This window comes from Jeotgalibacillus sp. JSM ZJ347, from assembly GCF_044383825.1.
Classification (GTDB): domain Bacteria; phylum Bacillota; class Bacilli; order Bacillales; family Jeotgalibacillaceae; genus Jeotgalibacillus.
Window position 1 is genome coordinate 1 of the sequence record NZ_JBISEN010000002.1, and the last position, 115343, is coordinate 115343.

The following is a 115343-nucleotide window of genomic DNA, read 5'->3' on the forward strand; positions in this document are numbered from 1 at the left end:
TAGGCACGCCGCCAGCGTTCGTCCTGAGCCAGGATCAAACTCTCCGTAAAGTGTTTGAAAAGCTCATTGTCTTTTTTATTCGAAAAAGACTTAAAATCTTAAACGTTGACGTTTGGTTGTTTAGTTTTCAAGGTTCAAATGTTTCTTTCCGCTTCACTTCTTTATAAGAAGGAATGCGGTGTTGCTCTCTCAAGCGACCAATCTATCATAACATCTTTCAGCGTTTTAAGTCAATCACTTTTTTAAAAAAGTTTTTCGCTGTTTATTCATGTGTAATTTGATTGTGTGCTGCGTTGTCGAAGCAACGAGGAATAATATATCATGGAACTTTGCATAAACGCAAGACTTTTGAAAAAGACTATTAATTTAGATTATTTACCACAATTTCTGCATCGTCCAAAACAAGAAAAAAGCGCCTGACATCTGTCAGTCGCTGTACGCTATCCCTGCACCCATTCTCTTCTTTTTAAATACGCAATTGCCCCTCTGATCATCGCTATACATACAATGAGAGTGCTGATTACGGACTTCCATAAACCATTCAGCGTTTCATCCTGTATGGCCAGATTAGACAATTCAAGTAAATGACCGGGCGTCCACATCATTGGTTCTACAAAAATTGAAGAAGCAATTGCCAGGATCATTAAAAGAACAAGCGATGCTCCTGCCACTGCAGCACTTCTTTTTAAAAGGGTACTTGTAAACAGTACCAGTGTGACAGTGAATAACAGCCACAGGATATAAAATAATGAAGATAGCAGAATCAGTTGAAATTCAATTGGGTTAAATAATAAATAGATATAGTAAAGTGCTGCACCCGCCCCTGCCAGGTAAGAAACAAATGTAATCAGTACGCCCGCTGCCCATTTCGCTAAAAAGTAGCTGGCGTGGGAAACAGGTTTGGCGAGAATCATGACAGCCGTCCCACTTGAACGCTCTCCTGCCAGTGACCCCATGAGTGCAAGGACAATGACAAATACACCAATCTGCGAGAATTGCCCAAGTGTTTCTGCAAATACCTGCTCGGAGCCGGGCAGTGGAATTTCAAATACAGCACCTTCAGGCAATCCGCCAAACTCTTCAAGGATATCAGGAAGATAAAAGCTGGTCAGTGGCTGCATGATGCCGAGTGCGATAAAAACAAGTGGCATCCAGATCCATTTATAGCTTCTTGCCATTTCCAGCAGTTCTTTTTTGAATAGCACGCTCATTTTTTCATCACCTCATGGAAGACGTCTTCAAGTGAAGCTGTACCGATTTCAAGTGAACGCAGAGGCAGCTGGTGGGTCAATGCTTCCTCAAGAATGATTGTCCGCAGTTCAGCCGTTTCCTTTCCTTTGATCACTGCTGTATTTTCATTTACTTCTATTATTAGATCAGAATGGCGCTCGCTAAATGCTTTTCCCCACTCAATAAGAGACTGATCAGCGCGCATCAACATCTCAGGACGTTCATATTGCAAATAAACGCGATCAATTGAATCAAACAGTACTTTCTTTCCTTTATTCATCATCAGGACATCATCACATAATACCTGTGCATCATGGAGGACATGCGTGGAATAAAGAATGGTCACTTCTTTTTTTAGTTCTTTTAACAGCGTCATGACTTCTTTTCTTCCAGCCGGATCCAGTGCTGATACAGGTTCGTCGAGCAGAAGAATCTTCGGACTGTGGATCAGTGCCTGTGCGATGCCTAACCGCTGCTTCATTCCTCCTGAAAATCCTCCGATTTTTTTACCGGCGTGCTCAGCAAGTCCGACTCTTTCAAGCAGTTCATCCGCTTTTTTGGTCGTTTCCTGTTTTGTTTTCTTCCCGAGTCTTCCCGCTAAGACGAGATATTCTTTAGCTGTCATCCAGTTAAAAAAAGATGGATACTGCGGAAGAAATCCAATCTGCTGCCTTTGATCTGCGACAGGTGCTTCGAATTCAATCTTGCCTGCAGTTGGTGTTGATAATCCGCTGATCATATGAAGTGCAGTTGTTTTCCCTGCTCCATTTGGACCAACAAGAGCTGTCGTTCTGCCAGTCGCTAAACTGAATGAGAGCTGATCAACTGCTGTAAATGAGCCGAATGTCTTCGTCAGATCTTTTACAGTAATCATTTACGTATCCCTTCTGCCGAACACAAAATACAGGATTGGACCAATCATATTAATGATCACAATGATTAAAGCCCAGACCCATTTCGGTCCATTCACAGACGGTCTTTTAAATAAATCGATGAGCGCTATAACCGCTAAAACAATATTGATAAATGCCAGTGGTGCAATAATGGCAAAGTTTAAATCATCCATTTTCTTCTCTCCTTTTTTGTATATATGATTTCAATACGCGCGACCACAGAAGGTAAAACAACAGCGGCACTGGCGTCTGAATCATACCCCAGATGCCCCAGAACCATTTGGCATGCCCCCTTTTTCTCGCGTCAGTAAACAAAAACGTGCTTTGTGCAATCAGGATACAAACGATGAATATAAAAAGCAGTGGGTTCACTTCATTCATGCTGCTTCACCATGATTTTCCTTACATATAACACAACACCTGCAACCATTAAGAATAGAAGCTGACCTGCAGCATATAACACAGGCTCATTGATCAGCACTAATACGGTCAATGAGACAATCAGAAGCGCTGCTACTAAAAACCAGATTAATTCACGTTTTTGACGCTGTCTGATATCAGTGATCATCAGATTGAAGGATTCACGTGGCGGCGGTGATTTTTCCAGCCGGTCAAACGCCTGAAGACCTTTGATCAGTTTTTCTTCCGTTTTGTCTTTCATCTTCTCCCAGCTCCTTTCTTAAGTTTGCCATTGCATGGTGCAGTCTGGATTTAATCGTTCCCGTTGACACTCCGCAAATCTTCGCAATTTCCTCATAGGAATAACCGTAAGTATATTTAAGAATGACAGGAATGCGGTGATGGTCTTTTAATGTCCTCAGTGCTTCAGCTACCTCAATGCCAAGCTCATCACCCAGATGCCATTCAAGCTGCTGTTTATTCAGATAAGCCTGCTCCCGCTTTTTCCTACGTTTCTTATCAAGCCACAGGTTCGTCGCGATCTGGATCATCCACGTTGAAAAGGAGGCTTTCTCAGGGCGGTACTGTGAGAAGCGTTCAATACAGCGGATGACTGTATCCTGGGCAAGATCTTCCGCTTCAGCGGGATGCAGTGTCAGCTTTAAGGCATAGGCATATAAAAATGAATAGTTGTCATGCAGCCATTCACTGAGCTGCTCCGTACAATCCCTGCTCATACCGCCCCTCCTTTTCTTTGATCTATTGCTTATACGTTTAAGTTGTTCATTTTGTTCAAATGAACATAAATTTTTTTATTAAAAGGACTTATCTATCGAAATCGTTTCGCTGCGCTTCAGGCGGACGCTTTCCGCGGGGACGGCGGTGAGACAGCTGAGACCCCGCAACCGAAGATGAGGAGGCTCAGCGACCACCGTCCGGAAAGCGTCCGCCTGAAACGGAGATCTGCAGCCCCCTTTATAAGTGGCCATACAAAAAAGGCTATTTCAATTAAGAAATAACCTGTTCAATATATAACTTTCTTTCCTTTGTGAGATCAATCATCTCTCCTGAATCCGCTAATTTCACCATCGGTCTAAGCAGATGCTGAGGCTGTGTGAAGATCACTTCGGCTGGACGGTCGTCAGATAAAATCACGCGTGTACCCGTTGCAAGACCTCCTACCATTTCCTGTAGTGCTCTTAACAGCGCAATGTCAAACTTGCCCATTTCGTCCTCCCAGATCAATTCAAGCGCTTTAAACGGTGATTTTTTAGCTCGATAAAGACGCGCTGAAGTCATGGCGTGGAAGACATCTGCTAACGCAAGCACCTGAGAGGATTTCGAAATCTCTTTTCCTCTGCTGCCTTTTGGATAACCGCTCCCGTCAAGACGTTCATGATGCTGGAGAATGGCTGCTTTCATCTCATTTCTTAACAGCGGGCTGTCCATCACATACTGGTAGCTGTACAAAGGATGTTTTCTAATTTCTTTTGCTTCATCCTGTGTAAGTGCCCCTGATTTTTTCAAAATAGACATTGGCATTTTAGCCATACCGGTATCTGTTAAAATCCCTGATACAGCAAGCTGGATACACCCTCCCTGATCATAACCCGCTTTTTTCGCAAGCAGATAGCTGATAATCGCTGTTGAAACGGAGTGATGTGCAATATAGTATTTTGCTTGAGACCAGCCGTGCAATTGATAGATGATATTTTCGTCTTTTGCCGCCTGGCGCAACAGAGGCATTAATCTGCTTTTCAATGCGACAATGTCTACTTTTCCGCCTGACTGCCAATTATTGAAGACATCTTTATAATAGTGGATCAATTCCATGTACTGTTTTTGAAGCGGGGGATCTTCAGATATGACTGATGCGCCTCCAGCTTCTTCACGGACCGGGTCTACTTCTGCCTGAGTGCCATCAGCAAGTTTCGAGAAAATTTCAACCTGCTGAATGTTAAATGCTTTCAATGCTTCAAAATGAATCGGACCAAGCTCTGTTCCCTTTTTGATAATCGGATATGTCGTAAGACCCATGATATCTTCTGCAACACGGCAGCCTTCTATTAAGTCCTGCACATTTACTTTCACTGGCAACACACCTCCTGACGACTAGTTCTTTTTTATCATTTTATCACATAAAAAAAAGAAAGCAGGTGTTTTTTTCCTGCTTTCTCCATAAAAATTATTCTTCTGTGTCAGCCGGCAGCGTTTCTGTTGCTTCCTGACCTTCTATTTCTTCATCAAGTTCATCTTCTTTTTCAATACGGGTTACGGTAGCAACATGCTCATCGTCTCCAAGACGGATCAGCTTCACACCCTGCGTACTTCTGCCAGTTTGTGAAATACCTGCAACATCCATACGGATCAGTACACCATGTGCTGTAATCAGCATGATATCCTCTTCTCCATTTACGGCTTTCACTGCGACCAGGCGACCGTTTTTCTCAGTGATGTTACACGTCTTAATCCCTTTACCGCCTCTTGACTGGACGCGGTATTCTTCTTCAGGCGTGCGTTTTCCGTATCCTTTTTCAGTCACAACCAAGATATCGTTACCTTCATCAAGAATTTCCATTCCGACAACAATATCATCTTCATTGAGCCTGATTCCACGTACACCGCCTGCAGTACGCCCCATTGATCTTATATCTGTTTCAGGGAAACGGATCATCAGACCATTTTTCGTTCCGATAATGATTTCACGGTTACCGTCTGTATATTTCACAGAAATCAGCTCATCATCATCGCGAAGGTTAATTGCAATCAGACCGTTATTACGGATATTCGCAAAGTCACTTGCAGGTGTACGCTTAGAGACACCGCGCTTTGTCGTGAAGAAGAAGTAAGAATCTTCATCGAACTCTTCCACACGGATCATCGCGTTAACGACTTCGTCTTTATCCACTTCAAGCAGATTCACAAGTGGCAATCCTTTAGCTGTACGGCTGAACTCAGGAATCTCATACCCTTTTGCACGGTAGACTTTCCCTTTATTCGTAAAGAAGAGAATCGTGTCATGGGTTGAAGTCGTCAGCAGATGTTCTACAAAGTCATCTTCATTTGTACCCATTCCCTGAATCCCTCTTCCGCCACGTTTTTGAGTGCGGTATGTTGAAGCAGGAAGTCGCTTAATGTAGCCGTTATGTGTAAGGGTTACAATCAGATTTTCCTGTGGGATGAGATCCTCATCTTCAATCATTTCCGCTCCGCCTACTGTAATTTCAGTACGACGTTCATCGTTAAAGCGCTCTTTTAGTTCAAGCAGCTCTTCACGGATGATTTCAAGCACGCGTGATTCATTCGCAAGGATTTCTTTCAGATCTTTGATCAGTGCGACAAGCCCCTGATACTCTTCTTCAATCTTGTCACGCTCAAGTCCTGTCAGACGCTGTAGACGCATATCAAGAATCGCCTGTGCCTGCTTTTCAGACAGACTGAACTGCGTCATTAGTCCTTCACGGGCAATATCAGTCGTTTCAGAACCGCGGATCAGCGCAATGATTTCATCAATATGATCAAGCGCAATACGCAGACCTTCTAGGATATGTGCACGTGCTTCCGCTTTACGCAGTTCGAATTCAGTTCTGCGGCGGATGACGACTTTCTGGTGCTCTAAGTAATGGTGAAGGGCTTCCTTCAGATTCAGCACCTTCGGATGACCATCAACAAGCGCAAGCATATTAATACCGAAGCTTGTCTGAAGTGCCGTCTGCTTGTAAAGGTTGTTTAACAGCACATTGGCATTGGCATCACGGCGGACTTCAATGACAATACGCATACCGTTACGGTCAGACTCATCACGAAGATCTGTAATGCCGTCAATTTTCTTATCACGTACAAGCTCAGCGATTTTTTCAATCAGTTTTGCTTTATTAACCTGATAAGGCAGCTCATGAACAAGAATCGTTTCACGGCCATTGGCTTTCTGCTCGATTTCAACCTTCGCACGCTGAACAACTGATCCGCGTCCTGTTTCATAAGCACGACGGATTCCGCTGCGGCCAAGAATCAAAGCACCTGTCGGGAAATCCGGTCCCGGAATATAGTCCATCAGCTCGCCAATTGTAATTTCAGGATGCTCACTGAATGCAAGGAGGCCGTCGATGACTTCTCCAAGCTGATGAGGTGGAATGTTTGTCGCCATTCCGACTGCGATACCGCTTGAACCGTTCACAAGGAGGTTCGGAAAACGTGATGGCAAAACGACTGGTTCGCGTTCTGATCCATCATAGTTATCACGGTAGTCGATTGTATCTTTATTAATATCACGAAGAATTTCCATTGAAATCTTCGACATTCTTGCTTCTGTGTAACGCATCGCAGCTGCAGCGTCACCGTCTACTGAACCGAAGTTTCCGTGACCGTCAACGAGCATGTAGCGATAGCTGAAATCCTGCGCCATACGTACCATCGTGTCATATACAGCAGAGTCACCGTGCGGGTGGTACTTACCGATCACTTCACCGACGATACGGGCAGATTTTTTAAATGCTTTATCAGACGTCATCCCAAGGTCATTCATCGCATACAGGATACGACGGTGAACCGGTTTTAAGCCGTCTCTTACATCAGGAAGGGCACGTGATACGATTACGCTCATTGCGTAATCCATAAATGAGGTACGCATTTCCTGACTTATATTGATTTCGTGAACATTCGAACTCGGCGTTTCAGCCATAACAGAAAAACCTCCTATTCCAGCAATTACTCTGTTCTAAAGATGGGCTCTGTAAAGATGGCTTCTGATTTCCGCTTCAGGCGGATGCTTTCCGCGGCCGGGCGGTGAGCCAGCAGGCTTCGCCATGCTTAGTCTCACCTGTCCCTTCCTGCCGCAGGAGTCACCGCCTTGCGCTCCAATCATCAGCTGTGCCAGATCAATGTCTATCTTTACAAAACGAAATGGAAGAAGGGATAGGACAGCCTATCCCTCCGCATTTATAAAGGTTATACGTCCAGATTTTTTACGTATGCAGCGTTTTCTTCGATAAACATTCTGCGCGGCTCTACTTTGTCGCCCATCAGAATTTCGAATGTTTCATCTGCTTCAATCGCATCTTCAAGACTGACCTGAAGCATTGTACGTGATTCAGGGTCCATTGTTGTTTCCCACAGCTGCTCAGGGTTCATCTCTCCTAGACCCTTATAGCGCTGAAGCCCGGGCTTTGGTGTTGGTGACATTTCTGAAAGGATGCGATTCATTTCACGATCAGTATAGGCATAACGGACTGTTTTACCCTGCGTGATTTTATAAAGCGGCGGCTGGGCAATATAAATATAGCCTGCCTCGATAATTGGACGCATATAGCGGTATAGGAATGTCAACAGGAGCGTACGGATGTGCGCACCATCGACATCGGCATCTGTCATGATGACAACTTTATGATAACGGGCTTTTGAAATATCAAAGTCCTCGCCGATTCCTGTTCCAAGTGCCGTAATAATGGCACGGATTTCATTGTTTGATAAAATTTTATCCAGACGCGCTTTTTCAACGTTAATGATCTTCCCGCGCAGTGGCAGGATCGCCTGGAAGTGACGGTCACGGCCCTGCTTGGCTGAACCGCCGGCAGAGTCACCCTCAACTACATAGATTTCACTGATATGAGGATCTCTTGAAGAACAGTCAGCTAGCTTACCAGGCAGACTTGATACTTCAAGGGCACTCTTTCTTCGCGTCAGCTCACGTGCTTTTTTCGCTGCGAGGCGGGCACGTGCTGCCATTGACCCTTTATCAACGATCTGACGGGCAACCTGAGGGTTCTCCATCATGAACTTTGTAAAGTGCTCTGAAAACAGCTGGTCTGTAATCGTTCTTGCTTCTGAGTTACCAAGCTTTGTCTTCGTCTGACCTTCAAACTGAGGATCAGGGTGCTTGATGGAGACAATCGCTGTCAGACCTTCACGCACGTCTTCACCTGAAAGGTTGCCATCAGCATCCTTCAGCAGGTTGTTGCGCGCTGCATAGTTATTAATCACACGCGTCAGGGCTGTTCTGAAACCTGATTCATGCGTTCCGCCCTCGTACGTGTTAATGTTGTTGGCAAAAGAATAAATATTGCTCGCAAAGCCCTGGTTGTATTGCATGGAGATTTCAATTGAAATACCATCTTTTTCTCCTTCAATAAACACAGGCTCAGGATGAATCACTTCTTTTGAACGGTTTAAGTGTTCAACATATGACTTAATTCCGCCTTCATAGTGAAAACGCTTGAGAATATTATTGCCATCCTCATCCTGCTCGCGCTGATCTTCTATTTCAAGTGCAAGACCGCGGTTTAAGAAAGCAAGCTCTCTTACACGGTTTGCAAGCGTATCAAAATCGTATTCAGTCGTTTCGGTGAAAATTTCAGGATCCGCTTTAAAGCGTGTAATCGTTCCTGTATGGTCAGTCTCACCGATCACTTTCAGATCAAACTGGGGAACACCCTGTTTGTAAGTCTGGTGATAAACGTTGCCATCACGGTGTACGTATACCTGAAGCTCTTCAGATAATGCGTTAACGACCGAAGCCCCAACGCCGTGAAGTCCACCTGAAACTTTATATCCGCCACCGCCGAATTTACCTCCGGCGTGCAACACAGTCATGATCACTTCAACAGCCGGACGGCCCATTTTTTCATGGGTACCAACCGGAATGCCGCGTCCGTTATCTTCAACTTCAATCCAATTATCTTCTGTGATTCTGATTGAAATTGTGTCACAGTGGCCTGCTAATGCTTCATCAATACTATTATCAACGATTTCCCACACCAGGTGGTGGAGTCCTCTTGCAGCAGTTGATCCGATATACATACCCGGACGCTTTCTTACCGCTTCAAGACCTTCAAGCACCTGGATCTGATTCTCATCATAGGCCTGGATGTTTGTATCTTCAGTTGCCACGCAATCTCACCTGCACTTTCTATTACTTACGGCCAAAGGGCCTGCTCATTTTTCCTGCTCTTTTTTTCAAGGTTGCTGAAGACAATGGGGATAAATAAACTTTGAAATCAGTGATAACGATTGATTTACAGGCTGACTGACAGAGATCAACGATGCCGTTTTCGTTATCTTTCATGAACTGCTCCATAATGAGCGAGTCGTCTGCTGCCTGTACATCCATGATCGCCACGATATCATTCATTCTAACCATTGCGTCTTCCCCGATATGCACGTACATCTAGGGTCAGCCCCCTTCAGTTTTTTTCATCACACCGTCTTCGACAACAAAGGTTGTCGCCTCATTCAGTGTCTGATGGTCAATCCCTTCCACACTTGTGGTTGTCACAAAGGTTTGGACTTTACCCTGGATTGTATTCAGTAAATGGGACTGTCTGTAATCATCCAGTTCGGAAAGCACATCATCCAAAAGTAAAATCGGATATTCACCAATCTCCGCATGGATCAATTCAATCTCGGCTAACTTGATTGATAGCGCGGTGGTCCGCTGCTGACCCTGCGAGCCGAATGTCTGGACATCATGTCCGTTCACTAAAAACTGAAGATCATCACGGTGTGGTCCTGCAAGGGTAACGCCCCGCTCAATCTCTCTTTGACGGACTGAAGCAAGCTTTTCACGGAAGACTTCTTCGACCTCCTGCTGTCGTTGCTCAGCTGTTACCTGTACAGACGGCTTGTACACCACTTCAAGTGTTTCAAGCCCCCGTGAGATTCCTTTGTGAATTGGTTCTGCCCATTCCTGCAAAAGCTTTAAATATTGAAAACGGCGCACGACAATTTTAGCAGCCATCTCAACAAACTGGTCAGTCAACACATCAAGCATTGTCTGATCTGTCTGCTTTCTTGCCTGCAGCTGTTTCAGATAGTGATTGCGCTGAAGCAGTATTTTCTGGTAGAGGCTGCTGTCATGTAAATACACAGCTGACACCTGGCCAATCTCCATATCAATAAAACGACGCCTTACTTGAGGGCTCCCCTTTACAAGGTGGAGATCTTCGGGCGCAAACATGACTACATTCATATGGCCGACATAGCGGCTGAGTTTTGATTGTTCAAGGTGATTGACTTTTGCTTTCTTCCCTTTTTTTGAAATCACAAGTTCAAGGGGAAGTGCTCCGTGCTGCTTCATCACTCTACCTTCTATTTTAGCATACTCTTCATTCCATTGTATTAAATCTTTATCATTTGACGTTCTATGCGACTTTGCCATCGCCAGGACATAAATGGACTCCATGACGTTTGTCTTGCCCTGCGCGTTTTCTCCTAGGATTACGTTGACATTGTTATCAAACTTTAATGTCAGCCCGTCATAATTTCGATAATGCGTAAGCGTAAGCTGCTCAATGTGCATTTAATTACCCTTCCGATTTTACTTGATACTTGCCTACTTCCGGGATATAGATCTCATCCCCGTCACGCAGCTTGCGTCCTCTACGCTGATCCTGCTCATCATTAATGAATACATCATGCTCACCTAAGAACCATTTTGCCATGCCGCCGCTCTGGATCACATTTGCTAATTTCAGAAACTGACCAAGCGTTATATATTCGGTTTGAATCGTAATTTTTTCAGTCATCTTCATCACTACTTTCCACATTGACTTATCCTTCTATTTTACCTCAAATACCCCCTGAAAACAAAAGATACCTTAGGCTTTAAAAAGCGCGAAAACCGGACTCCTGCCTGAGGAATCCGGCTGTTTTGATTATGTTTAGTAAGTTCTCACAGGTGTGATCAGCTGCAGAATCGAATCATCACCAGTCGGGCGGAGCACAAACGGTCTCATCGCACCCGTAAACTGGATATTCGTCTCAGCACCCTCAAGCACCTTCAGCGCATCCATCATATATTTCGCACTGAACGAAATCGTCAGCTCTTCACCAGTCGTTGCGTCACTTTGTACTTCCTCCACAACTTTTCCGATCTCAGGCGTGTTAGATGAAATCTGAACGCCGCCCTCTTCGCTGATATGAAGCTTAACAACATTATTTCTTTCTTCTCTTGCCAAGAGAGATGCACGGTCAATCGCCTGAAGGAAATCCTTCCCGCCGATTGTCATCTCCGTTTTGCTTTCAGAAGGAACAAGACGTGACGTATCAGGATAGTTCCCCTCAAGCAGGCGTGAGAAGAATAATACATGCTTCGCACGGAACAGTACCTGGTTTTCAGTCATAACAATTTCAGTCTCATCCGCAGTATCATCAAGGATCTTATTCAGCTCATTTAAACTCTTCCCTGGAATGACTGCTTTATAAGGTTCACCGTTGCCGCCATTGATCGGCGCTTTACGCATTGCCAGGCGGTGGCTGTCTGTTGCGACACAGTTCAGCATACCATCTTCAACCGTCCAGTTTACACCTGTCAAGATAGGGCGTGTTTCTGAGGCGGACACTGCGAAAACGGTTTGTCTGATCATTGTCTTTAAAAGGTTTGTTGGGATTTTCAGCACACTGTCTTCTTCTATTTCAGGCAGTCTTGGATACTCTGATATATCCTGACCATTCAGATTGAACTCTGATTTACCTGAGCGGATCACAGTCTGAAGATGTGAATGCACTTCAATTTCAACTGTATCTAGCGGCAGCTTTTTAACAATGCTTTCAAAAAACTTTGCTTGAAGAACAATCCCGCCAGTCTGTTCAACATTTACAATCTCTTTGCCATCTTCTTCTTTCGGAATAAAGGATTCAATTGAAATATCTGAATCACTGCCAGTCAGGGTAATACCCTCATCGTGCGCAGTAATCTTAATGCCGCTTAAAATTGGAATTGCCGTTCTTGATGATACTGCCTTGATGACGTCATTAACCCCATCAACCAGTCGATCTCGCTGGATCTGAAATTTCATGTGATATAGCCTCCAACTCTTCGCATCCTGCTGCGAGTTATATAATAATTATTTTTTAAATAAATAGTAATAGTACTAGTAGGTGCTGTGGATATGTGGATAAGCCTGTTAATGAATTGTCATGCAGGTTTTCCACATGTGAATAAAATGTGTTCAGACATGTACGCGTCATCCACAGTTGTCCACACTTATTTCTGCAGTGTAGACTTGATTTCTTTTATTTCATGCTTAAGAGAATCGTCTTCTACAAGCAATTTTGAGATTTTTTCATGCGCATGAATAACAGTTGTATGATCACGCCCGCCAAACTCCTCACCGATTTTCGGCAAGGAGAAATCAGTCAGCTCTCTTGAAAGGTACATCGCAATCTGGCGCGGGAAAGCAACCGTCTTCGTTCTTTTCTTCGCTTTAAAGTCTTCAAGCTTCACGCTGAAATGCTCTCCGACCGTTTTTTGAATGTCCATAATCGTGATGACCTTTGGCTTCGAGTTTGGCATGATATCCTTGAGTGCCTCAGCTGTCAGATCCGCATTAATATCTTTGCTGACTAAAGATGAGTACGCAACGACGCGGATCAGCGCCCCTTCAAGCTCACGAATATTAGAATCTATCTGATTCGCAATATAAAGCATTGCTTCGTTTGGAATATCGAGTCCTTCAGCTTTTGCTTTTTTGCGTAAAATAGCAATTCTGGTTTCTAGATCAGGCGGCGTGATATCAGTAATCAGCCCCCACTCAAAACGGGAGCGCAGCCTGTCTTCAAGTGTTGGAATTTCCTTTGGCGGCCGGTCACTGGAGATGACGATCTGCTTGCTCTCCTCGTGAAGTGTATTAAAAGTATGGAAAAATTCCTCTTGCGTCTGTTCTTTTCCGGCCAGGAATTGAATATCATCTATTAAGAGTACGTCTACATTACGGTATTTATTGCGAAAATCAACCGCTTTATTATCACGGATTGAATTAATGAACTCATTTGTAAATTTCTCAGAAGATAAATAAACGACCTTCGCATTCGGATTATGCTCAAGTACATAATGACCAATTGCATGCATCAGGTGGGTTTTACCAAGTCCAACGCCCCCGTAGATAAACAGCGGATTATAAGCTTTGGCCGGCGCTTCAGCCACCGCAAGTGATGCAGCATGCGCAAACCGGTTACCGGATCCGATAACAAACGTATCAAACGTATACTTCGGGTTCAGCATGCTCTTAGACCATTCCTGCTGATCGTCATTAACAACAGGCTTTTTAGGCGGCGTGGCAAAATCAAGATCATCATCATTCTGATTTTGAGGAATAATAAACTTAATGCGGAGCTCTTCACCGGTCACTTCTTTTAATACACCGGAGATCAGCTGCGTATAATTTCCTTCAAGCCAGTCACGCGCAAATTCATTTGGTGCGGTAACAGTTAATAGATCACGCTGGAGCGAAAAAGCCTTTGTCGATTTCAGCCACGTCTCAAAGCTCGGCTTACTCACTTTTTTCTCCATATCGTCTAACGCGCGATTCCACAAATCCGTGATGTTTTCCAACTAAATGCCCCCTCCTTCTACCTAATATTTTTCAAGAAAAGTATTCCTGAAAGTGAAAATTCATATATATACATCATCATGAATAACGAAAAAAGCCGAATTCGTGATGTATCGACAATATTCAGCAGCTGTGGACAACTTTTTACATGCATGTGAAAATGTTTATCCACAGGCTATCCACATTTGTGGATAATATAAATCTGTCAAAAAGTTATTCAGAGTGAAAACACAACTATAATATCAAATAAAACCAATCAGTGCAATGGCTGATCATATTTATCCACATCCCCTTCAACAAGTGGAATTCAACTATCCACAAGGCGTGAACGTGTGAAAAAGGTGTCGATAAGCGCTGTGGATAAAATTTTCGTCATGTAAATTGCTGTACAGAGTTATTAACAGATTAAGAGAATTTGATTTTTGAAAGATTGATATTCAGAAATAGATAAAGAATTTTATTTTAAGATGACGCTGGAAAAGAAATTGTCTTCCTGGCTTTGATGAAGTAAAAGGTAGAGATTTGACTGCTTTCTACTATAATGATGAGTGCGATTAGGATGATTGAGGTCAGATTGGCGTGATTTCGGGTCTTATTCGGAAAATGTCGGGTCACACTTTGATAAATCTGGGGTCAGTTATGCGAGGGGGCAGACTCTGGGGTCAGATCTCATCATTTTGAGGTCGCACACTGAAAATCTCTGCTCATGTTCTCTCCTATTAAGGTCACCTCCATGCACACCCCATCTCCAGCGCCCCTGCTTACAGGATTTGATTATTTTTTCATTTTTCTATTGAACGAAGGCACATAGGATGTTATGATATAGTGGTTGCACGAATCAGACATTGACAATGACGACTGACCGTCGCTATAATGACTTAGAATGTTTAGAGTTCTGATCATAGATATAAATGATCTTTTTAGGAGGTGTCTTACTATGAAACGTACATTCCAACCAAATACTCGTAAAAGAAGTAAAGTACACGGATTCCGCGCACGCATGAGCACGAAGAACGGACGCAAGGTTCTTGCTCGTCGCCGTCAACGTGGACGTAAAGTATTGTCTGCTTAAGACCACTGATTCCACTCAGTGGTCTTTTTTCGCTTAAATACCGGGAAAATATCGAAAATTGTGGGTGGGGTAATGAGAAAAGAGCAGAGAATCAAGAAAAATCCTGAATTCCAGGCAGTCTTTAAAAAAGGAACATCGATGGCTAACCGCCAATTTGTTCTGTACCGTCTGAAAAAGCAGGATCAGGCCATGTTTCGTCTTGGCATGTCTGTCAGCAAAAAAGTTGGTAATGCGGTAACCCGTGTGCAGGTAAAACGATATATTAGACAGGTGTTTCTGGAGCTTTCGCAAGAGCTGGACCCCTCTTTTGACTATGTCGTGATTGCGAGAAAACCGGCAGCTGATTTAAATTTTCATGAAACAAAGAAATCACTGACGCACGTGATGAAAAAATCACGCGTGTTAAAAAGTGAACATTCTAAGAAATAGAGGCTCAATTTGACTAAACGTGTTACAATAACGGGTGGTTATAAGAATAGGAACAATTTTTAGAAAGACAGGGAGGAACATATTCGTGAAGAAGAAACTCTTTCCCTTTATGATGTTTGCGGTCGTAGCTGTTTTCCTTGCAGGTTGTACGGAAATCGATCAGCCGATCACATCAGACAGTGAAGGGATTTGGAATAGCTATTTTGTATATCCGCTATCTTGGCTGATTACACAGATTGCTGAATTTTTTAATGAAAACTATGGTCTCGCGATTGTAATTGTTACATTACTTATTCGTTTTGTACTGCTGCCACTGATGATCAAGCAGACAAAAAATACAAAGCGTATGCAGGAAATCCAGCCTGAAATGGTGAAGTTACGTGAGAAGTATTCTTCAAAGGATGCTCAAACGCAGCAAAAGCTTCAGCAGGAAACAATGGCCATGTTCCAAAAGCACGGCGTTAACCCGCTTGCCGGCTGTTTCCCATTACTGATTCAAATGCCGATTCTGATCGCATTCTATCATGCGATTGTCAGAACGACAGAAATCGCAAATCACAATTTCCTATGGTTCGATCTGGGAGAAGCAGATCCATACTTTATTCTGCCGATCGTAACTGGTTTAACAACGTTCCTTCAGCAGAAAATTATGATGGCAGGTAACCCTGCAGGTATGAATCCGCAGATGCAGATCATGCTATATCTGATGCCTGTGATGATCGCAGTATTTGCTTTCATTTTCCCAACTGCCCTCTCACTTTACTGGGTAGTCGGTAACGTCTTTATGATTGTGCAGACTTTACTTATTAATGGTACATTTAAGAAAAGCGAAGTGAATAGCACAACTTGATAGGAGGGGCTGTATGTGAATGAGGAGATCACGCTGACTGGCGCTACTGCAGAAGACGCTATTTCTGAAGCGCTTGTCAAACTCGGTATTTCCAGAGAGCAGGCTGAAATATCAGTACTCGATGAAGGAAAAAAAGGTTTTCTCGGGCTGGGATCACGCCCGGCAAAGGTCCAGGTGATCCGCAAAAAGGACGCGATCGAAGAAGTCGAACGCTACTTAAAGGATATCGCCGGCCAAATGGGCGTTCAACTTGCAACCTCAGCTCAGCGCGAAGGAAAAGTTGTGACAATATTGCTTGAAAGTGAAAAAGTTGCACTGCTGATCGGCAAACGGGGTCAAACGCTTAATGCGCTTCAAACCCTTGCCCAGCTCATTGCAAACCGCTACACAGAACAATTTGTAACAATCGTGTTAGATGCAGAAGATTACCGTGAAAGACGACGTGCCACGCTTAGTCAGCTGGCTGAACGCAAAGCAGAACAGGCACTTCGCACAAGACGTCCTGTAAAGCTTGAACCGATGCCGTCTTTCGAACGGAAAATCATTCACAGCGCACTGTCTTCCAGACGTGATATCGAAACTCATTCCGAAGGCCGTGAGCCCCACCGATATTTAGTAATTAATGCTAAATATTAAATAAAAAATCAGCTGTCAGATGGCAGCTGATTTTTTTATGTAAATGAACTTTATAAAAGGATGGCAGGTGATTTCCGCTCCAGGGGGACGCTTTCCGTGGCCGAGCGGTGAGCCAGCAGGCTTCGCCATGCTCCGTCTCACCTGTCCCTTCCTGCCACAGGAGTCGCTCCCTTCCGCTCCAATCACCTGGTGTGCAGGAAGTTTAATAGCGAAATTTAATTATAAATATATAATCATATTTATATTAATTTAATATATTTTCCAATAAATTAAAATATAAATCTTAAGGTTTAACGTAACCACTCTTAAGATGAAAAGAGGTTGTAAAAGATCTTAATTTCTACATTTTAAGTGCAGCGGAGCGTAAGGCGGCGACTCCAGCGGGATGTGACGGACAGCGTCCGCCTGAAACGTAGCGAAACGATTACGGAAAAATCACTTTATCCACATGTGCATAACACATTCCTTTACCATACATTGTGGATAATGCCAACTGATTTTCTTTTTTTCAATGCAAAAGTATGGTATTCTAATGATTTAGAGAGTATATAACGGAGGCCTTCTGTCTGGAAGGCCCTTCTTACTGTATAGAGAAAGTACAAAGAGGTGACATGTTATGGAGTTTGACACGATTGCAGCAATTTCAACACCAATGGGTGAAGGCGCGATCGCGATTGTACGGTTAAGCGGTGATGATGCGTTCACAATTGCTGACCGTGTATATAGAAGTGGCGGGAAGCAGCTGCAGTCTGTCCCATCCCACACCATTCATTACGGTCATATCGTTGACCCGAAAACAGACGAAACCATCGAAGAAGTGATGGTTTCCGTTATGAAGGGGCCAAAGACGTTTACCCGTGAAGATGTGGTGGAGATCAACTGTCACGGCGGTGTTGTCAGTGTAAACCGCGTGCTTCAGCTGCTGCTGCGTGAAGGTGCAAGACTTGCAGAACCAGGCGAGTTCACAAAGCGTGCCTTTTTAAATGGACGGATTGACCTTTCTCAGGCAGAAGCGGTTATGGATCTGATCCGTGCGAAAACGGACCGTGCGATGAATGTCGCAATGAATCAGATGCAGGGAAGACTGTCACGTCTCGTACAGTCACTGCGTCAGGAGATTTTAGAGATCTTAGCACAGGTCGAAGTAAATATTGATTATCCGGAGTATGATGATGTCGAGGAAATGACGTTAAATATGATGATGGAAAAATCGAGGTATGTACGTGACGAGGTGGAGAAGCTGCTGAAAACATCGGAACAGGGGAAAATTCTGCGTGAAGGCCTCTCAACCGTGATTATCGGCAGACCGAATGTCGGGAAATCTTCCTTATTAAATAGTCTCGTGCAGGAAAACAAAGCGATTGTCACGGATATTCCGGGTACAACACGCGATGTCATTGAAGAATACGTCAATGTTAGAGGCGTTCCACTTAAGCTTGTTGATACAGCAGGGATCCGCGAAACAGAAGATATTGTCGAACGAATCGGGGTGGAACGATCACGCCAGGTATTAAAAGAAGCAGATCTGATTCTGCTCGTTTTAAATCATGGCGAAGAGCTGTCTGATGAAGATCGCAGACTGTTTGAAGCGGTCACAGGGATGGACGTGATTGTAATCGTCAATAAAACGGATTTGGATCGGGCGATTGATTTAGATGAAGTGAAGCAGCTTTCAGGTGATCACAAGCTTGTCACGACCTCTCTTTTAAAAGAACAGGGTGTGGATGAGCTTGAAGAAGCGATTGCTTCATTATTCTTTGACGGTTCGGTCGACCTTGGTGACGGCACATACGTGTCAAACAGCCGCCACATTGCACTTCTACACCAGGCGCTTCAGGCAATTGAAGAAGCGATTCAGGGTGCTGAAATGGGGACACCGGTTGATATGGTGCAGATCGACCTGCGCCGCACGTGGGAGATCTTAGGCGAAATGATCGGAGATACCGTTCAGGAAAGCCTCATCGACCAGCTATTCTCGCAATTCTGCCTAGGGAAATAAGATTAACTATAGTAACTGCTACCCTGCGCTTCAGGCGGACGCTTTCCGCAGGATCGGCGGTGAGCCTCCTCGGCTTCGCCTGCGGGGTCTCACCTGTCCGATTTCTCCTGCTGGAGTCGCCGCCTTCCGCTTCGGGTAGCGCGAATTTCTCTTCCAACCAGTCAATTGATATCAAACCGACCCAACTTTATAAGGGTGGTTTATTTTAAAAATATATTTACCTGAATCAGTATTAAATAGGCAATCTATTTAACTGCACGTAGCTGATTGGAGCGTAAGGCGGGGACTCCGGCGCGAAAAGCGTGTCAGCTGAGACCACGCAACCGTAGGTGAGGAGGCTCAGCGCACGCCGCGTGGAAAGCCTCCGCCTGAAGCGGAAATCAGCAGCACTGGTTCAGTTAAAAAGGAGGACATTCATCATCATGGTGAAAAAATTTGAGGCAGGAAATTATGATGTAATCGTCATTGGTGCCGGTCACGCGGGTGTGGAAGCGGGTCTTGCTTCTGCGCGAATGGGTGCAAAAACACTAATGTTAACAATAAATCTTGATATGGTGGCATTTATGCCATGTAACCCTTCAGTCGGCGGACCGGCTAAGGGAATTGTCGTACGTGAAATCGACGCGCTTGGTGGTCAGATGGGACGTACAATTGACCAGACGCATATTCAGATGCGTATGCTGAATACTGGAAAAGGACCTGCCGTACGCGCGCTGCGTGCACAGGCTGATAAGGTGCTTTACCAGCAAATGATGAAGGAAACAATTGAAGACGAGCCGAATATGACGCTTCTTCAGGGAATGGTTGAAGAATTGATTATTGAAGACGGCGAATGTCACGGGGTCATTACAAATACAGGTGCAACATTCCGTGCGAAAACAACGATTATCACAGCAGGTACATTCCTGCGCGGTGAAGTGATTATCGGCGACCTGAAATATTCAAGTGGTCCGAATAACCAGCAGCCGTCAATCGGCCTTGCAGATCATATGAGAGATCTTGGCTTTGATGTCGTACGTTTTAAAACAGGTACACCACCGCGTGTAAACAGTTCGACAATTGATTACACGAAAACTGAAATTCAGCCGGGCGATGAAACGCCTCGTGCCTTCAGCTATGAAACAACTGAATTTATTACAGATCAGCTGCCTTGCTGGCTGACATATACAAACGCAGAAACACACCAGATCATCGACGATAATTTACACCGTTCTGCAATGTACTCAGGTATGATTAAAGGTACTGGCCCGCGTTACTGTCCTTCTATTGAGGATAAAGTTGTGCGCTTTAATGATAAGCCGCGCCACCAGATTTTCCTTGAGCCTGAAGGCCGAAATACGAAAGAAGTTTACGTTCAGGGTCTTTCTACAAGTCTTCCTGAAGATGTACAGCAGCAGATTCTTTCAACGATTCCTGGTCTTGAAAACGCGCAGATGATGCGTTCAGGCTACGCAATCGAATACGATGCAATGGTGCCGACTCAGCTGTGGCCGACGCTTGAGACGAAAAAGATCCGCAACCTGTACACTGCAGGTCAGATCAACGGAACGTCCGGTTATGAAGAAGCAGCAGGTCAGGGACTGATGGCCGGTATTAACGCTGCAAGACGTGCGTTTGATAAGGAAGAAGTCATCCTGAGCCGCTCTGATGCATACATTGGAGTACTTATTGATGACCTTGTCACAAAAGGGACGAATGAGCCTTACCGTCTGCTGACGTCACGTGCTGAATATCGTCTGCTTCTGCGTCACGACAATGCAGATTTAAGATTAACAGACGTTGGTCACGAGATTGGTCTGATTTCAGATGAGCGCTACAGCCGTTTTAACCTGAAAAAAGAACTGATCGATGCAGAAATTAAAAGGCTGCAGGAAGTCATTATTAAGCCGAATGAAGCAACACAAACATTGCTTGAAGAAGCAGGCAGCTCTGCTTTAAAAGATGGAATTCGCGGAACAGACCTTTTAAGAAGACCGGAAATCACGTACAATCATATTAAAGCATTGTCACCTGCTGCGACTGAACTTCCTGCTGATGTAGAAGAACAGGTCGAGATTCAGGTGAAATATGAAGGCTATATCGAAAAATCTCTTCAGCAGGTGGATAAGCTGAAAAAGATGGAGAATAAAAAAATTCCAGAAGGCATTGATTATGATGCGATTACAGGGCTTGCTTCAGAAGCGAGACAGAAGCTGCGCGAGGTACAGCCGCTGTCAATTGCCCAGGCATCACGCATCTCCGGTGTAAATCCGGCGGATATTTCAATTTTACTTGTCTATATCGAGCAGGGTAAAATTGCAAAAGTATCCGGTTGAATGATCTAAAGGAGACTAATATGACAGAACAGCAGTTTTACGAACAGCTAAAAGCAAATGGCATCACGTTAAGTGACGAGCAGCTCGAACAGTTCAGAAAGTATCATGAAATTCTTGTTGAATGGAATGAGAAAATGAATTTAACAGCGATCACTGACCGTGAAGAAGTCTATTTAAAGCATTTTTACGACTCAATCACAGCCGCATTTTATTTCGACTTCACAAAGCCGATGAGCATTTGTGATGTGGGAGCGGGCGCAGGTTTTCCAAGTATTCCGCTGAAAATTTGCTTCCCGCACTTAAATGTGTCGATTGTCGATTCACTGAATAAGCGGATTACATTTTTAAATCATTTGGCAGACGAGCTGAAGCTTGAAGATGTACACTTTTATCATGACCGTGCGGAGACGTTTGGCAAAAACGCTGCCCACCGTGAGCAGTATGACCTCGTGACAGCACGCGCTGTGGCAAGACTGTCTGTACTTTCAGAGCTCTGCCTGCCGCTTGCTAAAACAGGTGGACACTTTGTAGCAATGAAGGGTGCAGGTGCTGCTGAAGAGCTTGATGCCGGGCAAAAAGCAATTGCGCTTCTTGGCGGTAAAAAGACAGCAGTCCATGCGTTCACACTTCCTGAAGAAGAAAGTGAACGATCTGTCATTGTCGTGGAAAAAGTAAAATCTACACCGAAGAAATATCCAAGAAAGCCGGGAACACCGAATAAATCTCCGCTTTCATAATGGCGTTTAGTTTTTCACAAAGGGTGGTGTGTCTTGATGAAGACTCCGTTTTCACGGATCTTTGGCCTTGGTGATAAGGACGAGCCTGTTTCGCCTGAAACCACGGAAGAAAAAGAAGTAAACCAAGAAGAAGTTAAACAAATCGACATTCATCAGATCAAACCGAATCGTTTTCAGCCGAGAACGATTTTTGATGATGAGAAAATAGATGAGCTGGCAAGAACCATTCATACACATGGCATTATTCAGCCGATCGTTGTGCGCGAAAGCGGTGACGGAACATATGAAATCATTGCCGGTGAACGCAGATGGCGCGCGATGAAATCACTCGAATGGGAAACCGTTCCTGCCATTGTGAAAAATATGAGTGATACCGAAACAGCCTCTGTTGCTTTAATTGAAAATCTTCAGCGTGAAGAACTTTCTCCCGTGGAAGAAGCGATGGCTTACCAAAAGCTCCTGGATCTTCATAAATTGACACAGGAAGCCCTGGCACAGCGTCTTGGAAAAGGACAGTCAACCGTCGCCAACAAGCTGCGTCTTTTAAAGCTGCCTGAATTTGTTCAGGAGAGCATTATCCAAAAGAAAATGACGGAGCGTCATGCGCGCGCACTGATTCCTTTAAAGGATGCTGAGCTTCAGAATAAAGTGGCAGAAGAAATCATCGAACAGCAGCTGAACGTCAAGCAGACAGAACAGCGCGTTCAGAAAATGCTTGAAGCATCAGAGAAAAAGCCGAAGCCAAAGCGCAAGGCATTCAACAAAGACGTACGGATTGCCGTTAACACGATCCGCCAGTCATTGAATATGATCTCTGACTCCGGCATGAAGCTTGATTCGAAAGAAGAAGAGTATGATGACTATTATCAGATTACGATTAAGCTGCCTAAAAAGAAAAAATAGATTGTTAGAGTGAAAGCCCGCTGCGCGCGGGCTTTTATTTTGCCTGAAATATCACAAGTCCGGGTTTGGATGACATATACCTCGGTTTGCGTGTTGTATTTCTACTGTTGAAGTAGTGATACACCTGGATTGAACGTTGTATCATGCTCAGTGAGTGTCATATGAACCATATTTACGTAAGTATCCATCAACTTGATTGTTGCACCATCTCTCTTCATGCTTTTAAAGCACTAAGAGCCTGTTTCTTAAATGCACGAAGAGGGCGTGGCAGAGGTTGTCGCTGTTTCTGCCGGAGTTGTAGTAATCTGTTGTGAAGTTGTCGCGATACACCCGGGAACTTGTAGCAATCCCTCGCCAACTTGTAGCAATTCAGCTCCTGACTTGTCGCAATCCGCCATCTCACCCGCACCAATCCTCCAACAGCCAAAACAACCACTCTACTTTTACAGGCAATCTCTGTTAAAATAAACTTAATATTTTCATAGACCGAAGCATTCACAAAAAGGGGACGGGTGACACGAATGGGGAGAATGATTGCAATTGCGAATCAAAAGGGCGGTGTCGGGAAAACGACGACGTCTGTTAACATCAGTGCATGTCTTGCTTATTTGGGAAAAAAGGTTTTACTCGTTGATATGGACCCACAGGGTAACGCAACGAGCGGGGTCGGTATTAATAAAGGGGATGTAGATGAAAGCATCTATGAAGTACTGGTTGAGGATGTACCGGCGAAAAGTGTAATCAGGGGTACGTCGGTTGAAAACCTGTATGCAATTCCTGCGACGATCTCGCTTGCAGGAGCGGAAATTGAACTTGTTTCAATGGTTTCCCGGGAAATAAGATTGAAAAATGCGCTTGAGGATATACAGCAGCGGTTTGATTATATTATTATAGATTGTCCGCCCTCGCTTGGCATGCTGACGATCAATGCACTGACAGCCTCAGATGCGTGCATCATTCCGGTGCAGTGTGAATATTACGCGCTTGAAGGCCTCAGCCAGCTGCTAAGTACAGTGAGACTTGTACAAAAGCACCTGAATCATCATTTACTGATCGACGGTGTCCTGCTCACGATGCTTGATGCGAGAACAAATTTAGGTATTCAGGTCATTGGTGAAGTGAAAAAGTATTTTCAGGATAAAGTCTATCGGACGATTATTCCAAGAAATGTAAGATTAAGTGAGGCGCCGAGTCATGGTCTGCCTGTGATTTTATATGATCCGAAGTCAAAAGGGGCAGAAGTCTATCTTGAGTTAGCAAAGGAAGTGATTGTAAATGGCTAAAGGACTTGGTAAAGGAGTCAGCAATCTTTTCAAGGATATGTCATCCATTCATGATGAGCACGTTCAGCAGCTGTCTATCAAAGACATCCGCCCGAACCCTTATCAGCCCAGAAAAATATTTGAGGAAATTCCGCTTGAAGAACTGACGGCTTCTGTCAAAGAACATGGCATTCTTCAGCCGATTATCGTCCGGAAAAGCCTGAAGGGGTTTGAAATTGTCGCAGGAGAGCGCCGTTTCAGAGCGGCAAAGGCAGCAGAGCTTTTACATGTCCCGGCGGTCGTACGTGATTTGACTGACCGTCAGATGATGGAACTGTCTGTGCTTGAAAACCTCCAGCGGGAAGATTTAACACCGGTTGAGGAAGCAAAAGCGTACGAAATGCTGATGAATAAGCTCCAAATCTCTCAGGATGAGCTTGCAAAGAAGGTAGGGAAAAGCAGACCGCATATTGCCAATCACCTGCGCCTGTTAAACCTGTCTGAGAAGATTCAGGAGATGCTGTCACATAAGAAATTGTCGATGGGTCACGGTCGTGCACTGGCAGGCCTTAAAGATACAGGTACTGCTGAACAGCTGGCTGACAAAGTCATCAAAGAGGGCTTAAATGTCCGTCAGCTTGAAAAACTGATTTCAGAAGCGGGTCCGGCACGTAAGGAGAAGCCGAAACCCAAAACAGACCCTCATCTCAAGCAGCAGGAAACCGTGCTGAGAGAGCGTTTTGGCACAAGTGTCGCGATTAAGAAAAGCAAGCATAAGGGCAGAATTGAAATTGAGTTTATGTCAGATGATGATCTTGAGCGGATCTTATCACTTTTAGGTGAAGAGCGGAAGGATTAACGAGCCGTATAGACAGAGAGCAGAAAAGAGGGAGTTTCACGTGGTATTGTTAGGGACACTGGTAAACGGGCTGTTAATTATTATTGGCACACTGATTGGAAAGCTGCTGCACAGAATACCGGAGCGGATGAAGGCAACGGTCATGTCTGCGATTGGTCTTGCCGTTGTGGTACTTGGTCTGCAGATGGGTCTCTCAAGCAATAACTATCTGATTGTCATTATCAGCCTGGTACTTGGTGCGGTAATCGGTGAGTGGATGGAGCTTGACGATAAGTTAAATGCGATGGGCAGATGGATTGAGCGGAAGGTTGGTACAAAAGGGGAAACGAGTATTTCCCAGGGCTTTGTCACAGCCACACTGATTTTTGTAATTGGTGCAATGGGTGTCATTGGCGCCCTTGATTCAGGACTGCGCGGCGATCACCAGGTCCTGTTCACCAAGTCCATCATTGACGGATTCGTTTCGATTATTTTAACCTCGACGCTCGGTGTCGGCGTATTATTTTCTGCGATTCCGGTTGTGCTTTATCAGGGCGCAATCGCCCTGTTTGCCACGCAGATTGACAAGTTTGTACCTGAAGTCCTGATGGATCAATTTATTGCTGAAATGACTTCAGCAGGCGGCATCATGATTTTTGCAATCGGTCTGAACCTGATCGGGATTACAAAAATCCGAGTGGCCAACCTGCTCCCGGGCATTATGATTGTAGGTGCGATTGTGACAATTGTTCACCTGTATGAAGCGTATGGTTTTTAGCTAATGTTTTCCGTAAAAGAATATTGGAATAATGGATGGCATCTGTGATTTTTGACGCCATTTCATTGACTAGATAAAGACGCGTATTCTGAAGCATTGCATGCTCCATAAATCCGCCTGCATTCACAATACCGGTGATATGCACATCGCCAATTGGAGGCAGCTGCTTCTGCACGCCTGCACCTGGGAAAATCGGACCTTCCCCGACTTCGATATAGCCGATATTACGGAATTGCCCGAGACATGCGTCAATCGCTACGACAAATGCATTGTCATATTCCATGCGGATCTTTTCAGCAGTATCTGCAAGATTTAGTGCATGCACAGGATCCTTCAACGTCCCGTACAAATCAAAAAATGGCAGTTTTCTTTTCTCAAGAAGTGATCCGGTCAGCGGTCCAAGTGAATCTCCCGTTGAGCGGTCAGTGCCGATGCATACATAGACAATCGGGCGGTCAAGGGGATAGCTTGAAGCAAGTGTCTTTGCAAGTCTATGTGGTGTCATGTGATCCTCTAAATGACTGCGGCAGCTAGTATCGGTAAATTGTGGCGGTATCACTTCGTTCATCATAACCCAGCTCCTCTCACTTCTACATTATAGGAAGATGCCTATTTTTTATTCTGTTTATTCATTATATAATACAATTTGTTCTTTTTGAAGAACAAATTTTTTTCTTCTTATAAGTTGGAGAAAAAAACGAACGCTGATAAAATAAAGAATAGCTTAAGATGATTTTTCTAAAGGAAGCAGGAAGTGATACAGATGGAACTCGCTACACCGGAAACCAATGATACACCCGAAACGTTAGAAGAAGTTGTAGATGTAAGTGCCTGGAAAGAAGGCTGGGATTCAGTCATTGCTTATTTAACGGATGAAGAAATTTGGGTATCATTCGGACTTACATTTCTGAAAATTGTTCTGATCATCGTGATTGCAGGCATCGTTGTCCGCGTCGCTAAAAAACTGATACAAAACGTGTTTAAAGTGCGTGCACGCGGACCGGTTCAGGTATCAATCCGCCGTGAAAACACGCTGCTGAAACTGCTGCAGAATGTTGTATCCTATGTGGTTTATTTTGTCGCGGTGCTTGCCGTACTCTCCGCATTCGAAATTGATGTCCGCGGTCTGATTGCCGGTGCCGGTATTGTCGGTCTTGCAGTCGGTTTTGGTGCGCAGAACCTTGTGCGTGATATTATTACAGGGTTCTTTATTATCTTTGAAGACCAGTTTTCTGTAGGAGATTACGTCAGAATCGGTCAGGCAGAGGGTCACGTCGAAGAAATCGGTCTTCGTACGACAAAAATTAAAAGCTGGACCGGAGAATTGCATATTTTTCCAAATGGAAATATTACTGAAGTAACAAATTATTCAATTCACAACAGCGTGGCTGTCGTGGATATCAGCATTGCATATGAAGAAGACGTCGGAAAAGCAGAAGAGGCGCTCCGTACGTTTTGTGATTCACTGGAAGGAAAGTATGAAGAAATTGTTATGAAACCTGAGCTCCTCGGTATTCAGACGCTTGGTGCCTCTGATGTCGTGATGAGAATCATTGCAGAGACCCAGCCAATGAAACACTGGTTTATTGCCCGTGAATTAAGACGTGAAATTAAGCATTACCTTGATGAGCGTGGAATTGAAATTCCATTCCCTCGTATGGTGATGTATTCAAGAGAAGAAAGTCAAGAGAATGCAAAAAAAGTGTCGGAAGAATAGGAGGCGTTTTGTTTGGAAGAGAAAGATTTTGGTCTGAATGACGTCGTCGAAATGAAAAAACCCCACCCGTGTGGAGTCAACCAGTGGAAAATTATCCGGATGGGAATGGATATCAGAATTAAATGTGAAGGCTGTTCACACAGCGTCATGATTCCCCGGAAAGAATTTTCACGTAAAATGAAGAAAGTACTTGTGAAGCATGAAGAATAAGAATGCAGACCGTGTGAAATCGTGAGTGATGTCATACGGTTTTTTAAAAGGTGAATTAGTCTGGTGCGTTGTCTTTTTAAAGACTGAGGACGTTTGCGGTCAGGTCCGGGGAATTTCAGATCATAATCACGAAAGCTCGGATCACACACTCCTCAAGCGTATCCCCGCACACGCCGGTCCTCTTGTATTTATAATCGGAACTCTATATAATTGTGTGAGGTTTGTATATGACACGTCACATGAACATGTTTTTAATAGAAGATTCAAGGAGTGAACGAAATGGCTTTAACAGCTGGAATCGTGGGCTTACCAAACGTTGGGAAGTCTACTTTATTTAACGCAATTACAAAAGCAGGTGCTGAATCTGCAAACTATCCGTTCTGTACAATCGATCCGAACGTTGGAATCGTAGAAGTGCCGGACCCTCGTCTGACTAAGCTGACTGAGCTGGTTGAACCGAAAAAGACCGTTCCGACTGCATTTGAATTTACTGATATTGCAGGGATTGTAAAGGGTGCAAGCAAAGGTGAAGGTCTTGGGAACAAGTTCCTTTCGCATATCCGTGAAGTAGATGCAATCGTACAGGTTGTCCGCTGCTTTGCTGATGATAATATCACACACGTATCAGGTAAAGTTGACCCGATTGATGATATCGAAGTCATCAACCTTGAGCTGATTTTAGCTGACCTTGAAGCTGTCGATAAGCGTATCGGCCGCGTGGCTAAAATGGCAAAGCAAAAAGATAAAGATGCTGTCATCGAAATGGCTGTACTTGAAAAGCTGAAAGAAGCGCTTGAAAACAACCAGGCGGCAAGAACCGTTGAGCTGAATGAAGAGCAGGCGAAAATCGCAAAAGGCATGCACCTGTTAACAAACAAGCCAATGCTTTACGCTGCAAACGTAGGTGAAGACGAAATTGCTGATCCTTCAGGTAACGAATATGTACAGCGCGTACGTGAATTCGCAAAAGAAGACAATGCAGAAGTCATCGTTGTCTGCGCGAAAATTGAAGAAGAAATTGCAGAGCTTGATGAAGATGAAAAAGCGATGTTCCTTTCAGAGCTTGGCATCGAAGAATCAGGTCTTGATCAGCTGATCCGTGCAACGTATGATCTGCTTGGTCTTGCCACTTACTTCACAGCTGGTGTACAGGAAGTCCGCGCATGGACATTCCGTCACGGCATGAAGGCGCCTCAGTGTGCGGGCGTCATCCACACTGACTTCGAACGCGGCTTCATCCGTGCAGAAACCGTTTCTTATGACGACCTGATCGCTTCAGGCGGCATGTCACCGGCAAAAGAAGCTGGTAAAGTACGACTTGAAGGTAAAGAGTATATCGTAAAAGACGGAGACGTGATTCACTTCCGTTTCAACGTATAAATGATCGTGCAGCCCCCGGGAGAGATTCCGGGGGTTTTGTTTTTGTTAAGGTGATAGGTCAAATGACACTAAAGAGCGAAGGTTAATTGTTTTGCGTCGAACATGACAGTATATATGCTGAACAATGATCCCTAAACGTCGAACAAGAGGTGCTGAACGTCGAACCAGGGACCACCACTGACCCTCCCACACAAAAAACACTCACATCCAATTGGACATCCCACCCCCAATCCGTTACAATAAAATAAGAACAAATGTTCTATTTTGTTTGGGGAAGAATAGAAATCTCAAAAACTTACTGTCACCCTTGTCCAATAGATATCACTATGCTATAATATATCCTTGTGAGTAATAGAAATTTTTTATTATTCCTTGTCTCCTGACAGCAGGAGGCCGCATAGACCATAAGGAGGTGAAAACCGATGAGAAAGTACGAAATCATGTACATTGTCCGTCCAGACGTTGATGAGGATCAGAAAAAAGCTGTAACTTCACGCTTTGAAGAAATCCTTACTTCAAACGGAGCGGAAATCATCGAGTCAAAAGAGTGGGGTAAGCGTCGTTTCGCTTATGAAATCAACGATTACCGCGAAGGATTCTACCAGATCGTTAAGTTGAACTCAGGTTCTGAGGCTATCAACGAATTCGACCGTCTGGCTAAAATCAGCGATGATATCGTTCGCCACATGACAATCCGCGAAGAAGATAACTAATCTCTAGATATAAGTTCCTTGCAATAGCAGATAGCTGCTTGCGCAAAAATAAAGGAGTTGGTTCTGATGATGAATCGAGTCGTATTAGTCGGTCGATTAACGAAGGATCCGGACCTGCGCTATACGCCAAGTGGTGTAGCAGTTGCAACTTTCACACTTGCTGTTAATCGTGCTTTCACGAATCAGCAAGGAGACCGTGAAGCGGATTTTATTAACTGTGTGGTATGGAGACGTCCAGCTGAAAACGTGGCAAACTTCCTGAAAAAAGGAAGCCTTGCAGGCGTTGACGGACGTATTCAGACACGAAGCTATGAAAACCAGGAAGGCAAACGCGTGTATGTCACTGAAGTGAATGCAGAAAGTGTTCAATTCCTGGAGCCGAAGAATGCTTCAGGCGGCGGCCAGTCCGGCGGCGGAAGCTACGGAGGCAATCAGGGATATCAGGATAATAATAACTTCGGTCAGAATCAACCGCGTGAAAACCAAAGCAACCAGAATAACCAGAACTACACAAGAGTGGACAAGGACCCATTCTCAAATGACGGTCAGCCGATCGACATTTCAGATGATGATCTGCCATTCTAAGAAGTGTAGAACAATAAAAATCTAAACAAGAAGGAGGGGAATCCCATGGCAGGAGGACGCAGAGGCGGTCGTCGTCGTAAGAAGGTGTGTTACTTTACTTCAAACGGTATTACACACATCGACTATAAAGACGTTGATCTACTAAGAAAGTTTATCTCTGAGCGTGGAAAAATTCTTCCACGTCGTGTAACTGGCACAAGCGCTAAGTATCAGCGCAGATTGACAGTTGCAGTTAAGCGCGCACGTACAATGGCGCTACTACCATTCGTTTCAGGCGAATAATAAATGCGAAACTGACAGCTCATCACGGGCTGTCAGTTTTTTTAATCCTCTTTAAAAACTCACTACTTTAAACCCGCTGTATGGAGATATTTCTGACATTTCTCTCTTTTTACCATGACATAAGAACTAAAAAACTTATTTTTATCCTTCACTATTTCATATATCATCCGATGTATATGTAAAGGGTAGAAATTACCTAAATATAAATGAGCAGCAAGAGGTGAACAGGATGAAAATGAAATCAATTAAAACAAAATTAATTATGACTACCTCGCTGGTGTTAATCGCAGCATTTGCGATTTTACTCAGCTTAACAGGGTGGCAGCTTCACGACCGGACGCAGGAAAACGTACTGCAGCAGGCTGAAGGGATTGCTGGGGAACTGAATAACTCTGCAGAAACGTTTCTTGATCAGTATGGACGGAGTATTGAGCAAATCGCTTCAACAACGACTGCACTACAATATGCTGAAGCAGCACTTGAAGATGGAGATGCAGCTGCATCAAATGAGCTTGAGCAGCTGCTTGAAGAATATTTAACGATTTATTCAGATCCATCGTCTATTTACGTAGCGGCAGATAACGGCTCGCTGCTCATTTCTCCATTTGTAGATCTGCCTGCAGATTTTGACGCGACAACGCGTGACTGGTATCAGCAGGCCGCTTCTGCGCCGGACGCTGTGATCTGGAGTGAGCCATACATAGATGAGGCAACAGGCGAGTACGTGATCACTGCTGCAAAAGCGATGCAGAGTGGCTCACAGCTTGTAGGAGTTGTCGGAGTAGATGTAAAGCTTGGAGACCTTACAACTAAGCTTGGGGAAACGCAGATTGGCTATAACGGCTATCCATTTGTTTTGTCAGGCGAAGGGATCGCGCTTGTTCATCCAACGCTTCAAGGTGAAAGTCTGATGGAATTTGATTTTATCCAGGAGATTTTTGCGCAGGAAAATGAAACAGGCCGTGTAGAATATGAGTTAGATGGCGCGAAAAAGCTGATGGTTTATTCAACAGCAGAAAACACAAACTGGAAAATCGGAGTAGCTTTTGAACAGTCTGATATTGCTGCGGAATCATTATCCATTCTAACGCTTCTGCTGATTATTGGCGTGGCAACACTTGTTGTTGCAGGAATCATTATGTCCATCGTGGCAGGCAGATTCTCAAGACCAATTGTGAAGCTGAGTCAATCAGTAAGTGAGGTAGCAGCCGGGGATCTCAGCACCCGTGCAAATATTAAATCAAATGATGAAATTGGAGAGCTTGCTTCCCAATTTAACCTGATGGTGGATCATATGAACGAAATTCTTTCAACAGTCAAATCGTCTGTTGAAGAAGTACGTGGATCCGCTGAAGGCTTAAGTGCTGTAGCAGAAGAAACGAATGCTTCGAGTGAACAGGTAGCAAGCGCTGTAAGTGATATCGCGGATGGTGCAACGCAGTCTGCCGAAGAAGCGGATGAAGCAAACCGCCAGTCGCAGACGCTTGGTGAAAAGATCAACGCGATTTCTGAGCAGTCTAAGCAAATGTCTGAGGTTGCAAGTGAAGCAGGCAGTGTGAATGAGAGCGGCATCAGTCAGATGAAACAGCTGAAAGAGTATCACACATCTTCATCAGCATTTATTCAGTCGATGGAATCTGTCATTCTGGACCTTGAGACGAAAGTCCAGACAATTGAAAGTGTCATGGCAACCATTACAGAAATTTCATCTCAGACAAACCTCTTAGCGCTTAACGCTTCGATTGAGGCAGCGCGTGCAGGTGAGCATGGTAAAGGGTTCGCAGTCGTGGCGGACGAAGTAAGAAAGCTTGCTGAGCAGTCAGTACGTGCAACGGATGAAGTGAAGCAAACCATTGCTGATATTCAGGACAGTTCAAAGCGTGCTGTAAGTGAAATGGGCCGCACGAAGGAAAACTTTGATCATCAGTCAGTCGTTGTTGAGCAGACGAATGAGATTTTTGATCAGATGTCTGATTTTATGGGCACAATGGAAACATCGATTCTGGCTGTGTATCGTGAAATTCAGGACGTGTCAACAAGTAAAGAAGCCGTCACGCGCGTCATTCAGGAAATGGCTGCGATGGCTGAAGAAACTGCCGCATCATGCGAAGAAGTAGCAGCTTCAACGGATGAGCAGGTAAGAGCGATTCAGACCGTTACTGAATCGGCAGAAAGATTAAGTGAGCTGAGCGATGATCTGCAGCAGGCAGTCAACCGCTTCAGGCTTGAGCAAAAAGAAGCTTAAATATGAATCCTCCGGGTCTATATGACCTGGGGGATTTTTATATTTATCAAACAGGTGAACGGAATCATGGGTTAATTCACTGCAAAAAGGGTCTGCGGGTTGAAGGAGAGCGGTATGACAGATAAAATGAGGAGATGGATATAGTGTATGAATGAAAAAATAGAGGTGTATGAATGAACAATACTAATACGTTAAGGCTGACAGAAGGCGCAATGATGACTGCCTTTTTCGCAGTTTTATTACTCATATCGGTCTATGTGCCGGTTATTTCGATTGTGTCCAGTCTGTTTTTACTGCTTCCTTTTCTACTATATAGTGTGAAATATTCCCTTCGTGCTTCACTGGTAATGGTGGCAGCATCAATTGGCGTTTCGGGGATCATCGGAGGTCTGTTTACACTTCCTTTAGCGATCGCTTATGGAACAACCGGCGTGGTCATGGGCTGGCTGGCACAGCAGGGGAAAAGTAAATTTATCATTTTTATCATCTCGACGCTGGTATTTTTAGTGAGCGCCGTCGTTCAGTACTTGATATCAATTCTGATTTTTGAAATCAATATTATTGAAGAATTTTTTACATTAATGAATGAGTCGCTTGAGCAGTCCGTTTCAATGTTCACTGCAGCCGGAATTGATACTGGGGATGTGCAGGAACAATGGGCGCAGAATATGCAGGTGATTGAAACACTGTTACCTACATTAATCGTTTTAAGTGCGGCACTTTTAATCTGGATCATGATGGTGATTAATTTTCCGCTCGTCAAACGTCTCGCAAAAAGGGATCTTCCGAATTTTGAGCCGTTCCGCAATCTTTCTTTACCTAAAAATGTGATTTGGTACTACCTGATCATCCTGCTGACAGCGCTGGTCGCATCGCCTGAACAGGGAACCATGTTTGCTTATGCGCTGATTAATCTTCAGTTTGGTTTTGAACTGCTGCTGATTCTTCAGGGACTGGCGTTTATTCATTTTTACGGTTATTTAAAAGGCTGGAATAAGGGCCTTCTGGTGATTTTGACAATTTTAGGCGTATTGATCAGTCCATTAACACGAATTTTAGGTATAATAGACTTAGGTTTTGATTTGAGAAAAAGGATGAGCGCGAAGAAGTAGTCAACGCACATTCTTTTTAGTTCATGGATAAGATAAGCATATAATATGCAAACGGGTGAACCGTTTTGGGAGCTGAAGGCATGCCAACATATTTTCAACACCGGATTTTACGCCGGCTGCTGCTTGGGCTTACATTGATTGTCTTTTTGATTGCGGCGGTATTATTTCTATATAACTGGATGTTTGCGGTCGGTACGCTGATTCTTGCAGTACCATTATTGTGGTTCGCTTTTGTCTTTGAAAAGCGCTTTTTTAACGATACTGAAGAGTACATCTCCACCCTTTCCTACCGTGTGAAGAGGGTCGGGGAAGAAGCGCTGATGGAAATGCCGGTCGGGATCCTGCTGTACAATGATGATTTCTATGTAGAGTGGGCAAATCCGTATTTAACGGCTTTCATTGAAGACGGCACAATGATCGGCCGTTCTTTATATGATGTAGCGGACGTACTAGTACCGGTGATTAAAAAAGAAGGCAGCATTGAAGAGACCGTCTCATGGCAGGGACGGATTTTCCGTATCATTCACAAACAGGATGAAAAGCTGCTGTACTTCTTTGATGTCACAGAGCAGTCGGAAGTCGAGGAGCAATTTGAAGCAGACCGGACTGTTCTCTCTGTGATCTTCCTCGATAACTATGATGAATTAACGCAAGCGATGGATGACTCTGCCCGCAGCAATATCAACAGTTCTGTTACGACGCTGCTCAACCAGTGGGCAACAGAGCACGATATTTATGTGAAAAGGGTATCGTCTGACCGTTTTTTAGCTGTAATGAATGAACGCATCCTGCGGGAACTTGAGCAGGAGAAATTTACAATCCTGGACTCGATCCGTGAGATGACTTCTAAGCAGAATGTGCCGCTTACGCTGAGTATTGGAATCGGTTCAGGCGCTGAAACGCTGCCTGACCTCGGGCGACAGGCACAGTCAAGCCTTGACCTTGCGCTTGGCCGCGGAGGCGACCAGGTCGTGATTAATCAGGCGAACGGGAAAGTGAAATTTTACGGCGGGAAAACCAATCCGATGGAAAAACGGACGCGTGTACGTGCACGGGTGATCTCTCATGCACTGCGTGAGCTGATTGTCAGCAGTGATAAAGTCATTGTGATGGGACATAAGCGTCCGGATATGGATGCAGTCGGAGCGGCAATCGGTGTCAGGAAAATTGCACAGATGAACCAGCGTGAAGGTTTTGTAGCACTTAATTTCACTGAAATTGACAGCGGTGTAAACCGATTGATTGATGAAATTAAAACAAAGCCGGATTTATTCTCTCATATCATTGCACCTGAAGAAGCGCTGGATATGGTGACAGAAGATACGCTGCTGGTCATTGTAGATACGCATAAGCCAAGTCTTGTGATTGAAGAAAAGCTTCTGAATAAAGCGGAAAAAGTGGTTGTCATTGACCATCACCGCCGCGGAGAAGAATTTATTGAGAACCCGCTTCTTGTCTATATGGAGCCTTATGCATCTTCAACAGCTGAGCTTGTGACAGAACTGCTTGACTACCAGCCGAAAACAGAGAAAATCACAATGCTTGAAGCGACTGCGCTACTTGCTGGTATAATAGTGGACACGAAAAGTTTTACCATGCGTACGGGATCCCGGACGTTTGATGCTGCATCATACCTCAGAACGCTCGGTGCTGATACAGTACTCGTTCAGCAGTTCTTAAGAGAAGACGTCACGACTTATGTAGAGCGGGCGCGCCTTGTTGAAACCGTCACCTTTTATAAGCACGGCGTGGCGATTGCATTTGGAGAGGATGACAGGGTGCATGATTCGGTCATTATTGCGCAGGCAGCTGATACGCTGCTGCAAATGGAAGATGTGGCTGCTTCGTTTGTCGTTGCCTTCCGTGATGAAGGTGTCGTTGGCATCAGTGCACGGTCGCTTGGTACGGTCAACGTTCAGCTGATTATGGAAAGAATGAATGGCGGAGGCCACCTGACCAATGCAGCTACCCAGCTTCGTGACGTTACGATTGAAGAAGCGATAGAACAGCTGAAACAGGCAATCAACGAACACATCGAAGGAGGAACTGAAGAATCATGAAAGTAATTTTCCTACAGGACGTTAAAGGTAAAGGTAAAAAAGGCGAAGTGAAAAACGTAGCAGACGGTTATGCACACAACTATCTGCTGAAAAACAACCTGGCTGCTGAAGCAAATGCAGGTAATGTCAGCCAGCTGAATGCACAAAAGAAAAAGCAGCAACAAGAAGCACAGCAGGAGCTTGAAGAGGCGAAGCAGCTAAAAGCAAAACTTGAAGAGCTGACAGTTGAACTGACAGCAAAATCAGGTGAAGACGGCCGTCTTTTCGGCTCAGTTACTTCAAAGCAGATTGCAGAAGAACTGAAGAAAACGCACGGCATTAAAGTCGACAAGCGTAAAATCGAACTGAGCGATGCAATCCGTTCACTTGGCTACACAAATGTACCGGTGAAAGTCCATAACGAAGTAACAGCCACTGTAAAAGTTCACGTAACAGAGGCATAATTTAGGGTCTACTGAAACCAGACGGATCCGTGCTATACTACATGTATAACTTGGATCAAATAAAGACAGATAAAAGTGCCGGGACTGTGCGAATTTCCTGATGGAAGCGCAGTGCCGGCATTTTATACAGCAATTCAGGAGGGATCCGACGTGAATGAACAGTATGCGGACCGAATGCCGCCGCAAAATATAGAAGCCGAGCAGGCCGTGCTTGGTGCTATCTTTTTAGAACCCCAGTCACTGATATCTGCGCAGGAAGTCCTCATGCCGGAAGATTTTTACCGCAGTGCCCACCAGCGGATTTTTGACGTTATGATCAGCTTAAGTGATAAAGGAAAAGCGATTGACCTTGTCACCGTTACTGAAGAACTTGCAGCCATGAAAGAGCTTGAAGACGTTGGCGGAATTTCCTATTTAACAGACCTTGCAGGCTTTGTACCGACTGCAGCCAATCTTGAATATTATGCGCATATCGTTGAAGAAAAAGCGCTTTTAAGAAGACTGATCCGTACAGCGACCACCATCGCTCAGGACGGCTATGCACGTGAAGATGAAGTAGAGAACCTTCTGGCTGAAGCCGAGCGTAACATCATGGAAGTAGCGAACCGTAAAAACACAAGTGCCTTCCATTCAATGAAAGATGTACTCGTGCGTACCTACGATAATATCGAAATGCTGAACAGTACGCAGGGTGATATTACAGGGATCGCAACAGGATTTAATGAGCTTGACCGTATGACAGCGGGTTTCCAGCGAAATGATCTGATCATCGTTGCTGCCCGTCCATCGGTTGGTAAGACGGCATTCGCCCTGAATATTGCACAGAACGTTGCGACAAAAACAGGTGAAAACGTTGCGATCTTCAGTCTTGAGATGGGTGCTGAGCAGCTTGTGATGCGTATGCTTTGTGCTGAAGGGAACATTAACGCACAAAACCTGCGTACAGGAGCGCTGACAGACGAGGACTGGCGCAAGCTGACCATGGCGATGGGAAGCCTGTCAAACGCCGGTATCTACATTGATGATACGCCAGGTGTGCGTGTGCAGGATATCCGCGCAAAGTGCCGCCGTCTGAAGCAGGAACACGGACTCGGCATGATTTTAATTGACTACATGCAGCTGATCCACGGTACCGGAAAGCCAGGCGAGAACCGTCAGCAGGAAGTATCTGAAATTTCCCGTTCACTAAAAGGACTTGCCCGTGAGCTTGAAGTACCTGTGATCGCACTGTCTCAGCTGTCACGTGGTGTTGAATCGCGTCAGGATAAGCGTCCGATGATGTCTGACTTACGTGAATCAGGAAGTATTGAGCAGGATGCCGATATCGTTGCCTTCCTTTACCGTGATGACTATTATGATAAAGAAAGTGAAAACCAGAATACGATTGAAATTATCATCGCCAAACAGCGTAACGGCCCGGTTGGTACGGTGTCCTTAGCCTTTATCAAAGAATACAATAAATTCGTTAACCTCGAGCGGCGACTCGATGATCCGAATATGCCGCCTGGTGCGTAAAGCCTCCTTTATGGGGGCTTTTTTATGTCTGGTTTTTGGCGGCGAGTGCTGCATTGTTGCTGCTGACTGTCGTATTGTGCCGGACGAGTGCGCGATACACCCGGGTTGAGTGTCGTATGCCGCCCGGTGAGTGTCATGATAGCGCTATCCCGTCATTCGACCGTCATATCTGCTCAAAACGCATTGCGCCCGCCCCTCTTCATGCCTTTAACAAACCAAGTGCCTGTTTCTTAAGTGCATGCAGGGCCGCCAGCGGCAGATGTAGCATTTATGTCCAGAGTTGCAGCAATCTTCGCTGAATCTGTAGCGATACACCCGGCGACTTGTATCAATCCTGGCACAGCCTGTATCAATTACGCCGCAAACATGTTACATCCATACCCGTCAGCATTTCACTTGTCGAAATAAACGAATATAAATTCCTATTTAACCATAAATGTTCGTCTTTTTATTGACTGACTTCCGTATGACTGGTAAACTGTTCTTGTTTGATAAAAAGGGTGTAACAGCCTGACGGAGGTGCGTTCCATGTCTTCAGTAGTTGTAGTAGGAACTCAATGGGGAGATGAAGGTAAGGGAAAGATCACTGACTTTCTCTCAGAACATGCAGAAGTAATTGCACGCTATCAGGGCGGTAATAATGCAGGTCATACAATTAAATTCGATGGTGAAACATATAAGCTGCATCTTATTCCATCAGGGATCTTTTATAAAGATAAAATCTCTGTGATCGGTAATGGAATGGTTGTAGATCCAAAAGCGCTTGTGAAGGAGTTGAAGTATCTTCATGACCGCGGTGTCAGCACAGAAAATCTTCGTATCAGTAACCGTGCGCACGTGATTCTTCCTTATCACTTAAAGCTTGATGAAGTGGAAGAAGATCGTAAGGGTGAAAATAAAATCGGTACGACGAAAAAGGGAATTGGTCCTGCTTACATGGATAAAGCAGCGCGTGCCGGTATCCGTATCGCTGACCTCTTAGATAAAGAGTCATTTAAAGAAAAGCTTGAACATAACCTTGCTGAAAAGAATCGTATGCTTGAGCGCTTCTATGAAGTGGAAGGCTTTACGATGGAAGATATTTTCGAAGAATACTATGAATACGGGCAGCAGATCGCGAAATATGTATGCGATACATCTGTTGTACTGAATGATGCACTTGATGAAGCGCGCCGCGTGCTTTTCGAAGGTGCGCAGGGCGTTATGCTTGATATCGATCAGGGTACATACCCATTTGTTACGTCTTCAAATCCGGTAGCGGGTGGCGTTACAATCGGTTCAGGTGTTGGACCGACAAAGATTGGTCACGTTGTAGGTGTATCTAAGGCTTACACAACACGTGTCGGTGATGGTCCGTTCCCAACTGAACTGCATGATGAAATCGGCAGCCAGATCCGTGAAGTTGGCCGTGAATACGGTACAACAACTGGACGCGCGCGCCGCGTTGGCTGGTTCGACAGCGTTGTTGTACGTCACGCACGCCGTGTAAGTGGACTGACAGACCTTTCACTGAACTCAATTGATGTATTAACAGGCATCAAAACACTGAAAATCTGTACAGCTTACCGTCTTGGCGATGAGATCATTACTGAATACCCGGCCAACCTTCGCACACTTGCGAAATGTGAGCCAATCTATGAAGAGCTTCCAGGCTGGGACGAAGACATCACAGGCGTCCGCTCACTTGATGAGCTTCCTGAAAATGCGCGTCACTACCTTGAGCGCGTATCACAGCTCACAGGTATCCCGCTATCAATCTTCTCAGTAGGACCTGACCGTACGCAGACGAACGTTGTGAAGAGTGTGTGGAGAGTCGAGAAGTAAGAAAAGCGAAAGGCGCTCGATCAGCTCCGACAGGCATAAGACGCGCAGCGAAAAAAGGGTGAACTTTCCCTTGTTCGATGGGTGGCTTATGACCCGAGTAGCTAGCGCCTGAAGCTGGACAGTAAGAAAAGCGAAAGGCGCTCGATCAGCTCCGAGGTCGTATAATATATAAAAGGGTATCTGCCGTGTGCAGATACCTTTTTTCGATCATTTTGTGGCGTCCCAATTCTCAATGGCCTGCTGCACGTTGGAAAACGTCTGAATATCTTTAAAATGAATGCCATTTAAAACGATATGCTGTGCAAGCTCAGGACGCAGCCCGCTCACATTCACTTCAATCCCCAGCAGCTTTAAGACATTGGTGATATCAAATACATGGCCGGCTACCTCGTTGTCGATGGTGACAATACCTGAAAAATCGATAATGACGCAGTCCAGATCCATCTCACTGATTGAAGGGATAGTCCTTGTCATCAAGTGTTCTGCCCGCGCTGAATCAATCGTGCCGACTAACGGAAGCACGACAACACCCGGCTGTATTGGCACAATCGGCGCAGAGAGCTCCAGAATTTCTTTCCGGCTCTTTTCATTGATCCGGTTTTTATATTTCTCAAACAGCAGAATCGATTCCCGCATATTGATATCAAGAATATAGTTTAACCGGTTTAAGATAAATAGTGTCTCTTTTGTTGAAAGTTCTTTTTGAACACAGATTGATCCGATTAAATCACTGAAATACATTCTTGTATCTGGATAAGGGCGAATTAAAGAAGATAATTTGTCCATCATAGATACATGTTCTTCAATGTTCTCACGGCTCCACTTCAGAAATTTTTCTTCCACTGATTCTTCTTCTTCCACAATTAGCGTGTCAGAGAAAAATCTAAAGAAACGACCGTTATTTCTTCTTGATTCTTCAATCATAGACTGTGGAATCTCCACTTCAACTTTTCCGAGGCTATAAATGAGTAGTTTTTCTCCAAGCTCTTCTCCATTGTCTTTCAGGTATGAAGCGAAATCCTGAATCGAACCCATTTCAATCCCTCAATTCTGTGATGTATGTGCGTTTTATGTTTGAAAATCTTTGGCTGGTAAGCGCCTTATGCTTGTCGGACCTAACCGCCTGCTTTCGCTTTTGATTAGTGAATCGCTTTCTTTTTAAATCTACCCCCGCGTACTTCGGCAATGCTGCCGACTGCGAGAAATGCGTTCGGGTCTATATCTTCTACTATACCCTTCAGTTTAGCCTCTTCAAGCCTTGTGATGACGCAAAAAACAACTTTTTTCTGATGCAGCGTAAACCCGCCTTGCCCATTCAGGTAAGTCACACCGCGTCCGAGACGGTCAATAATCGCGTCACCAATCTCGATATAATTGTCGCTGATAATCCACGCAGCTTTCGACTCGTCCATTCCCTGAATGACGATATCAATCGTTTTAAATGCGATAAAATAAGCAATCAGTGAATACATTGCGCGATCCCAGCCGAATACAAATCCTGCGACAGTAAAAATAAACAGGTTAAAAAACATAATCATTTCCCCGACGGAAAAAGGGAGGTTTTTATTGAATAAGATCGCAAGAATTTCTGTGCCATCAAGTGAACCACCATACCGGATGACAACACCAACGCCTGCACCGAGTACAATGCCGCCAAAAACCGTTGCAAGCAGCAGGTCATCAGTGAAAACTTCTACACTGTGAAGGAGGTAAGTGGAGATTGATAATACAGAAATACCGAGCAGTGTGGAAAGCGCGAAAGTCTTCCCGATCTGCTTATAGCCTATAAAGAAAAAAGGAATGTTAAGGATAAAAATAAAAAGTCCGAGTTTCCATCCGGTTAAATAAGAAAGAATAATCGAGATCCCGACAATTCCTCCATCCAGTACCTGATTAGGCACCAGAAACAGCTCCAGCCCAACCGCCATCATAATTGCCCCAAGAATAATAAAGAACACGCGTTTACTGATCATTTTCAAAGAAAGTTTCTTATGCTGACTCCTTTTCTTAGCGGAAACAGGAGGCAGTTCATGCTTTTTTCGTTTAGCCGGCAATACGCATCCCTCCCGGTGGTATAGTTGTTTACATTATACACGAGGCATAAGCGAATAGTACCCTATTATTTCATCAAAGCAGTGATGACACTATTAAAAAAACCCGCAAGTTGCGGGTCACTCTACTGTTTCATATAAAACATTCAGACGCTTGAATGTTGTCTCATCACAGATTACATATAAGTTATCATCTTTCTTCAAAGGCTTCTTAATCGCCTCTTTAAAATCCATATCCTCATTGACTGCGATGAGCACGGCGCCATCATCAAGCAGTTTCTGTGATGCATCACGATATGTTTTCCATGTGTCTTTCGCTTTAAGCACATAAATGTTATTCCCGAAACGCTTACTGAGCAGCTGCCTGAAAATCGTTGTAGTACCCGGCTGCAGTGTCGCTTTTGCCATCAGCAGGGACACAGAGTCATCTGAAAGGATAAAATCATCCACGCGGATATGATTAAACTTTGAAATATGACGCTCCTCGCAGATCTCAACGATTGTCTGGATATCAATCTCATGTGCCATTGAAAGCGCTTCGACTGCCGATGCAATGAGCAGGCTTTTCCCATCTCTTAAGATCGCATCTTCAATGGCAGGGTCTGAAAAAATGGCGACTCTTTTTGCTTCAGTGATGTTCGCTTTATGTAAAATTCTTTCTTCAGACGGATCTCCGCTGATAAAATGAACTTTATCATTGGACATCGGCGTTTCATCCGTATCTTCAATCAGAACAATTTCAGCACCGTGATTATGATACAGCACTTCTTTAATTGCCTGTTCCGTCTTTTTCGACCAGCCAATATATACGTAGTGACCACTTTTCTTATACACCAGCTTCCCCTCCTTTTTTAAACGCTGATATGTACTCGCTGCTTCAACTATCTTTCCGATTAACACCCCAATCAGACCAATTCCAAAGATAAACAGAAAGATTCCAACCAGTCTCCCTGCTATGGTTACAGGAAAAAAGTCTCCATATCCAACTGTCGTTAACGTTGTCATCGTCCACCAAAAGCTGTCGAACAGTGTCGGGAACGTTTCAGGCTCTATCCAATAGACTGAGAATGTTCCAAACAGAATAATAAATACTGAAAGAATTGAAATGACGCGGAAGTCCATTTCAGAAAGCTGTTTCCAGAGTCTAATAAATATATGCAACATGTATCCCTCCCTTTTATGTAAATACGCGTTTCTTTATACAGAAGTTTCATATACAGATTTTAACGTTCTTTCAGCCACTCGTATACTGCCTGACAAATCAAAATAACCCGATATGAAAAAAACCTTAAAAACTTTCAAAAAAAGATTGTCAGCTTTTAAAAAGTTATGGTATAGTTAGATTCGTTGCTAAGGCAGCGCCAAACATTGGCCCGTTGGTCAAGTGGTTAAGACACCGCCCTTTCACGGCGGTAACACGGGTTCGAATCCCGTACGGGTCACCACTTAATTTTCAATACATATATCCTTTTGGTCCCGTGGTGTAGCGGTTAACATGCCTGCCTGTCACGCAGGAGATCGCCGGTTCGATCCCGGTCGGGACCGCCATTTAGGCTTTGTAGCTCAGTTGGTAGAGCAATGGACTGAAAATCCATGTGTCGGCGGTTCGATTCCGTCCAAAGCCATAAGATACGCTGCAATCGCGGCGTATTTTTTTATTGTCTAAACTTCTACTTATAACCTCTTTTCAATCCCTCTAAACATATCAATTAGATAACAAACAAATTACAGTCAAAAAAATTTCACTTTTCAGGTCCTTCTATTACTGTCTGAATCAACACTTTGGGAATCATTGGATTAAATCTGGTTTTATCTCATTTTTTACAGTTAGGCAACAAGCCTTGTATGAAGTCTCCTATATGGTACATTTGGATGGCGCAATTTTTAAACAGGCGCTAATTCAGCTGTATTTGTTGGAGGAAAAACGATGAAAAACAACGATCAAAAACGTTCATTTATATATTCAGGTAAAAGTCTTAAGATATTCGCTGCCGGTGTGATGCTGTCAACAGCACTATGGGGATTCGACACTGAAGCTTCAGCTGAATCACGTGGACTCACTGTCGTTCACCATGTGTATGCAGGTGAGGCGTATGTAGGTGTTGTCACAGACCCCGATGATTTAACCGCCTGGGCAGAGAAAAAAGAAGAAGAGCTTGAAGAGGAAGCTTCAGGTGATGTGAAGCATAACCTGACATTGATCCCTGAGCATGTATTTAACCCGCAGACAGAAGATCAGAAGCTTCTGGAGCAGGCAAAAGAAGCAGCACAGTTTGTAACAGATGCATATGAGCTGAAGCTTGGCGATCATTCAGTTGCTTATGTAGACAATGAAGAAGCAGCCAAAGAAACGATCAGACAGCTTCAGTTAACAGCTGTATCAGAAGAAGAGCTGGATCGCTTTGAAAAGGAAGACTTAAGCAAAGAGCTGGAATCCGGAGATAGCCGTATCATTGATATTCAGCTAAAAGGCATGGGTGAGCAGGAGGAAGCACAGGTTGATCCCGGAAAGATTTCTGAACCGGAAGAAGCAGTTGAGCAGCTGTTGGCCGGTACAACCGTAACTGTTGATCATGAAGTAGCTGAAGGCGAAACAAAAGAAGATATCTTAGAGCGCTACGGGATGAGTGAAGAAACGTTTGATGAACTGAACCCGAAAGCTGGAGAACTCTCTGAAGGCATGATGGTAAAAGCCGAAGAAAAAGTATCCGGTGTACAGGTTCAGGTGAAAAAAGAATCACGAGTAAAAGAAACAATCGACTTTAAAGAAGAAGTAAAAGAATCAGATGAGATCCTGAAAGGTGAAATACGTGTAGAGCAGGAAGGCCAAAAAGGCGAGAAGGCCTACACATTAAAGCAGACTGAAGTAAACGGCAAGCAGACCGCTATGTCGACTGAAAATGAACAAGTCACGAAAGATGCAAAAAGTCATATTGTGCTTGAAGGCACAAAAGAAATTCCATCTAAAGGAACAGGCTCACTTCAATGGCCGGCTGATGGTGGATATATCTCAAGTCATCAGGGACCGAGATGGGGAGATCATCATAAAGGGATTGATATTGCCAGCCCGGACAGTCTGACACTCAGCACCGCCGATAATGGTGTGGTTGTCTCTGCCGGATTTGAAGGGGATTATGGAAACAAAGTCGTCATTGACCATAACAACGGCATGCGTACGATCTATGCCCATCTGAGTGAAATCCACGTCCAGCCTGGCCAGACAGTCGCTAAAGGCGAAACAATCGGCTTAATGGGTACAACAGGATTCTCTACAGGCATTCACCTCCATTTTGAAGTATATGTAAATGGAGAGCTGAAAAACCCGATGGATTATCTCAATTACTAAAAGATACACTGCTGTCTGTACCGGTTTTACAAAAGAAACCCGATACCGGCAGCAGTTTTGTGTATTTAAAATGAAATACTTATTTATGAGACAATTTATTAAGTACAGCTGATGATTGAAGCGAAAAGCACCACCTTAAAACGGAAATCATTAGCAGGGCAATTTCCTGGACAAGCTATTTTGTATCTTCATTAGAATACCTAACCTGTGTATGTTTACTATTATGCTTATATTAATGTAAGAGATCAGTCTGAGCTGACCCTTGGAGGGCAGGGCGGAGACTCCTGCAGCATAGAAGCGACAGGTGAGACCCCGCAGAGCGAAGCTCGAGGAGGCTCACCGCGCGGCTGCGGAAAGCGCAGTACTGCCCGGAAAGGGTCAGCGGTTACACAGAGACACCCCGCTATTTCCCGGGAAATCACCTGACAAAATAGGGTAAAGAGTGAATTATTAACGTCAACGTGATACATTTACTATAAGACTATATAACACGCAATGATTACGAGTTAAAAGGAGAATCACATGATGGACAAAAAGATTCTAGTCGTCGACGATGAAAAGCCAATTGCAGATATACTACAATTTAACCTGAAAAAAGAAGGCTACGAAGTTCACTGTGCATATGATGGTGACGAAGCACTTGAAAAAGTGGAAGAAGTAAAGCCTGATTTAATTTTACTTGATATTATGCTTCCGGGAAGAGATGGCATGGAAGTGTGCCGCGAAGTACGAAAAAATTACGAAATGCCGATTATCATGCTGACAGCGAAAGACTCTGAGATTGATAAAGTCCTCGGTCTAGAGCTTGGAGCAGATGATTACGTGACAAAGCCGTTCAGTACGCGTGAGCTTGTCGCGCGTGTAAAAGCGAATATGCGCCGTCACCAGGCATTAAAAGGACAGGTTGAAGAAGAGAACCTGACAAATGAAATTACAGTAGGCGTCCTGACCATTCACCCGGATGCTTACATGGTAACAAAACGCGGTGAGACAATTGAACTGACACACCGTGAATTTGAGCTGCTTCATTACTTATCAAAACATATCGGACAGGTCATGACACGTGAACATCTGCTTCAGACGGTATGGGGCTATGACTACTACGGCGATGTACGTACGGTCGATGTAACGGTTCGCCGTCTGCGTGAGAAGATTGAAGACAATCCGAGTCACCCATTATGGATCGTGACGCGCCGCGGCGTCGGTTACTACCTGAGAAATCCGGATCAGGATTAGAAATAAATGCGGAAGGTTAATTTCTTTCAATCTATCCATTTAAAGTTTGTGTTGATATACGTACTCTTGATCGCACTAGCCATGCAGATTATTGGCGTTTATTTCGTGCGTGAGCTGGAGGAAAAACTTCTCGAAAACTTCAAATCGTCGATTGAGGAACGTATGAGCCCGCTTGAATACAGCATTACGCAAGAAATTGATGCTGATCTGTCGGGTGAGCGTTCAGATGATGAACCTTCATTGCAAGAGTCCATCCAAGTATTACTGGGTGGACTTAATTCTGAAGATATCGAGGAAGTACGGATTATCGACGCAAGAAACCGGGTGCTTGGCACATCAGATGATAATAATGAGACGGTTGTCGGGCAGCGGATGAATAATGAGCTGCTGCAGCGGATGTTTATCGAAGGAGGACCCCCTCCGAATAACTTGAATGAAACCTATGTGGACCGTGAAAGCGGAGACAGGATGTGGGTGCTTGCGATTCCGCTTGTCTCAGGAAGTGATGTAATCGGAGCGATCCACATTGAATCAAGAATTGAAAATGTGTACTCCCAGATGGATGAGATTAATGGGATCCTCGCCGGTGGGACTGCGATTTCACTTGTCATTACAGCGATTCTAGGTGTTCTGCTTGCACAAACGATCACCAGACCAATTGCAGATATGAGAAGTCATGCAGTCGATATGGCAAAAGGAAACTTCTCAAGGAAAGTTAAAGTATACGGCCATGATGAAATCGGTCAGCTGGCTATTACCTTTAACAACTTAACAAAAAGACTGCAGGAAGCCCGTGTAACCACTGAGGCGGAAAAGCGGAAGCTCTCAAGTGTACTCAGCTATATGACAGACGGCGTAATCGCGACTGACCGGAGAGGACGGGTCATTTTAATTAACGATCCGGCAGCTGGTATGCTGAATGTTTCACGTGAAACAGTGCTTTCAATGTCACTGCCTGAACTGCTTGGCATTGAGGATGAGTACTCTTTTGAAGATCTTTCAAGTCAGAGTGATTCACTGATTTTAAACTTTGGTACGCAGGCGAAGCCATATATTCTGCGTGCCAATTTCTCTGCGATTCAAAAAGAAACGGGCTTTGTCAGCGGACTGATCGCTGTTTTGCATGATATTACAGAGCAGGAGAAAATTGATGCGGAACGCCGTGAGTTTGTTGCGAACGTGTCCCATGAACTCCGGACACCGCTTACGACAATGCGCAGCTACCTTGAAGCGTTGGCTGAAGGGGCATGGAAGGATGAAAACATTGCGCCGCAGTTTCTGAATACAACGCAAACAGAAACTGAACGAATGATTCGTCTTGTGAATGATCTGCTTCAGCTTTCTAAAATGGATAGCCGTGATTACCGTCTAAATAAAGAGTGGGTCAATTTCATTGCATTTTACCAGCGTATCATTGATCGCTTTGATATGGGGCGTTCCCAGGACGTGTCATTTAAAGTGAAGCTGCCAAAAGATCCTGTATATGTTGAAATTGATACAGATAAAATGACGCAGGTACTTGATAATATTATTTCAAATGCGCTTAAGTATTCACCTGAAGGCGGACAGATCGGATTTAAGGTGGAGTTGAAAGAACGTGAGAAAGAAATAGTTGTCAGCGTGTCAGACCAGGGAGTCGGCATTCCGCGTGAAAATCTGAAAAATATTTTTGAACGTTTTTACCGTGTGGATAAAGCCAGAACAAGACAGCTTGGCGGTACAGGACTTGGACTTGCGATCGCAAAAGAGATGATTACTGCCCACGGCGGTCAGGTCTGGGCTTCAAGTGTGGAAGGAAGAGGGACAACCATTTATTTCACACTGCCATATGATCCGGAAAGTGAGGATGAATGGGCATGATGAAAAGAATGGAGTTATTAAAATCAATTTTACTGTCGCTGCTGGTGGTGTTAAGTCTGCTGCTTACCTGGAACGTCTGGTCTTATCAGCCGGCGAGTGAGCCTTATGATGAATCTCAAACCACAGTTGAAAATGTGTCAATTGCTGAAGAACGCACGACTGCTGACCTGATTCAGCCATCACGTTTTCTCGTACATGGTGAGGTAGCAGTGAGCGGGACCACTGATGAAAATAATATTGCCACACTGACATCACTAATGCAGGAATGGAATGTTTATAACATCCAGCAGAATTTTTCATTTGATGAAGCGGAATTTAAGGACATTGTACACGGTTCGAACCGTATTGAATTAATGTATCCTGCAGACGTTCCGTTCACCGCTTACCGTGACATTATTACGTTTGAGAACAGCAGCCTGCCGGAGGATGCATTTGACCGCGTTGTTATTGATCTGTCCGGGCAGGAGGATGCACCGTTTACAATTTATTTTGTCCATTACGATAACCGTGTAGTGTATGAAGGCAGGGTAGACGCGACTTACCTTGAAAATCTGAATAATGTGGTGGTATCGAATGCTGCTTCGACCTTTACTCCTTATTTTGCCCATGAAGCAGGTGATCGCATCATTCATCTTCCTGTCGAACGCAGGGAGTATATCAAATACCTTTATAAAATGAGTACGATCGATATCAACCTATTCAGACGGGCGCTATTCCAGGATCCTGATGCTGTCACGTTGAATCAGTTCGGTGCTGCACGTGATCAGTATTTTGATCAGTCATCGAATCTGATGGAGGTTGACCGGAACCATCATACGCTCAGCTATGTGAACCCATCAGCAGAAATGTCAACTGTCGGCCGGTCAGGAGAGCTTTTTCAAAAGAGCAGACGCTTTGTTAATGAGCACGAGGGATGGGTGGATGATTATCATCTTTATGAACTCGATGCCATGAATCAGCAGGTGGATTACAAAATGCACGTGCAGGGGCTGCCTGTATTTAACGATAACGGGGCTGCAGATATATACCAGGAGTGGGGAGAAACAAGAATCCATCAATATGTCCGCTCGTTCCTGTCCATACAGGTAGAGTTTCCGAATGAAGATGATACGGTATCTCTCGGATCGGGTTATGATGCGATTGAAGCCATCGAAAGTATAGAAGATTACGATCCGGAGAAATTGCAGGACGTGACAGTAGGCTACTATATGACAAAAAACTCAAATGACAATACCTATACGCTTGATCCCGTCTGGTACTACAAATATAATGACAGCTGGGCAAGAGTACCGGTTATAGGAGGAGGGGATCCGGTTGGATTGGAGTAAAACGAAAACCATTTTTATCGTTGTCTTTCTGATCCTGGATATATTCCTCTTTATCCTGTTTATTCAAAAGTACGAAGATAGTCAGCTTGAAACCATTGGCGATCTTTCAACAACGGAGCGGCTCGCTGATGAGAATGTCACATTAGGAGAGCTGCCGGATGTTGAGGACAGCCGACCTTATCTGAACGCTGAATATTATCGTTTTATCAACTCAGACTTGCAGGAGCTTGAAGGGCAGACAGCAGCCATCCGGGACGGTCAGATACTTGAGTCTGTACTCGATGAGCCAATTGCGCTTGAAGATCCTGAAAATCCTGAAGAATTGAATGAGCTGTTAGAGGAATTTGTGATCAATGGAGACCAGTACACATTCTGGGATTACGATGAGGAAGATAATCAGCTGATCTATTTTCAGACGTATCAAGATTTAACGCTTTATTATAATCTGAATGCTCAAATTGCCGTTCAACTGAATGAAGAGAATGAAGCGATCGCTTATGAACAGACGTACCTGACTTCATTAGAGGAATTCACAGAAGAACAGCAGCTTAGAGAACCAAGAGCTGTACTTGAAACCTTTTATGATCGTAACCTGATTCAGCCAAACTCAACGGCAGTCGACCTTCAACTTGGTTATTATCCGTTATTTGTACAGCAGTCAACCGGTGATTCAGATGAAGGAATCACGCAGGTTCTGACGCCTACATGGAAAATGACGATTGAAAGTGAAGACGGAAGCCGTACAGACCTTTTCATGAATGCTGTAGACGGCAGTATTTATGACATGTCGCAGGTGAATCTGGATTTCAAACAGCTTGAGGAAGACGACGAAACTGCGGAGTGAAGCAATATGACAATGCATATGAGTGTACTGGCAAGCGGCAGTACAGGCAATGCGATTTTTATCGAAAATGACAACCATTCCTTTTTAGTGGATGCGGGCCTGAGCGGCAAGCAGATGGAAGGGTTATTCAGCCAGATTGACCGTTCAGTTAAAGACCTGAGCGGCATTCTGGTTACACACGAGCACAGCGATCATATCAAAGGGCTTGGCATCCTTGCCCGCCGCTATAACCTGCCTGTGTATGCAAACGAGAAAACGTGGCATGCCATGGAACCGCTCATTGGAAATGTGAACAGCGATCAGAAGTTTATCTTTCCAATGGAAACGGTCCAGACATTCGGCGGCCTGGATATCGAATCATTCGGCGTCTCACATGACGCGGCAGAGCCAATGTTTTATGTGTTTCATGAAAACGGGAAGAAAATCGTCGTGATGACAGACACAGGCTACGTCAGTGACCGGATGAAAGGCATCATTAAAGGCGCTGATGCATACGTGTTTGAAAGCAATCATGACGTAGGCATGCTGCGAATGGGACGCTATCCATGGAGCATCAAACGCCGGATCCTCAGCGATGTCGGCCACGTCTCTAATGAAGATGCTGCCATTGCCATGAGTGAAGTAGTCGCAGATAACACGAAGCGAATCTATCTATCTCACTTATCAAAGGATAATAATATGAAAGACCTGGCGAGAATGAGCGTCACACAGACGCTTGAAGGCTGCGGATTAAAGGTTGGAGAGACATTTGACCTTTACGATACAGACGCAAAAACGCCGACGGATCTGTATAAGATTGTGTGAGCACTGCCTATAGGGTGGTGCTTTTTTGGTTTGGGAGGGGGCGTTCGTGGAAAATGTGGTGATGTTCGTGGAAAAGCGGGCGGTGTTCATAGAATCGCGGGGCATGTTCGGAGAAAACCAGCCGTGGTTCTTAGAAAAAACACGATGGTTCGCAGAAAAGTGTAATTTGAACTAGTCCGCAGCACTACCCACTTTTCAACACCTTTGTGACATCAGGCAAATTCCCGCCCTTTTTCGTACAAATCAAGTAGACTGATAGAAGGAGAAAATAGGAGGAGGGGTATGAAATCGAATGGTATAATATTCGCGCGCTCATTATTTCATCTACACAAATCGCGCTGCTGATCTCATTTGCTGTTGCCTGGTTCCGCATCTGGCAGTCAGATAAAATTTTAGCATCAAAGGTCTCAAACCTGTTTTATACATTCGTACTCGTCTGGAAGTTCTCAAGTATCCTCTTCTATTTTGAGTATATTATAAAAGCGCCCATGTCCATTCTGTATTACAATGGCGGCGAATTAGGATTATTGCTTGCTGTCGCAGCGGTCCTGCTGCAGCTATTTTTTTACAGCCGTAAAATGCCTGATATCAATGCTTACTGGCTCCCGGCCTGGCTCATTGTTTTAACTGTGACTGAAGCGTCAAAGCTGGTACTGACTGCTGCGTCCATGATCGACGCTGTACTGGCCGGCGTATTTTTCATACTACTCATTTTTATCTGGCCGAAAAACAGCCGCCTTTTAAAAGAAGCACCATGGCTTACAATGCTGATGATACTCGCACTTCAATGGCTCACATTCTCGCTAAATGGCGATTTCATTACAACCGGACTCATCTATAACTGGGTGATCAGCGCAGCCGTCTGGTTTTTCACAACAAGGAGGACGCAACCATGATTCCACGAATACTAGCCCTTGGATTAGTCGGCGTGTTAGTCGCCGTACTAATTGTTAATGTCATGAACGATCAAAAAGAACGCCAGGAACTGCAGGCGCTTCAGGAAGAATATGCGGTGGCCCCTGCTGATAATGAAAGTGCAGCCCCTGTTGAATCAAGCGGGGCTGTAAAAGAAGGCAACACTGTTCCGAGCGTGGAGGTCTCCACATTGGATGGTGAAGTCGTCAACCTGGCAGACTACCGCGGACAAAAAGTCATCCTGAACTTCTGGGCAACCTGGTGTCCGCCTTGTATCGCAGAAATGCCGCATATGCAGGACTACTACGATAATGAAGCCCGCGATCAGAACGTTGAAATTCTCGCTGTGAACCTGACCAGTAAGGATAACGGAATGGATAAAATTGAGTCATTTGTTGATGATTACGGCCTGACATTCCCGGTTTTACTTGATGAATCAGGTGTACTGGGCGATGAATTTCAGGCGTTTACCATCCCAACCACATATCTGATTGATGAAGAAGGCGTGATTCAGCGCAAGCTGATGGGCCCGATGGATCGGGATATGATGGTTGATATGATGGGGGAATTGTAAGAGTGAAGTGGAAAACCGCCTGTGGGGGCGGTTTTTATTTTTGCGGTGGCGTTGTGGTTCGCGGGTATTAGGGTGATGTTCGACGGTAAACACCTGAAGTTCGACGTTAAACGTGCTGTGTTCGACGCAAAACAAGTGTCGTTCGCCACTTATCAGGCAATCTTCGACGTTTAGTGTAATTTGACCTAGTCGAAAAACGCAAAAAAACTGCCAGCTGGGGCTGGCAGTGAGACTATTTTTCTAATGGTGTCCAGCTCCAGCAGGCAGGTCATCGGGTCTGAACAAGGCGCTTCCGCTTTTCTATGTGTCCAGCTACAGGCGCTAACTCCTCGGGACATAAGCCACGGAGCGAAAAAGGGGAGTGCACCCTTTTCACGCTCCGCGTCTTATGCCTGTCGGAGCTGAGCAAGCGCCTTCCACTTTTCTTGCTTAAAATATACTAAAATCCCACTCCTCCGAGATCTGCCGCAGCAGCATGGTTCCTGCTGCACTGTTCCCGTTTACATCAATAGCCGGGCTGAATACGGCAATACCGCAGCCTTTTCTGAATGCTTTTTCAGGTGAGTGCCATTTTGGCGGAACGGATGCTAAGATGCCGCCTGAGACGCCGCTTTTTGCCGGGATACCGACATGTGCGGCGAATTTTCCTGATGAGTTGTACATGCCACATGTGACCATCAGCACCTTTGCGATGCGGGCCACGTCATGGCTGAAGATCTGTCTTTCTTCAATTGGATCATAGCCGTCATGCGCAATTACAAGTCCGATTTTTGCTAAATCCTCAAGGCTGATGCAGATGGCACAAAGGCGGATATAGATATCAAGTGCCTCCTCCACATCAAGATCAAGCAGATTGGATTCTTTTAGATAATAGGCAAGCGCGCGATTCCGGTGAGCGGTTTTCCATTCGGAATCATACACTTCCTGATCAAGCTTGAGCTGATGGCCGATCATCCCTTCGACAAATAGCAGAAAACGCTCATATTTTTCCTTAACTGTGTCACCAGGCAGCATAGAGGCAACCGTAATGGCGCCTGCATTGATCAGCGGATTGAACGGCTTACCCGGCCTATGGATTTCAAACGGAATAATCGAATTGAATGATTCACCAGTTGGCTCAACATCCACTTTATCCAGTACAAAGTCCAGTCCTTTAAAATGACAGAGTGCAACAAAGCTGATGATCTTTGAAATACTCTGCAGCGTAAATGTCACGTCACATTCACCAGCTTTATACGTATCACCGTCAATATCCATAATACAGATGCCCAGCTGTTCACGGTCCTGATTCGCGAGCGCCGGTATGTATTGTGCTGGCTCCCCGAGCATTGTATGTGAGCGGTTATCTTCAACCCATTGCTTCAGCTTTTCATACACTTCTTCACTTCTCATCTCACAGCCTCCTATCGTACATTCAGTATTAGTCTTTTCCCCTTACATTTAAAATTTAACCGTCTAAAAAAATGCACCTTAAGCACATTTAGTACAATTTTTTTAAAACATTAAGCATTTTTTCATCTGATTTTCATCTTCGCGCTCTATACTGTAAATCATAGAAGAGATCACACACGAAAGGATGAATGATGAATGGGTTATTACGATGATCATACAAATTTAGAACGATCCAATAAAAAAAGCGGAAACAAGGCAGGATATTTCTTCTCAAGTCTTGTGGGTGTCATTGTCGGTGCTTTAATCGTTGCGCTGGCATTCCCAATGTTTGATGGGGGAAGCAGTTCAACAGTAAGCAACTCAGATACAGCAGAACAGGCTACACAATCACAGCCAATATCCTATGACGTATCTTCAGACGTCACAGCCGCTGTTGAAAAAGCCGGAGATGCAGTAGTTGGTGTCACAAACCTTCAGGCCAGAGGCGGTATGTTTGGTCAGGAAGGTGAAGCTCAGGAAGCTGGAACAGGGTCCGGTGTCATTTATAAAGAAGAAGGCGACAGCGCATTTATCGTGACAAACTATCACGTGATTGAAGGCAGTGATCAGGTAGAAGTGACACTTGCTGATGGAACGAAGGAAGAAGCAACCGTTCTTGGCGGCGACCAGTGGACAGACCTTGCTGTACTTCAGATCAGCGGTGAAAATGTAGACACAGTCGCTGAATTCGGAGACTCACAGGCACTAAAGCCTGGTGAGCCTGTTATTGCAATCGGTAACCCGCTTGGTCTTCAGTTCTCAGGATCTGTTACAACAGGTGTTGTCTCAGGCGTTGAACGTACCATTCCAGTAGATATCAACCAGGATGGTCAGGTTGACTGGCAGGCAGAAGTCATTCAGACAGACGCAGCGATCAACCCTGGTAACTCAGGTGGTGCTCTTGTTAACAGTCAGGGACAGCTAATCGGTATTAACTCAATGAAAATCGCGCAGTCTTCAGTAGAAGGGATCGGTCTTGCGATTCCAATTGATATGGCTCAGCCGATTATTGAAGATCTTGAAACAAAAGGTGAAGTCGACCGCCCGACAATGGGCATCACACTATTCGACCTTGCTAACGTACCGGCAGTCTATCAGCAGGAACAGCTGAATCTTCCTGAAGAAGTTAAAACAGGCGTAGTCATTGAACGCGTCGTACCAAACTCTGCGGCAGCTAACGCAGGACTGGAAGATATGGATGTCATCGTTGAAATGGACGGTGAAAAAATTAACAACAGCATGGAACTCCGCCAGCATCTTTATACTGAAAAGAGCGTAGGCGATGACATGCAGGTAAAAGTGTACCGAAACGGTGAAATGGTTGAAGTGACAATGACTCTGACAGATGACTCACAGTTATAAAACATTGAGGGGCTGAACGGCTCCTCAATCTTAAAATCAAAAATAATCTCCTCCAATGGGAGTTCACATAGATGTCAAGTCCACACAAACTACAGAAAAAACTCTATTTCTTAAGCCTATTTTCAGCAGGAGCCCTCCACGCTCCTGCTATTTTTTTGCGTTAAAACCATTCATGATACAATCAATCTAAAAGGCGGTGACACATTTGCGCATATTTTGCTGTAAAGAACATGTCGAATTAGCTCTCGATGTGCTGATCGACGAAACAGAGGAAGTCCCTCTTTTAAAGACAGTGGATAACCAACAAGAGTTGTCCACAAAGTGTGAATACTGCGATGAACCAGCCATATATCTTGTGGAGAACAAATGATCTCATACGAAATGTGGATAGTTATTGTGGATATGTGTATAACTTTTGGGGATAACCTGTTTATAACGGTCGAATAACCTATAAAGTGCAACAGACGCAAAACGACAAAAATCTATCCACAGTGGACAAATAGAAAGGTGGAAGACGCTCGTTCAGCTCTGACGGGCATAAGCCAGTGAGCGGAAAACGGGTGATCTTCCCGTTTGCCGATACCAGGCTTATGACCCGAAAAGCTAGCGTCTGGAGCTGGATCCAGAGAAAAGTGTAAGCAGGCGTTTAGGTCCGACAAGCATAAGACGCAATGAGAGAAATGGGTGACCTTCCCCATTTTCTCATTGTGGCTTATGACTCGAGGACCTGCCTGCTGGAGCTGGATCCAGAGAAAAGCGTAGATCAATAAAACGAAAAAATGATGGAAATCATCTAAAAGGTCATAGATAAAAATAGATAGGTGATAGATAAACCACCCGCCCAACGCCTACCCGCTCGCACACAAAAAAGCCATCTCCGCCCACGGAAATGGCTTTTTTATCTCGAGCTTTTAGAAATCTCAAGGTCTTCATTCCATATATAAAAATCATTTTTTCCGTTGCGTTTGATCTTGTACATTGCCTGATCTGCTTTGTGAATGAGCGTTTCAAGCTTTGTTCCATGATGCGGATAACAGCTAATACCAAGACTGAATTTGACCTCAAGCGGCGTGTTTTGTGACCAGTAGGGATTTTTCTCAAACTGCTTCATTAATCGAAAAATTAACTGCTTCAACTCATCTTCACCTTCACATTGTAAATAGGCAAAAAATTCATCCCCGCCTACCCTCGCAGCCAGCCCGTGATCACTCACTGTTTCTTTTAATATTTCACCGACGTGTTTTAGATATTCATCCCCCGTCTGATGACCAAAAGTATCATTGATTGATTTAAAGTCATCAAGGTCCAAAATCAGCATCGCCGTAGTCTGATAGCCTTTTAGAACTGTTGCAGCTTCTTCGTAAAAGGCGCGACGATTCGGAAGCTTGGTAAGTGTATCGTGATAAGCAAGGAAACGTATGGTTTCTTCTGCTTCTTTATAAAGCTGAATGTCCCTTAAAATACATAGCATATAAAGGTTGTGTTCTACAAACACGAAATCTCCATCGATTAGAACATATTTTTTTTCACCTTTTTCAGTCTCTATCCTCGATTCATATTGACTGATTCGCTCCCCGCGGTCAAACATATACTGAAACCTTTGCAGGGCTCCTTCTTTTCTGTCATCCGAAAGGTAATCAGTGAACTGTTTTCCTTTTATACTGCTTTCACCTAATAGTTCCAGCGCAGCCGGGTTTGCACTTTCAATGATACCCCCACGGTCAATCAGTAAAATAGGAGATGGATTAATTTCATGCAAGGTAGAGAAACGTTTGTGATAAGAAGTAAGAAAATCAAACTTTTTCATCCCATAAGCTAGTGCACCAATCCAGATAATGCCGCCATAAATATATGGATAAGGTGGTAATATACCTCTAAACTCAAAAATTCCGAAGACGGTATTCCAGACCTGCACTAAAATAGCGACAACGATCAACAGGCTGATAATTTTCTGCTGCTGTGGTGCAACAGCTTTTTTACTAAGCTGATGGAGCATCCAGATAATAAAAAAAGAAAGGGCCAATCCAGTCGACATCGTTATCAGATAGGATAAATTGAACTCAGGATAGATAAACAAACCTTCGCGCTCAAATACTGTACTGTTTGTAAAATTAGTTTGAAAGATTAGTGTCAGTGGAACAGGAAGTGCAGGTATATAGAGCACCCATGGATATAAAAAAGAAGGTATTTTTTCATTTACACCAGTGATTTTAATAATGAAATGAATGGATAAACACAAAATCAATAACCCTGCATTTCCAAATACATAAGTGATCAGAAATGGGCTGAAAGCGATGTCAACCTGCTGACGAATGAATTCAGTCGCAAATAGAATTCCGTAACAAGCGATATAAGCACTTAATAAAAGGTTTTCGGTCCGCCTGAAATTACGTGACAGCACATCTGCTGCCATATAAAACATCATACCGGCTGGGAGTAAATATAACGCCATGTAAATCAGCAATTCTCTCATCACATCACACCCTTTGTGTGAAATAGGTCTAAGTTCCTCTTTGATAATATAAGTATCTCATAATCCTTCGAATTCAGCACGTAAAAGTTGTTTGAAACTTTAAAATTTTAGGGGTGGGAAGAGTGGTTCCGGAAATGATAGCAGCTGTTCCGGAGATTACATAGGTGGTTCCTAAAATAAAGCGTGTAGTTCCCGACATTCTCACGGTGGTTCATAACATTTCACACCCTGTTCCGGAAATCGGATACAATGACTCCACCAAAAAGCTGCCCGAACCATGCGGACAGCTTTCGCTTTATAAAAGAATAAACCCAATCACACCTGCCATTGTCACGTAAAACATCATCGGAATGAGCGTCATCCGAATAATTGTTCCCTCTTTACCGGGCAAATTTACAACAGACGCAGCAGCGACCACATTTAACACGCAAATCATATTTCCGGCATTGGCGCCAAGCACCTGCAGCGCGAGCACAATCTGCGGGTCAGCACTAATTTGGTCAGCAACACTGAACTGAAACAGTGAGAACATCATGCTGCTGAAGGTCGCGCTGCCTGAGATGAAAGACCCGAGTGCGCCGATGATCGGGGCAACGAGCGGCCAGTTCGTCCCGGCAGCGGCAGAGACGAAATCCGCCAGCTCAAGCGGCATGCTGAGGAGATCCGCGCCGTTCACACCTGAATTGATAAATATCCGCACCATTGGCACAGCGGTCCCAAGCGCAATCGCGGTCCCAACCATTGTTCTTACAGACTGACTGAACACACTGCCTACAGCTTTCACACGCATACCGTGAAGTAATGCGGTCAGCAGTACAGCGATTATAAAGATCGTGCCGGGTAAGTAAAAAGGTTCAAAAAACGTCGTGATTTCTGTTCCGAGTATATTGCGCCAGCCGATCTGAATCTCGCGCAGCCATCCTTTTAGCGGGAGCGCGTCAATTCGCGTCAGCACTAAAAGTGAAGTGACGATCAGGTAAGGGAGCCATGCTTTCCATAGCGGCATACGAGCAGCAACCGCGTCAGCTTTTATCTGATCAGCCACAGCGAAATCCCAAGCTGTTTTCGGTAAAAGAAACCCTTTTTTCGCAGTCGGTACGACGATCATTAGCCCGACAAGTCCTCCGATAATGGACGGGAATTCAGGCCCGAGCAAGGTGGCGACGGTAAAAGCCGGAACAGTAAATGCGAGTCCTGCAAAAATCGCAAACGGTGCGATCTGAAAGCCTTCCTTCCATGAACGGTTCTCGCCGAAAAAGCGGGTCAGCATGATCACTAAAATAAGTGGAATAAATGTTCCGATAAAGAGATCGATGAAAACAGCCGTACTTGCAACCTCCTGCAAATACGGACCGATTGCAGCGCCACCAAGCTCTTCCTGCACGACTGGCGCAAGTGAGCTTCCCTGATTCAGTCCCTGGTTGACCCCGACAATAATCGGTGTCCCAACTGCACCAAAAGAAACAGCAGAACTGTCGGCAATGAGTGCGAGTGCAACAGCAGCAAGCGGTGGAAAGCCAAGCGCGACAAGGAGCGGCGCCGCAATCGCAGCCGGCGTCCCAAAGCCAGCAGCCCCTTCAATAAATGAACCGAACAGCCACGCAATAATAATCAGCTGAACGCGGCGGTCAGCGGTGATCTGTGTAAAACCATTGCGGATCGAATCCATTGCACCGCTTTTTTTCAGCGTGTTAAGTAATAAAATCGCGCCAAACACAATCCACATAATCGAAACCGCAATGATCAGTCCCTCAATGATTGCAGCAGAAATCTGAATCGCAGGCACCTGCCAGATGAAAAACGCCAGTACAGCAGTCGCCGCCAGACTGATCGGCATCGCCTTTGTTGCAGGAAGTCTTAAAATGACCAAAAACAAAAACACAGCTAAAACAGGGGTTAAAGCAGTCAGCATTTGCAAAAACGTCATCAGAATCATCCTTATCGGGTTGTAAGATACTTTAAGTATAGCAGGTTTTTTGTAGGAGGAAGGTTATGCTTGTGAAAAATTTCACAATTTTATTTAGGGAAGGTGATGCGGCGGTGTGGTTCGACGTTAGATACTTGCTGTTCGCGTTTCATGGGAGGTGGTTCAACACTCAACATGGCTGGTTCGCGTTTCAACCAGCCATGTTCGACGTTCAACCGCACATGTTCGACGCTTTGGGTACAAAGACTCACCCTCCAATCTCTACTTCATCACATCCAAAAACCTCACCTTATTCCGCTCCACCGACTCAAACAAATCCACCACAGGCGCCGGATAATGCCGCCCAATCACAACACCTGTCGCCTGCTGCCCTTCATAAGACATTTTATAAGGCGCAAATATCATGTTCCCCGGCACGCGCCGAAGCTCCGGCAGCCACGTACGCAAATAATGCCCGTCCGGATCATAATCATATGCCTGCTTCACCACATTGAACGCCCTGAACTGAATCGCGTCATTCCCGACACCTGCCTGATACAGCCAGTTCCCATAATTACTCGACACGTCATAGTCAATCAGCAGCGACTCAAACCACGCTGCACCAATCCGCCAGTCAAGCCCGAGATTCTTCGTCAGAAAGCTCGCCACATTCTGTCTTGCCCGGTTCGACATAAACCCGGTCTGGCGCAGCTCCCGCATTGCAGCATCCACAAGCGGATACCCGATTTTCCCGTTCATCCACGCTGACTCAAACCCCTCATCACGATCCCACGGCGGCGTCCGGTCGCGCAGGCCGGATGCAGCAAACAAATCATCACCGTAACGTCTGTGCACCAGGTGAAAATAATCGCGCCACAGCAATTCAAAATACAGCCAGTACGTCGAGCTGTTTTTCACCCGCTCCTCCTCATAGCGCCGCACCTCATCCATCACCATTCGCGGCGACAGACAGCCGTGTGCAAGCCACGGTGAAAGTTTGGATGAATCATCCTCTTTCAACATGCCGTTCCGCGTTTCCTTATATACGCGCAGCTGATCAGATTCAAAAAAATAGTGTGCGATACGCTTCAATCCTTCATTCATCCCGCCGCGGAAACGGAGCGGGCCATCCAGTTCATCAAACCCAAGCGCTGATAATGAAGGAATTTCACCTTCATCAAGCTCCACCCTTTTAGCTGAAGCTGAAGGTTTTGAAAGTGGAGGACGCATCAGCACATCGTTCTTTTCAATCCGCTTTCTGAACTGTGAAAAAGTATCTGGCACGCTGTAAGAGTCAAAAGGCAGATCCTCCGGGTCATACAGATTGTGCCCGTGATCAATCGACACCTTTGCCTGCAGCGCCTGACGCACGCGGCGCTCAGCCGTCTGCTCCTCACTGCCGATTTCTTCATGCAGATACAGACACTTCACAAAATACTGCTCATTCAGCGCGGCAAAAACCTCCGCCGGGTCTCCGATGCGCACGAAAAGGGGGATGCCCAGCTCTTTAAGTTCACTGCGCAGATCCGCCACACTCTCCCTGATAAATGCAGCGCGGAACTTCTCCATTTTCTTAAATCCATACTCAGTCTCGCGCATCATCTCAGGGTCAAATACATACACGCCCACAACCGGCAGTCCGCTTGCCACCGCACGCCTGAGCGGTTGGTGATCAATTGTCCGCAGATCGTTTCTGAACCATACAGCTGCAATATCCATTGGATTCGCTCCTTTTGATAAATGTATTAGGAATATTGTAAAAGAATAGGGGAGTGGAAGGAAGTTTGGGTCGGTTTGGCGGAGGGGAGTTCCGGAGTTTACTCGTGATGTTCCGGAGATTATGTGTGTTGTTCCGAAAATAACTACTGGTGTTCATGACATTACCCCAGAGGTTCTGGAAATTTCACCACCCGTCCCGGAAATCAGGCACAAAGACCCGCCTCATCACTCACAAAAAAAGCCCGGGGTCCCACACCCCGGGTCAAAACCATCTACTCCACAACCTCAAACTCACCCGATCCTTCAAGCGACTCCACCAGCCCGGACCCAAACAGACCGGCCGGCGTAAAGCTTCCTGAAGGCAGATCGCGTCCGAGCATCCGCCGCACAACTTCCAGTGACCCAAATGCAGTCAATGTATAAGCATTCGTCGTTTTGATCCGCACCGTCACTGTCCGCCCGTCTTCAGCTTTTGCCTCACCGACAATATAGGAAGGTGCGTTCTCCCGCGCGCGTTCATCCGGTCCTTTAACGGAGCGGTCAACCCATTTCAGCAGCTGCTTCTGGACAGGCTTTGTGCCAAGTACCGGTGCGAAAAGTGACATCACGCGTGCGCCGCGGATCTGCCGCTCAGACAGTGGAATCCATGTCGTGATATTTGGAATTTTCGTCGTATAGTACGCAGTCGAGACATCACCCCACGGAATCGCTGTGACCGGCTGCTGACCTTTACCGAAGTCGAGCGTCCGCTTTTTAGTGCCCATTGGAAACGGCACAATCTTCCCGTCTTTCCGCTCAGCGCTGCCGCCTGAAAGTCCTTCGATCATCGTTTTTGTTGTGCCTGGTGACATGCCTGCTAAAAATGAAAATCCGAGTGAGAGCGAGACTGCGTTTGGCATGAGCTCTTTCAGCTTATGCGCGGTGCAGTCAGTCGGAATGACGTCGAACCCGACACCCGGGCACAGAACAATTCCTTTATCCGCAGCACGCTTCGACATCTCAGGCGCATGAATCATTTCAAAAACGCCGATTTCACCGGTGATATCAAGGTAGTGCGCGCCTGCAGTGAGACAGCCCTCGATCATTTGACGGCTTGTTTTTGAAAAGGGGCCGGCGCAATGTAAGACGATCTCCATTCCTTCAAGGTTCTTGGTCACTGTTCCCGGGTCATCAAGCGAAAACACGCGCGATTCCAGTCCGAGCTCACCCGCAAGCCTGCTGATCGCTTCCTCATTTCGTCCGGCAAGTACCGGGGTCATGCCGTCCTGCACTGCCTGGCGTGCAATGAGCTCACCTGTGTAGCCATTTGCTCCGTAAATCATCCATGCTGACATATCGCTTCATCCTTTCAACAGTCGAATTGTAGATCATTATAGCAAACATTACCTTTTAAAAGCCGTCACAAATATAGTTGAAATACGCAACTAAATTACTTTTATCCCCTGAAATGGCTTACAATAGAGGAACATCAAGCGTTTACTGGAGGATACTATGATTAAAATAATGGCTGATTCAACATGTGATCTGTCAAATGAGGTACTTGAAAAGTACGATATCAGCACTGCGCCACTGAAGATTAATATTGACGGCAAGTCCTATAAAGATAAAGTTGAAATTGATCCGGATACATTTTTCAAGATGCTTGAGGATCTCACAGATTTTCCGACGACCGGTGCACCAAGCCCTGCTGAGTATCTGGCAATAATGGATGAAGCGGTTGAGGCAGGTCATACGCATATTCTATGTATCTGTATGTCGAGCGGGACGAGCGGCTCGTATCAGTCTGCTGAAATAGCCAAAGATTACTTTTACGAGGAGCATCCAACTTCACCTGTGCATATTCAGGTCATTGATTCTAAATGTATGAGTCACGGAAGCGGCTGGCTGCTTTTGAAAAGCGCGCTGCTGCGTGAAAGAGGCGCATCATTTAAAGAAATCGTTGGCTTCAACGAACAGTATAAAACAAACGTGAAGCACTTTTTGTCAGTTGATGACCTGAACCACCTGATTAAAAGCGGGCGGATCTCAAACGCGAGTGCAATGGTTGGAAAACTGCTTATGCTAAAGCCTGTGATGACGATGAAGGACGGCAAGGGAGCAGTTGTCGCAAAGGAACGCGGCCGTAAAAGAGTGCTGAAGCATTACGTTGAGGAATTCAAAAAGCGTAATGATCCTGAGCAGACTGAATTTGTCATCATCGGCTATACGACAGATGCAGCTGTTGCTGAGAGCTTAAAGGTGAAAATGCAGGAAGAAACTGATTTTGCAGGCGAGATCTATGTCATGCAAATGGGTGTCGCAGTCGGTACCCACGTAGGACCGGGTGGCATCTCGATGTTCTTTATGGAAAAATAACAGTTAGAAAATTGTCAAAATTTGAAACCTCTGGGGAACTCTATTCGTAAAACGAAGTAGACGAACGCCCGGAGGTATTTTTATGTTCAATAAAATCCGCAATTCAGATTCAGATACGATGATGCCATACATCTCAACCACCGCCATTTTATTAATCTTAACGGCACTTTTCTTACCTGGCATTCTTGTCATGTTCCTTCAGGATATGCTGTTTTTCTCCTATGATCACTGGTCATTCCTGCGCCCGTCAGCAGCTTATATGGGCTTCGGTGCAGGCATGATCTGGATCGCGGTTGTCCTACTGTCATTCCTGTTTACCAAAATGTATTCAGAGCGAAAGAAAACCACTTACAAATTCGCAGGCCTGCACGTCTTCATGCTGGCACTCGCACTCCCACTGTTCGCGCTCTCCATTTACCACTACGCATTTTTAGACGAAACCGGCGTAACTGGCAACTCGTTCTGGACGTTTTCAGAAGAGCGTATCGCCTGGGATGACGTAGAGGAAGTCACGCGGCTTGTAGATGAAAGCAACTCAGCAGTGCTGTCCTATACGTTTTCAGATGGAGAAACGTCGATTACCGTTCCTTACAATTCACGCGAATACCAGACAAGGCGCGCGATCTTGAGCGCGGTTCAGATGTATAAGTGGGAAGTGATCGATGTGTTTGAGGATGCGGGGAGTGTGCCGATTACGTTTTGATGGATGGTGATGCGGGAGGGGTTCGGCGTATCCCCCGGGCGTTTCGCGTTCTGCGCGTCCGGGTTCGGCGTTCAACCTGTGGTGTTCGCGCTTTAACCCCGCTGGTTCGACGCTCAACCCACCATGTTCGCCACTTCGGGTATAAATACCCATCCGGTCGGGTCCTCAAAAAACGCCCAGGGAGCCACTCCCCGGGCGTCATTTATCTCAAATCTTCTCCTTAAACAGCTTCTTCACAGCCTTTACCACATACTTCTCCGGCCATTCCCCAAGCATGCCAAAAACAGCCGTTTCATGCAGTCCGAGCGTACGTACCTTATTCGTCGGCTCGCCCATCAAGGTCTGAGCCAGTAAATGCAGACTCAGTGTCAGCTCGGTTTCATCTAAAAAAGCCTCCACACGCTCCACTTCAGCGCGCGTTACCTGAAAGCCTTCAACCTCAATCATCACATCATCCGGCTTCGGCTGGTTCGCCTCAAGGAGAGCCGTCCAATCATGAAGAAGCTCATCAAGCGTCGCCTCAGACACCTCAAGCGTCTTCCATTGCTGCACCGCCTTCAGCACCTTCGTATCAGGCAGCACAACCTCAGACAGACTCATCAGCGTCGGCTCCACACGCTCCTCAGGCAGCCGGACCGCCTTCAGCTGCTCATAGCACGCAACCACTTCAGGCGCCTCCACATCCAGCTCATCTTTTAGCTCAATCAGCCGTTCAAGCTTCCCGCTAAAAGCATTCAGCCGAAGCTTCACATCCTGCACATCACGCAGCGCCTCCACGACATTCATACTCTGCGCCGCAATCTCATTCAGCTGGCGTTCAATCGTTGCGATCCGCTTCACCGTGCGCTCCATCATCGGCTCTTCACGCAGCTCAATTCGCTCCTCGTCCACGTGATACTTCACCGCATACTCACACACCGGACACGTGCACACAAGCGCCTCACCATCTACAGCAAGCTCTTTTTCATGCGTACACATCTCCCAGCGCCACGCAGCCGGAATATCGCGGTAAGGCCGCATCACAATCTCCACGCGGTGACGCCAGTATGCGATGTCCTCAGGATATTTCAACACAGCTAAAAGAGAAGACCTGTTCATCTTCTCAACAGCTTCCACCACATGATTCTTTTCTTTTGCGAGCTCTATAAAAGGATGACGGCTATACGCAACATAGATCTGATCCAGCCAGTACTCACGCTTCATCCGGTGCAACTTCGCACAAAATGCATAATCCTTCAGCACATACGACACATGGTGATGCAGACCCTCAGCTGACAGCCGGCTGTAGTTCTTCCCGTAAAAATAACTCTCATCAATCGGCAAGCCTCGCTGCGCCGAATGCTCCTGCCATAAAAACATCTCAGGTCGCATCAGCTGAGGATACAGCTCCTCCTCACGTGTCACGGGAACCGGCATCCGCCAGCAGTCCGCATGTAAAAACTCTTTAATATCCTGAAGCTCTCTATAGGAAAACTGAGGCAGCGCATGATGAACCGCCTGCTGCAGACGGGACAGCACCCCACGCTCCTCCTTATGCCCAATCGAGCGGATATTCGCATACCTGCGCCCAACCGGCATAAACAATAATTTATCATAAGGCTCAATCTTGACCCCTGGTTTCATAGTAAAACACTCCTAACTTCTAACCCCTCAATTCATTATAAAGCCAAGCAAGCACTGACTCTATTTTGGATAGTCTCGGAAGTTCCAGCGCAGCCCATTCATGTTAAACTAATACCATCACAACAACCCGGAGGACCATTATGAAAATACAAATCATCACAGTCGGCAAACTTAAAGAAAAATACCTTAAGCAGGGCATTGCTGAATATACCAAAAGACTGGGAGCATACTGCAACATTGAGGAGATCGAGGTTGCTGATGAAAAAGCACCCGAAAATTTAAGCGAAGCCGACATGCAAATCGTCAAACAAAAAGAAGGTGAGCGCATACTCTCTAAAATCGCACCCGACACCCACGTCATCACACTCGAAATCAACGGCAAACAGCTCACATCAGAGCAGCTGGCAAAAGAAATCGACAAGCTTGCGACCTATGGAAAAAGTAAAATTGCTTTTGTCATTGGGGGATCACTTGGACTGAGTGATGAAGTACTGAAGCGGAGTGATTTTGGACTTTCGTTTTCTAAGATGACGTTTCCGCATCAGTTGATGAAATTGATTTTGGTGGAGCAGGTTTATCGGAGTTTCCGTATCATTAGAAACGAGCCTTATCATAAATGAATGTGATAAGAATTGCTTCATCGAGACCTTGTTATGCATTGGAGTCATGATAAAAGTACTGATTAAGTGATATAATAGTCGTGCTTTTATTCACACAATATGGGAGGTGAATATTCTTGAAGAGGATTTGTAGAGAAGGTCCATTTCACCGCGAACAGTCATCAGTGTCATATACATCTGAAGTTAAAGATGAAATTGCTGCCACAGTAATTAAAGAAGAGGTTGATGAGAAGTCTAATTATAAAAATAACCTGAATGACAAGGCAATTAATAAAGAAAACCTTACAGTCTATGAACAAATAAATTATTTGAAGCTTAAGGGTATAACGTTTGATCAAATTGATGAACGAATAGCTGGAGATATTTTATCAAATCGAACTTATTACTATAAAGTAACCGCCTTTAGAAAAAACTTTAAAAAAGACAATGGTCAATACAAGAACGTTGATTTTGGATTGTTAAACGATTTAGCAACAATCGATATGCATTTCCGCTATTTGTTTTTAAAACTATCTTTAGATATTGAGCATAATATTAAAACTTTATTGATTAATTTAATCACAGAAAGTGATGAAGATGGTTATAAAATTGTTGAAGAATATAAGGCATTTGAAGTTGAAAGCTATCGTAAAAGACTAATTAAATCCAAAAGTAAAGATTCTCTAGAAACTATTGATATGAAAGTTAGAAAATATGAAACAATAGATAAAAAGTTAATGGACTCGTTTAAATCGCCAAGGGATTATAGCTATGATTTAATTAGTAAAAGAAAAAGTAAGCCATCAATTTGGGTGTTAATTGAATTAATGTCTTATGGACAGCTCTCTTTCTTTATAAACTTTTATGTTCAACGAAAAAAATATAAATATAAAGAATTAAATCTAGCTAGAAGTTTATTGCTAGATTCAAAAAACATTCGAGATTCGGCAGCACATAGTAGACCAATCATTTTTAATATTGTAGGTCCTAATGAGTTTCTATTACCAATTGATAAACGACCAAAACTGCAAGTTAGAAATTATTTAACCCAAGAATGCAATTTACCTGATAAATTAGTAAATGGTAAAATAAAGAACCTTAAAATTCATGATGTTAGTGCTTTACTTTATTTGCATGATCATTATGTAAATGGAAAGATTACTAGGCGAGAAAGAAAAAAAGAACTAGTAAGTCTAATGGAAAGATGTAGATTGAAGAAACAGTACTATGAAAACCATTCTGATTTCAGTGAAGTGTACTATTTAATCCTAAAAATAATTAAAAACTATAGTGTGAAAAAATAAGTATTTATGATTGATTTTGCTTTTTGTAAATGGTAATATTAACAACACATGAAAGACCCTTCCGAAAGGTCGTCTGGAAAATAGGGTAACAGCTATTTCTAGATTTAAGGAATTTAAATCCTTGAAACAATTATTACTCGTGTAATTGTTTCAGGGATTTTTTTGCGTCTAATTCGAAAATAGGGACAAAATCGGACTAAGAAAAGTTATTTATACAAAGCTTGCGTTAAATAATGGGGACAAAAAAAGGGACATAATTGAGACATTTTGAATAAACAAATTCCACACAATTCATTCAAACTGAATTGTGTGGAACAACATCTAATTTAATACTTAACCACCTAAAACAACTCCATCTGCTCAACTTCACCCAAACGCTCAATCGAACGCGGGGCATGATCCTGGAAATAAGCTGTGTGCAAATGACGCTCTTTCGTCATTACTTTCGTCTGGGCATCTTTCGCTGTGCGCAAGCGGCAGCTGTAGATGACAGGGAAGTGATCGTGCAGGAATTTCCCTTCAGCGTGTGCAGTGAGCGCGAGAATCTGGAAGCCAAGCTGCTCAGCAATGAAAAAGACGGGATTCAGTACGTGATCACTTGATGCTTTTCCGAACGGGTTATCCATGATTACGGCACGGTTGCGGCCTTTTTCCTGCTCCACGTGATGTGTTTTCTCAGAGATATATTTCAATAAGCCGAGAAATAGTGTCATATTCTTGCTCCATTTTTCCCCACCGGACCAGTTATTCGTCTGTTCCCACGAGTGTCGCTTCGTTGTGACGCGGTTATCGTTTGTCACTTTGCGGCATGACACTTTCATCACTTCCTGGTTCATGACAATCCGGAGCAATTGCTTTGAATCCAGCCATTTTTCAATTTCTTTCCGTACTTTGCCATGATCTTCTTCGCCGCTGGTTCCGAAGAACACATCCTTCTCAAGCTCCCCAAGGATCCAGTCAATATGATTCCGGATCTGTTCTTTGCCATCCGTCTCATCCCATTCAGGTATGGTGAAATGGTAGATTTCTTTCCATGTATCATCTACCTTCACTTTCGTTTTCTTTGGAATCACTTTCAGCTGATCGGTCAGATTACTTAAGTGCTGGTGGATATGGCTGACGAACTGTTCTAGTTCCTTATCTGCATCACGAATGGTTTCTTCGTTGTAGCGGATCGCACGTAGAATGCGTTCATTCATATGGTGTTTAAATTGAATCACATCTTCATACTTTGTCTTGCTGTCTACGCCGCGAATCGCCATCTGACGCATTTGCACGTCTGTGACTTGATCCTGGCAGAATAATTTGAAGCGGCTTTTCGCTTGAGCTACTTTGACTTTTTCTGATTCCAGCGCATCAAATGTATCATTCAGCGCAGCTATAGCATTTTTAACAAAAGTATTGCGGTTATAGGTATAATCCCGCTGCTCGTCCTCACTCAAATTTTTTGCTTCTACAGACTGGTTAAGAAATAAGTGTTTGACTTCGTATTTTTGCAGCTTTTGATCAGCCTCAATGATCCGTTCAAGCTGTTTTTCAACCTCTGTTAATTGCTGATCAATGTATCGTTTTCGTTCTTCCAGCTGCTTCTTTTGTTCTTTTAACTCGTCCGGCACCTCAGAAAGAGGAATAGAGAACGACACCAGTTCAGCACCCCGGAATCTTTCATCAAAAGAGGATTCCGCGTTCTGAATCTGCCCTTTCAACTCGTACATTTCTCCATTTGCCTTCTCAAGCTCTGCTCTCAACTGCTTCAGACGATCTTCCATCTCCCTAAACCGCGAACTGATTCTTTGCATACGCACTTTCCCATCAAGCGGAAAGACAAGTGTTTCATCAAGATTTGTATGCTCCCGCTGCAGATCCTCAATCGCTTCCTGTTCACGCATCACGCTTTTCTTCTCATGCGAAAGATTAGCTTCCACTTCACTCCGCTGCTTCGAAATTCCTTTCAGTTCAATTAAAAGGTCTTCAAATTGACCCGCAAGAACGTCTCTAGAAGCAGAAGTGTAAATAGGGGTTGTATCCTTTACTTTTTGAAAAAGATGATCGTTTTCCAGCTGCTGTTTCAAAGAGTTTTGAGCGCTAACTTCTTCTTTCAAACGATTAAGTTCTTCTTCAAACTTCGAACGCTGCAGCTTTATTCGCTTCTGTTCATTTTCCAGAACAAATAGCTGCTCTGAGACCGTCTGTTGCTTTGTTTTCAAGTGATTCATTTCTTTCTTATATTTGTCATACTCCAGCGCTTTTGAAAGTTTATTACGCAGACCATTCAGTTTATCGGAGGAGTCATCAATCTCCTGCTGGTGGCGCGCGATGGCTTCCTGATGATTGGTCATTGTCTGTTCAATTGACCGCAGTTCATCAGCAAGCGACTGTTTTCGGTTGGTGAGCTGCTGTTTGTTTTCGATCATCTCCTGCTTTCTTTCATAAGGAAACTGCTCAACAAAGTCCTGGGTGAGACTGATCAGCTGACGCACCACTTGTATCTCATCTTCGACCATTTTACGAATCTGTGTCGCCTCATCAGCTGCCTGCTGCCTGTTCGCCTGCCATGCACGGAACGTATCCACATCCATATTAGCCGGCCAGTGGCCTGGTACAATGCCTTCCTGTATAGTGATTTCTCCTTTTAAAATCTGTGTGATCTCATTTGTTGAAAAAATGAACAGCGGCTGTGATAGGTGTGCTGCATGTTCCTGTACTTTGCGCGTGAGCAACCCCTTTTCCTGTGTGGTCGTCACAAGAGAAATCGCCCAGTACGGAAACTGATTTACATCAACATCTACCAGGCTATCAATATACTGAACACCTGTATTCAGAAAGCTGAATTGGTTCTGCCAGTCAGCCACTTTTTTCTCAATGAAAGGTTCAGCAAAAAAGCGGTCCTGCGCGCCATAATCATCAACAAACCGCAGGGCGAGACGCTCTTTGTGCAGTGTGCGTTCATGCTCTTTCTGCTGCCTGATGAGCGCTTCCCGCAGCTCTGACTGAATCGATTCTTCTTTCAAATACAATTCTTCAAGGTTGGACCACTTCGGCTTATAACTGCCAAGCTGTTCGATGACCTGACGTTGCTTATTCTCAAAGATGTTCAGGTTCGTTTCTGTTTCAGACAATTCTTTTTCAATAAGTGTCAGTGCTGCCTTACTGTTGTCAGCGCGTTGACCAAGTTCTGTGAGCAGATCATTCAGCCGTTTGTTCTCACCCTTCAGTCTGACGATTTGCTCATCAAGCATCTGCTCCTGCTTTTTCCATTCCTCCGCTTTCTCTTCAACGGTCTCCTGATCGGGTTTGCTAAGAATTGCCTGACGGATACTTTCTATTGATCGTTCAAGCATTTGAATCTGACCTTTATACTGACTAAACTCGTCTTGAACCTTCTCTTTATCAACCATGCTTGCGTCAAACAGTCCAACTAGCCGGTTCATTTCATTGATAAGAGGCTGCTGCTCAATTTTTAGTGAGTCAATCGTACGTGCTGTTTCCTCAATCTTTTCTGCAAAATAACCATGAAGCGCAGCACGCGTTTCATCAAGTCTGTCACGCAGTTCATCAGCCCCTGTCTCTTCATCAAGGCGCTCAAGCTCTTTCTCAAAATGTATTTTCTTTTCTTCTGCAGTCTGAATCTTCTGCTTGTGTTCCGCTAATTTTAGCGAGTAATAAGTATGCTGCAGATCACGCAATTCATTTTCCGAGCGCTCATGCACTTCATTTAAAGTGCTCGATTTCCTGACTGCTGCGGCATGTTTATCACGTTTGTCCAGTACTTTAAAAGAGGCTTCTGCTTTGTTCCACGCCTCTTTTTCACTTTGCCATTCTTCAAGCTGGCCCTCATACCGGGATTTTTCCACTTCAGCCTCTGTGCGTTCTGTTTCAATCAAACAGAATAAGCCCTTCGCATGCCGTTTTGCCGTATCATAACTTTGTTCTTTACCATACAGTCTCTCGAATTGGCTGACATACGCTGCAAGCTCCGATTCAATTCGCTTATTCTCTTCAATTTGCGACTTCAGTGACTTATAACGTTTGAACTGTTCGCGTCTTTTCTCAAACGTATCAGCAAACGTCTTTTTATCATGCCCCGCAATTGACGCCTCAACGGTCGGAATCAACAGGCGGTCAAACAGCTGTCCGGTCGTTTTACACTCCTCAAAAAACGCCTCTACACCGCCTTCAGTGCTGTTAATTTTAATAATGCTGTCCCATTCATTTGCAATGATATGATAGGCTTCCTCGAGGTGCTCACGGTAAGCTTTGATCGTCTGAAAAGTTTCCGCGCGATAGCCGGCGCGCTGAGTGCGTTCCTGATAGTAATCTTTGATTTCGTCCCGTGAGGCTGCCCGTTTTGAGTCGTCCATGTTCTCCCGTACAAACGGCAGCTGGTCAATCGCATGCGCATCATTCGCCTCATATTCATAGACGTAGTGATAAGAGTCGAGACTCTGGTTATGTAAAAACAGCGACACTGCTGTCACGAGATAACGCCTTGGCTGATCTGATAGGATCCATTCCACTGCAATATGAGCAGGTGCCCCATCCAGGTTGAGCGTCTGTTTGATTTTACGCTCAGCCAGGTCAGCACGTGGAAATACAGCCTGAAGTGCGGCCTGGATGAATACCGTTTTCCCACCGCCATTTTCAAGCAGAATCGCACTGTTATGTCCGTCAAATGTAAACATTTCATCATTGTAGCGCTTGTTGCCTTCTTCATACACGACATTCGTGAACCGGATACGGCTAATCGATGGCATGTGATTCCTCCTCCCACTGGTACAAAAATTCAAGGATGCCTTTGTTATACTCAACTTCCATGAAGTAACGCTGCACAATTGCTTTTGCTTTTTCAGTCAGCATGACTTCATCATTTCCGATCTCTTCAATCAGCTCCTGATCGATCATAAAATTCCGGACTGTATGAATAAAACTCAGGCGGCTGATCGTGTTGCCTGTCTGCTTTTTCGCCGATTCCTTAATATCATTCATCGCTTCCCACTTTTCGATGATCAGTGACCAGTTGTAAGAGAACTCTTTTTCATAAGAGCGGATCGTCTCTTCATCGTGTTCACGCAGAACTTCGATTCGTTCCTGCACTGCCCGTACCCATTCATCAAGCTTGAGGAAATTCCGGGTCGGTTCCTGTGTCTGATAGCTGTCATAAAAGGAACCGAACAATACAATCGTCGCAAAATAAAGCAGGTAAATGTCACCGTTTGTTGCGCCTGACCTCAAATAAGTTCGTTTGATATAGTCATTGTTCACGTGAAAAGGAGAGAGCCTTGTTTCCGGAATCATTAAGATCTCGTCGCCTGCTAAAATGAGTACACAATCAACATGGGCTGCAAAACGATCTGCCAGACTGCGTACCTCATCGTCCGCTTTATACAGATTCACCGCGTCAATCCCTGCTTTTCCATCGCGTGCAAGTTTCGTATATAAATCAAACGCGTCCAGTACCTTATCCTCCTGATAATGCATCATCTTCCTCCTTTTCTATCTCAAGATCCATATTTTGAATGGAGAACCGGTCATTCACCCGAATCAGTTGTTTTGCTTCCGTGATGACAAGCGCCCGTCCCTGTAAATGGGCAAGTGCCGCATCGAGCACGTGGCTGCCTTCCTCATTTTGTACAGCATCTTCTTTCAGCGGTGAACGCTGATGGAGCAGCAGCCAGAAATCATAAAAGTATCGCGTTTCGAAGATTTCCCCATGACCATTTTCATCAAGTGCATCTATAATCGTCCGGAGGTCATGAGCGCCATGTTCCATTGCCTCAAGGGTCTGTTCCATAAAAGTGCCATACAGCGTTTTCAACTGCTGGTGATACTTTGATTCCTCTTCTTCTGAAGGCACATCAGTAAAGCGATCATCGTTAGGTGCATCGCGCTCTTCCTGGATATTCTGCTCAGCGAAAAGGGTGAGCGGAGACCACCGTTTTTCCTCCTGTACGGTGAGAAATGGATGCAGGACACCTTTCAATGCTTCAAGTGGAAGCGGACCCGCAATAATTGTCGCCGTGATATCCTGATCGAAATTAAAGGCTTCAATGCCGGTATAATAAAGCGATTCCTGCGCAGCTTTTAATGTATGGTTTTTCAAATCAATGCTTTGTGTAAGAAGATCTGAGTGCTGGTAATGCACTTCCTCTAAATGCTTTTGAATCTTCAGGACTGTATCGTACGCTTTCTGTTCCCGTTTATAGAAATCCTTCTCTGCAAGCCGTTCCTGCGTTTCCCGGACGAACTCACGCAGCTCTGAAAACTCTTCATTCTCCCGCTCAAGCCTCAGGTGTGAATCCTCAATTAGCTGTTTATACCGGTCAAACGTATCTTCAGAGACAATATTGCGCTGAATTTCATGACGAAGTTTGACCATCCGCTCATGAAGTGATTCGACATTCAGGCGCATTTCATTGATTTGCTTGAGTGCACCCTGGAACTCACCTTTTTCCAGCTGTTTACGTAGCATTAACTGGTTGATTGAAAGCTGAAACTCACTGTAGAACTCTTTCGTTGCAAAAACGAGCTCGAGTCCATCTTCATCAAGCGTATAATACTGACGATTCGTCTTTATATCAAAATTATTATCTTTTAAAATCGAGTACTCGATCTCTTCATCCTGTTTCGTCTCCCAGTTGAAAAATGGGTAGGCACGCTTCTTTCCTGTAGCAGGCCGAAAAGTCTGAATAATCGTCTGGGCCAGCTTCTCCAGCTGATCTGGCGGCAGTTCATATTCAAGTCGGCTGATGCTGCCTAAGTATTCCGCGAGCTCCTTTGAACCATTCTTCAAATCTCTAATGATCTTCTTTTCAAAGAAAAACAGTAGCGCCAAAAGTCCAAAGCCCTTCATATCAATCGGCTTCTGACGGGCGTCTTTATCCTGCCTCCGGTCTAATTCATAGAGCGGATCAAATAACGCAAGACGCCGCATCCGTTCCCGGTAGCCTGAAGTTACACTCTCTAATCCGTCCATGCCGCATCCCTCCATATGTGCTGCAATTCATGTTTCATCAATACTTCCTGAGCATAGTAGCCTCCGTGATCAAGTACATCATTCATCTGTTTACGTTCAGACGGAGTAAAGTGTGCCAGGAATACTTCGACCGCCTCATGGTTTCTGCGGTGATTCGTCTTTCCTTTCATCACGGGTTTTTCAAGGCATGCCAGATAAAAAGGTTTTGCGAGATGTACAGTTTGTTTTTTGCTGAGCTGATACCAGATGAAGAGACCTTCGAGGTCAAGGTCGCCAAAATAATAGAAAATGTGCTCGCCCTCAACCGGAAATTGACGGTCGAATTGTTCAATGCTTTTAATGATTTTCTTCCCGCATCCATAGATCAGTGTTGTAAAAAGGGTCTCCGGTAAAGCATCAAGCAGGCCCTGATACGTTGTTTTATTCTCAACAACTAAATGATAGTGACGGTGCTGCTGAATGGTCCGTGGATTAAGTGCAAACATGAGCGGATCTGAGACAGGCATCACCTTCATCGCCTCCCACAAGCCAATTCGCTCAAGCAGCGCTTTTCCGTTTCGTTCAGTGATCCACTTTTCATCGCCAACCAGCGATACACTTCGCTCAGGAGCAGGGACTTCTTCTTTCGGAAATCCATATTGCTTTAGGTACACATCGATTTTTTCTATGTAAGGTACATCTTCTTCCCAGTCGACTGAATCCAGGGAAAAGTATGCATCAAGCTGAATTGATGAGTGGAGGAGTAGACGGTGCTGCTTTAATGTTTGATGGAACTGCTGCTGGAGCGGACGTTTATCGATTCGGTAGCGGTAGGCAAGGGACGGTCTGCGTGTGTTTCTTCCCTGTGATTTAACAATGGAGAGGACGCCTTGTTCCTCGAGTTCAAGTACGAGTGCTGCAAATGCTTCGTATGTAGGGACATCGGTGCGTATCAGACGTTCGAGTTCGTCGAGGGTGATTGTTGAGTTTTTGTATTGGCGTAATGGTTGGGTTAGGTTGTTCATTTTGGAATTCTCCTTGTGGGTTGGTGTGTGGGTGTATAAATAATTTTAGCACGGTGTCTATTGCTTTAGGGACGGAGTATTGAACATTCCGTCCCTAAGATTAATATTCATCTTTGTTTTCCGCTGCCAAACTAGCCTTACCAGGTGACAAATCCTCATAATCCACCGACTTATTCAACCGCTCCCTAAAATAATCATTCAACTCCGGATCCGTACAATAAACAAAACAACCCTTCTGCCCCCGAGTCATCAGCGTCCTGTACGTGTTACGAATAATCTGATCAGCCAAAGCCTGAGCCTTCTCCGGATCTTCTTTAGCCATCGTCTTAATCCCTTTTAATGACTGATCCGTCTTTGCACGCTTTGTAAAATCAGTGATTACTTCGCCATCTTTAAAACTGATATCCGGACCTATAATTACGCCAACATAATCAAACTCAAGACCTTGTGAAGTATGAATACAACCAGCTTCTGCTACAGAATCCTGTTCAATTGCCCAGATACTATCTGAGAGGTTCCAACTGATTTTGAAGTTGTGTTCAGGGATTTCAATGTCTTTGTGAAGGGTATTGTTACGTCCGTTTTTCGGCCATTCCCAGCAGTAGCCTGCGAGCATGCGTGATTTGTTATTCTTTTTATTTAGTTCCTCTATATCAGCCAGCATTTGATTTGGGTCGTCATAAACTCTGAAGTCATAGTCAACGCCACGATCATTTGCATTTGCGATGTCACGAATTTGCAGGACATCATCGAGCCAAGCGATATAGGCATCTGATCCGTCGCAGCGGAATTGCGAGGTGAGTTTACCTTCGATCAATTCAGCGTTCATGTCTGCAGTAAATTGTTTGATCAGATCAATACTGCCGATATCTTTTAATGTTACTTTCTGATTTTCATCGATGAAAAAGATCGTAAATTTAGATGCATGAATGGCTTCTTTCACTTGGTTCTCTCCAAGGTTAGCGAACAGACCGGATTTCTCGTTCAACCGGTGAGCTTCATCAATAATCAGGACATCAAATTCATCTTTTTCAGACTCAGTAAAGCTGCCGGAGCCTTTGAAGAGATTATCAATTTGTGTTTTCTTCATCGTGCCTTTGAGCTTCGAGGCGTAGACGTTCCGTGGTGCGGAGTTTTTGGATACATACAGTGCAGTCAGTTCTTCGTTAATCAGGTTCACGAGCAGATTGACAGCCATCACCGACTTACCTGTCCCTGGACCGCCTTCGATCACCATCACACGCTTCTGACCAGTTTGAATGCTATCCAACGCAAGACTAAGAGCTTCCTCATAAAATACTTTCTGTTCATCAATTAATACAAATTCCTGATTACTTTTCAGCATTTTAGCTAGTGAGTCCTGAAGAGATTTTGAAGGGCGTATCTTACCATGCTCAATTTGATAAATCAGTCCATTGCGATCACCAAAACGAACATACTTTTTAATAAAGTCGCGCAGCTTTTGAATCTCACCTTTTGTAAAAACAGGTGCTTTCGCAATATGGTCTGCATAGTGTGGATCAGTTAACGGATCACTTTCAGTCTGCCTGTAGTTATGTAAATATGCGCAAGGGTTCAGCAGAATATGCTGGTCCTGGACGTTCTGATTAAAATCTTCAATCAGCGCTGCGTATGACCATGCCTGATAGGAAGGGTGAGTAACAGTCCGTTTGCCACCACCAAGGTAGGTAGAAACCAGCGCATCTTTACCCGTAACCTTTTCAACCTCAGACCACTGCTTCAGTTCCACAACCACCACATGATCCTGTTTTCCATCATGACCTGCGATAAGAAAGTCAACACGCTTAGAAGTGTTTGGAATCTTAAACTCAATGGCTACCGCCGTATCATCTGGAATGTCGTCATCCTGCATCACATTCGACATTCTATGGAGAGAGTTTTCCCAGGAATTGATTTCGCTTTTTGATGTACGGCCGATTTTCTGTTGGTAGGATTCATATAGGCGTTCGACGAGGAGTTCGTTTGTTACGTCGGATATGAATTCGGTTTTGCTGGCTTCGTATATGATCAAGGGATATCACCTCTTTAAAGTAGTATTTCACCCAGAAATATGTAATTTTAATTCTACTATATAGTATAATAGTCTGTAACTCAATTGAACGGAGAGATTATATGGGGCAATCAAATTCTGAAAAGTCAGAGGTGTCGTATTTTGTGGTCATCGGAATAACGACAGTCGCTTCTATTATCGCAGTTGTCTTTATTTTGCATGGTTTTCCAGAAAGGTCTGCTGACTTCTATCAAGGTACTCCTCACAGCATCAGCGAATCAGAAATTGATGAGAAGGAGCTTACAGTACAATTAGTAAGATTTGAAGAGAAGAAAGAGGAGAACGAGACAGTTACAAAAGAAGTTAAAATTACCCCTCCATCAGAACCGGAAAATAAGCTCTCAGAAAATCAGAGAGTTTTTGATTACTATATGAATCGTCTAGATGAAACAGCTTTACAACAAGAAGCAATTGCAGAAAGCTGGGCAAGTGGTAATGACCATCAGGTTAGGGAAGGTGTGTATGCTGAATTGCAAGTCTGGGATAGCCTGTTAAATGAAATCTATGGGGTTTTAAAAAATATACTTTCAGAAGAGGAATTTTTAGTTCTTAGAGATTCCCAGCGTTCCTGGATAGAAGAGCGAGATCTAGCAGCTGCAGCGGCTGCTTCAGAGTTCGCAGGCGGTAGTTGGGAGGATATTATGTATTATTCAGAAAGCTTGAATTATACGAGGGAGCGATGTTATTGGTTTGTGATGACTTATTTGTAGAATGATGTTTCAATGGTATGAATCAACAATTAAAAGGACACAGCATGAATTATATTCCCGACTAAAAGGGCTTGGACGCTTTGACAAACTCTTAAGTGCAATTTTTAATAAAATAGTAGATATATGGTTTTTAATATATTGAAACATTTATTGAGAAAGTGGGGATCTAATGGGTAAAAATAGTACATCTAAAAATACATTTTTTTTATTTCAATACCTTGAGCGCGAAGGTCTTGAATATATTGATAAACGAGACAAAAAAGGCGTCTTATGGATACTGGGTGATTCATCTTTGGAAAATCAACTCTCTGCCCTTAAAGAACACAAATTATATTTTTGTTTTTCAGAGAAAGGGTCTCGGTCTACAGGTGGTCGGCCAGCATGGTATTTAACAAATAAAGATGTTAATGAACAACCTAATGATTATAATGATCACATGTCCAACCTTAATTTCGAAGTCATAGAAGTCCTGAAAGTTCTTTCTGAAGGAAGTAAAGACTGGAAGAAGGAACTGACTTTAATCAGCTGGAATGAGGGAGAGCCGAAGTATGATATTCGCTCCTGGTCTCCTGATCATGAAAAGATGGGTAAGGGTGTGACTTTTACCTTGTCTGAGTTACAGGAACTGAAGAATGTGTTAAATGATATGCCTGAACTTGATTAAAAAAGGAGCTGCTTCAGCTCCTTTTTTAATGTCTTATTTCTTTTTGACTTTCATCTTTGCAAACCAGGTAGGTTCATAATTTGTGACGCTGTGTCCATTTTCTCTGAACCTGAAGATGATATTCTGAGCAGCGAATTCTTCAATCACTGAATCAAGCTCATGGCCTCCGACAAGCCAGATCGTCTCTGTTAGGGAGCGGTGGTCAATCACTTTATAGCCGGCTTCTTTTAGATCCTTGAGCAGCTCCTCTGGATCTCGGTTTTCTTCCATGACACCTTCCTCTGACAGCTCAGTAACATGATCATCTTCTACTGTGACTGCAACTTCTTCATCATCTTCATCTTCCGAAACTTCTTTAAAGTCAGTCAGGTCTTCATCATCATCAAAATCAGAGAAATCATCTTCATCATCTTCAAAATCCTCCAGGTCGAGATAATCTGAATCTGAGAAGTCATGATTATTGTCTTCCGTCACCTCTGATACGAGCTCTTCTGAATCATCTGTGGCTACCTGCTGACCCCACTCTGCAAAAGGATAAATCTCCATGTCCTCAAGTCTATTCCAGAGGCTTTCCAGTGCTTTTTCAGGGTCATGGTAGAATGTACTGCCCAAAACCCTCCAGAAGTGCCAGCCTGCTCGCTGGAGTACTCTCTCCCGCAAGAAATCCCGCTCCTGGTCTTCCGGTGAGGTATGCCAGTAATCACCATCACATTCAACGACAAGTCTTGACTTCTCTCCCTGAACGACCAGATCAAGTCTGTAGCCTGCCACTTCAAATTGAGGAATGACCTGATAGCCGCGTGCTGTAATGCGGTCAAATACCTGTCTTTCGAATTCACTTTCACATTTTTCACGGTTAGATTCTGTTTCTTCTTTAAGCGGATTAGCAAAGTAAGAAAGCAGCTGGTAACGCATGCAGTCCCGGTTGCTGATATCATTTACAGTCAGGGAGTGCACCAGCCACAGCTGATCTTTTGCACGGCTTGCTGCAACGTTAAAACGCTGGCGGGCCTTCATATCTGTCAGAGCAGTCAAGCGTGTTTGACCTGTCGCCGACGCTACCATGGATAAGAAAATTACATCGCGCTCATCTCCCTGGAAGTCATAGGCATCCCCTGAGATAATTTTTCTATCTTCCATTACCTCAGCACCGAGTGTTTCAATTAACTTATTTTGAATAAGCTTAGCCTGATTATTACCAAGTAAAGAAATCACTCCGAATGTCTTTCCATCATAAGCAGGATCATTCACACAGCCCGCAATTGTTTCTACAATCGCGTTAGCTTCCTCTTCGTTATAGGCAGTACTTGAACTGCCATATCTGACGCCATGCGGCAAATAGATCGACTGTAAAGGTTTTAAACGGTCGGCCTGGTACTGCCTTAAAGGAATCAACGGTTTGTTTTGATACGAGATCTGATTTGAAAAGCCGATAATCTCAGGCATACATCTGAAGTGCTCTCTAAGCGTAATCGTGTCTTTGAACATGATATATGCAATATCAAAAAACGATGCTTTCCGGTCCAGGTCCTTTCCAAATGCAAAATCAATATCAGTGAAATGTTTTCTGTTCAGGCGCTCAATATCTTCATCTAACACCCCGATAATATCAGGACTGATCTGCTGATTATCACCAACAATAATCATTTTTTTGGCCAGGTATTTTAAAAGTAATGCATCATGCCAGGACTGACTGGCCTCATCTATAATGACTACGTCAAAAAGGTTTGGTTTTACTTCAAAGTTATCGAACACCTGATATAAAGGCATAATCCATGCAGGGATAGCATCAATACACTGTTCCATATGTTCCTGTGCAATTCTTCTGTGCTTGACTGCATTTTTTCCTGTGCCTTTACCGATCTTTCTAACCTGTTGTGCCCATGCTTTAAGGTGCTTACTTTGCTGGTCAGTCATATTTTCGATCATATGTGACCAGGCTTTTGTTTCCCCGGTGTTCGTTAACAGGTTTTTAATACCCTGTTCAATCTGATCATATTTTTCTGACAGTACATGCTCACTTCTGTTAGAAAACTCTTTCACCCAGTGGTTGGCTTTTTTCCATTCGAAAGCTTTATTCCAAATTTGAAGACGCTTTTCCCACATTGTTAGGTCAGCGTTCTGCTCCAATTCTTTTCTAAGTGCAGGGGACAATCTATCCAGCTTTTTCAGCAGGTCACTCAGCACGGCATCCCGCTCAACAATTTCCTGGTAGTGTACATACTCTTTTATTAATTGACTGACGCCGTTATGATTTCTGGTTTCAACGGAATTGATCAGCTGCTCATACACAGGATGAACATTAAGCTGGTTTGAAACAGCATCACGAATTAATCTGATCATATGCTGAATTTGTTCAGAAGCTTTTTCTGTTTCAGTTTTGGTCTGAATCCGCCTAATGTCATGTCTTAATTGAATTGCCCGGTTATAGGATAGTTCATCTTTTCTGATAGAAGTATCCAACTTGAAAAATTCCTCTCTCAACTCTTCTAATTCAAGCACTTGATCAATCTGCTTGATAAGATGGTTTAACTCAGTCACATAGGTAACTGAATGATCCTGAAGGTGGCTGTCGAAATGCGGGCTCAATAACTCCTTAACTTTCTCTTTTGCGTATAATACTCTTGCTGCACTTACAAGAAACTGCAGTTCTGTATCAGTTTTAATCGGTTTACCGTTATAGCTGACTTCTTTTAATTGAGTTTTATAATCACGTACAATTTTAGGTTTAATGAGAAAGCCTTCAATTGAGCCGCCTGAACTTACATGTTCATGTAAGTCTTCACTCATTTTGTATAGGACAGCAGTGCTGAGACTTCCTTTGCCCAATAGAGACACATCTGCCAGTTCTTTATTATCTAAAATGAGCTGATAATATTCTTTTGCTTTTTTATTAACTTCAACCCAAATATATCCTCTATTTTTAAATATATCTTCAGCAATAATTTGAAGATTAGGGAATGAATGATAAAGGATCGCACTATTCTTTGCTTCAAGTTCATCAACATGGTTTAAAATTCGTTCATGAGAATGCACCGGGATCTGTTCGCTGATAGCCTCTAACGAAGCAGATTGATCTTCAGAGAGTGATTTGTATTCTTCAGCATACTGTTTTTCTGATACGATCATTTTAAGTAAAGTCTTGCTATCAAACTCATCAGATAACCTTGGATAGATATAAGTTGAATAATCTTCAGGAATGGTAATATCCCGGTGGAACAGTTCCAGGTAAGATTTAATCAAGCTCTGCTCATCTGATGCATGTTCGTCCGGTGTATCATTTGTAACAAACGATGAATACCAATTGTATTCGCTTCTGTTTGTATAGACTTTTTCTGCTATTTGAGAAGCTGTACCGGAGTAAACTTTACTAAAGTTGTGCTTATAGGTTTCTTTCTCTCTTAGCTCAAATAGTTCAGTTTTTGTTTTGGCTAATTGTGATCGCAATTCCTTCAACTCATCTTTACTGTTAGCGATCACTTTCTTATTCTCGGAAAGGTTCATATTTTCTTTGTTATAAGAAATCGTATCTACTACTTTTTCCAAGTCTTTCATTGAAGCAGAATCTCCGCCCAGCAGGCTGACCGTCAGATTCTGAAGTCCTGCCGGCAGTTTTGCTTTCAGTACATCCAAAGCTTTAGCAGTCTGACTGGTGATTAGAATTCTTTCACCGGAAGCCAAAAAGTGAGAAATTAAATTCGCAATTGTATGTGTCTTCCCGGTTCCAGGAGGACCTTGAACAAGCACGCTGTTACGGTGTGAAAGTGTTGAAATAATTCTATTTTGTTCCTCATTTGAAGCGAGTGGAAAGTAAAATTCCTGTTGTTCACGGAATGGCTGGTCACCTTCGGAATCTGCTTCATTTATCACTTCGTTATTTACCATGTTCGCAATATTTTGCGGGATCTGGTCTTCTTCAAGTTCAGTAATTTGTTCGATTGCCGTTTCACAGGCGGAAAGGAAATTCTTCTGACCCTTCTTTCTTAAAACAAATGCAGGAGACAGTGAAACAATTGGGTTTTCACCTTCAATTCTCGGAACTTTATAAGTCTGTTGATAAGACCCCTGTGAATCTAATCCATGAGCAATCATAGAAAGAGCAGAGTCAAAACAATCTTCTACCTGATCAATAGATTCAAGCTGTTCAATCTGCTTTTGCACATCCTGAAGGTCCTTACGCGATAACTGATCTTCGACCTCGAGCATATCTTCTTCATACGTGAATTGAAGCCCTTTACTTGAAGGCATAATCGTGAAAATACCTGATTCCTTATTAAATGTCAGTTCTGTCTCAGAAGAAAGCACATGGCGTTTTACCAGCTTTCCTTTTTTGGTTTTCCATTGCAGAAGCCCAGCTGAAATGACAAGTTCTAATGTCTCAGAATTATTCTTCAGCTGTTGATACAAGTCAAAAAGGTGGTCATAGGTTTCCTGTATCTTTTTTCTGCGAAGTCCTTCTGTTTTGTATGTTTCCCACTCGTTAGCTGTAAATTGATTCACTTTTTCATTTATCTCTGGAAGGTCACTGAGATTTGTAACTTTTGTTTCTACTTCACCTTCATCGTTTATCACTTCTTTTGTCACTGAATCCCGCACTTTTATTGTGTAATTATCGTGATCAAGTGTGACCCACTTCTCCAGGCCTTCAGGGACATGTAACTTCGCTAACCGTTGTGGCCGTTTAACATACAGCCAGTCTTCGACTTTTGATGTGAAAACACTTTTACATTCAGGTTCATTCGGTAAATCCGTAATAAACATCACTTCTTCATACTGATCAAGTGTCGCAATTGGCTTAAATCGTAATTTAGATAAATCACTTATATATTCAAACAAACGCTTCGTTTTTTGATTTACTGATACATTTTCCATTTTTATCACCCAGATATCTAATAGTTGTCCTATAGTATAACATTGATGAATGGTTTATAAGGAGTAATAGGGAAATATATACTTTAGGATATTTTAATAGTATAAAATTCCCTGCTATCCATTGCAATTCAACCTTTTGTTTTTGATAATAATATTTAAGCAAAGGTGGGAATGGTTATGAATAAAAAGGAAAGAATATTGGGATTAATTGATACTGAAATCAATCAATTAATTGAAGAATATGAAAAAAATGAAAGAGTGTTACTAAATAAAATACGGTCGTTGGAAGGCAAAGTTGATTCATATGAAAAGCAGATGGACAAATATAAAAATCAGTCTATAGTCTCTGAAAGACAGATTGGCTGGTTATTCAATGGGGTGAATGAAGAGTTAATAGATCAGCTTTGTTACCCTAAAAGTAGAGAAGAAGAAGACCTGTTCCTTTCTGTATGCAATTATCTGCTTAAAAATGAAGATATTCCTTTAATCGTCACAATGCTAAAGCGGGTACAATCTAAACCTGAAGAGTTTTTAAATAGAAAGAATGCAGAGTTCAATGATGAGTTTGTTAAGTTTTTAAGATCTTCATTAAAACAGTGTTCTATGGAAGATAGTGAAGAATTTGATCGTTTGTTAACTGAAATTTTGATTTTCTTCAGATGTATGTATAAGAGTGAACTGAGCGGTCAAATCAAAAGGATGCTGGCAGCAAATGCAGATTGGTTATTTGACCATATACTCATACTTAATGAGCCAGAAATACTTGCACATTACTTAAGAGTGTTACAGCATTTTTCATTATTTGAAATTCTGGAAGTATCCATGGAACATATTGCTGAAGTTGAGTGGGATTACATAAAGTATTCTCTATCGCCAAAGCAATTTTCATTCTTTTTATGGTATAGCTATATGAACGAAAAAGATGAAAAGTTAATGAGGAAATCCGGAAATCAAATAAATTATAATTTACCAGAAGTAAATTTGTATTTATATATTTACAAGCATAATACCTATCATAAAAAAGATCTTGAGCAAAAGGTAGAACAGTTTAAAGAGGGACTTGTTTTTACAGATCATGAATCAATGTGGATTCTTCGTAAGGTCAATGCTATTAAAACATTAAATGACCTTGTTCCCCACAATAAGAGTAAAGCGATGAACCCTATTTACCTACTCCCCGGTGAATGGGATGAGCGTCTTACAGAATACTATGGGTTTAAAACCAAAATTGTAAACTTGCCACTGTACAGGAGCAGCATATCAGAAACACCAGATAAGTTTATAGAAAAAGAAGTCTATGTGGATGTCAGTTCGAAAGATGTATTAATGACCCAGAGTGATATCAAATATATAAAAAGCAAATATGGCATGGCACCTAAGGTTTCCACAACGGGATTTCGTCAATTTAGCTGGCCAAGCACTGAAGTTAAAGAAGAGAAAACTGAAGAGAATAAGGATCAGACCTTAAATGAACAAAGTGCACTACGTAAAACTGGCTATCATATTAGTGGGAAAATGAATAGACAGAAGAGATGGAGTATCTTAGAAAGAGCTGTTGTAGAGCTAGGGTTGCGTAGAGTGGCTTATACGATTGCTTACAATGTAAAAATGCGTAAAGGACAAAAAAATGGCGAAGTTAAGTATTCATATGCGATAGGAGAATGGGAATATGATCTCGCCAAATTAAAGAATCACTATTATAACCACAGCTTTGAATGGCCGACAACATAAATAAAACTAATTAATAATAGGGCCCTATAGTAGAATTATGGGCTACACAAGGGTCCTTTTTTACTTTATAGCCCAAGGAGATAAAATAAACGACCCTGTGTCAGATACAACTTCCACCCAATTTTAAGTTGACAAAATGGATAAAGTTGAATTTAACACAGGGTCACTAAATCTATGCTTTGCTTCGGTCATCCAAAAAATCTAAACAAATATCTGTCTCCTGATTACTATCGGCTCCCAAAACCATTTCATGGTAAACAATATTACTATTAGTTACTTCTTGTGTTAAATGATGGCCAGAAATGATACCGGGAAAAATATGCCCAATATGATATGGATTATAAATCAGTCCATAGGCTAAAATCTGTAATCGATCTGATCTAACAAAAGATGGATTAATTTCTTTTCTCTTGAAACGCTTATATTTTGCATCTAACACCGCAACAACTTTATCATTTTTCTGTGCGCATATAATAATATCCGGTTTTACCTCACCTTGAATATAAAGTGAGTTTTCGTTGTCCGGTTGGTTTAATACTTTTATGTCATCATTAAATTTTTTCAAGTAATATTTATTTTAAAAGATTGACCCTGTGTCAAACACAATTCTCACACAATTAATATATCTTATATAAAACCAGCAAATATCAATTGTGTGAGAAATTTTGATACAGAGCAAAGTTATCAAAATCACTATTTATCCTCTACTCATTAAGTCTCTACCTGCAATTCCCTACCCAATAAAATCCACCCCCACTTCCAAAATCCAAACACCACCCCTATAATAAAACCAACAAACTCCCGGGGTGAATCCATGAAAAAGCTCATGCTACCACTAATCATTATTTTTCTATCCGCCTGCGGCCTACCCGATGGCGAAGTAAATACACCATCCAACGACCAGGCTGTGCTTGAATTCTATACGCCAAAAGTAGAAACGGAACCGCTTTTTGATGAGCTTATTCAGGAGTTTGAGGCGGACAATCCTGGCGTTGATATCCGGCAGGTGGTTGTGCCGGGTGGGATGACGGTGCTGAAGACGCGGATGGCGCGGGGGGATGTGCCTGATTTGTTTGTGACGTATCCGATTGAACAGGATTATGTGATTCGTGCGGAGAAGGGGTATTTGATGGATGTGACGAATGAGTCGTTTGTGTCGCGTGTGGAGCCTTCGATTCAGGAGCGGTATCTCGTTGATGACCGGATGTATGGGATCGCGCTGACGCAGAATGCGGTTGGTGTGCTGTATAATAAGGGTCATTTTGAGAAGCTGGGTCTCTCTGTGCCGAAGACATGGGATGAGTGGCTTGAAACGATGGAGACGTTGAAGGCTTCAGGGCACACGCCGCTCATTATGCCAAATGGGGATGTGGAGCAGTCGGGGATATTTACGATGAATTTTGTGGCGAATGAGTTTTCTGAGGATTACTGGCAGGCTGACTCGTATGAGATTGAAGGAAATGAAGAATGGCAGGCGCTGTCTGAGAAGATTTTATCTGTGCTGCCATATGCGCAGGAAACAGCATCCGAGGATAGCTATACGCAGGCAGGCGGACGGTTTGCGCGAGAGGAAGGCTCGATGTATGTGATGGGTACCTGGGCGCTGCCGCTCATTGAGAGTATTAATCCTTCACTTGATTACGGAATCTTTCCTTTTCCGGCGGATGAGCTTGAGGAGAACCCGGTGTTAGGCGGCGTGGATATTGGGATTGCGATTTCTTCTTCAACTGCACATCCTGAAGTCGCTAAAGCGTTTCTTTCCTTTTTGACTGAGGAGGAGCAGGCTTCACGTATCTCCAATTTTGAAGGCTCGATCAGTACGATTCAGGGCGTTGAGCTGAGTCATCCGGCAACGACTGAGCTGCAGGAGCAGATTCAGGCGGGACAGGCTGTGAACTGGCCGAATCATTACTGGGACGGCGGGACGGCTGCTGAGACGGATTACCGCGCGCAGACGTTTCAGTTTTTAGCAGATCAGGATATTGAGGGTTATTTAGCGGATCTTGAAGAGATGTTTGAGCAGTATCAGCGTGAGGCGGGTGAGCGGCCATGAGCTTCCGGAGTAAGATGCTGCTTGCGTTTTTAGGATTTGTGCTTGTGCCGATTGCCGTGCTCGGCGGCGTATCCTATTACTTTTCATCGTCTGCGCTGCAGTCTAATATCAGTGATCAGACGGTACAGACGCTGAGGGCGGTTGATAGAAATCTGATGAAAGCGGTTTCTGAGGTAAACACCTTTTCAGACTTTATTATTTCATCGTCTGAGGTCCAGTCATTTATCGAAACGAATGCATCAGCGTCACTTGTTGATCTGTATGAGGATGAACAGTCGATCGCCGGGCTCATGTATGGAAATGCCCAGGTGGATGACTTTGTCGTCTACAGCAGTGACGGAGATGTGCTGAACTTAAGAGAGGCTACAGTGCCATCTTACGCTGCATTCAGCCGCTCCGCTTTTAGAGAAGAGATGGCAGCAAGTCAGGGGCGGCCTGTCTGGATGACGCCTGCCATGAACCGTGGTTGGTCCACTGGTGTTGAGCCATTGCTTACACAGGGCCGGGTCATCAAGGACGTCAATACGCTTGAGGATCTAGGCTATTTTGTCATCAACATTAAAATCCGCCTGTTTGATGAGCTGTTCGAGCAGTTCGTCCGGAATCCGTCTGAGGAGTATATCATCAATCAGCGTGGCGATATTTTATATGCGCTGGACCATAAACGGATCGGGGAGAGGCTTGATCTTGATGAGCTTGGATCACTTGAACAGAATACAACCGGTTATTTTCTGAGTGAGTGGAATGATGAGCGGAGTCTGCTTACATATATTCCTTCAGCATTTACGACGCTGAATAATGATTCCCTCATGATGGTCTCCATCCAGCCGTGGAGTGCGCTTGCAGGAGAAGTGATCTGGATCAGGAATGCCACAATCGGGCTGCTTGTCGGGGCGATTCTGTTGGCGCTTTTATTTAACTGGCTGTATCTTGGCCGCGTGTCCCGCTTTATTCATGAATCACTGAGCAGTATGAAGCAGGTGGAGCAGGGCTCGCTTGATGTGGAGATGAAGACGTTCAGGCTGCCTGAACTCAGAAACATTTCAAACGGCTTTAACAGTATGATCGCGAGAATCCGCAGTCTGATTGATGACGTGAAAGTCGAGCAGGAGTATAAGCGTGAGGCGCAGTTCAGAGTGCTGCAGGAGCAGATTAATCCTCATTTTTTATATAATACGCTGGAATCGATTAACGCACTGGCTGCGATGAATGGGCAGCGGGAGATCAGTAGGATGACGATTAACCTTGGGAAGCTGCTCCGGATCAGTATAAACGGAGGGTTTGAGGTAACGGTGAAGGATGAGATCCGCCATGTGATCAGTTACCTGGAGATCCAGAAGATCCGCTATGACCATGCGTTTACGTTTGATGTGGAAGTGGAGGAAGCGCTGCAGTCTGCGCCTGTGCTGAAGCTCATTTTACAGCCGCTCGTTGAAAACAGTATTAAGTATGCTTTTACTCAGGGGAAAGAAGGCAGTATTTCTATCAGGGGCTGGCAGGACGGTGAGCAGGGCTATCTGCTTGTGACAGATAATGGCCGCGGGTTAACTGAGGACGTGCTCAAAACCTGGGTCGAAGCAGAACATGAAGATGGAGGGCACGGACTGAAAAATGTCCATAAGCGCCTGGAGCTGTATTATGGAAAGCCGTATGGAATGATGGTGTGTTCTGGTGACGGAGCCGGGACAGCGATCAGAATTACGTTTCCAATCAGGGGAGGTGAGCACCATGATTCACGTGATGATCGCGGATGATGAGCCGCTGATTCTAAAGAATTTACAGGGGATTATTGACTGGGAGTCGCTTGGCTGTCAGGTGGTCGCGACTGCGGGAAATGGACTGGATGCATTAGAGATTTTGCGCAGTAAACGGATTGACCTTTTGCTGACAGATATTTCAATGCCCGGCATGACAGGGGTTGAGGTGCTGAAGGAGATCTATACGTGGGAGGACCGCCCGCTTGCGATTTTGCTGAGCGGCTATGATGAGTTCACGTATGCGAGAGAGGGACTGAAGTACAGTGCGCTTGATTATTTTCTGAAGCCGATAGATTATGAGGAGCTTGAGACGTGTATTGAGGGTGCGGTGAAGACGATTCATCAGCATCGAAGAGAAGCATACGATCGCGAGCGCCAGCGGATTTATGATCAGGTCGTGACTGGCGCGGAGTCGGCTTTTGAGAGTGACTTTTACGCAGCGCTGATGATCCGCCATGGTGAGGGTAAGGTGGATCAGTGGTTGCAGCAGCTGCCACATCAATTATACGTATACGTACTGGATTCAAATCTGACGCTTGCTCTCATAAAAGGAACTGAGCGTGAAGCCGTTGAACAGGTAGCACATCAGCTTGCCTCAGATGGCTCACAGCATTTTAAAGAAACAAGGTGGATCGTCGCAGACGCTGAAACCGGACCCGGTGCTGCGAGAAAAGCTGCAGATGAAGCAAAGCGCCTCTTAAAATACACGTCACTTACTGATGCACCAGTCATCACAGCAGCCCTTGTCACTGACACCTACGCAGCAAAAGAAAATGCATTTGAAACAATTGATAAAGCAACAGCTTATGTCAAAGAGCATTTCAAAGAGGATTTAAGCATTGAAGAAGTCGCTGAGCATGCGGGGATCAGCGTGAGCTATTTCAGCCAGCTGTTCAAGCAGAAGCATCAGATTACCTTCCTTGAATACGTAAGAGCGGAGCGGATTGAGCATGCCTGCATGCTGCTTAAAACGTCAACGCTTGAGACGTACCGCATCGCTGAGATCGTCGGCTATACAGACCAGCGTTATTTCAGTCAGGTGTTCAGAAAACATATGAATATGACACCGAGTCAATACCGGAAAGCGCATTCCGGCTAAGCAGCTGCCACATTTGGCGGCTGTTTTTTTCGTGTGGAAGAATTTCAACATGGATCAGAGAAATGCCGCATATTAAAAGCGCTTTCATTTTTCTATGATGAATACATGGAAGCGCTTTAACACATATGAGGAGGAATGAACGAATGAAAAAGACATCTGCAGGACTGGCATCTGTATTACTGATCGGCGCACTGGCGGGCTGTGGTTCAAGCGATAGTTCAGGAGGAGACAATGGGGAAGTAAAACTGTCACTCTGGCATCCTGAAGGCGACAGCACAGAAACATATAAAGAAATCATCGAAAACTTCAATGAAGAATACGACGGTGAAATCGAAGCAGAGATCACATTTATCCCGCGTGGTAATAAATACGCTTACGAAGATAAAGTCTCTGCAGGTGCAACGAGCAGCACGCTCCCTGACCTGCTGGCATTGGACGGGCCGAACGTTGCCAACTATGCAGAGTCGGGCATCATTCAGCCAATTGATGGACTTGTTGAAAATCAGGATGACTTCGTTGACTCGATTATCAGTCAGGGAACTTACAATGATGAGCTTTATACAGTCGGTGCAACAGAATCGACAGTGGCACTTTTTTATAACGTTGAGATGTTAAAGGAAGCAGGCTTTGAGCCACCGAAAGCTGGAGAGGAAGCATGGACGTGGGATGAGTTTTATGAGGCTGCAAAAGCACTGACTGATAAGGAAAACGGCGTGTACGGTGCGAACTGGACGCTTGATTACGGCGAGTGGATCATCTACTTCACAGGACCTGCTGTTTGGAGTAACGGCGGAAGCTTTATCGCTGAAGACGGCTCTACTGCTGAAGGCTATGTCAATGGACCTGAGACAGTTGAGGCGATTGAATATCTGCAGAAGTTTACAGATGAAGGGCTTGTGAATCTCCAGCCGACACCGACAGAATTTGAAGATGGCAATGCAGCGATGATGCTGATGGGTTCATGGGAATGGACGAAGCTTCAGGACTATCCTGAAACAGAGTGGGGCATCACGTATTACCCGAAAAGCGCTGACGGTGAGCAGGTTTCTCCATCAGGTGACTGGAACTGGGGTATCTCAACAAACACTGAGCACAAGGAAGAAGCAGCAACACTGCTGAACTATATCGTCAATGAAGAAAACGTCGTGAAGGTTGCAGAGGGTGAAAACAAGCCTGCAGCAAGAATGTCGTCGTTTGAACAGATGGAAGAGTGGGACCAGGAGCCGCTGAACGTCCTGAAGGATCAGGTGTTGAACACAGCGCATCCACGTCCAACAACACCTTCATACCCTGTCCTGTCTACTAAATACGGTCAGGCTGTACAGAACATTTTCCTTGGGGGAGATGTGCAGGAGGAGCTTGATAAAGTCGCAAATGATGTTGAACAGGATCTGAGTCGATAAGCAATCAATCACGGAAAGCAGCGGTGTCTGAATCTCAGGCTCCGCTGTTCTCCGACTTACAGGTGGTGACTGAAAATGGAATGGCTTTTAAATAAAATTCAGGGAGAGCAATCCGTCCGGGTCTCGCTGACCTACAGCCAGCAGAAAAAATGGCTCGGGTTTCTCTTCTCCTTACCCGCATTACTCTTACTATTTACCTTTCTGATCCTGCCGGTCGGCCTGGCTTTTGTCTACAGCTTCATGGAATACAACATGCTGAACCCTGCTGCCAAGGAATTCAGCGGGCTCAATAACTACACAAGACTATTACAGGACGCTGCCTTTTACACAGCGCTGAAAAACACGATGTACTTCACAGCAGTCGTCGTGCCATTGCAGTGTGCAGTTGCACTCGGGCTTGCGCTTTTAATTAACAAAAAGGTCAAAACAGCCGTTATCGGACGCGTGTTTTTCTTCAGCCCGGTTGTGACATCAATGGTGGTTGTCGCAATCCTCTGGACGTTCCTTTATAACGTGGACAGCGGACTGATCAACAGCGGTCTGAACTTCTTCGGCATTCCGGATCAGCCGTTTCTGTTAAGTGAAAACCAGGCGATGAACTCCATCATCTTTATGTCAGTCTGGCAGGGTGCCGGCTTTCAGATGATGATCTTCTTAGCCGGATTAAAAGAAGTACCGGAAACGCTGTACGAAGCAGCTGAAATTGACGGCGCAAACGCATGGCAGAAGTTTTTAAATGTCACGCTGCCTTCATTGAAAAATGTGACGGGCTTTGTCCTGATGATCACGACGATCCAGGCGTTCAGGCTGTTCATCCAGCCATATGTCATGACAAACGGCGGACCGAGTGATTCCACGAAGACACTCGTATTCATGCTTTATGAAAATGGATTCCAGTTCCGTGACGTCGGATACTCTTCTGCCATTGCAGTCGTATTCTTCCTGGTTGTCGTGACGGTATCACTTATTTTAAAGAAAGTACTGAAACAGTAGGAGGGGCAAAGGATGAGTCGAAAAGCGAAGAAAAAGTTAAAAATGATCACGCTCTCTGTCAGTATTGTCCTTCTTGGACTGTTATTTATCTCCCCGCTTGTCTGGATGATTGTCGCATCCATCAAGCCTGAAACGCTGATCTTTAAAGATATGGGCCTTCAATCACTCATACCAAGAGAGGCAACGCTTGATCATTATGCGACGATTTTGTTTTCAGACAGCGTGAACTTTATGAAGTATATGTGGAACAGTTTATTTACAGTCGGGATGATCGTGCTGCTTGGGACGGTCGTTAATGCGCTCTGTGCCTACGCGCTTGTGAAGCTGAAGTTTCCTGGTGCAGGGCTGATTCTGATCATTATTATTGCGCTATACGTTGTTCCATTTGAAAGTGTGCTGATCCCGCTTTATGTGGTGGTCAACAGCTTTGGCTGGATCAATGAATACCCTTCACTGATCGTACCGTTTATCGCTGAAGCCTTCAGTATCTTCCTCTTTATTCAGTTCTTTAAGGGGATTCCAAATGAGCTTGAGGAAGCGGCACAGATTGATGGTGCCAACCCGTTCCAGGTGTTCTGGAGAATTGTTGTACCGAACTCTAAGCCTGTTTTTGCAACAGCTGCGATTCTGGCATTTGTCACACACTGGAGTGACTTTATGTGGCCGCTCATTGTTGCAACGGATGACTCAATCCGCACAGTACAGGTAGGGATCCAGTATTTATTTACAGATAACAATATTGAATACGGTCAGATTATGGCCGCACTGACGCTGACCACCATTCCTGTCATTTTAATCTTCATCTTCTTCCAGCGCTATTATGTACAGGGCATTACGTCAAGCGGTGTGAAAGGTTAAGGAGGAATGGACGTGCAAAACGAACAATACAGACCCGGGTTTCACTTCAGCCCTGAGGAAAACTGGCTGAATGACCCGAACGGCCTGTGCTATCTGGACGGAGAATACCATTTGTTTTACCAGCATCACCCCCACAGCAAAATCTGGGGCCCGATGCACTGGGGCCACGCAGTCAGCCGTGATCTGCTTCACTGGGAGCACCTGCCGATCGCACTCTTCCCGGATGACAATGGTCAGATTTTCTCAGGCAGTATGGTCGTGGATGAGCAAAATACGAGTGGGCTTCAAATTGATGACCATAAAGTAATGGTTGCGATTTTTACCTATCATTCTGATAAGGAAGAAACGCAGGGAATTGCGTATTCAAGAGATAAGGGACGGACGTGGGAAAAGTACGCTGATAATCCTGTCCTTGATAACCCTGAATTAAAAGATTTCCGTGATCCAAAGGTATTCTGGCATCACGATCACTGGATGATGTCACTTGCCTGCGGCGATCATATCCGCTTTTACAAATCAGATAATCTGCTGGAGTGGAGCTATCTTTCTTCATTTGGAGAGAAGCTTGGCGCGCATGGCGGCGTATGGGAATGCCCGGATCTGATCCGCTTTGATGACAAATGGGTGCTGATTGTGAGCATCAACCCAGGTGGTCCAAACGGCGGCTCAGCGATTCAGTATTTTACTGGTGACTTTGACGGTGAAGTCTTCAGCTGTGACCATGAAGGCGAAACGAAATGGGCTGATTACGGTCGCGACTTTTACGCGGCGGTGACATGGAGTGGACTAGATAAACCGCTATGGATTGGCTGGATGAATAACTGGCAGTACGCCAATGAAGTTCCAACTGATCCATTCCGGGGCACAATGACGATTCCGCGCAGACTCTCACTTGAAAACGGTGTGCTCGTGCAGCAGCCAGTTGAGGTTGATTCATTAGTTGAAGAGTCAGTTCAGCAGACAGTTGTATTGGCTGAGACAGAAGCTTTTGTTGAAACAGTGCCGAGACAGGTTCAGGTGAAAGTAGCTGTGAGCAGTCAGGAATCCCGCTTTTCATGTGTGTTAAAGGGTGAAAATGGTGAGCTGATCATACAATTTTCTCCGGAGCGGGTTGTATTTGATAGAAGAAACTCAGGGGATGTTAGCTTTTCAGAAATGTTTCCGAGTGTTGATACGATGCCTTGCTCATCCATTGAAAAGCTGCAGCTTTTAATTGATGACAGCTCAAACGAATTGTTTATCAACGACGGAAAGTATGTCATGACAGAGCTCTTTTATATGAAAGGCGAATCGTTTGAAATGAAATGGATGAATGAAGGTCAGGATCAGCTTGAAATGGATGTGGTCACTGAGCGAATTGGTGCCTTGCAGCCAACTGGTATGAAGTAAAAAGCGAATGGAGGAATCAGGATGTTAGGAATGGAAAGCCGGACAGTTAATGCAATGAGGAAGGTTACGAATATAGTGCTGTTAAATGTGCTTTGGCTGATCGGCTGTATTCCAATCATCACGATTGGTCCCTCCACAGCTGCGATGTTCAGCGTAATAAAAGATTGGGAGGACGGCGATGACAGTGTCTTCAGAAGCTACATGCGCGCGTTTAAGTCCTCTCTGAAAACCGGCTGGTCAGGGACAGTCTGGCTTGTCGTAATTGGCGTATTTTTAGTGGACCTGCTGTTCTTTTATCAGATCGGCGGCGCACTGAAAATCCTTCTTCTCTCCATCACAGGCATCATGCTGCTCGTGACACTGCTGGCCGGTACATTCATGTTCCCGCTTCTCGCACATCAGCAGTTGACAGGTATGAAGCTAATGAAGCAGTCATTTATTTACGCATTTACACATGCATCAAGTTCAATTGCCGTGCTGCTCTTATGGATGGCTGCAGGTACAGCAGTGTATGTGATGCCTGCGTTGCTCCTGGTGATTATTGTGCCGGTGAGTATGGCGATATTTAAGTTTTATTTGAAGCTCGGGGAGCCGGTTCCGCAATAGGCGGAATGGGACCCGGGTTTTCTTTGTTAAAATCAAATACCGAATGTGTCCAAACCCGTAACGTCGGATCATTTTTATCCATCATAAAATATTTTCTTCTATCACTTTTTTTGAAATTAACGGTATTATAAAGTTAATATTGTAAATTTTAGAAGAGGTAGGATGACGAATGAATATAACGCCTAACCATGATTTAACTAATATGAAAGAACCGTTGATGGAAGGGTATATAACAGAGCCTGAAAAAGCGGCAGAACAGCACCTTTTTGATGCCGTTGGGCCTGTTATGATAGTCGGAGACACAGTGATTCCGTTTACACAGCAGCATACGTGGCCTCTGGTTGTGGTGTTGGAGGATGTATTAAGCTCCGGGGAATGTGATCAGCTGATTCAATTATCGAGTGATCGAATGAAACGCTCAAAAATTAGCAGTGATCGCGTTGTGAATCAGATGAGAACGAGCAGCGGTATGTTCTTTGAGGAGTCGGAAAATGATTTGATCCATACCGTTGAAAAGCGTCTTGCTACAATCATGAATATCCCGGTTGAACACGCAGAGGGATTGCAGATCCTGAAATATACGCCGGGGCAGGAATATAAAGCGCATCATGATTACTTTTTGCCAACTAGTAAAGCAGCTTCAAATAATCGCATCAGCACAATGGTCGTTTATTTGAATGAGGTGGAAGAGGGCGGGGAAACCTACTTTCCTGCGTTAAATATCTCGATCACACCTAAAAAGGGGTCAGCTGTTTACTTCGAATATTTTTACAACGATGAAGAGCTGAACAAACAATCGCTTCACGGTGGCGCACCTGTGATAAAAGGAGAAAAGTGGGTTGCCACGCAGTGGATGAGGAGAAAACGAGTACGATAAAAAAGGAAAATATAACCTGTGATTAAGTAATCGATACGATTCATCGTTATAAAGGTTTTATCAGCAAATAAAACTTTATAACGATGAGATGATCATAAAAAATGCGAATGTTTCATTGAAAGCCCGGTTCTCCATTCCACCTTAAGCGAAACGGAGCCGGGTTATATTTTTGCTTTAATTACTATATGCTCCCTGAAACAGATTTGCGTGAAATAAAGTTCATGTATCAAAGGGACTAGCATCAACTATAAAAAACCTGACTTTACAAACGGAGTTGTTTTCTACTGTAGAATACAGTTAACTAATTTATATCAATTTAACAATATTATATAAATTAATAAATATGATAAAAAGAACCGAAAAGTTAAATATTTTTTCAACTTTAGTCTCTGAGAGCTTGATGACAATATTAGATCCAATTATTCCCCCTAGTATGCCTCCAAGTATCATATAGAACAACATGCTTAAGTCATATTCTTCAAAACCGGATGTAAAGGCGATTAACAGTAGTGCAGATAATTGAGAAAAGAAAATAATAAAAATCGAGTTAATACCTGCATTTTTTACTGACATTGAAAATAATAAACATAAGACAGCGACATTTAATGGACCGCCGCCAATACCTAGAAAAGCAGATAAAAATCCAAGTAAAAAACCGACTGCAAACATCATCAGTTTGTTTATGATCGTATAAGATTTCATATGCTGCTTCCTGTTAAAATATATAAAAATAAAAGATAATAGGATGGCTAGTATCGAAGACTGAAGAATTGCTGTAATGGTAGAGATACCTAAAGAAATCACAATCATATTAAAAACTGATTTCCCGGTTATACCCCCTAGGATTGATCCGCCAGCTAGGATTGTGCTGATCTTTTTATCGATCTTTATTTCTTTACCTCTCATTTTAATTAGCGATACACTTGCCATAGAGAGTACTGTGGCTGCAGATAAAACGCCAATTGTTTGCAAGTTAAAGTCACCAAACAAATCTAAAACCGGTTTGATGATGACTCCACCACCAAGACCTGCAACAGCTCCAAGAATCGATGCAATTAGTGCAATCGCAAAATATAAAATAAATATAAGGATCATCTCCAATACATACTTTAACTAAGCATTCTTCTAAAATAGAATAGTATCAGGTAATAAGCGAATTGAATAATGCTATTATTGAATAGGGTATAACAAAAAGTTATTAACTGTATTAAATAAAACAGGGGCGAACTAGCCTTATTTAAAATTCATAAAGGGGGATAGTTATGTCGCAAAGTCCGAAAAAAGTTGTTAAATATAAGAAAATAGAAGAATATATTTTAGGGAAAATAAAAAGTGGAGAATATATAAGAGGAGAATCAATTGAAACTGAGCAGGAACTTGCAGAGAAATTTTCTGTAAGCCGGGTGACTGTCAGGCAGGCCACTAACAATCTGGTAGCTAGAGGATATTTATCCCGCAGTCAGGGAAGTGGAACTTATGTTTCCAGTCAGAGGGTTGTAGGCAGATCTACTGCGGCCAAAAGTTTTACAGAAGAAATGAAGGAAATGGGAAAAGAAACTCAAACTGATATTATAGAGTTTAAGATCATTCCAGCTAATAAAGAAATAGCTGCTAAGCTTCAAATCGCAAACGACAGTCCGATTTATTTTATAAAAAGGCTTCGTAGGGCAGATGGCGTACCGATGATGTTAGAAACAAGTTATATGAGTGTATCAGATTATCCAGACTTATCATATGAGAACATCTCTACTTCAAAGTATAAGTATATTGAAGAAGTAAAAAATCAAACAATTGATCATTCACATCATGTAGTTGTACCAATTATGCCTACTGAAGAGTTAATAGACCATTTTAGGTGTAATCCGGATGAGCCTTTATTGAAAATATTAAATACTACTTACTTATCGTCCGGGAAAGTCCTCGATTATTCAGATATGATACTGAACTCCAATGATTATCAATATCAATCTATACGCGAAAAATGAATTTGTATTAACAAATAAAAACCAGTAGAATGTAGTATATCTTTTAGATTTCCTATTTAAAAACAAGTAAAGTTTGATTTAATAATGTTTTTACAGTGTTGTTCTATTCCTTAATAGGTTTGGGGCAACATTTTTTTATTTTGAAATAATATATCTTATTATTGTATAATACAATTTAATAATTTGTATTGACATATTTAAAGTGTTTGGTATGATACTTACAACAAGCTAATAAAGAGCCCTATTCAAAAATTTTTATAGGTAACTGTAAGCGTTTTCTGTTCATATCAACTAAATTGAGCGTAAAGGAAGGGGAAAATTATGAAAGATGCATTGATGGATTTTGGTCAAAAACTTGGTAAAGCTATTTTACTGCCAGTGGCAATACTACCTGTCGCTGGACTATTGCTTGGAATATCTTCTGCGTTATCTGGACAGGCAGTTGTTGATGCCTATCCCATTTTAGGGAATACAATTCTACAAGCAATTTTAACCATTATGAATGCAGCCGGAAGCGGTGTATTTAGTGCATTGCCTCTTATATTTGCTGTAGGGATAGCAATAGGGTTGGCAAAGAGAGAAAAAGGTCCTGCAGCTCTGGCTGCTGTAGTAGGTTATTTTGTGTTAATTATTACAATTAATGCTTTGTTAAAAGTAACAGGAGAACTGGCACCTGCAGATGTCGACCCCAGAACTTTGGGGCAAGGTGCACAATTTGGGGTAATGACTCTTCAAATGGGTGTATTCGGGGGGATTTTAGCTGGTATCGTAACTGCGCTTGTGCATAATCGCTTTTATAATATTAAATTACCGGAAATTTTAGCTTTTTTCGGTGGTTCACGCTTTGTTCCAATCGTAAATACTTTTGTTTTCCTGATTGTTGGATCACTGATGTATCTGATATGGCCGGTCATTGGTAATGGAATTGCTTCATTTGGAGAATTTGCAACTGGGCTTGGAACATTTGGAGCTTTCTTATATGGATTAATGTTGCGTACGTTATATCTCTTTGGTCTGCACCATGTCTTTTATCTGCCATTTTGGACGACTGCGGCTGGTGGAACAATGCAGGTTGGTGGTCAGGTTTATGAAGGATTCCAAACGATCTTCCTCGCTCAGTTATCTGATCCTGAGACAACAAAATTCTACGGTAATTTAGCACTATTTAACAGTGGCCGTTATTTGCACATGATGTTTGGTATGATTGGAATTGTTCTTGCTATGTATAAAACGATTCCTGCAGGACCGAGACGTAAGGCAACAGCAGGCTTTCTGTTTTCTATAGGGTTTACGGCATTTATTACTGGTGTAACTGAACCAATTTCTTTTGCTCTATTATTTGCATCACCAATACTCTTCGCGGCAGAAGCAATCTTGTTTGCTTTAAGCTTTGTGGTAGCAAGCCTTGCTAATATTACCATCGGTTCAACGTTTTCAGCCGGTGTGATTGAATTCTTATTATTTGGCGTTTTTCAGGGGAATGATAAGACGAACTATCTGTGGGCATTGCTTTTGGGAATTCCAATTATCTTAGTTTACTACTTTGTATTTAAGACTTTAATCATTAAGTTAAATGCAAAAACGCCTGGCCGTGATGAAGAAGCTGTGGCCGAAGGCGAAAAAGAGTATCAGGCTTCTGTTCAAGAAAAAAATACTGATGACAAAGCAAAAAACATCATTGAAGGTTTAGGTGGCTTTGCTAATATAACGGACATTGATAATTGTGCAACAAGATTACGGGTTAGTGTTGTCAAGCCGGATAAAATTAATTCAACTCTCTTAAAAGAAACAGGTGCAATGCATACTGTCGTAAGAGGAAAGTCGATTCAGGTGATCTATGGACCAAAGGTTAATATTATTCGAACAGAAGTAGACGAGTATATTGAAGACAATAATATTAAACATTTATAAACTTTAAAAAGAGGGGCTCTTTCAGTATTGATAGAGCTCCTTTGTGACAAACCTGAGGACGATTGGAAGGAGTATCAACATGAAAAAGAATGTTATTTATATACACACACATGATAGCGGAAAAGTATTAAGCCCTTATGGTTATGATGTCCCTACACCTTCTCTCCAAAAATTTGCTGAAGATGCAACAGTTTTTAGACAAGCATACTGTGTAGGACCGACATGCTCACCTAGTCGGGCAGGCTTGTTAACAGGAATGTATCCGCACAGTAATGGGATGTATGGTCTTTCACAAAGAGGCTTTAAGCTTCATGATTACAATCAGCACTTAGTGAATTTTTTGAAACAACAAGATTACCATACTGTTTTATGCGGCATTCAGCACGAGGCAGGCAGTTACCTTGATCATAATGCGGGAGCAAATATCATTGGTTATGATCATGATATCAGCGCAGACAATTCTGACTTATCAGAGCAGGAGCTTGTGAAATGGGATTATGAGAATGCTGGTAACGTCCGCAGCTGGTTACAGCAAACAGACAAATCCAAGCCTTTCTTTTTGTCATATGGAATGTTTGCAACTCATAGAAAATTTCCAGAAGAAGCATACGGCGATGAAAAAGAATTAGATTCAAAGTATGTATTGCCACCATATCCACTACCGGAAAGTAAAGAAGTGAGAGAAGACTACGCAGGCTATCTAAATTCGGCAACCTGGGCAAATGCTTCATTTGATCTTGTCATCGAAACTTTAAAAGAAGAAGGTCTGTACGAGAATTCAATTATTATTTTTACCACAGATCATGGCCTTGCCTTCCCATTTGGAAAATGTACACTTTACGATTCAGGTATTGGCGTTTCTCTAATCATACGTGTACCAGGCAGCAATATGAATGGTGAAACAGTTGAAGGTCTGGTTTCACAAGTGGATATTTTTCCTACGCTGTGTGATTTAATAGAAATCGAGCAGCCTTCCTATTTACAAGGTGTTTCCTTTGCGGAAATGTTCAAGGTGAAAGATTTGGAAGTAAGAGAAGATGTATTTGCAGAGATAAATTATCATACAGCTTATGAACCAGCTAGGAGTATCAGAACTAAAAGGTATAAATATATAAAATTCTACGATGAAGATTACTTGAAAGTGAATCGTACCAATATTGATAATTCCCCAACCAAAGCAATGTATCATGAAAATGGTTTAGCAGAGGTTACCAAACCAAGAGAGGGTTTGTATGATTTGTTGTATGATCCAGGCGAAAGAAATAACCTCTCAGAAGATGATCGCTATCAGGACATTCTTGTAAGCATGAGAGAAAAATTGCACCGTTATCAAACGAAGACTAATGACCCTATATTAACTGGTCACTTTAAATTAAAACCAGGCTGGAAGATTAATAAGGCAGGAACATATAATCCAAGTTCAAAGGATTCGGAAGATTACCTAAAGGTTGGTGAATAATATGTTAGGGAAATTGTTTAAAAGAAAAGACTTTGTGAGTCCTGCTACAGGTAATATCAAATCTCTTGATCAAGTGAATGATGAAACATTTTCCTCCAGGTTAATGGGAGATGGTTTTGCAATTGAACCAGAGGTTTCTGAAATATACGCACCAGTTGATGCAAAAGTGGATTTTGTATTTCAAACAAATCACGCAGTAGGTTTGAAAACAGACGATGGAAAAGAAATTCTGATCCATGTGGGTATTGATACTGTTAATCTGGAAGGAAGAGGATTCAGCTCTCACATTCAAGAGGGACAAAAAGTGAAACAGGGAGATCTAATGTTAACAGTGGATTTTGATTCTATAAAAGAGTTAGTACCCTCTACTGATATCATTGTGATTTTCACAAGTGGCGAAGCCTGCACTGTTAATGATGTTAATAGCAGAGTTCAAAATCAGGATTCAAATATTATTCAACTTTCAAAATAAACCCATTCTTACCCCGCTCCCTGACAATTATATAATTGAAGGGGTGGGGTTTTTGTAATTATAGGCAGTGTAAAAAAACAAATAATAAAGATTTTACTTTCTTATTAGTCTTATAGGGTAAAATGCTGGTCCAAAAGGTGCCAGCACATATTATAAGAGAGGTGATTTAAGTGGAACAAAAGAACAGTTGCTGCTCAGTATCGAGGTCGACAGTCACAGATAAAAAATCAGTAGAGGGAAACAGCATTAATTTCAAACTAGGGCAACAACATCGTGATCATATGGTTTTACTTAAAGGAGGACGCTTTTTGATGGGGACTGATGACCCTGAGTCGAATCCTTATGACAGTGAAGGACCTGTTCGAGAAGTAGAAGTAAATTCATTTTATGTAGACAAGTATGCAGTGACAAACAGGCAATTTAAAGAATTCGTAGAGGAAACGAACTATCAGACGGACGCTGAAAAGTATGGGTGGTCTTTTGTGTTTCACCTATTATTATCTAAAGAAATTGCAGCGAGGGTAACTCAGGCACCTGTAGCCACACCATGGTGGCGTGTAGTGGAGGGCGCAACCTGGAAACACCCGGAAGGACCGGGTTCATCAATCGAGGACCGAATGAATCATCCTGTTGTACACGTCTCCTGGAACGACGCTTTGGCTTATTGCTCCTGGTCAGGTAAAAGGCTTCTGACAGAAGAAGAGTGGGAATTTGCAGCAAGAGGAGGGCTGTTACAGCAGAAATATCCATGGGGAAATGAACTGTATCCGGATGGAGAACATTATTGTAATATATGGCAGGGTGAATTCCCGGTGACCAATACAGAAGCGGATGGATATGTAGGAACTGCGCCGGTCCATACTTTCCCTCCCAACGGTTTTGGACTATACAACATGGCAGGGAATGTATGGGAATGGTGTTCGAACTTGTTTGACAGTCAAAGAACAGGCAATACCACCGTTTCGGAATTTACACCTGAACGTCCAAAAGCAATGCGCGGAGGCTCTTACTTGTGTCATAAGTCTTATTGCAACCGATACAGAGTCGCAGCCAGAAGTTCAAACACACCGGATAGTTCTTCCGGTAACATAGGTTTTCGCTGTGCTTTAGATCCGCATGACAATGCTAGCTTAGATTAACAATTTAATAAATTTTGGATTGAAAACATACTTCCCAAGGGCATGCGCTTTGAAACATTTAAGTAGACTGTAGAATTACTTGGATTAAAGAATGTTGTTCCAAAGAAAAGGATGACGACAATTCATGAATATAGACAACTTACGTATGTTTTGCCTGGTTGCAGATGAAGGGAGTGTGAGTCAGGCAGCTCGTCTCAGTTATATATCTCAACCAGCTGTGACTAAAAAAATCAGACAACTGGAAAATCGCTACGGAGCTTCTTTATTTAACCGATCGGATGGCAGATTAACATTATCTAAAGCGGGAAAGGTTTTATATCCATATGCTAAGAATATTGTGGAATTAGATAGCAGTTCCTTTCAAGTCATTAAAGAAGTTTCAGGTTTAACGGACCTTACTTTAAACGTTGGAGCCAGTCAGACAATTGGAGAATACTTACTACCCAATATACTGGGGGACTATAAGAAGAAGTATGAAGAAACGATGTTTAGTCTTTTAATTGGAAATACACCCTATGTTTTATCAAAATTGGATGAGAATGAAATTGACATTGCGCTTGTAGAGGGAGAGGTAGACCATTCCAAATACTCTGTTAGAAAATTTGCAGATGATGAATTAATTCTGATTACCTCTTATCATCATCAATGGAAGGATCGGGAATCCATAGGAGTTCATGAATTGTCAGAGGAAAAAATGATCTGGAGAGAAAAAAATTCAGGAACCAGACTGATTGTTGAAAATGCATTAAAGGATTGTGGGGTGCTGGAACGCATAGAGAATGCAATGGAACTTGGAAGTATACAATCAATAAAAAGTGCTATTGAAGTCAATCTGGGGATTGGTATCATACCAAGATTGACAGTAACAAAAGAATTGCAATTCAATATTCTAAGGGAGGTTCGAATAAAAGATTTTAACATAACGAGAAATCTGTGGGTCGTTCAAAAAGAACAACGATTTAAAAAAAGTACTTTGACCAATTTTGAAAATTTTTTACTAATATGAATATTTTTAAAATGATCCGCTGAAGAACGACCCTGTGCGAGAACCCACTTCCACTCAATTCATATGATTTATATAAATATAATTGTGTGGAAGTAGTTCATAACAACAAGTGATAAATGTTCAAGACACCGAAAAACTTCACCTAAAACCCAACGTCCTCATCTCTTTATTCCGCCTACCCTATCCGGCAAAGTCAATTCAGCTGGATACCACTCTGTTTCTGCCTAACCGTTTGGCTTTATATAATAATTTGTCAGTTGACTCGATCATTGATTCAGGCGTTTCGTCAGCATGCGGATAGGTCGATACACCAATAGATACAGTGATGTTAAGTGGCGATTTCGAGTTAGAAATCTCAAACGAAAAATCTTCAATTGATTTACGGATTCTCTCTGCTATTTTCAATGTTATTTTGTGGCTGCAACCTTTTAAAATAACAGAAAATTCTTCGCCGCCATTCCTTGATACAATATCAAATGAACGAGTGTGCAGGTTTAATATCTTCCCTAATTGCTGTAAAACCTCATCTCCGGCAGCATGGCCATACGTGTCATTCACCCGTTTGAAGAAATCAATATCGATTAATAAAAGAGAGATACTCTCCTGTTTTTCTACAGCTATATTTATACTCTTATTCCACAATTGATCAAACTGCCGGACGTTATTCAATCCGGTTAAAAAATCGATTTCGGACTGTTCTTTATACGTCTGGAAGAGATCTTGAGATTTTTTAAAGTAAGCAATTGCAATGACAGACAGATAGGCACCAATTGAAGAAATCACCCAATACATTGGTACAATCGTTTTTAGTACTTCCACATCACGTACAAGATTAGAAAGTAAAATAGTAAAGACAATATTGGAGAGTAAAATCATATAGGTTACTTTTTTAGTGATATTTGATTTTCCCATTCTTTTGTTGATCATATAAAATCCAATCAGCATTGCCACTATAAAAATCATGCCGGAAAAAGAAGAACTATTCACACCGTAAGCAAATCTGCCGAAAATAATCAGAATTACGCCGATCAGTGCAGGGCGTACCCCGATAAAAAGAATTAAAAGCAGGATTGGAACGAACCTTAAGTCGACAATCGTTTCTTCTGTTACCCGAATGGAAAAATGAATCAGCATAATACCAAGGACGCCACCTGCAAGTCCATCAATCCAATGCATTGCATTCTCTGGAATACGATCTTTGATGATTCGCCATTTTAATTGAAGATAAAAAAAGGTAAGTGCTAGGATAATGCAAATATTAAGAAATAGACCTTCAATGACTAAAATCATACCCTGTGTTCCCCCGTTCACATAATCCTGACATGTAACAACTAAATGAATGATATACATATATACTAACCGATCGTTCAGCTATCTGCATACTATTTTTACCGAATTTTCAGAATAAATAGTTCTATTTAACTATTAACGATTTTGTGTATATGTGTTAAATATTAGTATATAAATACGATGATTGATATAAAATCATTTAGGAAAGGGATGGTTTTTCTGGTCACTAAAAGTGAAAAAAATTTATATAAGCTTGCTAAGTTAGCTGAATCATCTAATAAAACGAAAGGAGAGTTTAAGACTTTTATCGAAAATAGAAAGAAAGATATTCATATGTCAAAGCTGGATGAAGAGAAGCGGGCGGTCAGAGAAATGATGATCATTCAGTCATATTTTTTGCAGTAATATAACCGAACGTTCGGTTGTCACTATAACGATTCTGATGAAAAAAAGTTGGTGAATTATGAACACGAAACTACTGATTATTCAAAGCGCAATTCGTCTTTTTGCACGGCGTGGCTATGAAGGGGCTTCAATCTCATTAATTTCAGAAGAATCCCAGCTCACAAAATCGTCTATTTACAGCCATTTTTCCAGTAAAGAAGATCTTTATATGAAAGCCCTCGATTACTTAATTAATTTTCATCAGCATTACTGGAGTCGGAAAAGGAGCAGCCTGAAATCTGCTACAACAGAAAAAGCATTAAGTGAAATTTTATGTAACGTCTATCAGACTTCCCAAAAAGAAACCTATTTGTCTGTTTTCTGGCAGCTCGCCCTGATTGCGCCTCCTTCTTCCTTTCAAGAAGACGTAAGTCAGAAAATGCTGCGATCAAAAAATATACTATTAACCTATCTTGAGGAAGTTTTTTTGCACGGGTTAACAACAAATCAAATTACCAGTGAGCACAGCCCCGTTTATCTTGCTCATTCTTTTTATTGCTTATTAGAAGGGGCTACACTGGCTCATTTATATGATTCTGTGACTGATAATGAAAAACTGCTGGAAGTGATGTTAAACATATTTTTGAACGGTATAAACATTAAAAAATAAATCATGCAGAGATGCGATGCACTGTAGTTTTATTTGGGCACTTAAATGACAGGGAGTCATTTGTGCAACCGGCTCTCTGGGAGGTGACTCAATGCAAAGGTCAGCGATCAATCATATAATCCTTCAGGAATCTGAAGAGTTGCTCAGCCAATTAGAAATACATGATGAATGTTCATATATTCATTCATTACAGACTACGGCATACTATATTCACTTTTGTGAATATCTTTCATTAGATCACTGCTTAACGGAAGCTGCAGTGCAATCTGTTTTATTTCATGATATCGGAAAATTAAAAATTCCTTCTGATCTTCTTCAGAAAACAACGAGTCTGACACAACATGAATGGTCACAGCTACAGGAACACCCGGCTTTTTCTTTGGATATTTTACAAGCGCATCAAAACATTCTGATTGATCCGGATATTGTACTGTACCACCACAAAAATATAGATCAGTCAGGCTATCCGAGGTCGAATAAACACATTAACTTAGGTGACGCTGTCCGTATTCTTCGCATCGTTGACAGCTTCGAAGCGATGACCGCTGAACGTCCATACGGGCATGTATTCTCAAGGGATGAAGCCTTATCCGAACTGAAAAAATACGCTGGTAAATATTATGATCAACGATTTATTGACGCCTTTTGCTCATTTTCAAAGTTATTTAGTCTTCCGCAGAAGAAGAGATCAAACGATCGACGATTTGACTGGTATGGGCTGTCATAAAAAAGCACTTCCTCAGTGTTGGAAGTTCTTTTCTGCAAATTAAAGTTTCTAGTATACCAGTCAGACATTCTCCAGCAGCGGCCGGTCCTGCAAATACATCGCTAGATCCTGACTTTTTCCATGTGTAATTTCTTCAGCAATTAACTTCGCCAGCACCTGCCCGTACACCATTCCATTATCGCCAAACGCAAATACAAAATAGCAGCCCGGAAATTCTTCATATTTTCCGACCGCAGGGACTCCATCCACAATCCCGCCATAAGATGAAGCCAAATAAAACTCAGGCTCAACTTTTATATCCGGAAACAATTGATTAAATTCCTTAATTAATTGACGTTTTTTATGAGTTAATTTACTATTTCTGTCTCCTTCTTCATCTGTGTTTTCATCTAATCCGCCTATAATGATCCTGTTGTCTTTTGTCGTTCTTACATATAAATAAGGCCGTGCGGTATCCCAGAGGATTGTCCGGTTATACCATTCTGACAGGTCCTCAACCGGATTTGTGGTGACAGTAAAGGTGCTTGCAAAGGAAGCTTTTTTCTCTTTTTTAATATCCATGCCTTCATATCCTGCCGCAAAGATTACGTGCCGTGCCTCGATGGTATAGCCGTTCTTTGTAGTCACAATCATATTGCCGGTTTCCCGATCAAAGTGCTGTCCATTCATTTCAGTATGTTCGAATACACGTACACCCTGTGCGACCGATTCTTCAAATAAGGCGTGCGTATAGGTGAACGGGTTGATTTCCCCGTCATTGTAGGAGTAAATCGCAGCTTCCCGGCTGAAAGGGTACTTCGCTTCAATCTCATCTCTTTTTAAAAAGTCGACCTCACAGCCATGCTGTTTTAAATAATCATATTCCTTTCGCAGCTTGTACACGTCTTCCGGGCAACTTGCAGAATAAAGGGTGTCTCTTCTGGTGAATTCACAGTCAATGTTTGTATGACTGGACGTTGCTTCAATTTCATCAATTGCTTCCTTCAGCAACTTTAAATGTCTCGCAATGTAGTCTTCTCCAAAGGTATTCACTAAACTGGTGAACATCTTCTCACCGGAATATTGAAGTATGGCAGTATTTGTGACAGTGCTGCCGCTCGCGATCCTTGATTTTTCAATTACAACGACATCGAGATCGTGATCAGCAAGATGATACGCGCACTGTGCACCTGAGCTGCCACCGCCAACAATCAAGACGTCACAGGACAGGTCTGTTTCTAACGAGGGATAAGCTGGTGCATCTGGAAAAGTAGTTGGCCAGTAATAGGTACCGGTTTGACGTTTCATGTGGAACCTCCTAAAAGTAAATTAGATAACGTTACTATGTCCAGATTTCGGTTGTGTATGCCGAGCGCAGTCTGGGTCAGACCCAGACTGCGCTAATCAGGTGTGCAAAACCCACATGCCATGTAAAATAGTATGTAACAATGAAAGAGTAAGTACTAATGAGGTGAACAAATGGAAACCGTCTATTTTGCAGGAGGCTGTCTGTGGGGTGTGCAGGCATTTATCAAAACCCTGCCTGGTGTGACCGCTACAAAAGCAGGAAGAGCGAACGGATCAACGAGTACGCTGGATGGTGATTATGATGGGTTTGCGGAATGTGTGAAAACTGAATTTGATCCAGAGTTCGTGACCATGGAGCAGCTGATGGCGTATTTCTTTGAAATCATTGATCCTTATAGCGTGAATAAGCAAGGCATTGATGTCGGGGAGAAGTACAGAACTGGTGTATATAGTGAAGCTTCAAGGCATTTAGAGGTGGCAAGGACGTTCATCCAGAATAGAGATGACGCTGACCGTATCGCGGTTGAAGTGCTGCCGCTCACCAACTATGTGCGGAGCGCGGAGGAGCATCAGGACCGGCTTGATAAGTGTCCGGATGACTACTGCCATATTTCTGAAGAACTGATGAATAAATACCGCACGTGAGGGATTTTAGTTGTAGAAAATCATGAGCGATATTATGCTCTAGGCAAAGGGAGTCTGTTACAACTCCCTTTGGAATTCTTATATTTCCATGATAAACGCACTTCTGACGAATATAACAGACGATTTCAGTCAGTTTCTGAACGATTTCCAGACATTCTTTTTCAGTGTACTGCTGTCCAGTCGCAAATAAAGTATCCTCTATATTTTGACCTTTAATAAATTCCATCGAAAAGAACTGCTCACCCTCATATGAAAAAGCTTCAATCAATGCAGGAATTCCTGATTGAGATACCAGACTTAAGAAGCAATTTTCTCATATTTACAAATACTTATCTGTAGCTTAACAATTGAGCGCTCAGCTCCTATATACTTGTGTAGTAAAAATCATGAAGGAGTTGTCAGCTTTGAAAAAGGTTTTGAATCGTTCTTTGATTTTGTCTCTGGTGATCTCTTTGTTTGTTCCTGTCTATGGAAATGAAGAAAGAGCGGAAGCGGTCACGGCGAATGACGTGGTCATTAATGAAATTGCCTGGATGGGCACAACGTACAGTTATTCAGATGAGTGGATGGAGCTCTATAACAATACATCTGAAACTATTAATTTAACAGGCTGGTCATTAAATGCGCAGGACGGCACCCCCGCGGTTGCGTTAGAAGGCCAGATTCCGGCTGGTGGATCTTTTCTGCTGGAAAAAACAGATGATGATACAGTGCCAGGAATCGCTGCTGACCTGATCTACAGCGGTTCGCTTGGAAACAGTGGTGAAACCCTGGAGCTGCGAGATGCAGCCGGTGTGCTAGTTGATTCGGTTGACGCATGGTACGGTGGTGATAACACTGCTAAATCAACAATGGAAAGAGTGAATCCTGATGGTACGGGAACAGCTGCAGCAAGCTGGACAACAGCAACAATGGCATATGACCGTGGGTTTGGAACGCCTGCTAACAGTGGTTCAGGCAGCACAGGCTCAGGTGACGGTACAGCGGCTAACGTCTGCGGCGACTCGACTGAACGTTTAGATAATGTATCTGAATCATTGTATGCAATCAACGTTTATTTTAATAAATGTGCAATTGCTGCTGATGCAACAGCAGGAAATGCTGCAAACTATAACGTCAATCTTGAAGACCGCTTAATTGAAAGACTAAATCAGGCAACAACAAGTATTGATTTTGCGACTTATGAAATCAACCTGCCGCGCGTGGTTGATACGCTGATACATAAAGCAGCTGAAGGAGTGGATGTCCGCGTGATTGCAGATGCAAAAGACGCGACAGATCCTCATTATGCAGACCGCTTTAATACAATGAGATTATACATAGAAGAAATGGTCCGCGGGAAAGATGGCAATGTCGGAACAGCTGATGATATTCAGGTGTTTTCTGATTCCCCGATGCTTGCAGTAAAGGATCCGGCATTAAGAACCGCACATGGACTGCCTGCTGATCCGGGTGATTTTGCATACGGTACCTACACAATCGGAAGTTCTGATTACACAGGGTATTTATTTGTAGATGCAGAACAGAAAACAGATGGCACCTATTATTCCCCTGGTGTCCAGATGCACAACAAATTTACGGTTGTCGATGACACGTGGGTTTTTACAGGCAGCTGGAATTTTACAGTGACAGGACTGTATGGTTCTGAGGAAAATATGGCAAACGGTGTCCTTGGCGGCAATCAGCAGCACGTAGTAGAGCTGCATGCCCCTGCCGTTGCGAATGCCTATGAGACAGAATTCAATGAAATGTGGGGCAGTGACACAATGACCCCTGATGCTGCTGTGTCTAATTTTGGTACAGGAAAAGCAGATAACACTGAACATATATTTGATGTAGGTGGCAAAATGGTGGAGGTATACTTCTCAACTGGTGATGATGCACTTGGACGCATGAGGGAGCTCGTTAAAAATGAAGCAGATCTCAACACCTATTTCACGATTTTCGCCTGGAGTGACCAAGGGCTTGTAGATGAATTGAAGAACAAATATGAAGGCTCCTACAATGATCTTGAAGGTACGCTGACAGGATTTGATGTAAAAGGGCTGTTTGACTACAGCTTCTGGAATCAGTGGTGGAGCGCAAGTGTTGATATGACAGGCCGAACAGCAAGTCAGACAAGCGTTGATAATTCAAATACGCGCTGGGCCAACCCTGCACCGGTGTATAAAGCAAATGAAGCCCGCAAGCTTCACAGTAAAACGATGATCATTGATGCGGATACAAACAGTGACCCGACCGTTGTTGTTGGATCTACAAACTGGAGTAATAACGGAAATAACGTCAATGATGAAAACATGCTGATCATTCATGATGCCGATGTTGTAAATCAGTTTATTCAGGAATTCAATGCGCGCTATATGAGTGCGGGCGGAAGTGTGAACTAGTATTTAGTTTCCCATGAACTTCATATACTAATGAAAATTAAGCAGTGCAGCCCCCTTTTTCCGTAAGTGGAGAAGGGGGCTGCTTTCATTTAATGGGAACATTTTTCCATCTCAAACGTATCTTTATTAATTCATCTCAAAGGAGTGAGATCATGAACAGCCTTTTATCATCACGATGGAAATTCAGCTGGTATGCACTTCTATCATTTGTTGGCGTGGCAATTGGCATGCAGCTTGCTGTGCCGGGAGATTTTAATTATGTATTAGGTGCACTGGTTGTGGTAGCTGTTATTTTTGTCATTAACACGATCTATATCATTGCTAAAAGTCTATTTGACAGGACAAAAGGGAATGGAATAAACAATTAATATTTGAAATAACAGGAGGATGATCATGGATTTGCTGCTCTGGTTTACGATTGCTTTTGTTGTGATTGGCTTCATTGTGCTGATGGTGATTAGAAAGTCAGTAAAAAACAGACTTGAGTTTGTGAAAAATAACCCTGAACGGGAAGGTGAAGCGAAACCGGTGATTTGGTTTGTGTGGGCGGCAACGATTTGGGGTGTGGTTAGTATGGCGCTTATTGTGACTTGGTTTTCGGGGATATCTTAAAAGTCAGGCCTTCCATAAATTTTTCGATCTTTGTATACTAGTTGATTAAAAATCTTTAGTGAAAAGCTTAATAAGGAGCAAGATCATGTTTATTTTTAATGCACTCGTATTCATCACTGGAATCACTATACTAATAGGACTAGTGGGTTTCATGACACTCAGGATCATCCAGAGTAAAAAAACAGTCTACTCCTGGGTGATTTTATCTGTACTGATTGTTATCCTCCTCATTGCTTTACGACAGGCACTCATCTTCTTCAATTTCATCTAATAAACCTTCATTAACTCACAGTCACACAATCCATTTCCCTTCATACTTATAAGTACCAGACCTTCTCTAAAAAGGAGCATGTACAATGGGTATCTCAACAGGGGAGCAGTACCTCAAACGAATCAATCAGTTAAAAACAAATATTTTGCTGGATGGCAGCCGGATCACTGGCAATATTTCAGACCATCCAGCTTTCAAAGGTGTAATGGCAAGTCAGGCAAAGCTGTATGATCTTCAGCATCAGGTGGCATTAAAAGAGATAATGACATTTGTCTCTGCAACATCTGGAAACCGCGCGGGTACATCCTTTTTAGAACCGAAGACAAAAGAGGATTTAGAGAAAAGAAGGCTGATGATTCAGGTATGGGCGAAGGGTCATAAAGGAATGATGGGCAGATCCCCGGACTATATGAATACGATTCTGATGGTACTGAATGCCGCAGCAGACCTTTTTGCTGCTGAGGATGAAAAATGCGCAGAACATATTAGAAATTACTATGAGTATGTAAAGGAGAACGATTTATCCTTAACACACGTATTCGTCAGTCCGCAAAAAGACCGTTCCAGCAAAGGTGGCGAAGATATCGCGGCGCGAATGGTTAAGAAAACAGCAGATGGTATTTTGATCAACGGCTCGCGGGTATTAGCTACGCAGGCAGGTATGACAGATGAAATTCTTGTATATCCGGTGCCTTCAAATACAGAAGATGAAGCCTTTTCCTACGCATTTGCGATTCCGTGTGATACGCCAGGTCTAACGTTTGTTTGCCGTGAGTCCTTTGCCTATCAAGGTTCCCATTACGATCACCCGCTCGGATCACAGTTTGATGAAATGGATGCCATTGTTCTTTTTGACAATGTTCTTGTGCCGTGGGAGCGGGTGTTTTTACATGGGAGTCCGATTGTGAAAAATCTTTTATACAGCCGTAGTCGTATGTTTGAACATACCGCACATCAGGTTGTGTCAAAAAATGTGATCAAAACAGAATTTATCATGGGAATCATTCAACTGATCATTGATGGCATTAACATTGGTGAATACCAGCATATAAGGGAAAAGTTTTCTGAGGTGGCGGTTGCGCTAGAAGTCATGAAGGGGCTTTTATATCAGTCAGAAAAGAACGCGAAGATCAATCAATGGGGCACTATGACACCGGACGCTAACCCGTTACTCGCAGCGGTGAACTATTATCCGAGAATTTACCCGCGTTTTATTGAAATCATTCAGCTGATCAGTGCGAGTGGGCTTGTGGCGATTCCGTCTGAAAAGGATTTTAACTCGGATTACAAAGATGTGCTCAATCATCATTTGCAATCTGCCAGTCTCGAAGGATATGAACGGGTGAAATTATTCCGTTTAGCCTGGGATTTGTCGATGAGCGCTTTTGGTTCACGGCAGAAGTTATATGAACGGTTCTTTTTTGGTGACCCGGTCAGACTTGCTGATCAGCTTTACAGCAGGTATGACAGAGGAGAGTCGATTGAGATGGTGAAGAATTTTCTTGCTGGGAAGTAAGAAGAGGAAAAGATAAAAGGTTGGGTGCTTCCCAACCTTATTTTTGAGCACTATTTTCTTTCAGGTGCTTTTCATAAGCTGCCTGGACTTTGTCTACTCCTGATGAATAGACAGACCCTTTTTTATGTATGTCATTCAGTAAATATACGCCTCTGAATAAGGTGCCAACAACAATGCCAAAAGCAAGCAGACCCCCGATAAAAGGTCCCGCCATCATTAATAAGAAGCCGAGAATTGTTGCAAATACAATTGAAAGTAGCAAATGCGCCATATGTTCACCGTCCTTTCATTTGTTTAGAAGTCATATTATGTAATAAACATGATTTTATCATATCTAA

General features: G+C 43.5%; 97 protein-coding genes, 3 tRNA genes and 1 riboswitch. Of the genes, 65 read left to right on the plus strand and 35 right to left on the minus strand.

The genetic code is table 11. The features are described 5' to 3' along the window. Nucleotides 1-440 precede the first annotated feature (440 nt). The 14 genes from ACH6CZ_RS05985 to dnaA form a co-directional block, all read right to left on the minus strand. Nucleotides 441-1211: an ABC transporter permease gene (locus ACH6CZ_RS05985; RefSeq protein ID WP_374096524.1), complete on the minus strand. Its 771-nt coding sequence runs from the start codon at nt 1209-1211 to the stop codon at nt 441-443. After that, the gene (locus ACH6CZ_RS05990) at nt 1208-2104 is read right to left on the minus strand and encodes an ABC transporter ATP-binding protein (protein ID WP_374096525.1); all 897 of its coding nucleotides are present in this window, start codon (nt 2102-2104) and stop codon (nt 1208-1210) included. The genes ACH6CZ_RS05985 and ACH6CZ_RS05990 overlap by 4 nt, the downstream gene beginning before the upstream one ends. Then, nucleotides 2105-2296 carry a PLD nuclease N-terminal domain-containing protein gene (locus ACH6CZ_RS05995; RefSeq protein ID WP_374096526.1) on the minus strand — a complete coding sequence of 64 codons (192 nt, stop codon included), beginning with the start codon at nt 2294-2296 and terminating at the stop codon, nt 2105-2107. It lies immediately after the preceding gene. Further along, nucleotides 2289-2504, minus strand: a complete 216-nt coding sequence (locus tag ACH6CZ_RS06000; protein ID WP_374096527.1) for a sigmaY antisigma factor component — start codon at nt 2502-2504, stop codon at nt 2289-2291. The genes ACH6CZ_RS05995 and ACH6CZ_RS06000 overlap by 8 nt, the downstream gene beginning before the upstream one ends. Beyond that, nucleotides 2497-2784, minus strand: coding sequence for a DUF5345 family protein (locus tag ACH6CZ_RS06005; RefSeq protein ID WP_374096528.1), 288 nt, complete (start codon nt 2782-2784; stop codon nt 2497-2499). Before ACH6CZ_RS06005 ends, ACH6CZ_RS06000 begins: the two co-directional genes overlap by 8 nt. Next, a complete protein-coding gene (locus tag ACH6CZ_RS06010; RefSeq protein ID WP_374096529.1) occupies nt 2735-3259 on the minus strand; it encodes a sigma-70 family RNA polymerase sigma factor in 525 nt (174 codons plus the stop codon). The genes ACH6CZ_RS06005 and ACH6CZ_RS06010 overlap by 50 nt, the downstream gene beginning before the upstream one ends. Before the next feature lie 271 nt (nt 3260-3530). Then, a complete protein-coding gene (locus tag ACH6CZ_RS06015; protein ID WP_374096530.1) occupies nt 3531-4613 on the minus strand; it encodes an HD-GYP domain-containing protein in 1083 nt (360 codons plus the stop codon). Nucleotides 4614-4707: 94 nt separating this feature from the next. After that, nucleotides 4708-7203 carry a DNA gyrase subunit A gene (gyrA, locus tag ACH6CZ_RS06020; protein ID WP_374096531.1) on the minus strand — a complete coding sequence of 832 codons (2496 nt, stop codon included), beginning with the start codon at nt 7201-7203 and terminating at the stop codon, nt 4708-4710. Between the two features lie 266 nt (nt 7204-7469). Continuing rightward, the gene (gyrB, locus tag ACH6CZ_RS06025; RefSeq protein WP_374096532.1) at nt 7470-9407 is read right to left on the minus strand and encodes a DNA topoisomerase (ATP-hydrolyzing) subunit B; all 1938 of its coding nucleotides are present in this window, start codon (nt 9405-9407) and stop codon (nt 7470-7472) included. Nucleotides 9408-9429: 22 nt separating this feature from the next. Next, nucleotides 9430-9684 (minus strand): extracellular matrix regulator RemB, encoded by a 255-nt coding sequence (remB, locus tag ACH6CZ_RS06030; RefSeq protein ID WP_374096533.1) that lies wholly within the window; start codon nt 9682-9684, stop codon nt 9430-9432. A gap of 6 nt (nt 9685-9690) precedes the next feature. Then, a complete protein-coding gene (recF, locus tag ACH6CZ_RS06035; protein WP_374096534.1) occupies nt 9691-10815 on the minus strand; it encodes a DNA replication/repair protein RecF in 1125 nt (374 codons plus the stop codon). A gap of 4 nt (nt 10816-10819) precedes the next feature. After that, nucleotides 10820-11041 carry a S4 domain-containing protein YaaA gene (yaaA, locus tag ACH6CZ_RS06040; protein ID WP_322420520.1) on the minus strand — a complete coding sequence of 74 codons (222 nt, stop codon included), beginning with the start codon at nt 11039-11041 and terminating at the stop codon, nt 10820-10822. 135 nt (nt 11042-11176) lie between these two features. After that, nucleotides 11177-12313 (minus strand): DNA polymerase III subunit beta, encoded by a 1137-nt coding sequence (dnaN, locus tag ACH6CZ_RS06045; protein ID WP_374096535.1) that lies wholly within the window; start codon nt 12311-12313, stop codon nt 11177-11179. Nucleotides 12314-12501: 188 nt separating this feature from the next. After that, the gene (dnaA, locus tag ACH6CZ_RS06050) at nt 12502-13848 is read right to left on the minus strand and encodes a chromosomal replication initiator protein DnaA (protein WP_374096536.1); all 1347 of its coding nucleotides are present in this window, start codon (nt 13846-13848) and stop codon (nt 12502-12504) included. Between the two features lie 935 nt (nt 13849-14783). On the opposite strand from dnaA, the gene rpmH reads away from it, so the two are divergent. The 11 genes from rpmH to ACH6CZ_RS06105 all read left to right on the plus strand — a co-directional run bounded on the left by rpmH (nt 14784) and on the right by ACH6CZ_RS06105 (nt 25665). After that, the gene (gene rpmH, locus ACH6CZ_RS06055; RefSeq protein ID WP_082029149.1) at nt 14784-14918 is read left to right on the plus strand and encodes a 50S ribosomal protein L34; all 135 of its coding nucleotides are present in this window, start codon (nt 14784-14786) and stop codon (nt 14916-14918) included. A gap of 72 nt (nt 14919-14990) precedes the next feature. Next, nucleotides 14991-15347 (plus strand): ribonuclease P protein component, encoded by a 357-nt coding sequence (rnpA, locus tag ACH6CZ_RS06060; RefSeq protein ID WP_374096537.1) that lies wholly within the window; start codon nt 14991-14993, stop codon nt 15345-15347. Nucleotides 15348-15432: 85 nt separating this feature from the next. Beyond that, a complete protein-coding gene (spoIIIJ, locus tag ACH6CZ_RS06065; protein ID WP_374096538.1) occupies nt 15433-16197 on the plus strand; it encodes a YidC family membrane integrase SpoIIIJ in 765 nt (254 codons plus the stop codon). Between the two features lie 15 nt (nt 16198-16212). Further along, entirely contained in the window at nt 16213-16833 is a 621-nt protein-coding gene (gene jag, locus ACH6CZ_RS06070; protein WP_374096539.1) for an RNA-binding cell elongation regulator Jag/EloR, read from the plus strand. A gap of 616 nt (nt 16834-17449) precedes the next feature. Then, nucleotides 17450-18832 (plus strand): tRNA uridine-5-carboxymethylaminomethyl(34) synthesis GTPase MnmE, encoded by a 1383-nt coding sequence (gene mnmE / locus ACH6CZ_RS06075; protein ID WP_374096540.1) that lies wholly within the window; start codon nt 17450-17452, stop codon nt 18830-18832. 422 nt (nt 18833-19254) lie between these two features. Then, nucleotides 19255-21147 (plus strand): tRNA uridine-5-carboxymethylaminomethyl(34) synthesis enzyme MnmG, encoded by a 1893-nt coding sequence (gene mnmG / locus ACH6CZ_RS06080; protein ID WP_374096541.1) that lies wholly within the window; start codon nt 19255-19257, stop codon nt 21145-21147. Between the two features lie 20 nt (nt 21148-21167). Then, nucleotides 21168-21884 carry a 16S rRNA (guanine(527)-N(7))-methyltransferase RsmG gene (gene rsmG / locus ACH6CZ_RS06085; RefSeq protein WP_374096543.1) on the plus strand — a complete coding sequence of 239 codons (717 nt, stop codon included), beginning with the start codon at nt 21168-21170 and terminating at the stop codon, nt 21882-21884. A gap of 36 nt (nt 21885-21920) precedes the next feature. Then, nucleotides 21921-22787, plus strand: a complete 867-nt coding sequence (gene noc, locus ACH6CZ_RS06090) for a nucleoid occlusion protein (RefSeq protein WP_374096544.1) — start codon at nt 21921-21923, stop codon at nt 22785-22787. Between the two features lie 521 nt (nt 22788-23308). Then, nucleotides 23309-24070: a ParA family protein gene (locus ACH6CZ_RS06095; protein ID WP_374096545.1), complete on the plus strand. Its 762-nt coding sequence runs from the start codon at nt 23309-23311 to the stop codon at nt 24068-24070. After that, nucleotides 24063-24908, plus strand: coding sequence for a ParB/RepB/Spo0J family partition protein (locus ACH6CZ_RS06100; protein WP_374096546.1), 846 nt, complete (start codon nt 24063-24065; stop codon nt 24906-24908). Before ACH6CZ_RS06095 ends, ACH6CZ_RS06100 begins: the two co-directional genes overlap by 8 nt. 40 nt (nt 24909-24948) lie before the next feature. Then, nucleotides 24949-25665 carry a DUF554 domain-containing protein gene (locus ACH6CZ_RS06105; protein WP_374096547.1) on the plus strand — a complete coding sequence of 239 codons (717 nt, stop codon included), beginning with the start codon at nt 24949-24951 and terminating at the stop codon, nt 25663-25665. On the opposite strand, the gene yyaC is transcribed toward ACH6CZ_RS06105, so the two are convergent. Next, complete coding sequence (gene yyaC / locus ACH6CZ_RS06110; protein ID WP_374096549.1) at nt 25607-26233, minus strand: spore protease YyaC; 627 nt, start codon at nt 26231-26233, stop codon at nt 25607-25609. The genes ACH6CZ_RS06105 and yyaC overlap by 59 nt on opposite strands. A gap of 195 nt (nt 26234-26428) precedes the next feature. On the opposite strand from yyaC, the gene ACH6CZ_RS06115 reads away from it, so the two are divergent. The 12 genes from ACH6CZ_RS06115 (at nt 26429) to ACH6CZ_RS06170 (ending at nt 39751) form a co-directional block, all read left to right on the plus strand. Then, nucleotides 26429-27382, plus strand: coding sequence for a mechanosensitive ion channel family protein (locus tag ACH6CZ_RS06115; RefSeq protein ID WP_374096550.1), 954 nt, complete (start codon nt 26429-26431; stop codon nt 27380-27382). 12 nt (nt 27383-27394) lie between these two features. Beyond that, nucleotides 27395-27592 (plus strand): DUF951 domain-containing protein, encoded by a 198-nt coding sequence (locus ACH6CZ_RS06120; RefSeq protein ID WP_374096551.1) that lies wholly within the window; start codon nt 27395-27397, stop codon nt 27590-27592. 279 nt (nt 27593-27871) lie between these two features. Continuing rightward, a complete protein-coding gene (ychF, locus tag ACH6CZ_RS06125) occupies nt 27872-28972 on the plus strand; it encodes a redox-regulated ATPase YchF (RefSeq protein WP_374096552.1) in 1101 nt (366 codons plus the stop codon). Nucleotides 28973-29394: 422 nt separating this feature from the next. Then, on the plus strand, nt 29395-29685 hold the full coding sequence (rpsF, locus tag ACH6CZ_RS06130; RefSeq protein ID WP_374096553.1) for a 30S ribosomal protein S6: 291 nt from the start codon (nt 29395-29397) through the stop codon (nt 29683-29685). Nucleotides 29686-29751: 66 nt separating this feature from the next. Further along, nucleotides 29752-30270, plus strand: a complete 519-nt coding sequence (gene ssb, locus ACH6CZ_RS06135; RefSeq protein ID WP_374096554.1) for a single-stranded DNA-binding protein — start codon at nt 29752-29754, stop codon at nt 30268-30270. A gap of 45 nt (nt 30271-30315) precedes the next feature. Continuing rightward, entirely contained in the window at nt 30316-30552 is a 237-nt protein-coding gene (gene rpsR / locus ACH6CZ_RS06140) for a 30S ribosomal protein S18 (protein WP_039812930.1), read from the plus strand. Nucleotides 30553-30781: 229 nt separating this feature from the next. Beyond that, nucleotides 30782-32797 (plus strand): methyl-accepting chemotaxis protein, encoded by a 2016-nt coding sequence (locus tag ACH6CZ_RS06145; RefSeq protein ID WP_374096555.1) that lies wholly within the window; start codon nt 30782-30784, stop codon nt 32795-32797. A gap of 173 nt (nt 32798-32970) precedes the next feature. After that, on the plus strand, nt 32971-33909 hold the full coding sequence (locus tag ACH6CZ_RS06150; RefSeq protein ID WP_374096556.1) for a YybS family protein: 939 nt from the start codon (nt 32971-32973) through the stop codon (nt 33907-33909). Nucleotides 33910-33989: 80 nt separating this feature from the next. Further along, nucleotides 33990-35969, plus strand: a complete 1980-nt coding sequence (locus ACH6CZ_RS06155) for a DHH family phosphoesterase (RefSeq protein WP_374096557.1) — start codon at nt 33990-33992, stop codon at nt 35967-35969. Next, complete coding sequence (rplI, locus tag ACH6CZ_RS06160; protein ID WP_374096558.1) at nt 35966-36412, plus strand: 50S ribosomal protein L9; 447 nt, start codon at nt 35966-35968, stop codon at nt 36410-36412. The genes ACH6CZ_RS06155 and rplI overlap by 4 nt, the downstream gene beginning before the upstream one ends. 150 nt (nt 36413-36562) lie before the next feature. Further along, nucleotides 36563-37927, plus strand: coding sequence for a replicative DNA helicase (dnaB, locus tag ACH6CZ_RS06165; protein WP_041123978.1), 1365 nt, complete (start codon nt 36563-36565; stop codon nt 37925-37927). 528 nt (nt 37928-38455) lie between these two features. Then, the gene (locus tag ACH6CZ_RS06170) at nt 38456-39751 is read left to right on the plus strand and encodes an adenylosuccinate synthase (RefSeq protein ID WP_374096559.1); all 1296 of its coding nucleotides are present in this window, start codon (nt 38456-38458) and stop codon (nt 39749-39751) included. Between the two features lie 207 nt (nt 39752-39958). Here ACH6CZ_RS06170 and ACH6CZ_RS06175 read toward each other — a convergent pair whose 3' ends face one another. The 3 genes from ACH6CZ_RS06175 to ACH6CZ_RS06185 all read right to left on the minus strand — a co-directional run bounded on the left by ACH6CZ_RS06175 (nt 39959) and on the right by ACH6CZ_RS06185 (nt 42966). Then, nucleotides 39959-40786 carry an STAS domain-containing protein gene (locus tag ACH6CZ_RS06175; RefSeq protein WP_374096560.1) on the minus strand — a complete coding sequence of 276 codons (828 nt, stop codon included), beginning with the start codon at nt 40784-40786 and terminating at the stop codon, nt 39959-39961. A gap of 104 nt (nt 40787-40890) precedes the next feature. Further along, nucleotides 40891-41724 carry a YitT family protein gene (locus ACH6CZ_RS06180; protein ID WP_374097434.1) on the minus strand — a complete coding sequence of 278 codons (834 nt, stop codon included), beginning with the start codon at nt 41722-41724 and terminating at the stop codon, nt 40891-40893. Nucleotides 41725-41922: 198 nt separating this feature from the next. Further along, nucleotides 41923-42966, minus strand: coding sequence for a potassium channel family protein (locus ACH6CZ_RS06185; RefSeq protein WP_374096561.1), 1044 nt, complete (start codon nt 42964-42966; stop codon nt 41923-41925). Nucleotides 42967-43172: 206 nt separating this feature from the next. Here ACH6CZ_RS06185 and ACH6CZ_RS06190 point away from each other — a divergent pair. The 11 genes from ACH6CZ_RS06190 to ACH6CZ_RS06240 all read left to right on the plus strand — a co-directional run bounded on the left by ACH6CZ_RS06190 (nt 43173) and on the right by ACH6CZ_RS06240 (nt 52709). Then, nucleotides 43173-43247, plus strand: a tRNA-Glu gene (locus ACH6CZ_RS06190). 27 nt (nt 43248-43274) lie between these two features. Continuing rightward, nucleotides 43275-43350 (plus strand) — tRNA-Asp (locus tag ACH6CZ_RS06195). Between the two features lie 4 nt (nt 43351-43354). Beyond that, nucleotides 43355-43427 (plus strand) — tRNA-Phe (locus ACH6CZ_RS06200). Nucleotides 43428-43729: 302 nt separating this feature from the next. After that, on the plus strand, nt 43730-45148 hold the full coding sequence (locus ACH6CZ_RS06205; protein WP_374096562.1) for a peptidoglycan DD-metalloendopeptidase family protein: 1419 nt from the start codon (nt 43730-43732) through the stop codon (nt 45146-45148). A gap of 525 nt (nt 45149-45673) precedes the next feature. Then, entirely contained in the window at nt 45674-46384 is a 711-nt protein-coding gene (yycF, locus tag ACH6CZ_RS06210) for a response regulator YycF (protein WP_374096563.1), read from the plus strand. Between the two features lie 6 nt (nt 46385-46390). Then, a complete protein-coding gene (gene walK, locus ACH6CZ_RS06215) occupies nt 46391-48244 on the plus strand; it encodes a cell wall metabolism sensor histidine kinase WalK (RefSeq protein ID WP_374096564.1) in 1854 nt (617 codons plus the stop codon). Beyond that, complete coding sequence (locus ACH6CZ_RS06220; RefSeq protein WP_374096565.1) at nt 48241-49572, plus strand: YycH family regulatory protein; 1332 nt, start codon at nt 48241-48243, stop codon at nt 49570-49572. The genes walK and ACH6CZ_RS06220 overlap by 4 nt, the downstream gene beginning before the upstream one ends. Beyond that, nucleotides 49559-50416, plus strand: coding sequence for a two-component system regulatory protein YycI (locus tag ACH6CZ_RS06225; RefSeq protein ID WP_374096566.1), 858 nt, complete (start codon nt 49559-49561; stop codon nt 50414-50416). The genes ACH6CZ_RS06220 and ACH6CZ_RS06225 overlap by 14 nt, the downstream gene beginning before the upstream one ends. A 6-nt stretch (nt 50417-50422) precedes the next feature. Continuing rightward, nucleotides 50423-51220 (plus strand): MBL fold metallo-hydrolase, encoded by a 798-nt coding sequence (locus tag ACH6CZ_RS06230; RefSeq protein WP_374096567.1) that lies wholly within the window; start codon nt 50423-50425, stop codon nt 51218-51220. A gap of 488 nt (nt 51221-51708) precedes the next feature. Then, nucleotides 51709-52116 (plus strand): hypothetical protein, encoded by a 408-nt coding sequence (locus tag ACH6CZ_RS06235; protein ID WP_374096568.1) that lies wholly within the window; start codon nt 51709-51711, stop codon nt 52114-52116. Continuing rightward, a complete protein-coding gene (locus ACH6CZ_RS06240; protein ID WP_374096569.1) occupies nt 52113-52709 on the plus strand; it encodes a peroxiredoxin family protein in 597 nt (198 codons plus the stop codon). The genes ACH6CZ_RS06235 and ACH6CZ_RS06240 overlap by 4 nt, the downstream gene beginning before the upstream one ends. A 429-nt stretch (nt 52710-53138) precedes the next feature. On the opposite strand, the gene ACH6CZ_RS06245 is transcribed toward ACH6CZ_RS06240, so the two are convergent. Beyond that, nucleotides 53139-54101 carry a glutaminase gene (locus ACH6CZ_RS06245; protein WP_374096570.1) on the minus strand — a complete coding sequence of 321 codons (963 nt, stop codon included), beginning with the start codon at nt 54099-54101 and terminating at the stop codon, nt 53139-53141. A gap of 195 nt (nt 54102-54296) precedes the next feature. Between ACH6CZ_RS06245 and ACH6CZ_RS06250 the strand changes: the two genes are divergently transcribed. Beyond that, complete coding sequence (locus tag ACH6CZ_RS06250; RefSeq protein WP_374096571.1) at nt 54297-55502, plus strand: S1C family serine protease; 1206 nt, start codon at nt 54297-54299, stop codon at nt 55500-55502. A 196-nt stretch (nt 55503-55698) separates the two neighbouring features. Next, nucleotides 55699-55872 (plus strand): CxxH/CxxC protein, encoded by a 174-nt coding sequence (locus tag ACH6CZ_RS06255; protein ID WP_374096572.1) that lies wholly within the window; start codon nt 55699-55701, stop codon nt 55870-55872. A 528-nt stretch (nt 55873-56400) separates the two neighbouring features. Here ACH6CZ_RS06255 and ACH6CZ_RS06260 read toward each other — a convergent pair. From ACH6CZ_RS06260 to ACH6CZ_RS06275, 4 genes are all read right to left on the minus strand, one after another. Next, nucleotides 56401-57975 carry a sensor domain-containing diguanylate cyclase gene (locus tag ACH6CZ_RS06260; RefSeq protein ID WP_374096573.1) on the minus strand — a complete coding sequence of 525 codons (1575 nt, stop codon included), beginning with the start codon at nt 57973-57975 and terminating at the stop codon, nt 56401-56403. A gap of 295 nt (nt 57976-58270) precedes the next feature. Beyond that, a complete protein-coding gene (locus ACH6CZ_RS06265) occupies nt 58271-59902 on the minus strand; it encodes an L-lactate permease (protein WP_374096574.1) in 1632 nt (543 codons plus the stop codon). 261 nt (nt 59903-60163) lie between these two features. Next, nucleotides 60164-61600, minus strand: a complete 1437-nt coding sequence (locus ACH6CZ_RS06270) for a DASH family cryptochrome (RefSeq protein ID WP_374096575.1) — start codon at nt 61598-61600, stop codon at nt 60164-60166. Between the two features lie 272 nt (nt 61601-61872). After that, nucleotides 61873-62934 carry a saccharopine dehydrogenase family protein gene (locus ACH6CZ_RS06275; RefSeq protein WP_374096576.1) on the minus strand — a complete coding sequence of 354 codons (1062 nt, stop codon included), beginning with the start codon at nt 62932-62934 and terminating at the stop codon, nt 61873-61875. A gap of 157 nt (nt 62935-63091) precedes the next feature. Here ACH6CZ_RS06275 and ACH6CZ_RS06280 point away from each other — a divergent pair, with 157 nt between their 5' ends. Both ACH6CZ_RS06280 and ACH6CZ_RS06285 read left to right on the plus strand, forming a co-directional pair. Further along, nucleotides 63092-63955: a DegV family protein gene (locus tag ACH6CZ_RS06280; RefSeq protein ID WP_374096577.1), complete on the plus strand. Its 864-nt coding sequence runs from the start codon at nt 63092-63094 to the stop codon at nt 63953-63955. A gap of 82 nt (nt 63956-64037) precedes the next feature. Beyond that, nucleotides 64038-64658 carry a hypothetical protein gene (locus ACH6CZ_RS06285; protein ID WP_374096578.1) on the plus strand — a complete coding sequence of 207 codons (621 nt, stop codon included), beginning with the start codon at nt 64038-64040 and terminating at the stop codon, nt 64656-64658. A gap of 207 nt (nt 64659-64865) precedes the next feature. Here ACH6CZ_RS06285 and ACH6CZ_RS06290 read toward each other — a convergent pair whose 3' ends face one another. Then, a complete protein-coding gene (locus ACH6CZ_RS06290) occupies nt 64866-66281 on the minus strand; it encodes an RQC-minor-2 family DNA-binding protein (RefSeq protein WP_374096579.1) in 1416 nt (471 codons plus the stop codon). 140 nt (nt 66282-66421) lie between these two features. Here ACH6CZ_RS06290 and rlmH point away from each other — a divergent pair, with 140 nt between their 5' ends. Then, nucleotides 66422-66901 (plus strand): 23S rRNA (pseudouridine(1915)-N(3))-methyltransferase RlmH, encoded by a 480-nt coding sequence (rlmH, locus tag ACH6CZ_RS06295; RefSeq protein WP_374096580.1) that lies wholly within the window; start codon nt 66422-66424, stop codon nt 66899-66901. 116 nt (nt 66902-67017) lie between these two features. Next, a complete protein-coding gene (locus ACH6CZ_RS06300; RefSeq protein WP_374096581.1) occupies nt 67018-68184 on the plus strand; it encodes an Abi family protein in 1167 nt (388 codons plus the stop codon). 341 nt (nt 68185-68525) lie between these two features. Here ACH6CZ_RS06300 and ACH6CZ_RS06305 read toward each other — a convergent pair whose 3' ends face one another. From ACH6CZ_RS06305 to ACH6CZ_RS06325, 5 genes are all read right to left on the minus strand, one after another. Then, complete coding sequence (locus ACH6CZ_RS06305) at nt 68526-72938, minus strand: hypothetical protein (protein WP_374096582.1); 4413 nt, start codon at nt 72936-72938, stop codon at nt 68526-68528. Continuing rightward, the gene (locus tag ACH6CZ_RS06310) at nt 72925-73662 is read right to left on the minus strand and encodes a DUF6063 family protein (RefSeq protein ID WP_374096583.1); all 738 of its coding nucleotides are present in this window, start codon (nt 73660-73662) and stop codon (nt 72925-72927) included. Before ACH6CZ_RS06310 ends, ACH6CZ_RS06305 begins: the two co-directional genes overlap by 14 nt. Beyond that, entirely contained in the window at nt 73643-75157 is a 1515-nt protein-coding gene (locus ACH6CZ_RS06315) for a replicative DNA helicase (RefSeq protein WP_374096584.1), read from the minus strand. Before ACH6CZ_RS06315 ends, ACH6CZ_RS06310 begins: the two co-directional genes overlap by 20 nt. Beyond that, the gene (locus tag ACH6CZ_RS06320; protein WP_374096585.1) at nt 75145-76161 is read right to left on the minus strand and encodes a Wadjet anti-phage system protein JetD domain-containing protein; all 1017 of its coding nucleotides are present in this window, start codon (nt 76159-76161) and stop codon (nt 75145-75147) included. The genes ACH6CZ_RS06315 and ACH6CZ_RS06320 overlap by 13 nt, the downstream gene beginning before the upstream one ends. Before the next feature lie 100 nt (nt 76162-76261). Further along, nucleotides 76262-78193 carry a DNA/RNA helicase domain-containing protein gene (locus ACH6CZ_RS06325; protein ID WP_374096586.1) on the minus strand — a complete coding sequence of 644 codons (1932 nt, stop codon included), beginning with the start codon at nt 78191-78193 and terminating at the stop codon, nt 76262-76264. Nucleotides 78194-78294: 101 nt separating this feature from the next. Here ACH6CZ_RS06325 and ACH6CZ_RS06330 point away from each other — a divergent pair, with 101 nt between their 5' ends. Both ACH6CZ_RS06330 and ACH6CZ_RS06335 read left to right on the plus strand, forming a co-directional pair. Continuing rightward, on the plus strand, nt 78295-78942 hold the full coding sequence (locus ACH6CZ_RS06330) for a lysozyme inhibitor LprI family protein (protein ID WP_374096587.1): 648 nt from the start codon (nt 78295-78297) through the stop codon (nt 78940-78942). Nucleotides 78943-79111: 169 nt separating this feature from the next. Continuing rightward, nucleotides 79112-79606, plus strand: a complete 495-nt coding sequence (locus ACH6CZ_RS06335) for a YdbC family protein (protein WP_374096588.1) — start codon at nt 79112-79114, stop codon at nt 79604-79606. A 33-nt stretch (nt 79607-79639) separates the two neighbouring features. Here ACH6CZ_RS06335 and ACH6CZ_RS06340 read toward each other — a convergent pair whose 3' ends face one another. Further along, the gene (locus ACH6CZ_RS06340) at nt 79640-84478 is read right to left on the minus strand and encodes an AAA domain-containing protein (RefSeq protein WP_374096589.1); all 4839 of its coding nucleotides are present in this window, start codon (nt 84476-84478) and stop codon (nt 79640-79642) included. 177 nt (nt 84479-84655) lie between these two features. Between ACH6CZ_RS06340 and ACH6CZ_RS06345 the strand changes: the two genes are divergently transcribed. Next, complete coding sequence (locus tag ACH6CZ_RS06345; RefSeq protein ID WP_374096590.1) at nt 84656-86209, plus strand: hypothetical protein; 1554 nt, start codon at nt 84656-84658, stop codon at nt 86207-86209. Nucleotides 86210-86381: 172 nt separating this feature from the next. On the opposite strand, the gene ACH6CZ_RS06350 is transcribed toward ACH6CZ_RS06345, so the two are convergent. Continuing rightward, nucleotides 86382-86774 (minus strand): 5-methylcytosine restriction system specificity protein McrC, encoded by a 393-nt coding sequence (locus tag ACH6CZ_RS06350; protein WP_374096591.1) that lies wholly within the window; start codon nt 86772-86774, stop codon nt 86382-86384. A 249-nt stretch (nt 86775-87023) separates the two neighbouring features. On the opposite strand from ACH6CZ_RS06350, the gene ACH6CZ_RS06355 reads away from it, so the two are divergent. The 9 genes from ACH6CZ_RS06355 to ACH6CZ_RS06395 all read left to right on the plus strand — a co-directional run bounded on the left by ACH6CZ_RS06355 (nt 87024) and on the right by ACH6CZ_RS06395 (nt 97244). Next, nucleotides 87024-88262 (plus strand): ABC transporter substrate-binding protein, encoded by a 1239-nt coding sequence (locus tag ACH6CZ_RS06355; protein ID WP_374096592.1) that lies wholly within the window; start codon nt 87024-87026, stop codon nt 88260-88262. Further along, complete coding sequence (locus ACH6CZ_RS06360) at nt 88259-90016, plus strand: cache domain-containing sensor histidine kinase (RefSeq protein ID WP_374096593.1); 1758 nt, start codon at nt 88259-88261, stop codon at nt 90014-90016. Before ACH6CZ_RS06355 ends, ACH6CZ_RS06360 begins: the two co-directional genes overlap by 4 nt. Further along, complete coding sequence (locus tag ACH6CZ_RS06365; protein WP_374096594.1) at nt 89991-91118, plus strand: response regulator transcription factor; 1128 nt, start codon at nt 89991-89993, stop codon at nt 91116-91118. Before ACH6CZ_RS06360 ends, ACH6CZ_RS06365 begins: the two co-directional genes overlap by 26 nt. Before the next feature lie 143 nt (nt 91119-91261). Continuing rightward, nucleotides 91262-92521: an ABC transporter substrate-binding protein gene (locus ACH6CZ_RS06370; RefSeq protein ID WP_374096595.1), complete on the plus strand. Its 1260-nt coding sequence runs from the start codon at nt 91262-91264 to the stop codon at nt 92519-92521. A gap of 75 nt (nt 92522-92596) precedes the next feature. After that, a complete protein-coding gene (locus tag ACH6CZ_RS06375; RefSeq protein WP_374096596.1) occupies nt 92597-93514 on the plus strand; it encodes a carbohydrate ABC transporter permease in 918 nt (305 codons plus the stop codon). Between the two features lie 12 nt (nt 93515-93526). Then, nucleotides 93527-94372 carry a carbohydrate ABC transporter permease gene (locus ACH6CZ_RS06380; protein ID WP_374096597.1) on the plus strand — a complete coding sequence of 282 codons (846 nt, stop codon included), beginning with the start codon at nt 93527-93529 and terminating at the stop codon, nt 94370-94372. Nucleotides 94373-94384: 12 nt separating this feature from the next. Then, nucleotides 94385-95761, plus strand: coding sequence for a glycoside hydrolase family 32 protein (locus ACH6CZ_RS06385; protein ID WP_374096598.1), 1377 nt, complete (start codon nt 94385-94387; stop codon nt 95759-95761). Between the two features lie 21 nt (nt 95762-95782). Beyond that, nucleotides 95783-96367, plus strand: coding sequence for a YesL family protein (locus tag ACH6CZ_RS06390; protein ID WP_374096599.1), 585 nt, complete (start codon nt 95783-95785; stop codon nt 96365-96367). Between the two features lie 217 nt (nt 96368-96584). Next, on the plus strand, nt 96585-97244 hold the full coding sequence (locus ACH6CZ_RS06395) for a 2OG-Fe(II) oxygenase (RefSeq protein WP_374097435.1): 660 nt from the start codon (nt 96585-96587) through the stop codon (nt 97242-97244). A 306-nt stretch (nt 97245-97550) separates the two neighbouring features. On the opposite strand, the gene ACH6CZ_RS06400 is transcribed toward ACH6CZ_RS06395, so the two are convergent. Next, a complete protein-coding gene (locus ACH6CZ_RS06400) occupies nt 97551-98339 on the minus strand; it encodes a sulfite exporter TauE/SafE family protein (protein ID WP_374097436.1) in 789 nt (262 codons plus the stop codon). Nucleotides 98340-98506: 167 nt separating this feature from the next. On the opposite strand from ACH6CZ_RS06400, the gene ACH6CZ_RS06405 reads away from it, so the two are divergent. The 6 genes from ACH6CZ_RS06405 to ACH6CZ_RS06430 all read left to right on the plus strand — a co-directional run bounded on the left by ACH6CZ_RS06405 (nt 98507) and on the right by ACH6CZ_RS06430 (nt 105216). Next, nucleotides 98507-99229: a GntR family transcriptional regulator gene (locus ACH6CZ_RS06405; RefSeq protein WP_374096600.1), complete on the plus strand. Its 723-nt coding sequence runs from the start codon at nt 98507-98509 to the stop codon at nt 99227-99229. A 321-nt stretch (nt 99230-99550) separates the two neighbouring features. Continuing rightward, a complete protein-coding gene (locus tag ACH6CZ_RS06410; protein ID WP_374096601.1) occupies nt 99551-101140 on the plus strand; it encodes a PTS transporter subunit EIIC in 1590 nt (529 codons plus the stop codon). A 79-nt stretch (nt 101141-101219) separates the two neighbouring features. After that, the gene (locus tag ACH6CZ_RS06415; RefSeq protein WP_374096602.1) at nt 101220-102599 is read left to right on the plus strand and encodes a sulfatase family protein; all 1380 of its coding nucleotides are present in this window, start codon (nt 101220-101222) and stop codon (nt 102597-102599) included. Nucleotide 102600: 1 nt separating this feature from the next. After that, nucleotides 102601-103071: a PTS sugar transporter subunit IIA gene (locus ACH6CZ_RS06420; RefSeq protein WP_374096603.1), complete on the plus strand. Its 471-nt coding sequence runs from the start codon at nt 102601-102603 to the stop codon at nt 103069-103071. 170 nt (nt 103072-103241) lie between these two features. After that, nucleotides 103242-104210 carry a formylglycine-generating enzyme family protein gene (locus tag ACH6CZ_RS06425; RefSeq protein ID WP_483868537.1) on the plus strand — a complete coding sequence of 323 codons (969 nt, stop codon included), beginning with the start codon at nt 103242-103244 and terminating at the stop codon, nt 104208-104210. 124 nt (nt 104211-104334) lie between these two features. Beyond that, the gene (locus ACH6CZ_RS06430) at nt 104335-105216 is read left to right on the plus strand and encodes a LysR family transcriptional regulator (RefSeq protein ID WP_374096604.1); all 882 of its coding nucleotides are present in this window, start codon (nt 104335-104337) and stop codon (nt 105214-105216) included. A gap of 198 nt (nt 105217-105414) precedes the next feature. Here the strand turns inward: ACH6CZ_RS06430 and ACH6CZ_RS06435 are convergent, their stop codons facing one another. Then, complete coding sequence (locus ACH6CZ_RS06435) at nt 105415-106506, minus strand: GGDEF domain-containing protein (RefSeq protein WP_374096605.1); 1092 nt, start codon at nt 106504-106506, stop codon at nt 105415-105417. Nucleotides 106507-106969: 463 nt separating this feature from the next. On the opposite strand from ACH6CZ_RS06435, the gene ACH6CZ_RS06440 reads away from it, so the two are divergent. Beyond that, a complete protein-coding gene (locus ACH6CZ_RS06440; RefSeq protein ID WP_374096606.1) occupies nt 106970-107560 on the plus strand; it encodes a TetR/AcrR family transcriptional regulator in 591 nt (196 codons plus the stop codon). Further along, a riboswitch (cyclic di-GMP riboswitch) is annotated at nt 107561-107643 on the plus strand. It abuts the gene before it with no gap. Between the two features lie 8 nt (nt 107644-107651). Next, nucleotides 107652-108287 (plus strand): HD-GYP domain-containing protein, encoded by a 636-nt coding sequence (locus ACH6CZ_RS06445; RefSeq protein ID WP_374096607.1) that lies wholly within the window; start codon nt 107652-107654, stop codon nt 108285-108287. 60 nt (nt 108288-108347) lie between these two features. Here ACH6CZ_RS06445 and ACH6CZ_RS06450 read toward each other — a convergent pair whose 3' ends face one another. Then, nucleotides 108348-109574 (minus strand): NAD(P)/FAD-dependent oxidoreductase, encoded by a 1227-nt coding sequence (locus ACH6CZ_RS06450; protein WP_374096608.1) that lies wholly within the window; start codon nt 109572-109574, stop codon nt 108348-108350. Between the two features lie 171 nt (nt 109575-109745). Between ACH6CZ_RS06450 and ACH6CZ_RS06455 the strand changes: the two genes are divergently transcribed. The 5 genes from ACH6CZ_RS06455 (at nt 109746) to hpaB (ending at nt 115005) form a co-directional block, all read left to right on the plus strand. Beyond that, the gene (locus tag ACH6CZ_RS06455) at nt 109746-110219 is read left to right on the plus strand and encodes a peptide-methionine (S)-S-oxide reductase (RefSeq protein WP_374096609.1); all 474 of its coding nucleotides are present in this window, start codon (nt 109746-109748) and stop codon (nt 110217-110219) included. Between the two features lie 404 nt (nt 110220-110623). Beyond that, complete coding sequence (locus ACH6CZ_RS06460; protein WP_374096610.1) at nt 110624-112606, plus strand: phospholipase D-like domain-containing protein; 1983 nt, start codon at nt 110624-110626, stop codon at nt 112604-112606. Between the two features lie 152 nt (nt 112607-112758). Continuing rightward, nucleotides 112759-112974, plus strand: a complete 216-nt coding sequence (locus ACH6CZ_RS06465) for a hypothetical protein (RefSeq protein ID WP_374096611.1) — start codon at nt 112759-112761, stop codon at nt 112972-112974. A 25-nt stretch (nt 112975-112999) separates the two neighbouring features. Then, entirely contained in the window at nt 113000-113218 is a 219-nt protein-coding gene (locus ACH6CZ_RS06470; RefSeq protein WP_374096612.1) for a hypothetical protein, read from the plus strand. A gap of 356 nt (nt 113219-113574) precedes the next feature. Further along, nucleotides 113575-115005: a 4-hydroxyphenylacetate 3-monooxygenase, oxygenase component gene (hpaB, locus tag ACH6CZ_RS06475; protein ID WP_374096613.1), complete on the plus strand. Its 1431-nt coding sequence runs from the start codon at nt 113575-113577 to the stop codon at nt 115003-115005. A 37-nt stretch (nt 115006-115042) separates the two neighbouring features. Here the strand turns inward: hpaB and ACH6CZ_RS06480 are convergent, their stop codons facing one another. Further along, nucleotides 115043-115276, minus strand: coding sequence for a hypothetical protein (locus tag ACH6CZ_RS06480; RefSeq protein WP_374096614.1), 234 nt, complete (start codon nt 115274-115276; stop codon nt 115043-115045). Nucleotides 115277-115343: the final 67 nt, after the last annotated feature.

Excerpts from the sequence above, each read along its gene's own strand:
- ACH6CZ_RS05985 (WP_374096524.1), bottom strand. The coding sequence starts at position 1,211 with ATGAGCGTGCTATTCAAAAAAGAACTGCTGGAAATGGCAAGAAGCTAT.
- ACH6CZ_RS05990 (WP_374096525.1), bottom strand. The coding sequence starts at position 2,104 with ATGATTACTGTAAAAGATCTGACGAAGACATTCGGCTCATTTACAGCA.
- ACH6CZ_RS05995 (WP_374096526.1), bottom strand. The coding sequence starts at position 2,296 with ATGGATGATTTAAACTTTGCCATTATTGCACCACTGGCATTTATCAAT.
- ACH6CZ_RS06000 (WP_374096527.1), bottom strand. The coding sequence starts at position 2,504 with ATGAATGAAGTGAACCCACTGCTTTTTATATTCATCGTTTGTATCCTG.
- ACH6CZ_RS06005 (WP_374096528.1), bottom strand. The coding sequence starts at position 2,784 with ATGAAAGACAAAACGGAAGAAAAACTGATCAAAGGTCTTCAGGCGTTT.
- ACH6CZ_RS06010 (WP_374096529.1), bottom strand. The coding sequence starts at position 3,259 with ATGAGCAGGGATTGTACGGAGCAGCTCAGTGAATGGCTGCATGACAAC.
- gyrA (WP_374096531.1), bottom strand. The coding sequence starts at position 7,203 with ATGGCTGAAACGCCGAGTTCGAATGTTCACGAAATCAATATAAGTCAG.
- remB (WP_374096533.1), bottom strand. The coding sequence starts at position 9,684 with ATGTACGTGCATATCGGGGAAGACGCAATGGTTAGAATGAATGATATC.
- recF (WP_374096534.1), bottom strand. The coding sequence starts at position 10,815 with ATGCACATTGAGCAGCTTACGCTTACGCATTATCGAAATTATGACGGG.
- yaaA (WP_322420520.1), bottom strand. The coding sequence starts at position 11,041 with ATGACTGAAAAAATTACGATTCAAACCGAATATATAACGCTTGGTCAG.
- dnaN (WP_374096535.1), bottom strand. The coding sequence starts at position 12,313 with ATGAAATTTCAGATCCAGCGAGATCGACTGGTTGATGGGGTTAATGAC.
- rpmH (WP_082029149.1), top strand. The coding sequence starts at position 14,784 with ATGAAACGTACATTCCAACCAAATACTCGTAAAAGAAGTAAAGTACAC.
- rnpA (WP_374096537.1), top strand. The coding sequence starts at position 14,991 with ATGAGAAAAGAGCAGAGAATCAAGAAAAATCCTGAATTCCAGGCAGTC.
- mnmE (WP_374096540.1), top strand. The coding sequence starts at position 17,450 with ATGGAGTTTGACACGATTGCAGCAATTTCAACACCAATGGGTGAAGGC.
- mnmG (WP_374096541.1), top strand. The coding sequence starts at position 19,255 with ATGGTGAAAAAATTTGAGGCAGGAAATTATGATGTAATCGTCATTGGT.
- rsmG (WP_374096543.1), top strand. The coding sequence starts at position 21,168 with ATGACAGAACAGCAGTTTTACGAACAGCTAAAAGCAAATGGCATCACG.
- noc (WP_374096544.1), top strand. The coding sequence starts at position 21,921 with ATGAAGACTCCGTTTTCACGGATCTTTGGCCTTGGTGATAAGGACGAG.
- ACH6CZ_RS06095 (WP_374096545.1), top strand. The coding sequence starts at position 23,309 with ATGGGGAGAATGATTGCAATTGCGAATCAAAAGGGCGGTGTCGGGAAA.
- ACH6CZ_RS06100 (WP_374096546.1), top strand. The coding sequence starts at position 24,063 with ATGGCTAAAGGACTTGGTAAAGGAGTCAGCAATCTTTTCAAGGATATG.
- yyaC (WP_374096549.1), bottom strand. The coding sequence starts at position 26,233 with ATGAACGAAGTGATACCGCCACAATTTACCGATACTAGCTGCCGCAGT.
- ACH6CZ_RS06115 (WP_374096550.1), top strand. The coding sequence starts at position 26,429 with ATGGAACTCGCTACACCGGAAACCAATGATACACCCGAAACGTTAGAA.
- ychF (WP_374096552.1), top strand. The coding sequence starts at position 27,872 with ATGGCTTTAACAGCTGGAATCGTGGGCTTACCAAACGTTGGGAAGTCT.
- rpsF (WP_374096553.1), top strand. The coding sequence starts at position 29,395 with ATGAGAAAGTACGAAATCATGTACATTGTCCGTCCAGACGTTGATGAG.
- ssb (WP_374096554.1), top strand. The coding sequence starts at position 29,752 with ATGATGAATCGAGTCGTATTAGTCGGTCGATTAACGAAGGATCCGGAC.
- rpsR (WP_039812930.1), top strand. The coding sequence starts at position 30,316 with ATGGCAGGAGGACGCAGAGGCGGTCGTCGTCGTAAGAAGGTGTGTTAC.
- ACH6CZ_RS06145 (WP_374096555.1), top strand. The coding sequence starts at position 30,782 with ATGAAAATGAAATCAATTAAAACAAAATTAATTATGACTACCTCGCTG.
- ACH6CZ_RS06150 (WP_374096556.1), top strand. The coding sequence starts at position 32,971 with ATGAACAATACTAATACGTTAAGGCTGACAGAAGGCGCAATGATGACT.
- ACH6CZ_RS06155 (WP_374096557.1), top strand. The coding sequence starts at position 33,990 with ATGCCAACATATTTTCAACACCGGATTTTACGCCGGCTGCTGCTTGGG.
- rplI (WP_374096558.1), top strand. The coding sequence starts at position 35,966 with ATGAAAGTAATTTTCCTACAGGACGTTAAAGGTAAAGGTAAAAAAGGC.
- ACH6CZ_RS06170 (WP_374096559.1), top strand. The coding sequence starts at position 38,456 with ATGTCTTCAGTAGTTGTAGTAGGAACTCAATGGGGAGATGAAGGTAAG.
- ACH6CZ_RS06175 (WP_374096560.1), bottom strand. The coding sequence starts at position 40,786 with ATGGGTTCGATTCAGGATTTCGCTTCATACCTGAAAGACAATGGAGAA.
- ACH6CZ_RS06180 (WP_374097434.1), bottom strand. The coding sequence starts at position 41,724 with ATGATCAGTAAACGCGTGTTCTTTATTATTCTTGGGGCAATTATGATG.
- ACH6CZ_RS06185 (WP_374096561.1), bottom strand. The coding sequence starts at position 42,966 with ATGTTGCATATATTTATTAGACTCTGGAAACAGCTTTCTGAAATGGAC.
- ACH6CZ_RS06205 (WP_374096562.1), top strand. The coding sequence starts at position 43,730 with ATGAAAAACAACGATCAAAAACGTTCATTTATATATTCAGGTAAAAGT.
- yycF (WP_374096563.1), top strand. The coding sequence starts at position 45,674 with ATGGACAAAAAGATTCTAGTCGTCGACGATGAAAAGCCAATTGCAGAT.
- walK (WP_374096564.1), top strand. The coding sequence starts at position 46,391 with ATGCGGAAGGTTAATTTCTTTCAATCTATCCATTTAAAGTTTGTGTTG.
- ACH6CZ_RS06220 (WP_374096565.1), top strand. The coding sequence starts at position 48,241 with ATGATGAAAAGAATGGAGTTATTAAAATCAATTTTACTGTCGCTGCTG.
- ACH6CZ_RS06230 (WP_374096567.1), top strand. The coding sequence starts at position 50,423 with ATGACAATGCATATGAGTGTACTGGCAAGCGGCAGTACAGGCAATGCG.
- ACH6CZ_RS06235 (WP_374096568.1), top strand. The coding sequence starts at position 51,709 with ATGTCCATTCTGTATTACAATGGCGGCGAATTAGGATTATTGCTTGCT.
- ACH6CZ_RS06240 (WP_374096569.1), top strand. The coding sequence starts at position 52,113 with ATGATTCCACGAATACTAGCCCTTGGATTAGTCGGCGTGTTAGTCGCC.
- ACH6CZ_RS06245 (WP_374096570.1), bottom strand. The coding sequence starts at position 54,101 with ATGAGAAGTGAAGAAGTGTATGAAAAGCTGAAGCAATGGGTTGAAGAT.
- ACH6CZ_RS06250 (WP_374096571.1), top strand. The coding sequence starts at position 54,297 with ATGGGTTATTACGATGATCATACAAATTTAGAACGATCCAATAAAAAA.
- ACH6CZ_RS06260 (WP_374096573.1), bottom strand. The coding sequence starts at position 57,975 with ATGAGAGAATTGCTGATTTACATGGCGTTATATTTACTCCCAGCCGGT.
- ACH6CZ_RS06265 (WP_374096574.1), bottom strand. The coding sequence starts at position 59,902 with ATGACGTTTTTGCAAATGCTGACTGCTTTAACCCCTGTTTTAGCTGTG.
- ACH6CZ_RS06270 (WP_374096575.1), bottom strand. The coding sequence starts at position 61,600 with ATGGATATTGCAGCTGTATGGTTCAGAAACGATCTGCGGACAATTGAT.
- ACH6CZ_RS06275 (WP_374096576.1), bottom strand. The coding sequence starts at position 62,934 with ATGTCAGCATGGATGATTTACGGAGCAAATGGCTACACAGGTGAGCTC.
- ACH6CZ_RS06280 (WP_374096577.1), top strand. The coding sequence starts at position 63,092 with ATGATTAAAATAATGGCTGATTCAACATGTGATCTGTCAAATGAGGTA.
- ACH6CZ_RS06285 (WP_374096578.1), top strand. The coding sequence starts at position 64,038 with ATGTTCAATAAAATCCGCAATTCAGATTCAGATACGATGATGCCATAC.
- ACH6CZ_RS06290 (WP_374096579.1), bottom strand. The coding sequence starts at position 66,281 with ATGAAACCAGGGGTCAAGATTGAGCCTTATGATAAATTATTGTTTATG.
- rlmH (WP_374096580.1), top strand. The coding sequence starts at position 66,422 with ATGAAAATACAAATCATCACAGTCGGCAAACTTAAAGAAAAATACCTT.
- ACH6CZ_RS06305 (WP_374096582.1), bottom strand. The coding sequence starts at position 72,938 with ATGCCATCGATTAGCCGTATCCGGTTCACGAATGTCGTGTATGAAGAA.
- ACH6CZ_RS06310 (WP_374096583.1), bottom strand. The coding sequence starts at position 73,662 with ATGCATTATCAGGAGGATAAGGTACTGGACGCGTTTGATTTATATACG.
- ACH6CZ_RS06315 (WP_374096584.1), bottom strand. The coding sequence starts at position 75,157 with ATGGACGGATTAGAGAGTGTAACTTCAGGCTACCGGGAACGGATGCGG.
- ACH6CZ_RS06320 (WP_374096585.1), bottom strand. The coding sequence starts at position 76,161 with ATGAACAACCTAACCCAACCATTACGCCAATACAAAAACTCAACAATC.
- ACH6CZ_RS06330 (WP_374096587.1), top strand. The coding sequence starts at position 78,295 with ATGGGGCAATCAAATTCTGAAAAGTCAGAGGTGTCGTATTTTGTGGTC.
- ACH6CZ_RS06335 (WP_374096588.1), top strand. The coding sequence starts at position 79,112 with ATGGGTAAAAATAGTACATCTAAAAATACATTTTTTTTATTTCAATAC.
- ACH6CZ_RS06340 (WP_374096589.1), bottom strand. The coding sequence starts at position 84,478 with ATGGAAAATGTATCAGTAAATCAAAAAACGAAGCGTTTGTTTGAATAT.
- ACH6CZ_RS06345 (WP_374096590.1), top strand. The coding sequence starts at position 84,656 with ATGAATAAAAAGGAAAGAATATTGGGATTAATTGATACTGAAATCAAT.
- ACH6CZ_RS06355 (WP_374096592.1), top strand. The coding sequence starts at position 87,024 with ATGAAAAAGCTCATGCTACCACTAATCATTATTTTTCTATCCGCCTGC.
- ACH6CZ_RS06360 (WP_374096593.1), top strand. The coding sequence starts at position 88,259 with ATGAGCTTCCGGAGTAAGATGCTGCTTGCGTTTTTAGGATTTGTGCTT.
- ACH6CZ_RS06365 (WP_374096594.1), top strand. The coding sequence starts at position 89,991 with ATGATTCACGTGATGATCGCGGATGATGAGCCGCTGATTCTAAAGAAT.
- ACH6CZ_RS06370 (WP_374096595.1), top strand. The coding sequence starts at position 91,262 with ATGAAAAAGACATCTGCAGGACTGGCATCTGTATTACTGATCGGCGCA.
- ACH6CZ_RS06375 (WP_374096596.1), top strand. The coding sequence starts at position 92,597 with ATGGAATGGCTTTTAAATAAAATTCAGGGAGAGCAATCCGTCCGGGTC.
- ACH6CZ_RS06380 (WP_374096597.1), top strand. The coding sequence starts at position 93,527 with ATGAGTCGAAAAGCGAAGAAAAAGTTAAAAATGATCACGCTCTCTGTC.
- ACH6CZ_RS06390 (WP_374096599.1), top strand. The coding sequence starts at position 95,783 with ATGTTAGGAATGGAAAGCCGGACAGTTAATGCAATGAGGAAGGTTACG.
- ACH6CZ_RS06395 (WP_374097435.1), top strand. The coding sequence starts at position 96,585 with ATGGAAGGGTATATAACAGAGCCTGAAAAAGCGGCAGAACAGCACCTT.
- ACH6CZ_RS06400 (WP_374097436.1), bottom strand. The coding sequence starts at position 98,339 with ATGATCCTTATATTTATTTTATATTTTGCGATTGCACTAATTGCATCG.
- ACH6CZ_RS06405 (WP_374096600.1), top strand. The coding sequence starts at position 98,507 with ATGTCGCAAAGTCCGAAAAAAGTTGTTAAATATAAGAAAATAGAAGAA.
- ACH6CZ_RS06410 (WP_374096601.1), top strand. The coding sequence starts at position 99,551 with ATGAAAGATGCATTGATGGATTTTGGTCAAAAACTTGGTAAAGCTATT.
- ACH6CZ_RS06415 (WP_374096602.1), top strand. The coding sequence starts at position 101,220 with ATGAAAAAGAATGTTATTTATATACACACACATGATAGCGGAAAAGTA.
- ACH6CZ_RS06420 (WP_374096603.1), top strand. The coding sequence starts at position 102,601 with ATGTTAGGGAAATTGTTTAAAAGAAAAGACTTTGTGAGTCCTGCTACA.
- ACH6CZ_RS06430 (WP_374096604.1), top strand. The coding sequence starts at position 104,335 with ATGAATATAGACAACTTACGTATGTTTTGCCTGGTTGCAGATGAAGGG.
- ACH6CZ_RS06435 (WP_374096605.1), bottom strand. The coding sequence starts at position 106,506 with ATGATTTTAGTCATTGAAGGTCTATTTCTTAATATTTGCATTATCCTA.
- ACH6CZ_RS06440 (WP_374096606.1), top strand. The coding sequence starts at position 106,970 with ATGAACACGAAACTACTGATTATTCAAAGCGCAATTCGTCTTTTTGCA.
- ACH6CZ_RS06445 (WP_374096607.1), top strand. The coding sequence starts at position 107,652 with ATGCAAAGGTCAGCGATCAATCATATAATCCTTCAGGAATCTGAAGAG.
- ACH6CZ_RS06450 (WP_374096608.1), bottom strand. The coding sequence starts at position 109,574 with ATGAAACGTCAAACCGGTACCTATTACTGGCCAACTACTTTTCCAGAT.
- ACH6CZ_RS06455 (WP_374096609.1), top strand. The coding sequence starts at position 109,746 with ATGGAAACCGTCTATTTTGCAGGAGGCTGTCTGTGGGGTGTGCAGGCA.
- ACH6CZ_RS06465 (WP_374096611.1), top strand. The coding sequence starts at position 112,759 with ATGAACAGCCTTTTATCATCACGATGGAAATTCAGCTGGTATGCACTT.
- ACH6CZ_RS06470 (WP_374096612.1), top strand. The coding sequence starts at position 113,000 with ATGGATTTGCTGCTCTGGTTTACGATTGCTTTTGTTGTGATTGGCTTC.
- hpaB (WP_374096613.1), top strand. The coding sequence starts at position 113,575 with ATGGGTATCTCAACAGGGGAGCAGTACCTCAAACGAATCAATCAGTTA.
- ACH6CZ_RS06480 (WP_374096614.1), bottom strand. The coding sequence starts at position 115,276 with ATGGCGCATTTGCTACTTTCAATTGTATTTGCAACAATTCTCGGCTTC.